The sequence below is a fragment of the Cobetia sp. UCD-24C genome, from assembly GCF_001306765.1.
Taxonomy (GTDB): domain Bacteria; phylum Pseudomonadota; class Gammaproteobacteria; order Pseudomonadales; family Halomonadaceae; genus Cobetia; species Cobetia amphilecti.
On sequence record NZ_LJTD01000003.1, the window covers coordinates 461373 to 571243 of the forward strand.

The window sequence follows — 109871 nt, forward strand, 5'->3', positions numbered from 1 at the left end:
CTCATCGGCCAGCAGCGTTTCGATGCCACGCGGGCAGGTCGCAAACCAGGTAGAGAGCGAGTTGCTGGGCGCGCGGGGTGTAGTCGCAGAGGTCGTATCAGTCATGAATCTCTCACCGGCAGGTGCCGGACTTATTCCTGTGAGTTGGCTTCTGGCACTAGCGATATTCCTATACGGCTGTCGACAAGCCAGAGGCAGTGTTCTAAAAACTATAGGTGTAGCTGCAATTCGGAAAGGTGACACGCCATGCGAAATAGAGGATCAAGGGACACGAGCCTCATTCGGGCAGCCTACCTGTGCCGCTCAGGAGATCGGACTTCCGGCACGGCAAGGCAGTCGCTTTTTCACCATCACGCTCGAGCATATACAGGCAAGACCTTCCATCATCTCACACTCGTGACCTTTTCCGACAAGAATGGCCAACGACGCGAGGTGATGATGCACGAGGCCGGCAGTGCCCGACAGGGCATCGGCCAACTCTCTCACTCGGCATGTCCGATGGCAGGACAACCGCGGCCAGACAAGGTCTCGCCGGGTACGCCTCGCCATCACTGACACTCAGTGCCGATGGGTTCTCACTTAGAGGTCATCCATGAAGAGACAGAAACGTGATCGCTTTCAGCGTGCCTATGTTCACGGCTACAAGGCTGGTGTCACCGGCCGTTCCCGTGATGATTGTCCCAGTATCGATGTCAATCTACGTGAATTCTGGATGAGCGGCTGGCGTGAAGGCCGCGGGGACCAATGGTCGGGAATGACCGGCGTCTCCGGCATCCACAAGAACCCCATGGTGCTCAGCTGAGCACCGCATGACGCCAAGGTTCATCATCCGCGACCAGGAGGTCATCCCATTTCAGGAAAGCGGCACGTCACGGAATGACACTGGCAATACGGCGCCTGGCGCCTTTCACCCCGCCGACGCAGCCTGATGCGCTGCCCAAGCGGATTCTCCGGCATCACGCCACCGGCTTCTGACATGTTACAGGGTCGGCTGGCACGTACAGAGAGGACTCGAGGTGTTCACGGTGAGTCGGTTTAGCGACATCACCCGGAAAATCCCACGGAAGTCGCCCAGCGACACGTCAAATCACCAGGGAGGTAACGCCTTATTTCTATCTTGATGACGCGCGGCACTGACAGGCAAGAGACGCAGTAGGCAATGGGGCCGACTCGCTTCACTTCCTGAAAGGCCGAGATGTTGGCGCTCGTGTCGTTTCAATCGTGGTATGGCTCCAGAAGAGGAGGCGCAGCAGGCGACGGCCTGCGAGGACGACGGTCCAGCGCGGAGCACGACACGGGCAAACGTTCACCTTGACTGCATCAGCAGGTTCTTTCCAGGCCTGCTTCAACCATCCACGCACCCGATGAGCTCAAGGGGCCAACCCCCAACCGCCGTTTCTGACGGCAAAAGCGCTTCGCATCGTGCACGCTGGCTGGACATGGCAGCCAACACGACAACGGCAGATCACGCATCACTTCCCTGCCGTTGTCATATCATCATTCACGCCGGTACCGAGGCCGCCTTCTGATGTCAGGAGGCGGCTTTTCTGTGTCTGCCCTTCCCCACTCGCCCCTCTCTTGAAGCGCCGTGAGCGAAGGATGCCAGCATCACGCTGCGGTTGAGCCCAGGCCGGATCACACCTTGATCAGGGTATCGGCCTTCTCCAGTGCACGCGCGCACTCACCGATCAATGCCGGGCCGCGGTAGATCAGCCCGGAATACAGCTGCACCAGATCCGCCCCCGCGGCGATCTTCTCACGCGCACTCTCGCCATCGGTGATACCGCCCACACCGATGATCGGCATGTTCGGCAGCGCTTCACGCAGGCCACGAATCACCCGCGTCGACGATTCACGCACCGGGGCGCCGGAAAGTCCGCCCGCCTCCTGCGCATGCGGGCTACCCGCGACCGCCGTACGCTCGATGGTGGTGTTGGTGGCGATGACGCCATCGATGCCGTTGTCCGCCAACGCCCGCGCCACGAACAGGATTTCCTCGCTGTCCATGTCGGGCGCGATCTTGATCACCAGCGGTACCTTCCTGCCGCGCTCGGCATCGAGCTGATCGCAGCGTTGGCGAAGCCCGGCCAGCAGCTGGCTGAGATGATCACCGAACTGAAGATTGCGCAGCCCCGGGGTATTGGGCGACGAGATATTGGCGGTGATGTAGTCGGCATGCGCATGCACGGCATCGAGGCAGACCAGATAGTCGCTCAATGCATCATCCACCGCCGTGGTCAGGTTCTTGCCGATGTTGATCCCCAGCACGACACCAAGGGCAGCACGCGCCTGACTGGCCTTGACCTTCGCGACCAGATGCTCGACCCCGGCATTGTTGAAGCCCATGCGGTTGATGATCGCCTGATGCTCCGGCAGCCGGAACAGACGCGGCTTCGGATTGCCGTCCTGCCCTTTCGGCGTCACCGTGCCGACCTCCACGAAGCCGAAGCCCAGAGCGGCAAGCGCATCAAGGTGATCGGCATTCTTGTCGAGACCTGCCGCCAGGCCAACGCGATTGGGGAATTCGAGCCCCATCAGCGAGACCGGATCACGCGGCGCTTCACCGCCCAGACCGCGCGCCATGCCGAGACGATGTGCCATGTCCAGCGCACTCAGCGTCACACCATGAGCTGTTTCCGGGTCGAGCTTGAAGAGAAGCGAGCGAGCAAACGAGTACATGATGATCTCCAGACTGCGGGCGGCAGGGTCGTGACGACAGCATAGCTGGGCGCGAAGTATACCCGAAGCCCGCGGGGACAGACACTGCGCGCCGGCACGCTCGCGCTGCTGTCGATAAAATCGCTCACGCCAAGGCCGGCACCATTTCCCATGCTCAGGGCAACAAAAAAGGGCGACCCGCCGGGCCGCCCTTGTGTCACCCCCGACGGTGTCGGGGTCATGCCCTGCAGATCACTTCACGTCGAGCTGCTGCACGCGCACGGTGTAGTTGTTGACACCCTGCATGGAGGAGCCGAACTTCTGACCGCTGACCCAGACGGTGTAACGCCCCGGTTCCAGCACGGTCTTGAGGTGGAAGTCGCCCTGGAAGCCTTCGCCCTTGTCGCTGGCGACGGTGTTGCCACTCTCGTCCAGCAGGCGCATCTGCAGCTTGTAGGTGCCTTCGCTGCCCGGGAAGGTTTCGCTGTCGATGGTCACGGTGCCGCGGTCCGCGACGTCGAAGGTCATGACCTCGCCCTTCTCGAGAATACGCACATCGGTGACGATCTCGTCGAAACGACGATCCGGCTCCGCTTCGGCCTCGGTTTCCGTCACGGCTGCACTGCCCGTGGCAGCAGCGGTCGTGGCAGCAGCGGCAGACGCCTCGGCTGCAGCAGTCGCGGCTGCCGAAGTAGTAGCGGCGGCGGCGCCTGTGGCGGAAGCGCCTTCAGCTGCCGCATTGCCCGTCTCGGCAGCCTTCTTCTCGCGGGCGGCCTGTTCGGCGGCGGCAACGGTGGCCGGCTTGATGGTCGCGACTTCATCGTTGGCATCGACGAAGGCGGTACGACGGCCATCGCCATCGGTGTCGAGGAAGACCAGGCCGTTGCCAGTCTCGATGCCGCTTTCCTCGGCAGACAGCTTCTCGCCACTCTCGCTCAGGCCTGCGACGTTGATTTCATAGGTGTTGCCGCCCGACTTGCCAGCCCCCAGCTTGTCGGCGCGCACACGCAGCTTGTAGACGCCCGGCTCAAGCTCGGTATTCATGTTCAAGCCATCGGAGGCCCTGTCACCTTCTGCAGTGGCCACGACCTCACCCTGCTCACTCTCGAGCGTGGCCTTCATGGTGTAGGGGTCGGTCACATCGAAACTGGCGACGCCATCGATTTCGTAGCGTCCGGCTTCCTTGATGGTGAACTGGTGCACGCTGGTGCCGCCGAACAGGAAGTTCTGGCTGTGGGCATCACTGCGCGGCTTGAGGAACTTGGAGATGTCCAGCTTGCCTGCCGCTTCTTCTGCACGCTGCTGAGCGGGGCTGCCATCGGCCAGCACGGCCTGGGAGGCCAGAGTGGACAGGCCGAGCGCGAGGGCGCAGGCGAGGGGTAATGCACGATGTGACATGGTGTCTCTGCCTTGTTGTACTGATGCTTTGAAAACAGAAGCCTCCAGCGAGCGCCGCAGCGACTCCGAGACTTGAAATGAGGGTCTGAAAATCAAGGACTGAAAACAGGGTCTGCAGAAAAGGATGCAACCATCAGGGCCTGTATCAGTCTCTGCACTGGTCGCCATTCAGCATACCAGACAGCTGACGACAGTTACCTTACCGCAGGCTTCAGCTATCACTTTTTTATTCATTCCTGACATGAAAAAGCCCTCACCAATGGTGAGGGCTTCTATCAGCGAGTCATCAGCTACTCGCCACTTGCGTCAGCCTCTTGCTGCCTCCGAGGCCGAAAGCATCAGGCTTCGCGCTTGGACTCGGCCAGATCGACCAGCTCGCGCAGGGCGACCGCGAACAGCGGGAAGCTCAGCTGAGCACCGCCCTTCATCTCGCCGAGCAGTGAGCACCAGCGGCTGACCAGACTCTCGTGGCTGGCCATCCAGCTGTCGACACGCTCATCGATCTCGCGCGGTGCATTGTCCTGCTTGAGCACGCTGACGGTCAGTGCCAGCTGCTGACGATCGAGATCATCGCGGAAGCTTTCACGTGCCTGCGCCTGCCAGCTGTCCTGCACCTCAAGGCCGTTGATCTTGTCACCGACCCACGGCAGCTCCAGACGATGGCCGATGCCGTAGAAGGCTTCTGCCACGCGATTGATCTTCTCGCCGGTCGCCTTGGCCGCCTCGATGATGCCAAGCCCTGCATAGAGGCTCGAGGTCGCGGCGATGGTGCTGGCCAGGGCCTCCGGCACGCCTGCCTCGACATAGCTGTCGCGACGCGCTTCCCAGTTCTCGCGGGCTTCGCCCTTGAGACGCTCACCGATGCTTTCGGAGAGCTGGGCCAGACGCGGGGCGAAGTGGCTGATGCATTCATTGACGCTCATGGAGCTGCGCTGACGCAGGAACCAGCGAGTGGCACGACGCATCAGGCGCATCAGATCGCCCATCATGCGGTACTGCAGTTCTGCCGGCACCTGGTGATCGAGGGCCTCGATCTGGGTCCACAGCGCTTCCAGATTGAAGCTGTCACGCGCCACGATGTAGGCACGCGCGATTTCCGCCTTGTCGGCACCAGTGGTGTCTTCCAGGCGACGCACGAAGGCGATGCCCATGTGGTCGACCAGGTCATTGGCGATCTGGGTCGCGGCGATTTCACGCTTCAGACGGTGCTGGTACATCTCTTCCGGGAAGCGCTCCATCAGCACGCGCGGGAAGGCGCGTTCGAGGTGCTGCTGCACGTAGCTGTCGTCCGGCACGTCAGAGGCGATCAAGCTGGTCTTGAGGTCGCTCTTGGCGTAGGAGACCAGCACGGACAGTTCCGGCAGGGTCAGGGCTTCACCGGCGTTGGAACGCTCGATCAGCGCTTCATCGGACGGCAGGAACTCGAGTTCACGGTCCAGGGTGCCGGCCGCTTCCAGCTCATTGATGAAGCGACGGAAGACGCCCATGCCTTCCTTGGACTGCTGCTCGGAGAGCGACAGCGCCTGGGTCTGGCGATAGTTGTCCTTGATCACCAGCTCGCCGACTTCGTCGGTCATCTCGGCCAGCTGCTGGTTGCGCTGCTTGTCGGTCAGATCACCGCGGGCGACGATGTCGTCCAGCAGGATCTTGATGTTGACCTCGTGATCCGAGCAGTTCACGCCACCGGCATTGTCGATGAAGTCGGTGTTGACGCGCACGCCCTGTTGGGCCGCGGCTTCCATGCGGCCACGCTGGGTCAGACCCAGGTTGCCGCCTTCGCCCACCACCTTGCAGCGCAGCTCACGGCCGTCGATACGCAGGCCATCGTTGGCCTTGTCACCGACATCGGCGTGGGACTCGCTGGACGCCTTGACGTAGGTTCCGATACCGCCGTTCCAGATCAGGTCGACCTGCGCCTTGAGCATCGCGTTGATCAGCTCGTTGGGCGCCAGATGGTCGGCACTGATGTCGAAGACTTTCTTCATCTGCGGGCTGATGGCGATGGTCTTGGCATCACGCGAGAACAGACCGCCGCCTTCGCTGATCAGGCTCTTGTCGTAGTCGTCCCAGCTGGAACGCGGCAGACGGAACAGACGCTCGCGCTCGGCGAAGCTCTTCGCGGTGTCCGGGTTCGGATCGACGAAGATGTTGCGGTGGTTGAAGGCACCGACCAGGCGGATCTTCTCGGACAGCAGCATGCCGTTGCCGAAGACGTCACCGGCCATGTCACCGATACCCACCACGCTGAACTCGTCTTCCTGGATGTTGATGCCCATCTCGCGGAAGTGACGCTGCACGCTGACCCAGGCGCCCTTGGCGGTGATGCCCATGCCCTTGTGGTCGTAACCGTTGGCGCCACCGGAGGCGAAGGCATCGCCCAGCCAGAAGCCGTACTCGTTGGAGATGGCGTTGGCGATGTCGGAGAAGGTCGCGGTGCCCTTGTCGGCCGCGACAACCATGTAGGGGTCGTCTTCGTCGTAACGCACGACGGCCGTCGGGGCCACCACGTCACCACCGGACAGGTTGTCGGTGATGTCGAGCAGTGCGCGGATGAAGATCTGGTAGCAGGCGATACCTTCCTTCTGGATCACGTCGCGGTCGGTGGTTTCCGGCATGCGCTTGCAGACGAAACCGCCCTTGGCGCCGACCGGCACGATGACCGCGTTCTTGACCTGCTGTGCCTTGACCAGTCCCAGCACCTCGGTGCGGAAATCTTCATGACGGTCGGACCAGCGCAGACCACCACGTGCGACCTTGCCGCCACGCAGGTGAACACCTTCGACGCGCGGCGAGTAGACGAAGATCTCGAACATCGGGCGCGGCTTCGGCACGTCAGGAATGCTGCGCGTGTCGAGCTTGAAGCTGATGTAGTCCTTGGCCTGGCCATCTTCCGCCGGCTGGAAGAAGTTGGTACGCAGCGTCGCCATCATCAGGTCGACGTAGCGACGCAGCAGACGGTCGTCGTTCAGGCTGGAGACCTGGTCGAGCAGACCATTGATGCGCTCGCGGCAGGCGTTGACGTCATCCTCGCCACCCTGACCCTGCGGGTCGAAACGCAGGTTGAACAGCTGCACCAGCTCGCGGGTGATGTCCGGATGGCTGCCCAGCGCATTGGCGATGTAGGCCTGGGAGAGACCGAAGCGGATCTGCTTCAGGTAACGCGCGTAGGCACGCAGCATCGCCACTTCACGCCAGTCCAGGCCAGAGCCGATGATCAGGCGGTTGAAGGCATCGGATTCGGCTTCGCCGGACCAGATCTTCTTGAAGGCTTCGATGAAGCTCTCGCGCACTTCGGAGAGCTCGACCGCGCCCTTGCCGTGATGCTCGAGGTCGAAATCGTGCACCCAGCAGGAGGAATCGGTGCGGGTGATCTCGTAGGGGCGCTCACCGATGACACGCAGGCCGAGGTTTTCCAGCACCGGCAGCACGTCGGAAAGCGGAATCGGCTGATGCTTGTGGAACAGCTTCAGATTGACGCCGGAGTTGTCGTCCTCGACCAGACGATAGGTGCTCAGGCCGACGGCCTGGCCTTCGTCCAGCGCGCGCAGGTGACCCACGTCATAGACGGCGGTGCGCGGCGAGAAGTCGTCACGGTAGCTGCCCGGGAAGGCATCACGGTAGCGAGTCATCAGCTCGTTGGCCTGCTCTTCACCGAAGCCTTCGACCATGGCGGCGTGCAGCTCGTCACGCCAGCTGCGGGCCAGCTGAGCGATCTTGTTCTCCAGCGCGCGCATGTCGTACTGGCCCGGCTCATCGCCCTTGAAGCGCAGGATGAACTGTATACGCGTCAGCACGGACTCGGACAGATACGGCGTGAAGTCACCGAAGGTGGCGTTCAGCTCTTCACACAGCAGATTCTGGATGCGCACACGCAGGTCGGTGGAGTAGACGTCGCGCGGCACGAACACCAGTACCGAGAAGAACTTACCGAAGCGGTCTTCACGCACGATCAGACGCACGCGACGACGCTCACGGATGTTGAGGATGCTGGTGGCGGTACGGGTCAGCTCGTCCGTGGAGATCTGGAAGAGGTCATCGCGCGGATAGACTTCCAGAATCTGCAGCAGGTGCTTGCCGTTGTGGCCCTTCGGGTTGACGCCGGCGGCTTCCATGACGTCCTGCACCTTGCGACGCAGAATCGGCACGTTGCGCGGGCTCTGGTTGTACACCGTGGAGGTGTAGAGCCCCAGGAAGCGGCGCTCGCCGATCACGCGGCCTTCTTCATCGAAGCGCTCGACGGTGATGTAGTCCGGGTAGGCCGGACGGTGCACGCGGGCGTGGAAGGCACTCTTGGCGAAGGACAGCAGCTCCGGGATCAGCACGTACTGATCGCTGTTGACGCTCTGCTGGTGACGGGACTGCTCGTGATAGCGCTCGAGGTCCAGCTTGAGCACGCCAAGCTCGGAGCCTTCGACCTTGTTCAGCACGCGGGTGCCGTCTTCCTGCTCGTCGACGGTGTACTCGTCATAGCCCAGGAAGGTGAAGTGGTCGTTGCCCATCCACTGCATGAAGTCGCAGGCTTCCTGATGGTCAGCCTCGGAGACAGTCGGCGGACGGTTGTCACGCAGCTCCTGCAGCGCCTGGGCGCCCTGGCTGCGCATGGCGTCGAAGTCAGCGACGGCAACACGTACCTCGGCCAGCACTTCACGCAGGCTGGTCTCGAGGTCTTCCAGTGTCTCGGCGTCGTTGTGACGATCGACCTCGATGTAGATCAGCGACTCGCGGTGCTGCGGGGCGCTCTCGGCACGCGGTGCCGTCACGCGCTCCAGCTGACCGGCATCATCACGTGCAACGGCCAGCACGGCGTTGTGGATGGCGTGAACGGTGATGCCACGACGGTTGAGCTCGATACGCACGGAATCGACCAGGAACGGCATGTCCGGGTGCAGCACTTCGATGATGGTGTGCGTCGACTGCCAGCCATGCTTCTCGAAGTCCGGGTTGTAGGCACGCACCTTGGGAGCCTCGAGGCTCTGCAGGAAGTGCCATACGGCCAGGGTGGAACCGTAGAGGTCATCCAGCTTGCGCTCGGCCATGTCCTCGAAGGAGGCCGTTGCGTGATAGTCGCGCGCAAACGCCGCGATCACGTCCACCTTGTCCTTGGGAAGTCGCTTGTCCAGCTGCTCTTCGAGCTGCTCAAGAAATTCCTGCTTGCCGTCCGTCGCCACGTGTAGCATCAATCACCTCGACTGACCTGATGGATGTATCAGGGAAAATAGTCATAGAGAGTCTGCGCCGGCCAGAAAGGCGTTGCAGCACAGACTCATGCAGTGCATCACAGACTAGCGCAGTCTGCGCCTCTGCCCCATGCCTGTTCCATATTGGTCATGCAGCATTACATCTGTGCATCGGGTATTGACTTGGCGGTCCGCGCATGAAACGAAAGTCTAATTCGAGTGACTGTCATGTGCGCAAAAAAGCCCCGTCGTCCCCTACCTGACAGGTAGATGACGACGGGGCTCTGGTTTTTCAAACGATTGGCGCGATACCTCGCTCATGCAGGCGTGACATCGGCTGTCGGTGTGAAGATGCGCTTATCTGCGAACCAGATAGACACCGCACTCGAGGTGGTCGGTATACGGGAACTGATCGAACAGCGCGAAGCGTTCGATACGGTGCGTGCGACACAGTACCTCAAGGTTGTCGATCAGCGTCTGCGGGTTGCAGGAGATATAGACGATGCGCTCGTAGCGCGCGGTCTGCTCGCAGCTGTCGGCATCGAGGCCGGCACGCGGCGGATCGACCAGCACGGTGCGGAAGTCGTGGTTGTCGAGGTCCATCTCCGCGACACGACGGCCCGCCTTCTCGCCCGCCAGCGCCAGCGAGAAGTCCTCGGCCGACATGCGCGCCACCTGGGCATTGTCGATGGCGTTGGCCGCCAGGTTGACCTGCGCCGAGGCCACGGAAGTGCGCGAGATCTCGGTGGCCAGCACGCGGCGGAAGTTCTCGGCCAGCGCGATGGTGAAGTTGCCGTTGCCGCAGTAGAGCTCGACCAGATCGCCCTGCTCACGGCCTTCCGCCTGCGCCTTGTCAGGATGGGTCACGTCACGCGCCCAGCTGAGCATCGAGCGGCAGATCTCGGCATTGGGCTGGGTGAAGCTGTTCTCGACCTGCTGATAGACATACTCGCGGCCATCGACCTCGAGACGCTCGAAGACGTGATCGCGCGTCAGCACGATATGCTGCTTGCGCGAACGCCCGATGATCATGATGTCGAGCTCTTCTTCCAGCGCGCGTGCCTCGGCTTCCCAGTCTTCGCCGAGCTTGCGATGGTAGATCAGCGTGACCAGTGCCTCTCCACTCAAGGTGGTGAGGAACTCGCACTGGAACAGACGCTCACGCAGCACCGGGCTTGCCTTGAGGCGCTCACGCAGCAGCGGCATCAACTCATTGATGCGCTGGCTGGCGACCGGGAAGTCGTCCATGCGCACGACCGTCTTCTTCTTGTTGCCCTCGTCGTCGAACTCGACCTCGAACATCGCGTAATAGAGGTCATCATCCTCGTGCCAGATCCGGAACTCGCAACGCATGCGGTAATGGCTGGGCGGCGAGGGAAATACCTCGAGTTCCGGCGCATCGAAGGCAGCGAAACGTGCGCGGGTCTGCTCGGCCTTCTCGGCGAGCTGCTGTTCATACTGACTGGGATCGACGACGGCGATGGCCACACTGACTCCTGCCTGCGGGCATACCGCAGCACTGAAACGATGAGCAAAAAGACGCGGGGACGTCATGGTGAACCATGCCGATCACGTCCATTCAAAGGTTGGGCGCGCTAGCCTACCATCGGCAGCGCGAAGCTCAAGCGCCAAATGGCGGGCCAAGGCGGGAGCAGGCAGGTGCAAGGGGGCCGCGAGAGTCAACGCCCCTGCCCCTCAGTCGTCGAACGCCAGCGCCTGCGGCGCGGCGAAACCCTGACTGGCCAGCGCCGTGGCCAGTCCCGGCTGCCGGGCATCCGTCGCCAGCGCCATGTGCTCACGCGGTGCTGGCTGAACCGCTTGAGCGGCTTGCGGTTCAGCCGCTTGCGCCGCAGTGCCAAGCGCCAGCACCTCCGCCACGCGGCGGGCGATTGCCGCGCCGGAATCCACCAGCGCCACCCGAGACTCGCCCAGTACATGCGAGATGTCGGCGCCGAGCAGCGGGAAATGCGTGCAGCCGAGAATCACCACTTCCAGCGCCTCGACCGCCGCCAGATCGGCCAAACTGGCCGCCACCACCTCGGGGCGCGCCGGCTCACCACGCAGACGCCGCTCGGCCTCCGCGACCAGCGGATCAGCCGCGACGCGAATCACGCGACAGTCGGCGGCGAAGTCACGAATCAGCTGCTCGGTGTAGGCGCGACGCACCGTGGCGGAGGTCGCCAGCAACGCGAAAACCGGCGGCTCGCACTTCTCACGACGTGCTGCGCTCTGGCGCGCACGTGCCAACGCCGCCGCCGGCTTGATGGCGGGCACGGTACCGATCACCGGAATCGACAGCGCTTCGCGCAGCGCCGTCAGCGCCAGAGTGCTGGCGGTATTGCAGGCGACCACCAACGCCCGTGCCCCGCTTGCCTCGACGGCCGCCACGCACACCTGAACGATGCGCGGTATCAACCAGTCATCCGGCTTGGTGCCATAGGGCAACGCGGCGTTGTCACAGACATAGGCCAGCGACAGCTGCGGCCACTGGCGGCGAATCTCGGCGGCGACGGACAACCCGCCGACGCCGGAATCGAAGACCAGCACCGGGGCAGAAGAACGGGAATCAGAGGCAGGCATGTCGCCTGGGCGGGCAGGACTCATCGGCAGATACCGCTGGCGACAATCATCATGGAGACGGGCGACTCGAACAGACGGGACAAGGGCGCGGAGTCTATCACGGCCGCAGACCCGGCTTCACAACCTCGAGCGGTGACAGATCGTTCTGCCCAGCATCATTCACGGCCGTGGTGTCGCGGACGGCTGTCGGTGACGTGGCGAGCACGTCGGGCATCATCATGTGGCCAATCCGGGCGAAGTGCTCACACAGCACCTCGATCAATGCCCGCAGGCGTGCCGGCTGCATGTCGCGCTCGGCATAGACCAGATGGATATCCACCGGCGCGCACCAGTAGTCGACAAGCAGCGGCACCAGACGGCCATTGGCGACGTCATTGGCCACCAGGAAATCCGGCTTGCAGGTAATGCCGATGCCCTGGGCAGCGGCCTCGACCAGCCCGCGCCCGCTGTCGCAGCTGAAGGTCGGCGACAGGCGGATCTTGCGTGGCCGCCCGTCGACCATGAAGCTCCACACCGGCCCCTCACGCTGCTGGGTGTAATTGAGGCAGCGGTGATGGGCCAGATCTTCCGGCACCTCGGGCGTGCCATTCTCGGCCAGGTAACCCGGGCTGGCATAGACTCCGACCTGGGCGCCCGCCAGCCGGCGCGCGATCAGGCTGGAATCAGACAGCGCACCGGCGCGAATCACCAGATCATAATCCTCGGCCATGAGATCGACGTGGCGATCCTCCAGGCGCAGGTCGAGCTCGACATAGGGGTAGGTCTGGCGGAAATGCGCCAGAGCCGGCATCAGACACTGGATACTGAAATCCATCGGCGCCGACATCTTCAAGCGCCCTCGAACCTCGCCCTGACGCTCGCCAAGACTGTCTTCCAGCGCCTGAAGATCATTGAGCACACGACAGGCCCCCGCCAGATAATGCTCACCCTCGGCGGTCAGCTGCAGACTGCGCGTGGTGCGCATCAGCAGGCGAACGCCCAGCTCGGCTTCCAGGCGCGAGATCTGCTTGCTGACCATGCCGTTGGATAGCCCCAGCTGACGAGCACCGCCCGCGAAACTGCCCTCCTCTACCACGGCGCGAAACACCTGCATGGCAGTGAGTCTATCCATCGTGCGATCCCCTTTGCGATCAAGGAAAATGAGCCAGGAAAGTGAGTCAAGAAAGTGAACCTGAAAAGCGGGACGGCAAGATAACGACGAGTCCGCGCCCGGCGCGCCTATTTTACCTGCTTGGTGACGATGTAGGTGAAATAGCGATCGATGCCCAGCTCTGACACCAGCCAGTGATCGACCAGACGCTGATAGGCATCGATGCTGGCGGTCTCCAGTCGCAACAGGTAGTCCACCCCGCCGCCGACGGCGACGCACTCGATGACCTCATCCGCCTCTCGCATGGCACGCTCGAAGCGCTGGAAACTGCCGGCATCATGATGCTTGAGGTGGATCTCGACCCACACCGGCGTGCGCGGGGCAGCCCCCGGAGCAGCACCACCCTGCTGATCACTCAGTCGCTGCTGATTGATGATGGCGGCATAACCCTCGATGATACCCGCCTGCTCGAGGCGCTTGACGCGCTCCCAGCACGGGCTGACCGACAGGTTGATCTCCTCAGCCAGCCGCGACTTGGTGATGCGGCCATCGCGCTCGAGTATCGCCAGAATCTTGAGATCGAAGGCATCCAGCTTCGGCGCTGGCTGCGAGCGGGAGGGACTCGCGCTCATGAGGCCTCTCGCGCCAGGTCGTCCACGACTTCCGCGATCACCGCCAGGGTGTCGCCCAGACTCACCTGGGCCGGGAAGCGCCGCGCCACCAGCACGCCATCACGGGCGGCGCGATATTCCACCGCCGCCTGACCGGCGCGTCCCAGCGGATAGACCCGCGCCACGCACTGGCCCGCCGTGACCTGCTCGCCGAGTGCCACGCACAGCTCCAGCAGCCCTTCATGCTCACTCTGCACGTAACAGCTGGCATCCGGCATGTCGATCAACAGCGGCGCGTTCGCCTGACTGGCACGCTGGCGCTCGATGTCCTGCTCCAGATCCGCGCGACTGCGCGCGCGCAGTACACCACTGAAGGCGAGGAAGTTGTCGACGCCACGGTCGGCGATCGCCTGACGCTCCGGCGTGGTGGAACCGCCACCGCCCAGCTCCGTGGTAACGAAGACCTTGCCCTGGCGTTCCACCGCCGTGTCGTAGAGTGCCTCGGCGTCCAGCTCGAACATCATCATCGCCGAGGGCGCCCCGAAGGCCAGCGCCCCGGCCAGGCTCTCGGCTTCCTGCAGGCGACACTGCTCGACGCCCAGCGACTCCTCGAGATAGTCGAGACGGTGCGCGGCCGCGAACGGCAGGATATCCAGGGTGCGGCCGCCGGAATGCAGGTCCAGCGCATAGTCGCACTGCGGTACCAGCACCCGGGTGAAGTAGTCGGCGATCTGCTCGGTCGGGCCGCCGGTGGGGCTGCCGGGGAAGCTGCGGTTGAGGTTGCCGCCATCGAGAGGCGAACAACGCCGCCCGGCCTTGGCCGCCAGCGCATTCATGGTCGGCACGATGATGACACGGCCCTTGACGTCCTCGGCAGTCAGACGCGCTGCCAGCTTGTAGAGCGCGGTGATGCCTTCGTACTCGTCGCCATGATTGCCGCCGGTCAGCAATACCGTCGGCCCCTCACCATTGGCGATCACGCTGATCGGGGTCATCACCGCGCCCCACGCCGACTCGTCAGTCGAGATCGGCAGCTTGAAGAAACCGTGCTGAACGCCATCGGCGAACAGATCGATGGTCAGACTGACGGGGGACTCTCGCATGACACCACTCCTTGTTATGACGGGCTGCTGACACTTGTCGGCAGGCTATTTGACGAACAGCTGGCGCGGCACATCACACAGCGGCTCGGCACCGTTTTCCGTGATCAGGATCGACTCGGTGATCTCGAGCCCCCAGTCATCCATCCACATGCCGGGCATGAAGTGGAAGGTCATGCCCGGTTCCAGCACGGTCTCGTCACTGGGGCGCAGACTCATGGTGCGCTCGCCCCAGTCCGGCGGATAGCTGATGCCGATGGGATAGCCGCAGCGCGCGCCGCCACGGTCGAAGCCGTACTTGTCCATCGCTGCGCCCAGCGCCAGCGCGATGTCACAGCAGCGATTGCCGGGTTTGGCGATGGCCAGTCCACTCTCGATGCCTTCCAGCAGGGCAGACTCACCGCGCACGAAATCGCGCGGCGGGCGGCCGAGAAACACGGTACGCGACAGCGGCGCGTGATAGCGCTTGTAGCAGCCGGCCAACTCGAAGAAGGTGCCCTCGCCCTGGCGAAATGGCGTGTCATCCCAGGTCAGGTGCGGCGCGGCGGCATCACTGCCGGTGGGCAGCAGCGGCACGATGGCCGGATAGTCGCCACCGAGAATCTCACCCTCGGGGCCGATCACACCCTCGACGCCGACCCGGTAGATCTCCGCGACCAGCGCACTCTTGGGCAGGCCCGGCTCGATCATCTCCAGAATGCGCGAATGCATGCGCTCGACGATGCGTCCGGCCACGCGCATGTAGGCGATTTCCTGCTCGGACTTGATCGCGCGACACCAGTTGACCAGCGAGTTGGCATCCACCAGCCGCGCGTGGGGCAGCTCCTTGACCAGCGACAGATGCGCCCGCGCCGAATAGTAATAGTTGTCGAGCTCGACCCCGACGACCCCATCGTGCCAGCCACGCTGCGGCAGGATGGACTGGGCGAGAAACTCCATCGGATGCATGTCCGGATTCTGCACGTAGTAATCCGGATACCACAGGATGTTGTCCTCCCCCATCCAGCAGGTACGCAGCGCGCCGTTGCCGTCCTGACGGCGCCCGTACCAGACCGGCTCGCCGGAAAGCCCCAGCAACACGCACTGGTGCACATAGAAGGACCACCCGTCATAACCGGTTAGCCACGCCATGTTGGAGGGGTCGGAAATCACCATCACATCGATGCCGGCGCGCGCCATGGCCTCACGCACCCGCTGGATACGCGCGCGATACTCGCCGATGGTGAAGGCCTGACGGCCAGCGGACAGCGCGCGTGGCGTCCAGTCACTCTCGGTGGCCAGTGCCTCGCTGCTGGGCAAGGTGGCCAGGCCAGCGAAGGCTGGCTGGGGCGCACCAGTATGGGGCGGGAATTGACTCATGCAGCGCTCCTTTTCGATCAGGCCTTGAGGCAAGCAGCACGTTGGGGCGGAGCCAGTGGCCATACGCAGGGCCAGGCAGCGGGTGACCGACCTGCCAGCCGCACCGGGCTGACACTGCCTGCCTGCGCCGCGAGCGAACGATGCGCCCTGCGGGTCGGCAGGGTCGGCGTACATGCGTACATCCGAATTCCCCTCTGGATTCGAGTCTGTCACTCTGCCAACCACGGGTCAAAGGACGACTCTGGCACTGTCGCCCTTCGCTTGAGCCCTTGCAAGGCCTGCGCCATTGCCGCCCACGAGCAGGCCATGCCCGCAAGGCAATGGCGCATGGTGAGGCGACAACTCCAGGCCCTTTGCACAGAGCCACGAACAGAGCCTACGAACAGGCCGGGACAGCTCAAAATCCCGACCCGCCACCCAGCGTCCCTGAAGAGGAGAACAGCATGCGAATACTGGTACATCATGAACGCGCCGAACGTTGGTGCGATGCTCTGCGTCAGCGCTTGTGCGATACCGCCAGCGCCAAGGGGTCGCGGCAAGGCGAGCTGTCGGAACCGTCATCAAAACAAACGCCGCTGGAAATCGTTGCCGATGACGGCGAGATGCTGGGCGATGTGCTGGTGGTATGGGCGCCGCCCGCGGCGCTGTTCGAGCGCCACCGCGATCACGACGTCAAGGCGATCCTCAATCTGGGCGCGGGCGTCGACAGCCTGCTCGCCAACCCGGCATTGCCTGACGATGTGCCGGTGCTCAAGCTGAGCGATGCCGGCATGGCCAGCCACATGCTGGATTACGTACGCTACGGCCTGCTGCACTTTCGGCGTGACTTCGACCGCTACGCCAGACAGCAGGCGGACACCCAGTGGGCCCCGCACCGCGTGGTGCGCGCCCACCAGTACCCGGTGGCGGTACTCGGGCTCGGCGCCATCGGCAGCCAGATCGCCGAATCACTGGCGGCAGACGGCTATCCGGTACATGGCTTCAGCCGCAGCGCCCACACGTTGCAGGGCGTGACCTGCCACCATGAGACCGGCGCAGGCGGCCGCTCGCTCAAGCAAGTGCTGGGTGACGAGTCGCTCGGCCTCAAGGCGGTGATCAACCTGTTGCCCAATACGCCGGCGACGAGAGACGTGTTGAACGCCGAGGTCTTCCAGGCCTTGCCCGACGACGCCGTGCTGATCAATCCGGGGCGTGGCAGCAGCGTGGTCGAGGAGGATCTGGTCGCGGCGCTCGAGGAAGGCAAGCTCAGGGGCGCCCTGCTCGATGTCTTCCAGCACGAGCCACTGGCCGAGGACAGCCCGCTGTGGCACCAGCCGCGCGTGATCATCACGCCGCATGCCGCCGCGCCGACCCCGGTGGCCGAGGCCGCCGATCAGCTGGCCGACAACATTCGCCGCATTCAGCAGGGTGAAGTGCTGACCGGCATCAGCCGCGAGCACGGTTATTGAGCGCGCTGGCGCGCGGTGCTCAACCGGCGATCAGACGTCACCGCCTGACAGCCATTACAGCGGCAGCGCGGTGGTCGTCTTGATGCGCTCCATCGCGAAGCGGGCCGACACGTCGCTCAGCTCGTCGATGGTGTTGACCAGCCGCTTGTAGACGCGGTCGTAGGCGTTCATGTCCTCGACCTGCACCTTGAGGAGATAGTCGTAGTCACCGGCCATGCGATAGAACTCGGTGACTTCCTCGATCTCCTCGACGATGGCCACGAAACGCTCGAACCAGGCCCGCGAGTGATCGCGGGTCTTGAGCTGCACGAAGGCCGTCAGCCCCATGCCGATCAGCTCGGCATTCAGCAATGCCACCCGTGCGGTGATCACGCCACACTCTTCCAGGCGCTTGAGGCGCTTCCAGCAGGGAGACGTGGTCAGATGCACGGCTTCCGCCAGCGCCGCCAACGACAGGCTGGCATCGCGCTGCAGCAGCCGCAGCAGGGCGCGGTCCGTGGCATCGAGCACTATTTTCTCCATTACCCTCACCTCGCAATGAATTCTTGCCATGAAACATGGCTCACACCATGACAACTGGCAAGTTTTGCTTGGCGGCTGGTCGTACCATGAAAGCTCCTTCCTGCGACCGGAAATGCCGCCATGCCGACCACTGCCTCGCCCTCGACTGCGCATTTCAGCACGCCCGCAGCACAGCACGCCCCGCACGCGACTCAGCGCGAGTCATGGCGCCAACGCAGCCTCGCCAGGCTTGCGACTTTGAAAGCCGCCACCCCAGTGACCCCGCTGCTGGAACTCAGCCTGCGCGGACTGGGCGAAGCGCGCATCCTGATCAAGGACGAGCGGGCGCATGCCAGCGGCTCGCTCAAGCATCGCCTGGCGATGTCGCTGTTCGAGCAGGCCCTGCTAAAGGATTGGCTGACGCCCGGCGGCCCGGTGATCGAAGCCTCCTCTGGCTCCACCGCGGTCTCTGAAGCGTGGCTGGCACGCCGGCTGGGGCTGGAATTCATTGCCGTGGTGCCCAGGGGCACCGCCTTTTACAAGCAGCAAGCGATTCGTGGCGAGGGCGGGCGCGTGGTGGAAATCGAAGACTCCGCTCAGCTCTGTCAGCATGCGCAGGCGCTTGCCGATGACAGCGGCGGTCACTTCATCAATCAATTCCGCCATGCCGCCACGGCCGGCGACTGGCGCAGCGACGGGGCAAGCGGCGGGGCAAGCGACACCAGCCTGCCCGGGGAGTGCCTGGCACAGATCGCCGCACGTGAGCTGCCCGAGCTGCAGGCGGTATTTCTCGGCGCCGGCACCGGCGGCAGTGCCGCCAGCTTCGCGCGCCATCTGCGCCACAAGCGCCATCTGCATCAGGCAGGGCATCGTGCCCGCGTGATCGGCGTGGACCCCGAGCATTCCGTCTATCACGCCTGCTGGCAGCACCATCATGCCCACGGCACCCGTACGACCGCCCTGCCCACCCCGCAGGCGGCCAACCCCATCGAAGGCATCGGGCGGCCCTGCGTGCTGGAGGCATTCGACCCCGCCCATTTCGATGACTACCGACGCATCGCGGATGCGCGCAGTCAGGCGGCCGCGCTGTGGCTGGCCGAGCATGCCGGGCTTGAGGTCGGCCCCTCCACCGGTACCGCCTTCGCGGGGCTGCTCGAGAGTCTGGCGCTCAGGCGCGCACGCGGTGAGTCACTGGCCGGCAGCTGGTTGCTGCTGGCCTGTGATCACGCCGAGCGCTATGCCACCACGCTGGGCGACCCCGCATGGCGAGCCGCACAGCAATCGCGACTCGCCCCACAGCGGGCCTGGATCGAGGCGTTTGGCGACTGAAACGACGCCTGTTTTACGCCCCCGCCGGAAACGACGACACCCCGCCGAGTGGCAGGGTGTCGTAAGGCAGATCCGATGTGATGGCGTGGCTAGCGGGGGTGCATCACACCAGCAGCGCCTGGAACTGACGCAGCCATTCCGGATGCGCCGGCCAGGCCGGTGCGGTCACCAGCTTGCCGGAGGTCACGGCGTCGGTCACTTCCAGCGACACGAACTCACCGCCCGCCAGCTTCACCTCAGGCGCACAGGCCGGATAGGCGCTGACGCGATGGCCTTCCAGCGACATTGCGGCCGCCAGCAGCTGCGGACCATGACAGACGGCGGCGATGGGCTTGTCGGCCTCGACGAAGTGACGCACCATCGCCAGCACACGCTCATCCAGTCGCAGATATTCGGGGGCGCGGCCACCTGGGATCAGCAGCGCGTCGTAACTCTCGACGGCGATCTCGGCGAAGCTGGCGTTGAGCGCGAAGTTGTGGCCCGGCTTCTCGGTGTAGGTCTGATCACCCTCGAAGTCATGGATGGCGGTCTTGACGATATCGCCTTCCGTCTTGTCCGGGCAGACGACATCCACGCGATGCCCCATCGCCTGCAGCGCCTGGAACGGCACCATCAGCTCATAATCTTCTACAAAATCCCCGGCAATGATGACAATGCTGGCCATGATGATCTCCTGATTGGACCCAACGTATAGGTACGCGCCGCGCGCGGCGGAAGGACAAGGCAGTTACAGAGTACCTATCCATTGCACATGAGCAAGCGCTGAAATATCGTCGTGGCCGCCTGACGGGCGTTGGCTTGATTGTGGATCGCCTCAACATCATTACATCATCACGTGCAGTCGCCCTGCCCCGTCGCTGCCTGACCGCTCGACACCCCCATTCACAGGCCACGGCTCCAGTGCCGGTCTCGGGAGTCACCATGACCCTGCTATCTTCCGCCTTGTCTCTCTTCTCTCAAGCCCCCATGCGTCGCGGCGCTTGCACCGCCACACGCGTTTATCGGCCTTCGGCATGGCAGCGCCTGTGCCGCGCAGGCCTGGGGGCGCTCCTGCTGTTGGCGGGCAGTGCCCAGGCGTCCAGCGATGAGGCCGCTGTCAGCACTGACGCGCCCCTGGCGCCAGTCGCCAGCATCGCGCCGGTGCCCTTCACCGCCCACTACACCTTGGTGCTGAATGGCTGGCCGGACGTGCCCATCACCCAGCGCGTCAGCCAGAGTGGCGAGCTGTACATCGCCAGCATGGAGGCCTCCATCAAAGTCGCCAGTGGCTATGAGCAGGGCCGCTTCACGCTCGCGGAGGGTCGCCTGCTGCCCGAGGGCTATCGCTCCGGCTATCGACTGGCCGGCATCGGCAAGGACTACAACCGGGAAGCGCCGGAGGCAGGCGACACCCGTCTGCCTGACCGTCAGAGCCTGCTGGTGTTGCTGAGCCAGCAGGTCGACAGCCAATGGAGCGAGCAGGCCTGTCTGGCCGCGACGCCCTGCTCACTGGATTATCTCGACCACAAGGGCCGCCAGCGCACCTTGATGTACGAGATCCAGGGCCAGGAAACGCGCCAGGCGGCACAGCGTACCTTCCGCACCTTGCGCATCGAGGCGTGGCGCAAGCATCGCGAGCACAAGCACTACCGTATCTGGCTGGCGCCGCGCTGGCCGGGCCTGATGGTCGGCCTCGATTACCTCGACTACGAGGACGTCATGGACAAGGATGGCAACCGCAACGGCGAGGTGCCGCCGCGCTCGGCCCATCTGACCCTGAACCAGCTGAGCAGTGCCCGTCAGTGATGACAGCTCCCGCCTCTAGCGCGGCTGATCATAAGCCCCGCTGATACGCCATCAGCAAGTCTCTCGCGCAATGGTGATGGCGGGGTTATCCAGACTCCACGCCAACCGATATAGTAAGGCCCTTCGGCGGTATTCACCGCCAATCAATCACTTGCGCCGCCCCTGTTGTCCGGGTGGCAACGCCAAGGAAGGGTCATGCTGTCGGGTCTCATCTTCATTCTGCTGCCGCTGATACTCGGCTATCTGGTACGTCTCACCGATCCTGGCCGCCTGGCGGTGGTCAATCGGCTGGTCAATGCCTCCATCTATCTCATCCTGTTCCTGATGGGCATGGGACTGGCGGCGCTGGAGCAGTTGAGTGTCGGCATGGCCGCCATGAGCGGTCAGGCGCTGACGCTGTTCGCCATCATCACGCCGCTGAATCTGCTGGCGCTGTGGTGGCTGTCGCGCCGCAGCCCGCTGCGCGCCAATCCCGCCCAGGCGGTGGATGGCGCACCGATGACCCGCTGGCAGGCGCTGTCCGGCTCGCTGACCCTTGCCGCTGTGGTCGCGCTTGGCGTCGGCGCCGGCGTGCTGCTCAAGACCTTCGGCACCCAGCTTGATACCGACACCCTCGCCGAATGGGCGCTCTATGTGCTGCTGGCGCTGATCGGCTGCCAGCTCAGAAGCTCCGGCATGAGCCTGCGCCAGATCCTGCTCAATCGACACGGCCTGATCATCGCGCTGACGGTGATGGCCAGTTCACTGCTCGGCGGGCTGCTGGCGGCACCTCTGCTGGCGCTGGAGTGGAATCAGGGCATGGCGATCTCGGCCGGCTTCGGCTGGTACTCGCTGTCGGGGATCCTGGTCGGCGATCAGCTCGGGCCGATTCTCGGCGGCGCCGCCTTCTTCAATGATCTGGCGCGCGAGCTGCTGGCCTTCGTGTTGATCCCCCTGACCATCCAGCGCTACACGCCGCTGGCCATCGGCATCGGCGGGGCCACCTCGATGGACTTCACGCTACCGGTGATCCAGCAGACCGGCGGCGTGGCCTGCGTCCCGGTCGCCGTGGTCTCGGGCTTCCTGCTGTCGCTGGCAGCGCCGCCGATGATCCTATTCCTGCTCTCGCTGAGTCACGTCTGATCCGCTGGGCAAGGCTTGCTCCCGGGCTGCCTTAACAGGGACACTCTTGTCCTCCTTCGCAGCCGCTTGAATGTCCATGCCCTCTCAGCCTCACAAAGCTTCCCGCCTCAAGCGCGTCACCCTGGCCGATATCGCCGCCCGACTGGGCGTCACCAAGGTCACGGTGTCGCGCGCGCTCAATCAGCCCGAGAAGGTGTCCGCCGCGATGCGCGAGCGGGTAACCGAATGCGCCCGCGAGCTGGGCTACATGCCCAATCGTCAGGCCGGCAGCCTCGCCAGCGGTCACTCGCGGCTGATCGCGCTGCTGATTCCGTCGCTCTCCAACGCCGTGTTCTCGGAGCTGCATCGCGGCCTGGAAGCCCCGCTGGCCGCCGCAGGCTATCAGCTGCTGATCGGCCATACCGGCTATTCGATGCAGGAAGAGGAGCGCCTGATCGAGACCTGGCTCTCCTTCGGCATCGACGGGCTGGTGCTGTGCGGCAGTCGCCATAGCCCTCGTACCCGCGAGATGATCGCGCGTTCGGGCTGTGCGGTGGTGGAGTGCATGGAGAAGCGCGAGACGCCGCTCGACATGGCGGTGGGACTGGACCAGCACGCCGCTGGCCGCGCGATGACCGAGGCCATGATCGCGCTGGGCCATCGCCATATCGGTTTTCTCGGTGCGCGCATGGACCGCCGCGTCGAACAGCGCCTGGGCGGCTGGCGCGCGGCGATGGAGGCCGCCGGCCTGTCGCAGCAGGCGCTGTTGACCACCGATGCGCCCTCCAGCGTGCGCATGGGCGGCGAGCTGCTCGACGAGATGCTGACCCGCTGGCCCGAGACCCAGGCCGTGTTCTGCTGCAATGACGACCTGGCGGCCGGCGGACTGTTCGAGTGTCAGCGCCGCGGTCTGTCGGTGCCCGACCAGCTGGCGCTGGCCGGCTTCAACGGCCTGGAGATGACCCGCGGCACCTGGCCGCCGCTGGCCAGCGTGGTCACGCCACGCCGCGAGATCGGCGAGCGCGCCGCCGCCCTGCTGCTGGCGCGCTTGAGCGGTGATCTCGACGCCACGCCCCACGGCCTGTGGGAAGACCTGGGCTTCAGTCTGCAGACAGGCGGTAGTCTGGCACCGTGATACTTTGTCCACGTAATATGTGGCGGCAGCCTGGCTCCGTGAGATGTCTGGCGACTGACTAGCGCTCCGGTGCGTCGAGGACCTGCTGACAGACACTCTCGACCAGCGCCTGCGGTGTGGCGCTGATGTCGAGGGTGTGGATGCGTCCTTCATCGTCGCCGGGCACCTCGAGCGTCGCCAGCTGATTGTCGAGCATGTCAGCGCCCTTGAAGAAATGATCGGTCCGCGCCTCGAGCCGCTCCAGCAGCAGCTCGCGCGTGCCTTCGAGGAACACGAAGCCCAGCGCAGCGTCCCCGCCACGCAGTTGATCCCGATAGCGGCGCTTCAAGGACGAGCAGGCCAGTACCAGACTGCGCCCGTCGCGACGCGCCGCCTCGATCAGCTCGGCGAGACGGGCCAGCCAGCCGTGGCGATCGTCGTCATCCAGCGGGATGCCGCGCGCCATCTTGGCCACGTTGGCCTCACCGTGATAATCGTCGCCATCGATGAACTGCGCGCCCAGGCACGCCGCCAGCTGCTGCCCGACGTGTGACTTGCCACAGCCCGACACCCCCATGACCACCAGACGCACGCCACCCTGAGCGGCCAGAGCCTCTGACCTGGTCGGCATCGACGCGACCGCTGATGCTCCTTCTGCCTGCTGCTGCATGAAAACCCTCTCCCCCTGAATGAAAACGATGGCCCACCAGCGTACCCGATGTTGCCGATCAATCCCTTGTCCGGCGCCTCGGGACGGCTGTCGCGCACTGAGCGACTGCCAATTGACGGCCAGTCAGCTGCCAGACGCGACAGACTTTTGTCCCTCATGCACCTTTCGGATCATTGCGTAAGCGTTAATGTTACCGGTAACTTTCATCCTGCACGACCCACGACGCCTCACACAATACGCCTTTGGGCAATGGCCGATGATCACGCCGTTGCCAGCCGCAAGAGTTCGCCATCATGTCCCCAGATAGCACCCTCGTCCTTGCCGCCCTCGGCGGCATTCTGCTGCTGCTTTACCTCGTCATGCGCCTGCGCCTGCATGCCTTCGTTGCCCTGCTGGTGGTGAGCCTGGGGGTCGGACTGGCCACCGGCATGCAGCCCGACGCCATCATCGACTCCGTCACCAACGGCATGGGCAACACCCTGGGCTTCGTTGCCACCGTGGTCGGTCTCGGCGCGATGTTCGGCAAGATGCTGGAAGTGTCCGGCGGTGTCGATCGCATGGCCAACACCCTGCTGGGGCGCTTCGGCACCTCACGCTCGCAATGGGCGCTGGCGCTGACCGGCTTTCTGGTCGCGATTCCGGTGTTCCTGGATGTCGCCTTCATCATCCTGGTGCCGCTGGTCTATGCGCTGGCACGCCGCAGCGGCCGTTCGCTGCTCTATTACGGCATCCCGCTGCTCGCCGGCCTTGCCGTGACCCACTCCTTCATTCCGCCGACGCCGGGGCCGATCGCGGTCGCCAAGCTGATCGGTGCCGATCTCGGCTACGTCATCCTGTTCGGGGCGCTGTGCGGCCTGCCGGCGATGATCGTCGCGGGGCCTATCTTCGGTCGCTTCATCGCGGCGCGCATCGACGCCAGGATCCCGGATTACATGGAAAATACCGGCAGCGTGATGAGCGATGAAGAGGTCAATCAGCGCGCTCCGGGCTTCGGTCTGATCCTGTCCATCGTGCTGCTGCCGCTGGCGCTGATCGTGCTCAACACCGTCTCGGGCTTCCTGTTCGGTGACGACAGCCCGCTGGTCGGCTGGCTGGGCTTCCTCGGCCACCCGTTCGTGGCGCTGAGTCTGGCCACCCTGATGGCCTTCACCCTGCTGGGCACACGCCGTGGCATGACACGCGAACAGGTGATGGAAGTCGCCACCAAGGCACTCGAACCCGCCGGCATCATCATCCTGGTCACCGGCGCGGGCGGCGTCTTCAAGCAGATGCTGATCGATTCCGGGGTCGGTGACGTGCTCGGCAACCTGATGGCCGACAGCAACCTGCCGCCTATCCTGCTTGCCTTCCTGATCGCCACCGCCGTGCGTGTCATCCAGGGCTCGGCCACCGTGGCGATGATCACCGCCGCCGGCCTCATGGCCCCGGTGATCGATACGCTGGCGCTGTCCGGCCCGGTGCTAGGGCTGGTGGTGATCGCCATCGCCAGTGGCGCCACCGTGCTCAGTCACGTCAATGACTCCGGCTTCTGGCTGGTCAGCCGCTACTTCGGCCTCACCGAGAAGGAAACACTGAAGAGCTGGACAGTGATGGAGACCCTGATCGGCGTGATCGGCGTCTGCATGGCGCTGCTGATCGGCCTGTTCATCTAGTTTATCCAGTTCAACTATTTCAACTACTGAATCTGGCCTGCCCGCGCGGTTCAGCCAGGCTGACAGGAGGGTTCATCCCGTCAGCAGGCGCCGCCCGCCAGGCGCACTCGTGAAAAGCTGCCACTTCGTGTGGCAGCTTTTTTTGTGGGGCGCCAATCACGCAATGGCAGATTGCGTCTGTTGCACGCTATTTCCCATTTTGGCATTGCGCCTGAATGGCATCATGCGATCATCCACCCATTCGTCTGCCTTTCATGGCCATGATCCACCGCCCGCTCTGACCGACGCCAAAGCGACTGGCCAGAAGACGGCTGCGCATCAGGCCAGTCACTTTTCGTTCGGAGTCCGCATGGACCATAGCCCTGAGACGCCAGCGTCGTCTTCCGCGTCGCCCGCCCCTGCCGGCCACCCCGCACCCTCCTCGCGGCGCCTGATCTGGATGCGCCTGCTGGCGCTGATCATTCTCGCCCTGGCGATCGCGCTGGCCGCCTGGTGGATGAATCATCGCCCCGGGGCGCCGAAGCGTGCCCCCAGCGAGGCGCCTGCGCCCACGGTCGAGGTAGTGACGGTCAGCCATGCCGCCAACGCCCCGACGCTTGAGGGCTTCGGCCGCGTGATCGCCGATCGTCAGACCACGGTCTCCACGCGCGTCAGCGGTCAGCTGGCGCCTTTCCCCGAAGGCATCGAGGCCGGCCGCGAAGTCCGCGAGAACCAGCTGCTGGCCAGTCTCGATCAACTGGATTATCAGCTGGCACTGCGTCAGGCCGAGGCGGATCTCGCCACGGCAGAGGCCAGCCTCGCCTCTGAAAAGGGCGAGCAGATCCGCGCCGCCTCGGAATACAAGACCTTCGGTCGCAATCTGCCGGCGGCCCAGAAAGCGCTGGTCCTGCGCGAACCTCAGCTCAAGTCGGCCCAGGCCGCCGTGGAAAGCGCCCGCGCCAGCCGCGATCAGGCCAAGCTCAATCTGGCCCGCACCGAGATTCGCGCCCCCTACGACGGCCTGATCAGCGAGCGTCTGGTCGGCGAAGGCAGTGATCTCAATGCCTTCACCGACCTGTTGACGCTGGTGGCCACCGACCGCTTCTGGGTGCGCCTCAATCTGCCGCAGGCCGACATGGAGTGGCTCTCGACCCACGCCCGTGATGGCCAGGGCACGCCGGTTCTGCTCTCGAGCAAGGCCTGGCCGGATGGCCAGCATCGCCGTGGCGAAGTGTGGAGCGTGCTGCCGTCGCTGGAAGACAACGGCCTGCTGACCCAGGTGATGGTGGCGGTGGAAGACCCGCTGGCGCTCAATGTTTCCGAGGAGGCGCGCGCCAGCACCCCGGCACTGCGCATCGGCGATGTGGTCGAGGCGACCCTGACGCCCCAGCGCACCGCCTCGCTGATCGAACTGCCGATCAGTGCGCTGCGCAGCGGCCAGCAGGTCTGGGTGCTGACGGAGGACGATCATCTCGAGAAGCGCTCGGTAGGCGTGCGCCATCTGGGCAATGACACCCTGTTGGTCGCCGACGGTCTGGTGGACGGCGAGCGCGTCATCACCAGCTCCCTGAGCAGCGTCGAAGCCGGCATGGCACTGCGCGCGCGTGGCGATGCGCCGACGCCGACCGCCAAGACAACTGATGCCGAGGCGGCTGACGACAAGACGACGGCTGGCGACAAGAGCACCGCGACAGTTGAGAAGGACACGGCGGTTGTCGACAAGAGCACCGCCGCTGGCGACAAGAACACCACGGTTGCCGACAAGAGCGCCACGACCACCGGAAGTGACTCATGACGGCACAGTCGCGCCTAAAGGGCCCCATCCGCTGGATGCACGATCACGGCGTCGCCGCCAACCTGCTGATGCTGTGTCTGATTCTCGGCGGCCTGCTGATGTCCAGTCAGATCAAGAAGGAGGTCTTCCCCTCCTTCGAGCTAGAGATCATCAACGTCAGCGTCAGCTACTCCGGTGCCACGCCGGATGAGGTCTCCGAGAGCCTGTTGCAGGCGATGGAGTCCGCGGTACAGGACGTGGAGGGCATCGAGGAGATCACCGCCACCGCCGAGGAAGGCCTTGGCTCGCTGTCCATCGAGCTGCAGGACGGCGTCGAGACCATGCGCGCCTATCAGGACATCCAGCAGGCCATCGACAGCATCACCACCCTGCCCGATGAATCCGACCCACCCGTCTACTCGCTGGCGGGCCGCTCGCGCAGCGTGATGGAACTCAAGCTGCATGGCCAGACCGATGACCAGACCCTGCGCAATGTCGCCGAGCGTCTGCGCCTGAGCCTGCTCGACAGCGACGACATCACCAAGGTGGAGCTGACCGGCATCCGTGACCGCGAGGTGCATGTCGCGCTGGAGGAAGGCGCGCTACGTCGCTATGGCCTGTCGCATCAGGATATCGCCGGTCTGATCGGCAATCAGGCGCTCAACCTGGCCGGGGGCAGCCTCGATACCCAGCAGGGCGAATATCTGGTGCGCTATGAGGCACGTCGCGACGGCGCCGCCGAGTTCGCGCAGCTGCCGGTGATCTCCAGCCAGGAAGGCAATGTCGTGCGCCTGGGCGATATCGCCACCGTCACCGACGGCTTCGCTGACAGTGACAAGGAAGTGCTCTACGACGGCGAACCGGCGATTGGTCTCGACATCTATCAGGTCGGCTCCCAGACACCCAACGAGCTGTCCGCCGCGACCATGGCGATGCTGCCGCAATTGACCGCCAGCCTGCCGCGCGGACTGACGCTGAGCGTGGAGGACGATGACTCGCTGGTCTATCAGGACCGTCTGGAGCTGCTGCTCAAGAATGCCTGGATGGGGCTGGTACTGGTGCTGGTGCTGCTGGGGCTGTTCCTCGAGGCGCGTCTCGCCTTCTGGGTCACGCTGGGCATCCCCACCGCCTTCCTCGGCGCGATGCTGTTCCTGCCGCTGGTAGGCGTGTCCATCAACATGATCTCGATGTTCGCCTTCATCATCGCGCTGGGCATCGTGGTCGATGACGCCATCATCGTCGGCGAGAACATCCACTCGCACCGCGAGCGCGGCGCCAGCATGCGCGAAGCCGCCATTCTCGGCGCGCGCGAGATCGCGGTGCCGCTGGCGTTCTCGATCCTGTCCAACATCGTGGCCTTCATCCCGCTGCTGTTCCTGCCCGGCTTCCTCGGGCTGGTATTCGGCATCATCCCGCTGGTGGTGATCAGCATCTTCGCGCTGAGCTGGATCGAGGCGATCTTCATCCTGCCCGCGCACCTGGGCCACACCAGCGAGAAGCCGATCCGCTGGCTGGCACCGCTGGACCGCGTGCGCCATGGCGTCCAGCACGGGCTCGAGCGCTTCACGCGTCGCCGCTTCCAGCCCTTCCTTGAAGGGTGTCTGAACTATCGTGGCCTGACCGCCATCTGCGGCCTGGCACTGCTGGTGCTGGCGATGGCCTGGATGGCCAGCGGCCGCCTCGGCTTCTCGCTGATGCCGCGTGTCGAGTCCAACCGTGCCGGCGTCACCGCCAACCTGCCGGTGGGCAGCCCGATCAGCCAGGACCGCGAAGTGCGCACCCTGCTGCTGGACGCGCTGGAGCGGGTCCGCGAGCGCGATGACGCCCCCGCGATCTACTCCACCAGCGCCGAGATCGAAGGCAACTCGCTGAGCATCATCGCCAATCTGGACACCACGGTGGAAGACAACTGGTCGCCCTCGCAGCTGATCACGGCCTGGCGTGAGGAAGCCGGCACCATCGCCAATACCGAGTCGCTGCTGTTCGAATCCGACATCGGCGGGCCGGGGCGCGGCGCGGGCCTCACCATCCGCCTCTCCTCGTCTGACAGCGGTGCGCTGATGGCCGCCGCCGAGTCGCTGGCGACGTCGCTTGAGGATTACAGCTCGCTGTCCGACATCGACAGCGGCCTGGATGACGGCAAGCGCGAGCTCTATCTGCAGCTCAATGCCTACGGTCGCTCGCTGGGACTGGATGGCGCCACCCTGGCCAACCAGCTGCGTGGGCCGCTGTCCGGCGCGACCGCCCTCAAGCAGCAGCAGGGCCGCAACGAGGTCGAGGTCAAGGTGCTGCTGCCCGAAGACCAGCGCGCGAGCCTCGCCCAGCTGGAGAACTTCGGCGTGCAGACCGGCAACGGCGTCAGCGTGCCCCTGGGGCTGGTGGCCGACATCGAGCAGGGACGCGCCGCGTCCAGCATCCTGCGCATCGACGGGCGCCGCGTGATCGAGGTCACCGCCAACGTCACCCCGTCCGACGCGGTCAGTCAGGTGATCACCAGCCTGGAAAGCGACGTCTACCCTCAGCTGAAGAGCCAGTATCCGAGCCTGAGCATCGGCTATGGCGGGCGTCAGGAAGAGACCGCCGACAACCTGGGGTCACTGCAGGTGTCGTTGCTGCTGACACTGGCGGCACTCTATCTGCTGCTGGCGTTGCCGTTCAGAAGCTACCTGCAGCCGCTGCTGGTGATGACGGCGATCCCCTTCGGCCTGATCGGCGCGGTCATCGGCCATCAGCTGATGGGCTATGGCCTGTCGGTGATCAGTCTGATGGGCATGCTGGCGCTGTCGGGCATCGTCATCAACGACGCCCTGGTGCTGATCGACTACGCCAACCGCCAGCGTCTGGCCGGCGCCACCGCGCGTGAGGCGATCATCATGGCGGCCACGCGACGTCTGCGTCCCATCCTGCTGACGACGCTGACCACCTTCTTCGGCCTGGCGCCGATGATCTTCGAGACCTCGCGCCAGGCGCGCTTCATGATCCCGATGGCGGTCTCCATCGGCTTCGGCATCCTGTTCGCGACGGTGATCCTGCTGATCCTGGTGCCCTCGCTCTACCTGTTGCTGGAAGACCTGCAGCACAACCTGCGCCGCCTGCTGGGGCTGCCGCCCCGCAACCCGCGTCATGAGGAGCAGCCATCATGATGCCCGCCGTCACCGCCTGGCGCTCACGGCTGTCCGTGCGGCTGTTCGTGATCCTGCTGCTGACCAATGTCGTGATCGGCGGCAGCATCTACATGTTCATCTCCCACAGCATGGACAGAGGGTTCGCGGAGTATCTGGAGCAGACCCAGCAGGAGCGCATCGAGCTGATCTCGTCCGACCTGGTCAGCGCCTACGCCGCGGAAGGCAACTGGGACTGGATGAAGAGCCGGCGCAACTGGGGGCGCATCGTGCATTCCCAGGCGCCGCCGGACAGGTTCGAGATGCCGCCGGGCGCCAACATAAATCGCCCCCAGGACTACATGCTGCGCGATACCCGCGGCCAGCGCCTCAATGGGCCGCCGCGCCCCATCCCCGGCATGCAGTTCAAGGACCTGATACTGGACGGCGAGAAGATCGGCGAGCTGGGCTACCTGCCGGTGAGTGAATTCCTGCGCCGCGGCAAGGACCAGTATCTGGAGCGTCAATCGCGCAATCTGGCGACCATCATCCTGTCCTCCACCTTCGCCTCGCTGCTGGCGGCGGCCGGCATCGCCTGGTGGCTGGGCCATCGGGTGCGTGACCTCGCCAGTGGCGCCAGCCGTCTGTCGAGTGGCGACTATGCCACCCGCCTGCCGGTGCGTGGGCGAGATGAGCTGTCGCGGCTGGCCGGCGACTTCAATGCGCTGGCGCAGACGCTGGAGACCAACCGCGATTCGCGCCAGCGCTGGGTGAGTGATATCTCCCATGAGCTGCGCACGCCGCTGGCGGTGCTCAAGGGCGAGATCGAGGCCATGCAGGACGGTATCCGCCCGATGAGCCAGGACAGCCTCGGCTCGCTGGAGCAGGAGGTGGATGCCCTCAACCGCCTGGTGTCGGATCTGCGCCTGCTGGCCCAGAGCGATGCCGGCACCCTGGAAGCCTGGCGCGAGCCGCTGGAGCTGGATGCCCAGCTCAGCGATAGCCTGGACGACCTGCGCGGCTGGCTGGAAGACAGCGGCCTCCAGCTGGAGACCGACATCCAGTTGCCACTGCGCGTGCAGGGCGACATGCAGCGCCTGCATCAGCTGTGGAGCAACCTGGCCAGCAATACCCGCGCCTACACCGACTCGCCCGGCAAGTTGAAGGTCAGCCTGCTGCGCGAGGCCGCCGCACCCGGGGATGGCGCCGGCCACCCCGGCTGGGCGGTCGTGCGCTGGGAAGACTCGAGCCCCGGCGTGCCAGAGGCCGAGCTTGCCCACCTCACCGAGCGCCTCTACCGGGTCGAGAACTCGCGCAATCGCTCCAGCGGGGGGTCAGGTCTGGGCCTGTCGATCGCCAGCGCGCTGGTCAGTGCGCATGATGGCCAGCTGGTACCGGGCCAGTCATCGCTGGGCGGACTGCGATGGGACATTCGCCTGCCGCTGTTGTCTACTTGAAACAGTCATTTTCATCTGCAAGGACTCTTGACCATGAGCGACGTTCACGCCGACACCACTGACGCCCGGGCCGAGACCCAGAAACCGCTGATTCTGGTGGTGGAAGACGAGCCCAAGATCGCAAGCCTGCTGTGCGATTATCTGGACGGCAGCGGGTATCGCACCCGGCATGTCGACGACGGCAACGCCGTCATCGCGGCGGTCAATGACGAGACACCCGCCCTGGTATTGCTGGACCTCATGCTGCCGGGCACCGACGGCCTGACCCTGTGCCGTCAACTGCGGGCCGAGGACAACCTGCTGCCCATCGTGATGCTGACCGCGCGGGTCGAGGAAGTGGACCGCCTGCTGGGGCTGGAGCTGGGCGCCGATGACTACATCTGCAAACCCTTCAGCCCGCGTGAGGTGGTGGCGCGCATCAAGGCCGTGCTGCGTCGCAGCCAGGCGCTTGATCAGACCCTCTCGCAGACCTCCGACAAGGGCCAGCTGGTGCTCAATGAGGAAGGTTGGCAGGCACTGGCCGATGGCAGCGACCTGGGCCTGACCGCGGTCGAGTTCCAGCTGCTCAAGGTGATGATGCAGTCGCCGGGGCGCATCTTCTCCCGCGATCAGCTGATGGACCACATGTACCGCGACCACCGCATCGTCTCCGAGCGCACGGTGGATTCCCACGTCAAGAAGCTGCGCCGCAAGATCGCCAATGTCTGGCCGGAGCGCGACGTGATTCGCTCCATCTATGGGGTCGGCTACAAGTTCGAGCCTGACGTGCTGGACTGATATCTCGCCTCGCGCAGGCCCTGAAACCTTTCAGAAACATGACAACCGCCGTCTGTGACCACAGACGGCGGTTGCGTTTTTGTTGCACCCACGGTGCGAACTTGCTGTCCAACTGCGACGGATACTGTCATCACTGCCTAAGCGAGAGCCATTTACTGCTGCTCAAGCGCGGGTCTACGCCACAAGTGAGGTATTCGTCATGTCCCACAGTCCTGCCCGTCGTGCTCTCTCCCGCACTCGCCTGATCGGTGCCGGCGTACTGAGCGTCATGCTGATGGCATCACCGCTGAGCGTGACCAGTGCCAGCGCCGCCGATGTCTCGCTGAACGTGCTGCTGGATGGCATCAGCCTGAACGTCAGCCAGCGTGCCACCCTCGACAAGCAATATCGCCACTATCGCCAGCAACGTCAGGCCGCAGAGAGCCATCACGACGCCAAGGCGCTTGCCAAGGCGCGCAAGGCCTACCTGGCCGATGTCGATCGCGTCCTGAACCGTCATCAGACCCAGCGCTTCCACCAGCAGTTCGACCGCCACTATCCGGCGAATGCCCAGGCGGCGAAGAAGCGCCACCACGGTGGCTGATGGCAACCGCGTCTGAGCGCCCCGGGTTGAAACCTGGCGTCATCACCTTGATCAAGGACTCAGTCCCTACAGGATTCAGACCACAAGATCACGCTGCAGAAAAGACACAGCAAGCCGTTGCATGTTCCGCCCAGGCGCGTTGCACGCAACCCCATGAAACGTTGCACAATGCCGGCACATTCACTGCTGATAATGCTCTTATCGCTTGATTCCGGCCCTTTATCTAGACACTCGGAGTACGCCATGAACCGCATTTCTCGCAAGCTCATCGTTTCCGGTCTGCTGACCGCCCTGGCACTGCCGATGACCGCCGTGGCCTCAAGCAACGACAAGCACCATGACGGCGCCGACCGCAAGGAAGGCCTCGACAAGATTCTCGCCAGCTGGCATCTCAGCGATGAACAGCAGCAACAGCTCGACGCACTCAAGCAACAGCAGATGGAAAGCCGCAAGCAGCTCAAGGAGCAGAAGTTCGACTCCCGCGAAGCGCGCCGCGACGCCATCCAGGCACAACGTGAAGAACACAAGGCCGCCCTGGCAGAGATTCTCGACGAGAATCAGGTCAAGGTGCTCGAAGCCTACTGGGCTGCCGGCAAGCCGATGCACGGCAAGCACATGGGCAAGCATGACGGCAAACGACACGGCGAAGGCAAGCATGCCGACGAGCGTGGTGGCGAACGCGGCGGCAAGCACATGGCCGGCGAGCGTGGCGGCAAGCACATGGCCGACAACGGCAAGCAGCGCATGCAGCTGATGGGCGCCCTGTTCGACAGCTGGGACCTGGATGACGACCAGCGCAGCGCCCTCAAGGACTCCTTCAAGTCCATGCGTGACGACATGGAGTCACTCAAGAAGACCGACTTCGACTCGCGTGAAGCGCGCAAGGCTGCCTTCGAGGAACTGCGCAAGACCCAGCACGATCGTCTGGCCAAGGTGCTGGATGACGACCAGATCAAGGTGCTGGACCTGATGCACCAGCGTGACAAGCGCGGTCCGAAGATGGCTGACCGTCAGCAGCAGGAAGGCATGAAGGCGCTGCTGGCCAGCTGGAACCTGAGCGATGACCAGATGCAGGCGCTCAAGGAAGTCCGCAAGGAAATGCGTGACGAGATGCATGACAGCATGAAAGAGATGCACGACGACATGCGCGATGCCATGCAGGACGCCGACACCAAGCAGGAGCGTGTCGCCGCTCGCCAGGAAATGCGCAAGGAAATGAAGGAGCAGCGCCTGGAGCTGCGTGAGGAAGGCCGCGAGAAGCTCGCCGATGTGCTGTCCGCCGAGCAGCTCGATGCGCTGGAAGCCTTCATGGCCAATGGCATGCGCCATCACGCTGGCAAGCATCATGGTGGCATGAAGGGTGACATGAAGGGCGGCGACATGAAGCGCGGCCCGATGCATGACGCCGACCAGTCTGAAGATGCCTGAGTCAGGCCATCACCTTGGCAACTGAAAGCCGGCTGATCGACGCTCCGGCGAGGTAAAAATCAGCCGGTCGCGCCCCGGACGATCGCGCCCCAGACACAGCCATTCAGCTGCCCTGCTGACGTCACTTTCGCCGCCCCGGCCACGATTCTGTGGTCGGGGCGGCGTCGTTCTGTCCTTTTACCGACAGCGATTTTTCCGAGCACGACACCGCGCCTGCGAGGCTCTGCCATCGGGCCTCGCGGCGACGTGATCACGACACGAGGATAAGCGGAAGCGACAGTTGCACTGCCTTTTTCCCCAAAGGGGGGTTATATTTTTATTGAACAATCAATTAAAATAATTCTGCAAGGCTTTGAGCATTACACGGCGTGATGATGTGAGTCGCGTTTTCCTGACTGCTGAGCTCCCCTCCGCTGCCGATCTCGACCGGCGGCAGCAAGACGGGATGCCTGCAACCGTCACAGGAAAGCGGACCCGGCAGATGCCGACGAGACTGACGCCTGCCATCCCGGCAACTTCAAGGGAGCAAGCGACGGCGACCGCCACGGACTCGCGAGCAGACACCGGAGTGACCCGCCCCTTCGCGAGAAGGTCGGGTGACGTCCAGGGACGCCGAGTAGACGTTCGAAGTGATGAGAGCAGCACGATGAAGGCACAGCGTTCCCCAGTGCTCGGCCTGCCATCGTTCTTCTGCGGCCAATCTGGCCTGCAGAAAAGGGGCCGCACCACGGTGCGCGCCCGGCGTCTCTCATGAATTGCCCACCGGCATTTCTTGCTTGCTGCCCAGCGATGCCCCTGCAATCGCGTCGCCACGGCAGTCGACACTGCCGCTGCTGCAAGTTCCGCCCCGCGCGTGAGCTGAGCACGGCCCGTGCCGTTCGTGTCCGTCTTTTCCTGCACGCCACCCGCACTTTCTGCGGCTGACGGGCAGCTAAGCACCACGCACGAGTGAAACTTCCCCTGATAAGGAGTTGCTCATGCAGAAACCTGCTTCCGCCGAGAACGCCACGCCGTCCTCGAGTCGTATCAACCCGACGGTCTTCTACGGATCGATCATCGGCATCCTCGCCTTCCTGGCCTTCGCGATGCTGTTCACCGAACAGGCCGACGCCTGGATCGGCAGCGCCCTGGGCTGGACCATCGATACCTTCGGCTGGTTCTACATGCTGGCCATCGTCGCCTATCTGGTCTTCGGCGTGCTGATCGCCTGCTCGCGCTTCGGGCGCATTCGCCTCGGGCCGGACGATTCACGCCCGGAATTCTCGCTGCTGTCCTGGTCGGCGATGCTGTTCGCAGCCGGCATCGGCATCGACATCCTGTTCTACTGCATCGCCGAACCGCTGTCCCACTACGTGGCGCCGGTGACCGGTGACCCGCAGACCCAGGCGGCAATCCGCAACGCCATGGTGGAAACCTTCTTCCACTGGGGCCTCTCCGGCTGGGGCATCTACGTGCTCGCCGGCATGTCGCTGGCCTACTTCAGCTACCGCCACCGCCTGCCACTGGCGATCCGCTCGGCCTTCTACCCGCTGCTCGGCAACCGCATCAATGGCCCGATCGGCAACGCCGTGGACATCTTCGCGATCATCTCCACCGTGTTCGGCATCGCCACCTCGCTGGGCATCGGCGTCATCCAGCTGAATTACGGCCTCAAGTTCATGCTCGGCGTGCCCGAGAACCTCGCCGTCCAGGCCGCGCTGATCATCGGCGTGATGGTACTGGCGACCATTTCCGTGATCACCGGTGTCGAGAAAGGCATCCGCATGCTGTCCGAGTTCAACATGCTGCTGGCCACCGCGCTGCTGATCTTCGTGCTCGCCGTCAGCGACACCTCGCAGCTGCTCAACGCCCTGGTGCTCAATGTCGGGGACTACATCACCCAGTTCACCGCCAAGAGCTTCGATACCTACGCCTACACCCCGGGTACCGATGAGTGGATGAGCGGCTGGACGCTGTTCTTCTGGGGCTGGTGGATCGCCTGGACCCCGTTCGTCGGCCTGTTCCTGGCGCGTATCTCACGTGGCCGTACCATCCGTCAGTTCGTGTTCGGCGCGCTGCTGATTCCGCTGAGCTTCATGATGGTGTGGATGAGCGTGTTCGGTAATTCCGCCATCGACATGGTCGCCAATCAGGACGTCGCGGCACTGGCCACCGAAGCCCTGAACGCACCGCAGAACACCATCTACACCTTCCTGGAGCAGCTGCCCTACTCCACCATCACCACCGCCGTGGTGGCGATTCTGGGTATCGTGTTCTTCGTGACCTCCGCCGACTCCGGCGCTCTGGTACTGGCCAACTTCACCTCCATCCTCAAGGACGTGAACCACGATGCGCCGATCTGGCTGCGCATCTTCTGGTCCGCCATCATCGGCCTGCTGACGCTGGCGCTGTTGATGGTCGGGGGGCTGAGCGCGCTGCAGAGCGCCGTGGTGATCACCGCCGTGCCCTTCTCCATCGTGCTGATCTTCATGATGATCGGCATGTACAAGGCGCTGATGATCGAGGACCGCAAGGAGAACGTGCGTCAGGACAACAGCTGCGTCTACGAAGGCGTCGACTGGCATGAGCGTCTGGACCACGTGCTCGACTTCGCCCAGAGCGGCAGTTCCGAGGCGACCCTCAAGCGCTCCATCCGCCCGGCCCTCAACCAGCTGGCCGAGGAGCTCAATCGTCGCGGCCAGGTCTCGAGCGTCACCGAAGAGACGCTGGAAGATGAGCCGCTGCCCCGCGTGACGCTGGAAGTCGAGTTCGAGGACGCCTCCAACTTCGTCTACCAGGTGCGTGCGGTGCGCCAGCAGACGCCGAGCTTCATCGACGCCAATGACGACTTCTACCTGCGTCTGGAAGTGCACCTCTCCGAGGGCGGCAGCGGTCAGGAGCTCAACGGCCTGTCGCGTGCCCAGGTGCTCGACGAAGTCGTTACCGCCTATCAGCAGCATCTGGCCTTCGTGCGCCACGATACGGTCAACGAAGCGCCGGCGATGCCGGGTGTGATCGGCAAGTCAGAACTGGACTGATCATAGCTGGACTGATCAGAACTGGACTGAGCCGTCGCTGAGCGCCTGCGCTCGGCCTGCAATGCAAAAGCCCCCGCCGGGAGACCGGCGGGGGCTTTTTGCGTCTTGCCTTGTGCGTTTGCGGCTTGCGTCCTTGCCTGCCTGCCAGCGACTCAGGTCGCGGCAGCGGTCTCGACCTGCTGTGCGCCCTTCTTGATCAGCGCATAGCCGATGCCCGTCACCAGGGTGCCGGCGACGATGGCGCCCAGGTACATCAGCGGCACATTGATGGCATTGGGAATCAGCAGCACGAACAGCCCGCCGTGTGGCGCCAGCAGCTTGGCACCTATCAGCATCGACAGTGCGCCGGTGACGGCACCGCCGGCCATGCAGGCCGGAATCACGCGCAGCGGGTCCTTGGCGGCGAACGGAATCGCACCCTCGGAGATGAAGCACAGGCCGAGAATGAAGCTGGCCTTGCCCGCCTCACGCTCCGGCTCGGCGAACTTGCTACGCGCGATGAAGCTGGCCAGCCCCATGCCCAGCGCCGGCACCATGCCGGCCGCCATGATGGCCGCCATCGGTGCATAGGTCTCGCTGGCCAGCAGGCCGACACCGAAGGCGTAGGCGGCCTTGTTGACCGGGCCACCGAGGTCGAAGCACATCATCGCGCCGAGCAGAATGCCCAGCAGCACGGCATTGGCCGAACCCATCGATTCGAGGAATTCGGTCAGCGTCGCCATCAGCCCCGCCACCGGCGTGCCGACCACGTAGATCATCACCAGACCGGTGACCATGCTCGCCACCAGCGGGATGATCAGGATCGGCTTGAGCGATTCGATCGACTGCGGCAGCTTGACGAAACGGCTCAGCCCCAGCGCGCTGTAGCCCGCCAGGAAGCCGGCGATGATGCCGCCGAGGAAGCCGGCATCTAGGGTGGCGGCCAGCCAGCCACCGATCATGCCCGGCGTGATGCCCGGGCGGTCGGCGATGGAGTAGGCGATGTAGCCCGCTAGCACCGGAATCATCAGCTTGAAGGCCGAGCCGCCGCCGATCTGCATCAGCGCCGCCGCCAGGGTGCCTTCTTCCTCGAAGGCCTTGATGCCGAACACGAAGGACAGCGCGATCATCAGGCCGCCCGCCACCACCATCGGCAGCATGAAGGACACGCCGGTCAGCAGGTGCTTGTAGGGGCCGCGCTTCTCGCCCTTCTGCTGACTGCCCTGACCGCCCGCGGCGGTGGCGGATTCCACCTCGGCGTTTTCCAGTGCCTGCTCGATGGTATCGCGCGGCTTCTTGAGCGCGGTGCCGGTGGAGGTGCGCCAGACTCGCTTGCCGGCGAAGCGCGTCGGGTCGACCTCGATATCACAGGCCAGAATCACCACCTCGGCCGCGGCGATCTCCTGCTCGGTCAGCGCATCCTGCGCGCCCACCGAGCCCTGGGTCTCGACCCGCGTCGGGTAACCCAGCGCTCGCCCTGCCTCGCTCAGGGCCTCGGCGGCCATGAAGGTATGCGCCACGCCGGTCGGGCAGGCGGTGACCGCGACGATGGACGGCTTGTGCGCCACGTCTCCACCAGCTGCGCTTGCTGCGCCGCTGGCCGTCGTGCTGACAGTCGCAGCCACGTCGGCGATGTCCTTGGCTTCCAGCACGCGGGCGCGGGCCTCGGCATTGGCCAGGAAGGCGGCGGGGTCCGGCAGCGCCTCTTCGATGGGCGCGACATGCACGCGCTTGCCGACGAAACGCTCGAGACCGGCGCTGGTCATCGGCGACGCCGCGACGATCACCAGCTCGGCGGCGGCGAGCTGGGCATCGCTCAGCACGAGTTCACGCTCGAATTGCGAGCGCATGTCGATGAGGGGCTCCCAGTCGCGACGACGGGCGGCCTGCTCCAGGCGGCGCGCCGCCAGGAAGCTGGTCGCCATGCCGCTCGGGCAGGCGGTAACGATGATGACATTCATGGGCGTGGCTCTCCGGCTGTCGCGACCTCGGCACTGGCCAATGTCTCGATGCTGGTGTGTTGTTGGAGGGTTTCAAGCTCCGGGGCGGCGGGATTGCCCGGCCCCGGGTGGGTCACGGCCTCGGCGGAAAGCGCCGTGGCATGACGCAGAATCCGTTCACGCATGGCCGCCGTGGGTGTCGGATGGCAGAGCACCCCATGCAGCATGGCGGCCAGCAGGGTATCACCGGCACATACGGTACTGACCACTCGCATGCGCGGCGGGCGTGCCCGCAGTGTCTCGGCGCCGGGGCTTGCCCACAGCACGCCTTCCGGACCGGCAGAGATCAGCGCCTGTTCGATGCCGTGCTCGACCAGACTCGCCAACGCGCGCTGGCGCGCGGCGTCGCTCTCCAGCGGCTCGCCCGCCCACAGCGCCAGTTCCTGCTCGTTGGGCTTCACGCCGCTGGGCGGCACCGCCAGACCGGCTTCGAGTGCCGTGCCGCTGGTATCCAGCCAGCAGGCAATGTGGCGGGCACGCACCCGCTGCACCAGGCTCGCCAGCTGCTCGCTGCTGACGCCCGGCGGCAGGCTGCCGGCGATGACGACGGCACAGCGCTCCGGGCTACCCTCGGCCTGCTGGCGATCGATCCAGCCATCGATGCGCGCCTCAAGCCGCGTGAAGGCAGCCTCATCGACCTGCATGCCCGCGCCGTTGATATCGGTGACACGGCCACTGGCCTCCCCGAGCTTGACGTTGATGCGGGTCGCGCCCGCGACGCGTTCGAAGGCATCACTCAGCCCCCACTCGGCGAAGGCGGCCTCGAAATCGGCCTGGTTGTCGGCGCCCAGAAAGCCGCTCAGCGTCACCGGATGGCCCAGTGTCGCCAGCACACGGGCGACGTTGATGCCCTTGCCCGCCGCCTCGAGATGGTGGCTGCGCGCCCGGTTGACCTTGCCCGGCACCAGGCTGTCGAGGCCGATGGTCATGTCCAGCGCCGGGTTGAGCGTCACGCACAATACCGGGCAGTCGGCGGCCTGACGCGTCGTATTGTCACTCATCACACTGACTCCCGCGGGCTGTGTCCATTACTGGCCGCACTACTGTCCGCATTACTGTCCGCATCACTGGCCGCAGCGCCTGAGGTGACCTCGGCAGCGGAAGGCTCGCCCTGCTCGAGCAGCGCTTCCAGAGCACTGCGCACGTCTTCCGAGGTCGGCTGGGCCAACGCGACCCGCGCCTGCTCACGCGCCGTGGCCAGGTCCAGCTCGCGCACACGCGCCTTGACCAGCGGAATCTGGCGGCTGGACACCGACAGCTCATCCACGCCCAGCCCGACCAGCACGCCGACGGCCTGGTCATCACTGGCCAGCTCACCGCAGACGCCGACCCAGGCACCGTGGGCGTGGGCGGCACTGACGGTCATCTCGATCAGGCGCAACACCGCCGGATGCAGGCCATCGGCCTGCGCCGAGAGGGTCGCATGGCCACGGTCGATCGCCAGGGTGTACTGGGTCAGGTCATTGGTGCCCACCGAGAAGAAGTCGACTTCCGGCGCGATGCTGGCAGCAGTCAGCGCCGCCGAGGGGATCTCGATCATCACGCCGACCTGCACGTCGCGCACCGGCGGCTGGCCATGTTCGGCCTCATAGGCGGCGTCCAGCTCGGCACGCACGCGATCGACGATGGCACGCGCGCCACGCAGTTCGGCCAGGTCCTTGACCATCGGGAACATCAGGCGAATCGGCCGCGCCCCGGCGGCCGTCAGCAGCGCCCGCACCTGGGTCTCGAGCACTTCCGGGCGGGTCAGGGCGAGGCGAATGCCGCGCAGGCCGAGGAAGGGGTTGTCCTCACGCGGCAGCGGCCAGTACGGCAGCGGCTTGTCGCCGCCGACATCCAGCGTGCGTGCCACCAGCGGCCGCCCCTCGAGCGCATCCAGCGCCTCACCGTACTGGGCGGTCTGGGTGGCCAGATCCGGCGCCTGCGGGTGCGCCATGAAGACGAATTCGGTACGCAGCAGGCCGACACCCTCGGCACCGCGCTCGACGGCATCGCCGGCATGGGCGGTGTTGCCCAGATTGGCGACCACCTCGACATGATGGCCATCCAGCGTCGTGGCGGGTGCCATGCGCGACTCCCAGGCGGCGGCCTGACGCTGCTCATGCCCGGCGATCGCCTCTTCGGCACGCGCGCGGCGACTGGCCGAGGGCATCACGCTGACGCGGCCTCGTTCACCATCGACGATCAGCTCGCTGCCATCGGCGATCGCCAGCACGCTCGGGCCAGCCCCGACCACCGCCGGAATGCCCAGCGAGCGCGCCAGAATCGCGCTGTGCGAGGTCGCCCCGCCCAGCGCCGTGACCAGGCCCCGCACGCGAGTGGTATCCAGGCGCGCCACATCCGACGGGCCGATGTCCTCGGTCACCAGCACATGCGGTGTCTCGGGGGCGCTGGGCAGCGGCGTATCGGTCAGCACGCCGAGCACCCGCCGACCGACATCGCGCAGGTCGGCGGCGCGTTCGGCCAGCAGGCGATCGGCGAGGTTCTCCTGGGCGCTGGCGGCGCTGTCGATGGCCGACCACCAGGCCGCTTCGGCGCTGTGCCCTTCATCGAGGCTCTCGCGCGCCGCGGCAAACAGCTCCGGATCGCCAAGCATCTCCTCGTGCATCGAGAGAATCTCGGCCATCTCGGCGCCTTCGGCACGATTGACCAGCGCCAGCAACTGCTCGCGCGCGGTCTGGATACTAGCCACCAGGCGCTCGGCCTCACGATCGGTGCCGGCATCGCTGCGCGTCTCGTAGACGAAGCGCGGCAGGCGCATCACCCAGCACGGCGCGATGGCCATGCCCGGCGAAGCGGCCACCGCAGGCACCACGCTGTCGGCGGCGGGAGCAGCCTGCTGGGTGTCGCCGGTGGCTTGCTGTTCGCTGGCCTCCAGCGGCGTGGCGGCGTCGGCGCGCCAATCGGCCAGCGGCTCCACCGCCTCGCCGAGACCGGCCTGCACCGCGCTCACCATCATGCTCAGCGCCGCCTGATTGGCCGCCGAGTCATCGCCGGAGGCGCTGAAGATCAGCGTCTGGCCGCGGCGTGCGCCCAGCCCCAGCACCTTGGTCAGACTGGCGGCACTGACCACACCGCTGTCATCGCCTTCCAGTCGCAGCGCCGGAATGACGCCATGCTGCTCGCCGGCTTCGCGCGCCGCCTGTACCAGCTGCTTGGCCGGACGCGCATGCAGGCCGTGGGCGTTGAGCAACACGACCTGAGCCAGCTGCGCCGTGGCGGACTCCCCCGACAGCCGCGCCAGCAGGGCGCTGGCCGACAGGCCCGGCAGGCTTTCGCCTGCGCCCTCTTCCAACAGCGTCAGCAGGCGCTCCAGCAACGGCTGATGCTGGCCCTGCTGGGCATCGACTGCCAGACAGGCCAGCGCAGTGATGCGTCCGTGGCGCGTCTCCAGCGCCTTCTCCGGCGTGACGATGGCCAGCGCCGAACGGGTGACATCCTGCTGCGACTGCGCCAGCCACACGCCCTGCCCCAGCGCCACCGGTTGGGCGGCGAGCATGGCCGAGATGAAACCATCACTGACACAGCCGGCCTGACGCAGGCGCGCGGCCCCCGCCAGCACCAGCTCGTCACGATCGCGCGCGGGGAAACCGCACAGCAGCGTCTCGGCATCCAGGCGCGGCGGTACCACCTCGCGGCCCAGCTCGCTCAGCACTTCCTCGGCGGTGGTCGCCGAGGCCAGGCGCTCACTGACACCGTCGCGATCCAGCACACGCGTCAGCGCGCGCAGGATATCGAGATGCTCATCGGACTGTGCCGCGATGGTCACCAGCAGGAAGACGCGATTGCCGTCGTGCCACTCCACGCCCTGCGGAAACTGCAGGACACGCACCCCGGTGGCCAGCACGGCCTCGCGGCTGTCCGGCGTGCCGTGGGGGATCGCGATCCCCTGCCCCAGGTAGGTGGAAGACTGGGCTTCACGCGCCAGCAGGCCCTCACGGTAGTCGGGCGTGGCGCGCCCACCGGCGACCAGAGCATCGGCGGCCTGTTGCAAGGCATCGCGCCAGTCGCTGGCATGGGCGGCGAGAAGGATGTCCTCGCGATCAAGACTGAGCATGGCTGGCTCCTTGAGGCTCCCTTCTGATGAGGAGCCTGGATGTTGGCAGTGCGCTGCAAGCGTGTATTTCAGCTGCCGCGACACGTCACTTGGCGAGTTCCGACAGGGTAGCGGCGTCATGGCGTGATGACGAGCGTGCTGAATCGTGTCACCTCGATAGGACTCATGCTGGCCGTTTTCTTGCGCCCGATCAAGCGAACACAAACCGAAAACGTGCTTCTGGTGACTAGACATTGGGCGTAGAGCCGCCTGTGGCGCGGGCTCGAGAGGAGGCGAGCGAGGCGTGCCCGGCGCAGAGAGGATTTGCACCCGAGCCCACAAGTGCGCATCATTCCTCGCACATGGAGCACGCAGATCCCGTTCCCCCTTTCCAGCAAGGACAGTGGCATGACCCTGGCAGAAATCGCGCGTCTTGCAGGCGTTTCACGCACCACCGCCAGTTATGTGGTCAATGGGCAGGCACAGGCACGACGTATCAGCCCCCAGACGGTCGAGCGCGTCATGGCGGTGGTACAACGTCATCACTATCGGATCGATGCCCAGGCAGCCGCGCTGCGGCGTGGTGAAAGCCGCACGCTGGGCTTCATGCTGCCGGATCTGGAGAACGCCAGTTATGCCCGCCTGGCCAAGTTGCTGGAGCGCGGGGCACGTGAGCGCGACTATCAGCTGTTCATCGTCTGCTCCGACGATGAGCCGGAAACCGAGCGCGAGCTGGCGCGCATGCTCAAGGCGCGGCGGGTCGATGCGCTGATCACCGCCAGCTGCCTGTCCCCCGATGACCCCTTCTACCGCGAACTGGCGCTGGATGGCTTCCCGGTCATCGGTGTCGACCGCGCGCTGGATACACGCCACTTCGCCAGCGTGGTCAGCAACAATGAAGATGCCGCCCGCCAGCTGACCGAAGCCGTGCTGGAACACGCACCGCAGCGACTGCTGTGGCTGGACGCCTTGCCGGAGATCGATATCACGCGGGCGCGCGCCAGCGGCATGCAGGCGGCGCTGGCGCACTATCAGCAGCGCACCGGCAGCAGCGAGCTTGAGGCCACCACCCTGCATGCCGCGCGTTACGAGCGCGAGGCCGGCGCGGCGGCGTTGACCGAGCATCTCCGCCATTCACCGCTGCCGGACGCCATCGTCACCGCCTCCTACACCTTGATGGATGGCGTGCTCGATGTGCTGTTCGCCGAGGGGCCGCCGGCCAATCCGCCCAAGGCGATGGCCAGCTTCGGCGACGACCGCCTGCTCGACTTCCTGCCGCTGCCGATCCATTCACTGCCCCAGCGTCACCAGCAGATCGCCGATGCGACGCTGACGCTGGCACTGCAGGGCATTCAGGGCCAGACCACGCCCGGCGTGACGCTGGTGGAACGCGAACTGCGCCGCCGCCAGCACTGAGGTGATGTCTTAGGTGATGCCTGAGGTGATGTGTCTGGCCGAGGGCGGCTTTGCTGGCGCTAAACTGTGCTGGCGCCAGGCTGTGCTAGCGCCAGGCTTGACCGGCATCATGGGCGATACGGTGATCGCGAATCTCGGCCAGCAGCGCCGCCACCGCGGCCTCGATGCGGGTGCGCGGCGTGTCGGATGCCAGCAGCAGCTCCAGCTGCAGGGCGGCATCACGCAGCAGGTCGTGATCCAGGGTGGCGGCGCTGCCCTTGAGCAGATGGGCTTCATGCTGCAGCTGCTTCAGGTCCATGTGTTCCACCGCCCGTGACAGGCGCTGGGACTGCTGCTCTAGCTGCTCCTCGAAGGCCGCCTCGAGGGCCGCGATGCTGTCGGCATCCAGCTCATCCCGCAGCGCAGGCGTCACGGCCTGTGCAAGCTCAGCCGCTGAGCCGCCAGATGTCCACGCCTCTCTAGTGTTCATGCTCGTGTGTCCCCCTTCTGTCCCTTCCCGTTTGCCCTCGCTCTCGTCCTCGTCCTCGCCCTCAGGCTCACGCCGCTCGATGGGGCCAGCCGCCGACGGCTCACTGACCTTGTCTGCTTCTGCTTCAGATTCAGTGGAACGCGCCTGGGCCTCATGGATCATGCGACGCCGCGCAGCGGGGGAATCGAGTGATGCCACCAATGACGCCGCACGCGCGAGTGCCTCACCGGTTTCCGGCGGTGCCTCGAAGTGGGGCGGTCGCTCGGTGGTAGGGGAATAGTTGATCGGGTCGAAGGGCTGGGTGCTGGCGAGGGCATTGACGCGCCATTCGCCGAGGTCCTGGCTGCCCGACTGCCAGCGCGCCAGCATGCTGGCGAGCTGCTGACGCCGGATCGGCTTGGACAGGAAGTCGTTCATGCCCGCCGAGAGGCAGCGCGCACGCTCCCCCGCCGCCACATTGGCCGTCATCGCGACGATAAGGCTCGGCGCACGCCTGTCACTGTGCTCCATGGCGCGCCAACGCCGCGCCACCGCAAAGCCATCCAGTCCCGGCATGCGCAGGTCGAGCAGCACCAGCACCGTATCGCGCTGGCGCGCATACCACGCCAGCGCCGCCTCGCCACTGTCGACCGTCGTCACCGTGTAGCCCAGGCTACTGAGCATGGAGTGGGCCACTTCGCGATTGATGTGATTGTCGTCGACCACCAGGACATGCTCGCCACGGCTGAGCGGCAGAGGCGCGGAGGTGAAGGCCGGTCGCTTGAGCGCCGCGGCGCGTGGCAGCGGCAGCTCGAACCAGAAGCAGGCACCCTTGCCCGGGCGTTGCTTGAGGCCCAGTCGCCCGCCCATCAACTCGACCAGCCGCCGCGAGATCGAAAGCCCGAGTCCGGTACCGCCGAAGCGGCGCGCAGTGGAGGCATCGCCCTGGCTAAAGGGCTCGAACAGCTGGGCGGCCTGTTCTTCACTGACTCCGATGCCGGTGTCATCGACCTCGAAGCACACGCGCCCCGCCGGCAATGCCTCGACCAGCAGACAGACACGCCCCTGCTCGGTGAACTTGAAGGCATTGGAGAGCAGGTTGAGCAGCACCTGACGCAGACGCACCGAATCGCCCATGACCTGCTCGGGCAGCTGGGCAGAGCGGCGGTCATCGAAGACGATGCGCGTGCTGTCCATCTGCGGCAGCAGCAGGTCGATCACGCCATCGATGGCCGTGTGCAATTCGAAGGGACGTCGTTCGACGCTGAGCTTGCCGGCCTCGATCTTGGAAAAGTCGAGGACATCATCCACCAGCCCCATCAGCACTTCGCCGCTGTCGCGCAGGCTGCTGGCATAGCGGTGCGCACTGCTCTGCAGCGGTTCGGCCAGCAACAGCTCGCTCATGCCGATCACGCCATTGAGCGGGGTGCGAATCTCGTGGCTCATGGTGGCCAGAAATTCGGACTTGGCGCGACTGGCCTGTTCGGCCCGCGCCGCCTCGTGCTTGAGGGCCGACGACATCGCCAGCATCTGCAGGCGGGCCTGTTCACGCCCGCGGGCCTGCAGCCAGACCTGACGGCAGACCATCAAGGTGGCCAGCAGCATCAGCGCCAGCAGCAGCAACATCAGCTGCACCAGGCTGTCGCGGCTCTGACGCTCGTGGGCCAGCTCCTCGGCCAGGCGTGCGCGTACCCGCAACAACAGCGTCTGGGTGGTATCGGCCAGTGCATCGCTCAGCTTCTGGAACTCCGCCGCCTCGCGACCCTCGGGCCCCAGCACCTGGGAGCGCTGTGCAGCGTCGTTGTCTGGGAAAGCATCGTCAGCCTGGGCGCCCTGCACCGGGCCCGTGCCCTCGAACACCGGGCCATGCCGCCACTTTTCCAGCCGCAGATCGAGATACTCGATCTGGCTCATCAACTCATCGGCCAGCAGCGGCACGGCCGGCAGGGTCATCAGATGGCGCTGGAAATCCCCTCGCCGGAAGATATAGGTGCGGCTGTAGAGCAGCTCGTAATTCTGCAGCACTTCATTCCAGATGCTGGCACGATCGGCTGGCCCGGCGACGCGATAGCGCGCTATCGAGGAGGAGAGGCTGACCGCCTCGCGATCCAGCTTGTAGATCGACCAGACGGCGTCGTCGCGGGTGCGGTCTTCCAGGCTGACCTGGTTGTGCAGGATGGTGCCACCGATGCCGATGGAAGCCAGCAGACACAGGATGCTGATCGCCATGCCTAGCCACAGCGGCCAGCGCGCGGGGGAATTGCCGCTTCCGCCCACACCCGACGCGGCAATGCCCTGATCAGCAAGGGACTGATCAGCAGCGGTGCCTGAAAGCGGGGATCTTTCATCCGGCGACTGATTCACTGCATGACTCCATGTCATCTTGCGCCTGAGGGGTCAGGCGCCAGCCCTCGCTCACTCCAGCGTCAGCCCGGTGACCTGCCAGACACTGCGAAAGCGTACCTGCTCATTGAGCAATTCCGGATGAGCATCGAAGGGATACAGCACGAACAAGGGCCCGAGGTCACGCACCGGCATGCGCTCGCCGTCGCGGCGCGTGGCCAGCAGGACATCGAAGTCCTCGATGTCGCTGAGGGGAATCTCGGCCACGAAGTCATTCAGTGCCCGCACCTTGAGTCCCCTGGCATCTTCAGACACCCGCGCCACCAGCTCGCGCAGCAGCGGGCCGGAGAAACTGACACGCCCCTGGGTCCAGGGGGTGTGGGTGGCCACCACGCGCGACGGCATGGCTTCGAGCATCGCCAGATCGAAACGCGCCCGCGGTGCCTGCAGGGAACCGGCATTGCCACAGCTGACAGCGCCCTCGACCGTCAACACCACCGGCCCGCTGGGTGCGGGCAGGCAGTCATTGGCCGCCAGCACGTGGCGCTCGCCTGTCGCCAGCGGCGCCTCGGCGGCCAGGGCCGCAGGGCTGAAGAGGCTCGCCGACAGGCTTGTTGCCAAGGTCGCGGCCAGGCTCGCTGTCACACTTGCGGCCAGGGCGACCTTGCGCCAGATGGAGCTGCGCGAGCCGTGCCCGCGATTGACTGGCCTGGACAGCGGACTCACGAGGCGCTTCGCCGATGGATCATTCATGCCGGTTTCCCATGCTATTGTGCGAACGCCATGTGCATTCAAGGGCCCAACTTTACGCTAGCTCGCGCATGCTTTGCGAGCCTGCGAACCTCGCGCCACGACGAGTTGTCACACTCAACGCACGGAGCCACTCATACGCCCAGACCCAGGCCCAGGCCCACGCCTGTGCCCATGGCTGGCGTTCGTCGCCTGTTACGCTATCGCTTGTTAAGCGCCAGCTGATAATAGTCAGCTGACCACTATCCGTCTCCACCTGCCATCGAGCCTGCTTCATGTCTGCCACTTCGTCCGCTTCGCTGCCTGCCAACGGCTCTCCCACACCGACTGCTGCCCTGCCCCGCGTGCTGGCAGGCCCGATATTGCGCCGTGTCACCGCCGAGGGCGTGATGCTGTGGCTGGTGACCTCTCGCCCACAGCAGGCGCGGGTGTGGCTGCTGCCGGAGCAGGACGCAACGCCTCTTGCGCGAGGTGAGGATGGCCTGCCGACGACATCAAGCTGTCGGCTGACGGAACATCTGGCGATGCCGCTGGGGGAGCACGCCTGGCTGCTGTTGATCGAAGCGCATCCCGACACGCCCTTGCCCGCCGACTGCGCCATCGCCTACGAGCTGGGCCTGGCGGAGCCGTCTGCGACAACGGCAGCGTCAACGGCAACGGAAGCGGCAGCGTCATCGTCAGTTACGCCCGAATGGCAGGGCATCGCCGACTGGGCGCCTCAGATCTGCTACCCCGGTGAAAGCCTGCCGCGCTTTCGACTGCCGTCACGCCTGACGCGTGTCGCGCATGGCAGTTGCCGCAAGCCGCATCACGGCTTGAGCGACGACGAGCAGCAGGCGCAGCAGAGTGCAGAAGACGCTGCGTCGACCGATCGCCTTGAGACGCCGCCGCCCAAGGGCCCGGGTGGCGACGGACTGGTGGCGCTGGATCGCTGGTTGAGCGAGCGACGTGAGAGCGTCGCCGAGTGGCCGGAGGTGATGCTGTTCACCGGCGATCAGATCTACGCCGACGATGTCGCGGGGCCGATGCTGGGCGCGATCGATCAGCTGATCGCGGGGCTGGGGTTGCCGGAGGAGACGCTGATGGAGGCCGAGGTCTCCGATACTCGCGAGCTGCGCCAGCACCCCTCGCACCTCTATCACCGCCCGCAGCTGCTGCCGGACATGCCGGCCAACGAAGGCGTGGCCGCCAGCTTCTTCGGTGCCAAGCGCAAGCCCATCTTCACCTCCACCGGTGCCGACAACCATCTGATCGGCCTGTCGGAAGTCATCGCCATGTACCTGCTGGTGTGGTCTGACGTGCCGTGGGAGGCGCTGGGCATCACGCTGGAAGACCCCTCGGCGCTCGAGAGCCATGACGACGCCACCCGCGAGCGCCATGCCACCGAGGCCCGCCATCTGCGGCGCTTCTGTGGCGGACTCGCCCAGGTACGTCGCCTGCTGGCCAATGTGCCCAGCCTGATGATCTTCGATGATCACGATGTCACCGATGACTGGAACCTCAGCGCCGCCTGGGAGGAAGCCGCCTATGGCCACCCCTTCTCGCGCCGCATCATCGGCAATGCGCTGACCGGCTATCTGCTGTGCCAAGCCGCCGGCAACGGGCCGGAGCCACTGGCGGAGCTGCTGGAGGAGACACGGGCGCTGTTCACTCATGCCCTGACTGGCACTGACAAGGCCGCAGACGGCCATTTCGATGTCGAGCGTCAGGAGGCGTTGATCGCCCACCTGCATCGCTGTGAGAGCTGGGATTATCAGCTCGACACCACGCCGCCGCTGATCGTGGCCGATACGCGCACCCGCCGCTGGCGCAGCGAGCGCAAGCTCTCGCATCCCTCGGGGCTGATGGACTGGGAGGCGCTGAGCGAGCTTCAGCAACGGCTGGTCGGCCATCCGGCCGTGGTGTTGGTGTCCCCGGCGCCGATGTTCGGCGTCAAGCTGATCGAGAGCATCCAGAAGCTGTTCACGCTGGCGGGCAAGCCGTTGATGGTCGATGCCGAGAACTGGATGGCGCATCGCGGCGCGGCCAGCGTGATGCTCAACATCTTCCGCCACTCGCGCACGCCGCAGAACTTCGTGATCCTGTCCGGCGATGTGCACTACTCCTTCGCCTACGACGTGCGCCTCAAGCATCGCCGTTCAAGCCCGAGTATCTGGCAGATCACCAGCAGCGGCATCCGCAATCGCTTCCCGGTCGGCCTGCTGGATGTGCTCGATCGTCTCAATCGCTGGCTGTACGCCCCGCGCTCGCCGCTCAATCTGCTGACACGCCGGCGCAACATGCGTGTCACGCCGCGCCGTCACGATGCGGCCAGTCAGGGCGAACGCCTGCTGAACGCCTGCGGCATCGGGCTGGTCGACCTGGACAGCGACGGCCGCCCCACCGCCATCCGCCAGCTGACCACCGACGGGCAGGAGGTGCACTTTGTGCCCCGTCGCTGATGCCCACTGCCCGCCGCTGGCGCTGATTCACCATCCCGGCTATCGGATAGCGCTGCCCGAGAAGCATCCCTTCCCGATGGACAAGTTCAGCGTGCTCAAGCGCCTGCTCGACCGCCAGCTGGCCGACTGCGCCTCGGCCGTCGACTGGGTGACGCCCCAGCCCGCCGAGGAGGATGACCTGCTCAGCGTGCATACCCGCCGCTATGTGCATGAATTTCTCACTGGCACCCTGAGCGCGCAGGCCCAGCGGCGCAGCGGTTTCGTGTGGAGCGAGGCACTGCGCGAGCGCAGCGTGCTGGCCGTGGGCGGCACCCTGACCACCGTGCGCGAAGCGCTCAAGCGCGGACTGGCCTGCAATACCGCGGGCGGCACCCATCACGCCCACCCGGAGGCCGCCAGCGGTTATTGCCTGCTCAACGACATCGGCGTGGCGGCGCATCAGGCGCTGGAGGACGGCGTGAAGCGCGTGCTGATCGTCGATCTCGATGTGCATCAGGGCGATGGCACGGCGTTGATCTTCGCCGACGAGCCGCGCGTCTTCACGCTGTCACTGCATGCCGAGAGCAACTTCCCGGCGCGCAAGCAGCAAAGTGATCTGGACGTGCCCTTGCCCAGGGGCATGGGCGATGCGGACTACCTGGCGGTGCTGGAGCGTACGCTTGAGGAGGTGCTGGCGCGGGTAAGCCCGCAGCTGGTGATCTTCGATGCCGGTGTCGACCCGCATGCCGCGGACAGGCTCGGCCATCTCGAGTTGAGCGACAGCGGCCTCTACCACCGCGAGCGGCATGTCATCCAGCGCTGTCGCGCGGCGGGCGCCGCCGTAGCCTGCGTGATCGGCGGCGGCTATGACCGCGATATCGAGGCGCTGGCATGGCGTCACAGCCAGCTGCACCGTGCGGCGCTGGATGTCTGGCGCGAGGCGCATGGCCAGCCTGCCCTGTTCGGGCCGCCCGACTGAACTTGCATACCGTCGTGCCTACCGTATTGCCAAGCGCCTTGCCTACTGTCTTGCCAGGCTCCTTGCCAAGCGTCCCCTCAACGAAAACGCCCGCCATCGAGGATGGCGGGCGTTTTCGTTCAGGCCTGTAGGCAAGATTCCAGCGACATCACTTGAAGGCGGTGACTTCCACCTCGTCGCCGACACGCAAGGTAGGCTTGCGCGAGGGGTCGAGCGCGACGAGGTTGTAGCCGAAGTGCACCTGGCCATCCGCGAAGCGGCGCACCCGTGCCAGCGTCTTGAGCGGCTCGCCGTCGCCACGCTTGTCGCCCGTCGCCGGGTCGACATTGACCATCGCACAGCGGGTGCAGGAGGACACCAGCGTGAAGCGTGCCTCACCGATGCGCACTTCCTGCCAGCCATCCTCGGCCCATGCCTCGGCGCCGCTGATCACCAGGTTGGGGCGGAACTGATCCATGCCATGCTCCGCACTCGGGGTCTGGGCGTTGAGCGCCGCCAACGAAGCCTGATTGGCCAGCAACAACGGGAAGCCATCGGCGGCGCTGACGCGCTGCGCGATGATCTCGCGATAGCGCTCCGAGCGCTCGCCCAGCCAGCTGAGCCTGACCGGCATGCCGACCTGCTCACTCAGCCAGGCATCAGCCTCAAAGCTCACGCTCAAGGCAGTGAACCGATCGGCCCACACCTGGATGTCGAGACGCTCGGCCTGGTCATCGGTGGCAAAGCTGACGCTACCGCATTCGGGGCGATCCAGATGCCACAGTCGCCACTGGCCGCTGGCATCTTCGCGCAAGGCCAGTCGCTGCAGCTGGGGATGCGTGCGCGCGGTGACGAACTTGCCACGCGCCGCGATCACCACGAAGCGGCGGTCCTGGGTGAGACCTTCCTCGCCGAGCGTCGCTGTCTCAAGCGCCTCAGCGGCGCCGGACTTGAGGGGATAGCGCCACAGGTGGGTCAACTGCATGAGAGGTTTCCTTGCCAGAGTCCATCAATTCGAGAATTCAGCGAACGGTGCGCCCGAGCGGTATCAGCTCGCGGACGAAGCAGATCCTGCGTCATCTGGCGCCTTGGCCTGTGCGGTATCTGTCTGTGTCGCATTCCGCTGGGCCGCATTCACCACAGGGATGTCGTCATCCATGGCGTCCAGGCTGATCACGTCGGGGCCCGAGAGCGCCACGCTGGAAATCAGCGCCTTGACGCCCAGCCCGACCTTGAGGCCCAGCTCCTGACACACCAGGCGGTCGACCCGCGCCCTTACCCGCTGGCCGGCGATGCCCAGCACCAGCTCGGCGCTGGCATGGCCGCGCTCGCTCTCGATCTCGTGGATCACGGCCGGCAAGGCATTGCGCAGGCTGGTATGGGTCGGCGTCTCCAGCGCGATGCTGATGTCACGCGCCCGCAGCCGCAGTCGCACACGACGCCCCACCGGCATCGCCAGCCGCGCCAGCTTGAGGCTCAGCCCGGCGCCCAGCCCCAGACGCGTCAGCTGCCAGTCATCATCGTGCGACAGCACCTCGGCGGTCAGCAGCGAGCCCGCTTCGAAGCGGCCGGTCTGCGGTGCCAGGTCCAGCCGTGACAGCATGTCACCGATCTCGCCGCTGGCGGTGATGCGGCCGTTGTCCACCAGCGCCAGACGGTCGGCGACCGCGAACAGCTCACGGGTGTCATGACTGACGAACAGGATCGGAATCTCGATCTCGCGTGCCAGCCGCGCGATGTAGTGCAGCAACTCCTGCTTGCGAGCGCCGTCGAGGCCGGTCAGCGGCTCATCCAGCAACAGCATGCGCGGGCGTGACAGCAGGGCGCGGCCGATCGCGACACGCCGCGCCTCGCCACCGGACAGCTGGCCAGGCATGCGCGACAGCAGGTCCTCGATGCCCAGCAGCGTGACCATCTCATGCAGGCGTGACTGATTCTGTTGGCGCTGGGCAGGCGTCAGGGCGCGCGGCATGCCGTAGCGGAGGTTGCCGCGCACGCTGTAGTGCGGAAAGAGGCGCGGCTCCTGGAAGACGACCCCGAGCCTGCGACGATGCGCCGGCACGAAGATATCGTTCTCGCCGCCCGTCAGGCACTCGCCGTCCAGGCGCAGATGGCCATGGTCGGGACGTTCGAGGCCCGCGATCAGGCGCAGGATGGTGGTCTTGCCGCTGCCGGAGCGCCCGAAGAGCGCCGTGACGCCGCGCGCCGGCACCTTGAGCGTGGCATCCAGCGTGAAGGCGCCCTGCTGACGAAGGAGGTGGAAATCAAGCATCACGCCCCTCCATGCGCAGTCGCGCGCGACGTGCCAGCCACTCGGAGGCCAGCAGCGACAGCATCGCGATGACGACGGCGATGGCGCACAGCCTGGCCGCGGCGCCTTCCTGGCCCGGGGTCTGGATCAGGGTATAGAGCGCCAACGGCAGCGTGCGGGTCTCGCCGGGGATATTAGCGGCGAAGGTGATGGTGGCACCGAACTCCGACAGCGCGCGGGCGAAAGCCAGCATGCCACCGGTGAGAATGCCCGGCAGCGCCAGCGGCATGGTCACCGTGAACAGCACGCGCAGCGGGTTGGCGCCCAGGGTGCGGGCCGCGGCCTCCAGACCCGGGTCGATGGCCTCCAGTGACAGGCGCATCGCGCGCACCATCAGCGGAAAGGCCATCACCGCCGCCGCCAGCGCCGCGCCCTGCCAGGTGAAAGGCAGCACGATATCGATCCTGGCCAGCCACTGGCCGATGGCACCATTGCGCCCGAAGGTGACCAGCAACAGGTAACCGACCACCACGGGCGGCAACACCAGCGGCAGATGCAGCAGACCATCGACCAGCGCCTTGCCACGAAACTCACGTCGCGCCAGCCACCAGGCCGCCGCAAAACCGGGAATCAGGCTCAGGCCGACCGCGACGCAAGCCACCTTGAGGCTCAGGCTCAGGGCTTCCCATTCCAGCGCACTCAGCATGGATCTTCCTCAGACGAAGACAGGTTCTCGCACATGACGTGACGCGAAGCGCCGGCAGACAGCCTCGCCCGCCTTGATCACGCCGATGTGACAGCAGGCTCCCAGTGTAGCGGTCTCATCTTGTCGATGACATGCCAGCGTATGACGCAAGGCACCTCGACGCTGATCCAGCGGCTAGTCGGCATCAGGCTGCGCAGCAGAAGCCTGATGGGCGAGCGTGCTGAAGCCGAAGCGATGGAAGATGGCGCCGGCCTCGTTGCTGGAGAGCCAGGCCGCGAAGGCCTCGGCCTGTGTCGACGGCGCATCACCACCACGGCTGATCAAGGCGGCAGGATAGTGGATGGGGTCATGGCTGCTGTCCGGCAGCAGGCCGATCTGATGCACCCGATGGCTGATGGCGGCGTCGGTGGCATAGACGATCCCCAGCGGGGCCTCGCCATGCTCGACCAGCGCCAGCGCGGCGCGCACGTCCTCGGCGCTGGCCAGGCGCGAGCGCAGCGTCTGCCACTGCCCCAGCGCTTCCAGCGACTGACGCGCATAGATGCCCGCGGGCACGTGGTCGGGGTCGCCGACGGCCAGGCGAGTGTTGCTGCCGGTGGCGGCGAGACGCTCGGCCACATCGGTGACATCCTCGGCGTTGCTGACACTGGCGTCCAGCTGGCTGGGGCCGGGCGCGACCAGCGCGAGACGGTTGCCCAGCAGGTCGTGACGACCGGTGACGACGATGCCGGCCTGCTGCTCCAGCCAGTCCATCCAGCGCTCATTGGCCGACAGATACAGCTGCGCCGGAGCCCCATTGGCCAGCTGACGCGCCAGGGTCGAGGACGAGGCGTAGACCGGCATGATGTCCACGTCGGCGAGACGCTCGTAGCGCGCCTCGATGGCATCCAGCGCGTCATGCAGCGAGGCGGCGGCCATGACACGGATCTGGGGGCGTTCGTCTGCCTGAACCGGCGCGGCCAGCAGTGCCAGCATCAACGGGGCCGCCAGGCTGGCGCCTCTCAACAGCGCTGATGAAGAAGATAGCGCTGATGAAGGAGTTGGCGCTGATGACGAAAGCCGTAGCGGAGAGGCAAGCAAGGCGGCCCGGGCGCGCAAGCGGGTAGCGAATGACATCTACAGGGTCCTTGAACAGTGAGACGCAGCGACGAGGCCTGCTGCGCATTGATCTCGCCATGATGCCGCGCTCGCTCGCCATGTGCATCTCATGCGGGCGCAATTGCCGCGCGGGGCGCGGAAACCGTCAACCCTGATTGTCGAACGCCAGCGGCATGAGGCTCGCTTGAGGCTCGCTGGCTGCCGGTCAGCGCCCGTCTGCCACCAGCCACAAGTTGGTCATCGGAAGCCGCCGGCTGGCGGATGTTTCGCCGCATCCGGCTACAGGCAAACGCGAATCACTCACATGTATGCCATTCGCTCGACCAGATCGGCTACAATGCTGGCCAAAATGGCAGGGAGACGCTGGCCCACACCCCAGCAACGACGCGATTCCTGCTTTCATGCTTTCTTTCACGCTATTTGCCGCTTCAACGGCAGACAACAGCGGCGGGTGCCACCAAGTCATGCCTCCAGTACTTGACGAATTTCAGGGCCTCAGTGCCTTCGATGCCATCATGCGCTACGGCAATCTGGGCGCAGGAGCCGAGCATCTCGGTATCTCCAAGTCCACGCTCAGCCGCCGGATCAGCCATCTCGAACACCAGCTCGGCCAGCCACTGCTGCATCGTCAGGCCAACCGCCTGATTCCCACCGAGGCCGGCACGCTGTTCTATCAGTACTGCCAGCAGATGCTGTCGCTGGGCGAGCGCTCGCAGATCGCGCTGGATGAACTGCGCGAGGAAATCAGCGGTGATATCACCGTCAGCGCGCACCCGCACTTCCTGCGTGGCTGGTTCAATCATGTGCTGACCGACTTCATCGAAGAGTATCCGGGCATTCGCCTGACCCTGACCGCCAACCACCTGCCGCCGTCACGCGATGATGACCAGGTGATGCTGTGGCTGTGGGAAGGGCCGGCCAAGGACACCGGGCTGCGCGAGGAGATTCTGGGTCAGCAGCAGCAACATCTCTACGCCCACCCCAGCTATCTGCGTCAGCACGGCCATCCGCAGCACCCCAGCGAGCTGACCTCCCATGACTGGGTCAACCTGATCGACCGCCATCACCCCAATCTGGTGCTCAACCACCCCGAGGAAGGCGAGTATCGCCTGAGCCTGCCACCGTCACGCTTCACGGTCGACAACGTGGTGGTGCATGCCGACCATATCGCGCACGGCGCCGGTATCGGCCTGCTGCCGGACTACCACGTGCGTACCCGGGCGACGGCGCACCCGGGACAGTTCGAGGCCTGCCTGCCCGAGTGGAAGGGGCCGTCGATTCCGGTCAGCCTGCACTATCCCTTCGGCCATCCGCCGCGCAAGCTCGGCGCGCTGCTCGACCATATCCGCCGTCGCGTGCCGACGGACTGGACCCGCTGATCTGTCGGCCTGACAATCCTGCAGGCCGACAGATCAGCGGTTGCTTCAAACTTCTCAGCTTCACGACTTCTCAGTTCCACAATTTCACAGCTTCACGACTTCACAGCAATACTGACTGCCCGTCAGGATTGCTGGCCGAACAGATGACGGCGCGCCTCCTCATCCATCGCCACATTGGCGGCCGGATTGATGTCATCGATACGCGCCATTGCCCGCTTTACGCCATCACGCTCGGCGATGCGGGCACGATAGGCGGCGACCGCCGGGAAGCGCGTCAGATCGATCTCCTGCTTCTCGGCCTTCAGCCACGGCCAGATGGCCATGTCGGCGATGCTCAACTCGTCCCCCGCCACGAAGTCACGCCCCGCAAGCTGGCGCTCCAGCACGCCGTAGAGGCGCTCGCCTTCCTTGTGATAGCGCTCGATGGCGTACTCCACCGGCTCTGGCGCGTAGTGCGTGAAGTGATGCACCTGACCCAGCATCGGCCCCAGGCCACCCATCTGCCAGTGCAGCCACTGCAGCACGTCATTGCGGGCGCGAGTTTCCTGCGCCAGAAACTTGCCACACTTGTCGGCCAGATACTCCAGAATCGCACCGGACTCGAACACCGAGATCGGCGCACCGCCATCGGCTGGCGCATGATCGACGATCGCCGGCATGCGATTGTTGGGCGAGATGGCCAGAAACTCCGGCGCGAACTGCTCGCCCTTGCTGATGTTCACCGGAATGAGGCGATACTCGAGACCGGCTTCCTCCAGAAAGATCGTGATCTTGTGGCCGTTGGGTGTGGTCCAGTAATACAGATCAATCATCTGTGGGCTCCTGTGCAAGGACATAGCAAAATGGCTCGAACGCCCATGAGCGTTCGAGCCATCGAGGAGATCATGCTCATCGCCAGGCCCCTCGTGCAGCTTTTCACCAGGGGCATTGCGAGCATGTTCGTTACTGCAGGTGTTACTGCAGGCGTTACTGAAGGTGTTATTACTGCGGAATCTCGCTGGCACGCGGCGCCTTGCGCGCCATGCCGTCGAAGAGATCCATCATGCGCTCGCGCCACTGCACCAGCGGGTCGCCCGCATCTTCCGTCTCACCGAAGGGCGAGGTATCGGAGACGATGTGTGCCCAGATGAAGAAGCCGAAGACCAGGTAATCCGCCGCCGCCGGGGCATCGCCATCCATGAAGGGCTGATTGGCGAGCAGGCCACGCAGCGGCTTGAAGGCGCTGTCCAGGATGCCGCGTGCGGCCTCGACGTTGTTGAATTCCTCGAAGGGCATGCCGAAGCGGGCTTCGCGGCTGGTGCGGAAGTACTCGCGGTCATCCGGATGGATGGCCGCCAGCAGGTCCAGCGCCACCAGGCGGAAGAAGCCGACCGCCATGACCTGCTCGGTATACACCTTGACGAAGTTCAGGCGTGCCTCGGCATGTGCATCGCCGATCAGCAGGCCATCGCCGCTGTCTGGATAATGCGCGTCCAGATGCTTGAAGATGTCATAGCTGTCCATCGCCACGCCGTGCGCATCCTTGAGCACCGGCACCGTGGTGGAATCGCAGAAGTCGATCGGGCTCTTGTCGGTGAACAGCATCGGCACGAGTTCGGCCGCAAGGCCCTTGTGGGCGAGTGCCAGACGCGCACGCCAGCAGAACGGCGAGAAACGCAGGCGGTCATCACGGCCACGCAATTCATGGAGTACTGGGGTCATGCGGGTCTCCTTGGGTGTCATTGAGATCTGGTGTCACTAAGGCCTGAGGTCATTGGGGCCTGGTGTCTTTCAAGCTTGATATGAACGGCATGACTTCGCTGCGCGCGCCCTGCCCTTGGCATTGTTTTGGACGTTGTGCCGCGCAAATGCAAGCAAAATGAGCATTCGTTCAACATCGCACTGAGCGCCACTCAAGGCGCGAAGGCTCGCTCACCCTTGCAGTGACGGGAGGTTGGACCCATTGATGAGGGTTGCATGACCAGGGCCGGACATTGACCAAAGGATATTGATGACACCCGGCCTCGACAGCGCGAATAATGGGGCCCATCGCTTTCGCGCCAGCCACTTCCTGCCCTGATCCCCTCTTTCATTTTCCAAGGAGTCTCGATGTCCGTCGAAGACCTGCACCTGAACCTGCGCAACCTGCAGGAGTCAGATTACCCCCAGCTCAAGCGCCTGATGGACGGCATCTACGACGACATCGGTGGCGCCTGGCCTGAGCACACCATCAACCGCCTGATCGCCGAATTCCCCGATGGCCAGATCGTGATCGAGGATGGCGATAGGCTGGTCGGTGTCGCCCTGACGGCGCTGGTGGATTACGACGCCTTCTCCAACCCGCACAAGTACGACGACCTGATCGGCCAGCGCGAGATCATCCTCAACAAGGAGGATGGCGATGCGCTTTACGGTCTGGATGTGCTGATCGACGTCGACTACCGCGGCTATCGCCTCGGTCGCCGCCTGTACGAGGCGCGCAAGGACCTGTGCCGCTCGATGAATCTGCGCTCGATTCTGGCCGGTGGACGCATTCCCCAGTACCACGAATACGCCGCCGAGCTCTCGCCCTCCGAGTACATCGACAAGGTGGAGCGTCGCGAGATCCATGACCCCATCCTGTCGTTCCAGCTGGCCAACGGCTTCCTGGTCAAGCGCCTGCTGCGCCAGTACCTGCCGGAAGACGAGGATTCCCAGGGCTACGCCACGCTGCTGGAGTGGAGCAACATCCTGTTCGAGCCCGCCGAGCGCGTGCTGGAAAGCCGCAAGACGATGATTCGCGTCGGCGCCGTGCAGTGGCAGATGCGCAAGTTCGACAGTGTCGAATCCGTGCTGCAACAGGTCGAGTACTACGTCGACGCCCTGTCGGATTACCAGAGTGACTTCGCCGTCTTCCCGGAGCTGTTCAACACGCCGTTGATCGGCCTTTTGGAAGACCAGAGTGACCCGGTGCGCTGCATCCGCTACCTCGCCGGCTTCACCGAGCGCTTCAAGCAGGAAATCTCGCGCATGGCGGTGGCCTACAACATCAACATCGTGGCCGGTTCCATGGTCGAGATCGGTGACGACAACGAGCTCTACAACGTCACCTACCTGTGTCACCGCGATGGCGAGATCGACCGTCAGGCCAAGCTGCACATCACGCCGCAGGAGCGCCGCGACTGGATCATCAAGGGCGGTGACGAGCTGGCCGTGTTCGAGACCGACGCCGGACGCATCGGCATGCTGATCTGCTACGACGTGGAGTTCCCGGAACTGTCGCGCCTGCTGGCCGATCAGGACATGGACATCCTGATGGTGCCGTTCTGGACCGACACCAAGAACAGCTACCTGCGCGTGCGCAACTGCGCTCAGGCGCGTGCCATCGAGAACGAATGCTACGTGGTGGTCTGCGGCAGCGTCGGCAACCTGCCGTCCATCGAGAGCCTCGACATCCAGTACGCCCAGTCAGCGGTGTTCTCGCCGTCGGACTTCTCCTTCCCGCATGACGCGGTGATGGCCGAGACCACGCCGAACACCGAGATGATCATGTTCTCGGATCTCGATCTGGAGCGTCTCAAGGTGGTGCGCAGCGAAGGCTCGGTGACCAACCTGAAGGACCGCCGCAAGGACCTCTTCGAGCTGCGTCTGCGTGACTGGTCGTGGAAGTCCGGCAGCCGTCAGGACTGAGCCGATGACGCACTGGTGGCAACGGCTGTGGCAGCCCTCCGCTCGCCACGGCCGTGATACGTCAGCCCCCGATGCCGGCACTGTCTCGACCGCATCCCCGGGTGGCGAGACAGCGCAGGATGACGCGTGGCAGGCAGTTTGCGAGCGCCTGCCGATCCTCGAGGGGCTCGACGGCGAGGCACTGGCGCGCCTTGAGCGGCGCGCCCGCCATCAGCTGAGCGACTGGAAGCTGACCAGCGCCGAGCCGCTCGCACAGGTCGAGGCGCTGGCACTGGCCGCTCAGGCGATGCTGCTGCTCAACGGCTGGGCGCATGCCGAGCGCTGGCAGGACGCCGGCGCTCGCGTGCACGAGATCATGCTGCCGCTGCAGGCCATCCGCCGTGAGGTGGAAGAGATGGATGATGCCGGTGTAGTGCATGTCTTCGAGGACACCCGCGCCGGCGAGACCTGGTATCAGGGGCCGGTGGTGGTCACCCGGCAGGACCTGGCCGCCAGCGGTGACTGGAGCGGCTTCAACGTGGTGATCCATGAATTCGCCCACAAGCTCGACATGGCCAACGCCACCGATGCCGATGGCTTTCCGCCCCTGCCGCGCCATATCAGCGCGGCGGAGTGGCACGCCTCCTTCACTGCCGTGTGGGATGATCTGAGCGCGCGCCTGTCACTCGGTGAGCCCACGCCCATCGATGACTACGCCGCCAGCCACCCCGCCGAATGCTTCGCCGTCTGCTGCGAGTATTTCTTCAGCGCACCGGATGAGCTCGATGCGGCCTATCCGGCGCTGTATGCCCTGCTGGAGCGCTTCTTCCAGCAGTCGCCATTGGCGCGCTGCCCGCCGCCTTCCGACTGACCACGCCTGGCAGATCTGACTACACGCTTGGAAGATATGACCATCCGCCTGGCAGACAAGGCGCCAGCAAGCCGAGGAAATCGCGAGAGAGAAAAGATAGCGGTCGCTTACCGCGCCGAGCACCACCTCAAGCTAACGGTATATCATTTGAAAGCGCATCAGCAGACACGCCGACTCGCTCAGCAGGGGTCGCAAAAGCAACCTCTGCATCGCTCACTGTGGCTCCGCCAACAGATAATCCCAGACCCGCTGCGCGGTGGGACGCATCGGGCGTTGATTGGAGCGCACCAGCCAGAAGTTCTGCTCGGCGGGGATCGTCAGCGCGAAGACCTGCTCCAGCCCGCCGTTGCCGGACGCCAGCCATTGCCGGAAATGGCCTTCATGCACCAGCGCCACCCCCATGCCGAGCCGCGCCATTTCAAGCGTCATCACCTGGGTATCACAGCTGATGGTGGAGGTCGTCTTCTCCAGCCCCAGTTGATCTGCCGCCACCAGCCAGCGCCGCCAGCCCACCGCAAAGCCTGCGGCATGCAGCAGCGTCATGCCGGCCAGGTCCGCCGCCGTGGTCAGCTGCGCGCTCAGCGCCGGACTCGCCACGACGGCCATTCTCTCCTGCCCTGCCCCCACCTGGATCGCCTCTACCTGCGGCCAGTCGCCCTGGCCGTAGCGCAGCTCGATATCCACCTGCTCGCCATCGAAGTCGCTCTGCCAGAAGGCACTGACCAGACGCAGCGCGATCTCGGGCTGATCACGATGGAAGTTCGCCAGCCGCGGCAACAGCCAGGCCTGCTGGCTCATCGGGGTCGCCCGCAGGCTGACCGGCGCGGCGCGCGAGGGGCCGAAGACTTCCAGCGTGCCTTCCTGAAGGCGCTGGAAGCCATCCTGCAGCGCTGGCAACCAGGCCTGACCGGCCGGCGTCAGATTGAGGCTGCGGGCGTGACGCACGAACAATGGCTGGCCAAGGCGGTCCTCCAGCTGGCGAATCCGCTGGCTAATGGCCGACTGGGTGACACTCAGCTCCTCGGCGGCACGCGTGAAGCTCATCAGGCGCGCAGCGGCTTCGAAGGCCTGCAGCCAGGCCAGCGGCGGCAGGGGGCGCGGCAAGGCATTCGGCGTCGTGGGGGAAGGTTCGTGCATGGCTATCTCGCATCAGAGCATGAAGGTCAATCGCACACATTAGCTCAGCTAAGTCATGGCCGTCATATTTCGCGTTGGCCAGCCGTGATGACGAGGGGGACAATGGTCTCATTCTCGGGTCACGGCTCAGCGACACGGCTCGGCCATACGACCCAGCACGCGACACGCGTTGGCTCACCTGCTACTGCACACACGACATAGGACGGCGCCCATGGAGACTCTCATCGCATCTGCCCCTGACACCCAAGACACTGAAGCGTCACAGGCACGCCATCAGTGGGACATGAAGGAATACCTGCCCCATCACGAGGGCGCGCCGCTGGTGAAGGCAGACCACGACGAGACCCTGGCGTCACTGGCATGGGCCAGCGGTGAGCAGACCCAACTGCCGCTGATCTGGCTACGCGACCACTGCGCCTGCGATCTCTGCCGTCATCCGCAGACCTTCGAACGCACCTTCATGCTGATGGACGATGCGGCCCTGACGGTCCATCAGATGCGTGTCGAGCAGGGCAATCTCGTCGTCGTCTGGCAGGACGGCCACACCAGCCGCTTCGATGCCGGCTGGTTGCTGCAACGTCGCCCGAGTGATGCGCCGCCAGCCACGCCGGTCCCCGCAAGCCAGGCCTGGCAGCAGGGTCACAAGCCTCACGTCACCGCCTTTGCCGATTACATGGCCGGTGGACAGGCGCGCCTGGGCTGGCTGGAAGCGCTGTGCCGCGACGGCTTCGCGATTCTGGATGCCGGCCCGACGGCAGGCGGCGAGATCGACCAGGTGGCCGCGACCATCGGCCCGATCCGCGCGACCAACTTCGGTGGCCGTTTCGAGGTCTTCTCCAAGCAGGCGCCCAACAACGCCGCCTACACGCCGATTGCGCTGGAACTGCACACCGACCTGCCAAACTGGCGTCAGCCGCCGGACATCCAGATGCTTTACTGCCTGGCCAATGAGGCCGAAGGCGGAGACTCCATCTTCGGAGACGGCATGGCGGTCGCCGAGGCTCTGCGCGAGCGGGACCCGCAGGCCTTCAGGCTGCTGGCCGAGACCCCGGTGGACTTCCGCTTTGCCGACGAGACCACCGACCTGGTGGTGCGCGAGCCGGTGATCCACCTGGATGCCAACGACAAGGTCATCGAGGTGCGCTTCAACAACTGGATCCGCGACAGCCTGCGCCTGCCGCTGGAACAGATGCAGGCCTGGTACAGCGCCTATCGCCAGTACTGGAGCATCCTGCGGGAACCGGCCTTCCGCCTGCATCTCAAGCTGGAAGCCGGCCAGATGGTGGCCTTCGACAACCGCCGCGTGATGCACGGCCGCAAGTCCTTCGACCCGACGACCGGTCGCCGCCACCTGCAGGGCTGCTATGTGGATTACGACATGGTGGAATCCGCGCTGCGCGTCACGGCGCGCCAGCTGGCCGGCGCCAACCTCACTCAGTCGTGAGCACGAAAGACCTCATGCCGCGGAGTACTTGAAATAGCGTTGAACCGCACGCAAAGGTTGCGGCGGTTCCTCCAGGGCATACCACGCAAGGCAGTGGCATCCTGAGAGTCTGGCAACTCAGGTATCGCCCCATGAATCCCATGACACTCTGCTTTGCGGATGACACCCTGGAACGACGTTATCGGCGTCGACAGATCGAGACCTCACACAAGCTCAGCCGGATCACCATCCCGCTGAGCTGTCTGCTGTTCGCGTCCTATGGGCTGATCGAGATCAGTCTGCTGGAGCACTACGAAACCTATCTGCTGCTGCGTACCAGCGTTCTGGTCGGCGTGCTGGGCCTGTTCCTGCTGTCACGCCTCCCGCGTTTCCGACATCACGTCAACGGCATCCTGTGCCTGGCCTCGCTTGTGGCAGCGCTGGGGACGCTGGCGATGTTCCATGTGGGGGACGGTCACGCCGGAGAGCACCTGGTGGAGAGCCACGCCGCCGGACAGCATGAGGACGAGCATGGTGACTTCCCGGTCTACTTCGTCACCCTGATCACCGTGGTCTTCTGGACCTACACCCTGCTGGGGCTGCAGTTCGTCTATGCCATGGCCTGCGGGCTGCTGATATGGATGGGCTGCACCGCCAGCTGCGCGCTGATGCATCTTGGCTCCGATGTCCTGGTGGAAGCCAACGAGGCTTTCTTCATGATGGCCGTCAATCTGCTGGCGGGCATGAGCGCCTACTCGCGCGAGCGCCAGAGCCGACAACTCTTCCTGCATGAATGCCATATCACCGGCGAGCGGGACGATCTGCGCGACCACGCGATGTGCGACTCGCTCACCGGGCTGCTCAACCGGCGCGCCCTGCTGACACGCCTCGACCAGATACTCGACATCCAGACTCCCGGCACGGTGCAGGCCGCGCTGTTCATCGACCTCGATGGTTTCAAGCCCGTCAATGACCGCCACGGCCATGCCATCGGCGATGAAGTGCTGCGCATCACCGGCGAACGCCTGGGCAACACCCTGCGCGGCAACGATATCGTCGGCCGCCTGGGGGGCGATGAATTTCTGGTACTGATCAGCCGTGAAGGCAACGGCCGCAAGGGCCCGGAGCAGCTGGCGGAACGTCTGATCGACGCCATCAGCCGTCCCATCACGCTGGAGGTCGATGGCGAGCCGCTGATCATCGCCGTCAGCGCCAGTATCGGCATCAGCCTGTTCCCCTTCTCGGGCGCCACGCCGGAAACGGTCATCGCGCGCGCCGACAGCGCCATGTACGAGGCCAAGCAACGCGGTCGGGGCGTCGTCGTCACCGGCAATCCGCTCCGCCTGGTACTGTGACACTTGACGACCGACGCTCGGCGCCTCGAGCATGTCGCCGCGCCACCCTCCCTCTTGAGACGGCGGCAGACGCCCCAATGAGACAAGGATGCCGTTTCGTCCTTTTTCTCATGACCCGCATCACGCCAGAACGCCCCACGACTCATCAATGGGGCGTTCTGGCGCATGGAGCCTGCCAATGACACGCCTGCCGCATCTTGCCTTCTCTCTAATCGGTCTCGGTCTCCTCGGCGGCTGCGCCGGAGTCCCGTCCGGCACCCAGCCCGTCGAGAATTTCGAGCTCGAACGTTACTACGGCGAATGGCACGAGATCGCCCGCCTGCCCAACAGCTTCGAGGAGGGCCTGAGCTGCGTCAGCGCCGATTACTCGCCCCGCGAGGACGGCGGCGTGCGCGTCATCAATCGCGGCTACAACGCCGAGCAAGGGCAATGGAGCCAGGCCGAAGGTCGCGCCTACTTCACCCGGGGCAGCGAGACGGCGGCCCTCAAGGTCAGCTTCTTCGGCCCCTTCTATGGCGGCTACAACGTGCTGGCGCTGGATGATGACTATCAGTGGTCGCTGGTGGCCGGCGCCGATCGCGACTACCTGTGGATACTGGCGCGTGAGCCGCAGCTGGATGACGCCACCTATCAGGCGCTGGTCGAGCAGGCCGCCGAGCTCGGCTTCGCGACCGACGCGCTGATCAAGGTCGAACAGGGCGATGCCTGCCCCTCTCCTGATGACACCGAACGCTGACACCGATAGCTGACACCGAACCCGGTCCCAAGACCCAAGGCCTGACACCAAGGCCTGACACCAAGGTCTAAACCGGCGCGTGACGTTTATATGGTGCGGACAGCCGCTTTCATCCAACCGACCTCGCATCTTGTCACGCGCGCGCGGCTCGCCAATGGTGAGCTGACAATCTTCCGGGGTAGCGCCTCGCCGAGTGCGCTGCCCTGATGCCAATCGTTTGATGCTGTCGCCCAGTGCCAGTGACGCCTCGCTGCACTGGGCAACTCAGTTCAGAGGGAGCCCGTGCCATGGATATCCAGCAGTTCTTCAGCGCCCTGTGGGATGACTACGTCGCCATGACGCCCCAGGCCCAAAAGATCCAGGATGCCTTCATCGCTGACGGCGAGACCATCGTCAACGACCACGTCGCCTTCCGCACCTTCGATCGCGGGCCGATCACCCTGAGCGCGCTGGAACCTCACCTGCTGGCGCTGGGCTATACCCGCTTCGCGCCCTATGATTTCCGCGAGAAGAAGCTGCGCGCCTTCGGCTATCTGCCACCGTCACCCGACATGCCGCGCGTCTTCCTCTCCGAGCTGAAATGCCATGAGCTGTCCGAGCGCGCCCAGGCGATCATCGATGGGCTGGTCAGCCAGATCTCGCCGGATGCCGCCACCCAGTCCTCCGTGCTGTGGTCGGGCCGCCTGTGGAAAGCGCCCAGTTTCGAGCAGTATCAGCGCCTGATGGAAGAGAGCGAGTATGCCGCCTGGCTGTCGATCATCGGCCTGCGCGCCAACCACTTCACCATCAGCGTCAACGCGCTAAGCCATCACGACACCCTCGACAAGGTGCTGACGCGCGTCGAGTCGCTGGGCCTTGGCATCAACCCGGCCGGAGGGCGCATCAAGGGCTCGCCCGAGGTGCTGCTGGAGCAGGCCTCCACCCTCGCCGACCGCCAGACCTTCACCTTCGCCGGTGGCGAGGAGCATGAGATCTCCACCTGCTACTACGAATTCGCGCGCCGCTACCCCGATGCCGATGGCGAGCTGTATCAGGGCTTCGTGGCGGCCAGCGCCGACAAGATCTTCGAATCCACCAATGTTCGCCAGGAGCCGACTGCCTCGTGATTGCCGACTGGCTAGACCTGACACTCGAAGGCCACGCCAGCGCCCGTGGCATGGGCCGTATTCCCGGTGGTCGCTATGAGATCGTCGCGCCCGGCGTGCTGGAGATCACCCCCGACGTCACGGGGCCCAAGGCGCGCCCGTGCGTGATCTCCGCCGGTATCCACGGCAACGAGACCGCCCCCATCGAGCTGCTCGGTGAGCTGATCGCGGGCCTGGAGAGCGGCCATCTGATCGTCGGGGCGCCGCTGTTGCTGATTCTGGGCAACCTGCCCGCCATCCGCAGTGGCGAGCGCTTCATCACCACCAATCTCAATCGGCTGTTCAAGCGCGCCGAGGCCAGCGTCACGGGCAACGACTGTCCGTCCGATGATGAGCCGGCACGCGCGCGTCAGCTGATGGCGGCCGTGGACACCTTCTATGCTCGCTTCCCGCTGGCCGAGGGCACGCGCCGCCTGCACTACGACATGCACACCGCCATCCGCGACAGCCTCTATCCGCGCTTCGCGGTGGTGCCCTTCAGTGATGGCGACGCCATCAGCGCATCGCAGTGGCCGATATTGAGCGCCGCCGGCATCCAGGCCGTGCTGCACCAGCATCAGCACAGCTGGACCTTCTCTCACTATTCGCGCCACTACCATGATGCCGACGCCTTCACGCTGGAGTTGGGCCAGGTACGCCCGTTCGGCGCCAACGACATGGCGGCACTCGCACCGATGAAAGCCCTGCTCGCGGCACTGGCGACCGGCACGGCGCCCGCCGAAGCGGACCCACAGGCCATCGACTACTTCACGGTGGAAGTGGAGCTGATGCGTCAGTCAGCCGACTTCACGCTGTGCTTCAGCGAGGATGTCGCCAACTTCACCGCCTTCGCCCCCGGCAGCGTGGTGGCCGAAGACGCCGCTGCTGGCCCCTGCATCATCGGCGATACGCCACTGCGGGTGGTCTTCCCCAACGCCAAGGTGGAGATAGGCGCCCGCGCCGCCCTGCTGCTGGCCGAGAGCTCGACACCGACAGACTGAGCCACCAGACACTGAACAAACCGGCACTGAGCCACAAGCGCCGGCGTTCTGCCCGCCCATCCCCTTCAGGGCGCAGCACGATGCCGGCGCGATTGCACTGACGAAAGCCTTACTACAACGACAACAGGCGACCTTGATCATGAAGACTCCTCCCCCACGGCCGGACGGCATCCGTGTGCGTCCTTGCAGGCTCCACCAAAGTCGTAACATTCCTCCACGCCAGATAGCGGTGAACCCTGCGTTGAGCTGGTAGAATCGGCCCCCTTTCCCGTCCACGACATGCAAGCACAGGCATTTTTCGCCTGTTGTAGACGGTCACTGGCAGCGAGAACGACGATCAATCGGACTGATCGTGAGGAACTGGCCATGCCCCTGACGGCATTCTCCGCCACTCCTCCCGTGCCACGCCTTGCCGCCTCATCACGTCTGCGTCGCGCACGTAAGCGAGCGAGAGTGAAAGGCAGTACCAGGCAGCCGTGCCATGTCGGCAACGAACCTGTATCCCGAGCCCGACCGCCCCGCGGCGGACTCGTGGCGTGTCATTGCCCCCAGGGCTGGCAACGTCCGGATTGGAGTAACTGCATGACCATGAGATCTTCCGTGGCCGAGAGCCCGAGCAGCGACGCGCTGCCTCTCGAGGTCCGCAACATCACCAAGTCCTTCGGCACCAATCAGGTGCTCAAGGGCTTGTCACTGCAAGCACGCAAGGGCGATGTCATCACCCTGATCGGTGCGTCCGGTTCCGGCAAGAGCACCTTTCTGCGCTGCATGAACCTGCTGGAGCAGCCGGACGGCGGCGACATCTTCGTGCATGGCGAGCAGATCGGCTTCAAGGAAAGCCGCCGTGGCCGCGAACCGATGGACTGGCGTCAGGTCGAGCGCATGCGCGCGCGCCTGTCGATGGTGTTCCAGGGCTTCAACCTGTGGTCGCACATGACGCTGCTGGAAAATGTCATCGAGGCGCCGATCCACGTGCTCGGCAAGCCGAAGAAGGAAGCCATCGCCCACGCACGCAGTCTGCTGGACCGCGTCGGCCTGCTCGAGCGCGCCGACTACTATCCGGCGCAGATGTCCGGTGGCCAGCAGCAGCGCGGCGCCATCGCACGCGCACTGGCGATGGAGCCGGAGGTGATGCTGTTCGACGAGCCGACCTCGGCCCTCGACCCGGAACTGGTCGGTGACGTGCTCAAGGTCATGCGTGACCTGGCCGAGGAAGGCCGCACCATGGTGGTGGTGACCCACGAGATGAGCTTCGCGCGTGATGTCTCGAGCCAGGTGGTCTACCTGCATCAGGGACTGGTCGAGGAAGCCGGCAAGCCGGAAGACGTGCTGGGCAATCCCCAGTCGGAGCGTCTCAAGCAGTTCCTGGCGCCCAAGTACTGAGCAAGCACCCTGATCACCAGTACTGATGAATGGCCCTTGGCCCATCGCTGAGCCTACCCGCTCGGCCTGTGGCACATCCCGGCACGGTGATCCCGTGACCGGCACATGATTCAGCACCGCGAGCGCCACGCCAACGGCAGGCCTCGAGGTGTTCAAGACTTCAGGAATGACAAGTAATGAAACAGTTCGCGACACGTGCCCTGCTGGGTCTCACCCTCGGCCTCTCCACCTTCGCCATCACCACCAGCGCCGCTCAGGCGGCCGATGTGCCGGACCCGCTGCGCCTGGGCATCGACGTGCCCTACGCGCCCTTCGGCTACAAGCTGCCCAGCGGTGAGCTGACCGGTTTCGAGATCGAACTGGGCAACGCCATCTGCGCCCAGCTCGCCACCCATTGCGAATGGACCGAGCAGGACTTCGACGGCATCATCCCGGGCCTGATGGCGCGCAAGTACGACGTCATCATGTCAGCGCTGACCATCAATCCGGAGCGTGAGCGTCAGGTGCTGTTCTCCGAGCCCTACTTCACGCCGCCGTCCGGCTGGTTCGTCAAGGCGGACAGCCCGCTGGCGGGCGCGGATACCCTCGATGCCGAGGCGCTCGCGGGCAAGGTGATCGGGGTGCAGCGCGGCAACCTGCAGGATCACTACGTCACCGACCTCTACGGCCGCACGGCAGAAGTGCGCCGCTACACCAAGCTCGATGATCTGGTGCTGGACATGGACAGCGGCCGCGTCGATGTCGCCTTCCTGGACCTGCCGGTCGGTCAGGACACCCTGGTCAACGCCAACGACGGCAACTTCGTCAACACCGGCAGCGCCATCAGCGAGCCGAAGAAGTACTTCGGCGACGGCTTCGGCATCGCCATGAAGAAGCGCGACCGCGACCTCAAGAAGGCCATCGATGGTGCCCTGGAAGCACTCAAGACCGATGGCACGCTCAAGCGTCTCAACGACAAGTACTTCGCCAGCGCCGCCACTGCGTCCGACAACCACCAGTAAGCCGCTGAACGGGTTATTCGGCGCTTCACGGGAGATTTCCCATGATTGACCTACAAGGCTACGGGCCCAGCCTGCTGGAAGGTGCCTGGGTCACGGTGCAGCTGGCCGTGCTGGCCCAGCTGCTGGCCATCGCGCTGGGGCTATTGACGGCGACGGCCAAGATGTCGCGTTCCACGCCTCTGCGCTGGCTCGCGACGCTCTACACCACCATCATCCGCGGCGTTCCCGACATCGTGCTGATGCTGCTGCTGTTCTTCGGCGGCCAGATCGGCATCAACATGGTCACCGACTGGCTGTACGACAGCTACGACATCGACGTCTTCGTCAATGTCGATGAGTTCACTGCCGGCGTCGTCACCATCGGCTTCATCTTCGGTGCCTACATGGGCGAGACCTTCCGTGGCGCCTTCATGGCGGTGGATGCCGGGCAGATCGAGGCCGGGCGCGCCTATGGCATGAACGACTGGAAGGTCTTCAAGCGCATTCGCTTCCCGCTGATGATGCGTCACGCCCTGCCGGGGCTGGGCAACAACTGGATGGTGCTGCTCAAGACCACCGCCCTGGTGTCGGTGATCGGGCTGGTCGACATGGTGCGTGTCGCCAGTGAGGCCGCCAAGGCGACCCACGAGCCCTTCACCTTCCTGTTGCCGGTCGCGGCGGGCTATCTGCTGATCGCCACCGTGTCCGAATGGGGGCTGGCACGTCTCAAGAAGCGCTATAACGCCGGATTCGGGGAGGCCAGCGCATGGAACAACTGAACGATGCAGGCTCCTCAGGCGTCATCACCCAGCTGGGTCAGATGCTCGAGGATGCGCTGAGCGACAATTACATCTTCACCGCGACCACCCTGTGGCACTACTGGGAAGGGCTGGTCACCACCGTGCAGCTGGTGTGCCTGGCGCTGCTCATCGGCCTGATACTGGCCGTGCCGCTGGCGATCCTGCGCGGCTCGCGTCGTCGCTGGGTGAAGATGCCGGTCTATCTCTACACCTATGTCTTCCGGGGCACGCCGCTGCTGATCCAGCTCTATCTGATCTACTACGGCGTGGTGTTCTTCGACGGCTTCGACATCTCGCTGGGCGTGACCAGCGTGCATGTGCCCAGCATCCAGGAGACCTGGCTGTGGGATTACTTCCGTGATCCCTTCGTACCGGCGCTGCTGGCCTTCGTGCTCAATACCGCGGCCTACACCACCGAGATCTTCCACGGTGCCATCCAGTCGACCCCCAAGGGCGAGATGGAAGCCGCCCGCGCCTACGGCATGTCACGCGCCAGGATGATGCGTCGCATCATTCTGCCCAGTGCCTTTCGCCGGGCGCTGCCGGCCTACGGCAATGAAGTCATCTTCATGCTGCATGCCAGTGCCATCTGCAGCGTGGTGACGCTTCTGGACCTCACCGGCGCCGCGCGCGACATCTACGCACGCTTCTACGCGCCCTTCGAGGCCTTCCTGTTCGTCGCCGCCATCTACCTGTGTCTGACCTTCACCATCATTGCCATATTCCGGCAACTGGAGAAACGCCTGCTGGCACACTTGAAACCGTTAAGCTGAACGTCAAAAGCGCCCTTTGTAGGGCGCTTTTTTTATATCAGGATATAACGGCAGGAATTCATCTCGTTTAACGACCGTTTGAATTTGTCCATTGACCCTCTTCACCACAGCCTCGGTCTGGGCTAGTGTGGAGCCACTGGCATGACACGCCCCCTTATGTCCGCGGCTCAGATGGCTGGTGTTCAGGAGGGAGTGTCTGATGCCACTGATCAGCCAGTATGACCAACAACAATGATGGATGGGACTGACATGAAGAAGCTTCTGGGAATCTCCCTGCTGGGTGCAGCATTGATGGCCGGTGGCGCTCAGGCGGCCGAATCGCTGCGCATCGGCGTCGACGTGCCCTACGAGCCGATGGAATACAAGACGCCCGACGGTGAGCTGACCGGTTTCGATATCGAACTGGGCAATGCCATCTGCGCGAAGATCAACCGCGACTGCGAGTGGGTCATCCAGGCGTGGGACGGCATCATTCCCGGCCTGATGGCGCGCAAGTACGACGCCATCATGTCCTCGATGACCATCAATGAGGAACGCCGCGCGAAGGTGCTGTTCTCCGACACCTACATCACCCCGCCGTCCGCCTGGTTCGCCCCGTCCGACAGCGAGCTGAGCGCCACCTCCCAGGAAGCCCTGGCTGACAAGGCCATCGGCGTGCAGCGCGGCACCCTGCAGGACAACTACGTCACCGATCTCTACGGCAAGAATGCCGAGGTCAAACGCTATACCACCGCCGATGACCTGGTGCTGGACATGGAAGCGGGTCGCCTCGACATCGCCTTCCTCGACTTCCCGGTCGGCAAGTCCACCCTGATCGACGGCGGCAACGGCAACTACAAGGCCGTGGGTGAAGTGGTCACCGAGCCCAAGAAGTACTTCGGCGACGGCTTCGGTATCGCCATGCGCAAGCGTGACAAGGACCTGGCCGAGCAGATCAACGGCGCCCTGGCCGAGCTGAAGGCCGATGGCACCTACGACACCATCCATACCAAGTACTTCGGCGAGAAGCAGTAAGGTCGCCTCAAGCGGCATGCTAGCCATGCCGTGATGCCTGTGCCGAGATGCATGCGCCGTGAGTTGAGCGGCAGCAGACGCAAGTGACACGCACGACAAAAGCCCCGCTGGCATTCGCCGCGGGGCTTTTGCGTTGCCCCCTTGCTCAAGCGCAGCAGGCAGCCAGCGCGTCACCTGCACAATTGGTGCATATTCAGAATCAAAGCGGTGTGCTCCAAGGGGCTTATCCGTCGCAGGCCGGCTCTCTAGGATGCCGAGCCAACTATCCTGCAACGGAAAATTCCCATGTCGAGACTGAACTTACGTCCGGCGCGCCTTCCTCGTATCGCTTCTTCCCTGCTGCTGACCCTTGGTGGCCTTCTGGCGCTCAGTGCCTGCAGTGAGGGCAACAGTGAAGAGACCGGCAACGCGCAACAGACTCCCCCGACGATGGAAGTCGTCGCCGCCCAGTCGCAGCCAGTCGCGGCCTGGCACACCTACACCACACGTCTGGAATCTCCCCAGCGCGTGCAACTGCGCCCACGCGTGAGCGGCGAAGTCGAAGAAGTGCTGTTCACCGAAGGCAGTCAGGTAAGCGCCGGCACGCCGCTGGTGCGTCTTGATCAACGCCCCTTCAAGGCCGAGGTTCAGCGTCTGGAAGCGGAAGTCGCACGCATCAAGGCTGAGCTGTCCAATGCCCGCAGCGAGTCCGGTCGCGCCGCCAGTCTGGTCAAGCGCAACCTGATATCGCGCGAGGAAGCCGATTCGCGCAGCACAACCGCCACCGGCCTCAATGCACAGCTCAAGGGTGCCATCGCCCAGCTCGAGCGTGCCCGTCTGGATCTGGACTACGCCACCATCCGCGCCCCGATCGATGGTCGCCTGTCCAATGCGCGCATCACGCGTGGCAACACCGTGCAGGCTGGCCAGAGCGTGCTGACCACGCTGGTCGAGACCCGCCAGCTGGACGCCTATATCGATATCAGCGAGCTGACCTGGAACCAGGACTTCGCGAACGTCAGCGCCGATGACCACCTGCCGGTCGAACTCCAGCTGGCCGGTCAGCAGGATTTCCCCTTCCACGGTGAGCTCGACTTCATCGACAACAGCGTCGATATCGATACCGGCACCCTGCGGATCGGCACCACCTTCAGCGCCGATGATGCCGCCCTGCGTCCGGGCGCCTTTGCACGCCTGCGTCTCGCCTCGCCCGAGATCCGGGATGCCGTGCTGATTCCGGAACGCGCCATCGGCACCGATCTGGACCGTCAGTTCGTGCTGGTGGTCGCCGAGGACAACACCCTCGCCTACCGTGGCATCACCACCGGCCCGCGCTTCGGCCCGCTGCGTGCCGTCACCGATGGCCTGGCCGCCGGTGACCGCGTGCTGGCCGCAGGGCCTGCCAAGGCAGGTCCGGGCATGCCGATCACCCCCAAGTTGGTCGAGATGCCTGATGACGGTGCTCTCAAGGCACTCGCCGCGCGTATCTCGCGCCTGCAGCAGCAGACCGCCCAGCCGCTGGATCAGGACAACGACCAGGACGCCGCGACACTGGCCGAGGCTGACCGTCAGGCAGCCGGAGGCCGTTCGTGAATATCTCCAGCTTCTTCATCAAGCGCCCGGTCTTCGCCGCGGTGCTGTCGATCCTGATCGTCATCTCCGGGATGCTGTCGCTGTTCCAGCTGCCCATCTCCGAGTATCCGGAAGTCGTGCCGCCCACCGTGGTGGTGCGCGCCAACTACCCGGGTGCCAACCCCGAAGTCATCGGGGCCACCGTCGCCACGCCGCTGGAGCAGGAAATCACCGGCGTCGAAAGCATGCTGTACATGGACTCCCAGGCGACCTCCGACGGCAACCTGACCCTGACGGTGACCTTCGCGCTGGGCACTGACCTGGACAAGGCCCAGGTGCAGGTGCAGAACCGTGTGGCCCGCGCCACGCCGCGCCTGCCGCAGGAGGTGCAGCAACTCGGCATCACCACCGAGAAGGCCTCGCCCAACCTGACGATGGTGGTCCACCTGACCTCCCCGGATGGCCGCTATGACCAGCTGTGGCTGTCCAACTACGCGCGCCTGAACCTGAAGGACAATCTCGCCCGTCTCGAGGGGGTCGGCGACGTGCAGCTGTTCGGTGCCGGCGAGTACTCGATGCGCGTGTGGCTCGACCCGGACGCCGTGGCGGCGCGGGGCCTGTCTGCCGGTGACATCATCAGTGCCCTGCGTGCCCAGAATCAGCAGGTCGCCGCCGGCTCCGTCGGTGCCCAGCCCTCGCCTGACGACAACCAGTTCCAACGCCTGCTCAATGTGCGGGGCCGCCTGGAAAGCGCCGAGGAATTCGAGAACATCGTCATCCGTGTCGATGAAGACGGCCGCCTGACACGCCTTAAGGATGTGGCGCGTGTCGAACTGGGCGCCGACAGCTATTCACTGCGCGCGCAGCTGGATGGCAAGGACGCCGTGGCGATGCCGATCTTCCAACGTCCCGGCTCGAATGCCATCGCGCTGTCGGATTCCGTGCGCGAGAGCATGAGCGAGATGTCAGAGGCCTTCCCGGATGGCGTCAGCTACGACATCGTCTACGACCCGACGGTCTTCGTACGTGGCTCCATCGAGGCGGTCATCGACACCCTGTTCGAGGCCATCCTGCTGGTCGTGATCGTGGTGATCCTGTTCCTGCAGACCTGGCGGGCCTCGATCATCCCGCTGATCGCGGTGCCGGTCTCGCTGATCGGGACGTTTGCGGTCATGCAGCTGATGGGCGTGTCGATCAATACGCTGTCGCTGTTCGGGCTGGTGCTCGCCATCGGTATCGTCGTCGATGACGCCATCGTGGTGGTGGAGAATGTCGAGCGCAACATCGAGCTGGGTCACTCGCCCATCGAGGCCACCCAGATCGCCATGCGTGAGGTGACCGGCCCGATCATCGCCATCGCGCTGGTGCTGACGGCGGTGTTCGTGCCGACGGCCTTCATCAGCGGCCTGAGCGGTCAGTTCTACAAGCAGTTCGCGCTGACCATCACCATCTCGACGCTGATCTCGGCCTTCAACTCGCTGACGCTGTCACCGGCGCTGTCGGCTCTGCTGCTCAAGCCCCACGGTGCCAATCCTGACTGGCTGACACGCCTCATCGATGGCCTGTTCGGTCGCTGGCTGTTCGCGCCGTTCAACCGCGCCTTCAGTGCGATGGCCAACGGCTATACCGGCCTGATCAAGAAGCTGCTGCGCTTCGGTGTCATCGTCGGCCTGCTGTATGTCGTGCTGCTCGGCGCCACCGGCAAGCTGTTCGACAGCGTGCCCGGCGGCTTCATCCCGGGGCAGGACAAGCAGTACCTGGTCGCGATGGCCCAGCTGCCGGACGCCGCCAGCCTCGACCGCACCTCCGAGGTCATCGACGAGATGCAGGCACTGGCGCTGGACACACCGGGCGTGGCGCACACCGTGGCCTTCCCGGGGCTCTCCGTGAACGGCTTCGTCAATGCCTCCAACTCCGGCATCGTGTTCGCGACCCTGGCGGACTTCGATGAGCGACAGTCGCCCGAGCTTTCCGGTCAGGCGATCGCCGCTCAGCTGAACCAGAAATTCGCGGGGATCGACGAGGCCTTCATCGCCGTCTTCCCGCCACCGCCGATTCTGGGCCTGGGCACCACGGGTGGCTTCAAGTTGCAGCTGCAGGACCGCGGCAACAAGGGCTTCGATGAGCTGTTCGCCGCCGTACAGACCATCACCGCCAAGGGCAACGCCGATCCGCGCCTGAGCAGTGTCTACTCCAGCTTCCGCATCCAGGTGCCGCAGTACGACATCGATCTGGATCGCGAGCAGGCGATGATCATGGGCGTGCCGGTGGAACGTGCCTTCGAAACCCTGCAGGTCTATATGGGCTCGCTGTACGTCAATGACTTCAACCGCTTCGGGCGTACCTATCAGGTACGCGCCCAGGCCGAGCAGTCGGCGCGTCTCGACCCGGATGACATCCGCAACCTCAAGGTGCGCAGCGACAACGGCCGCATGATTCCGCTGGGCAGCTTCGTCAAGGTGACACCGACCACCGGCCCGGACCGCGTGATGCACTACAACACCTTCGTCAGTGCCGACATCAACGGCTCACCGGCGCCGGGCGTCTCCAGTGATCAGGCCAAGGCCGCCATCGAGGAAGTGCTGGCCGACAACCTGCCACAGGGCATCGGCTACGAGTGGACGGAGGTGACCTACCAGCAGGTGCTGGCCGGCAACACCATGATCTACATCTTCCCGCTGGTGGTATTGCTGGTGTTCCTGGTGCTGGCCGCCCAGTACGAGAGCTGGTCGCTGCCGCTGGCGATCATCCTGATCGTGCCGATGACACTGCTGTCGGCGCTGGCCGGTGTCTGGCTGACGGGAGGCGACAACAACATCTTCACGCGCATCGGCTTGATCGTGCTGGTGGCGCTGGCGTGCAAGAACGCGATCCTGCTGGTCGAGTTCGCTCGTGAGCAGCAGCATGCTGGCCAGAGTCGTCTGGACGCCGTGCTGACGGCCTGTCGCCTGCGCCTGCGCCCCATCCTGATGACGTCGGTCGCCTTCACCGCGGGCGTGGTACCACTGGTACTGGCCACCGGTGCCGGCAGCGAGATGCGTCAGGCGATGGGCGTGGCGGTGTTCTCCGGCATGATCGGCGTCACCGTATTCGGCCTGCTGCTGACACCGCTGTTCTATGTCGGTATCCGCCGCCTGGTCGAGAAACGTGAAGCGCATCAGGACACTGACACGCCGGACAGCAATGCCGAGTCAGGCCGCCGCATTCATTGATACGAACATTGATACGGCCACTGATACGACCACTCTCCCGAGAGATCGAGAACAGGCAAACGCCACGGGGCGTCGCGGCTTCAGCAACCGTTGAAGCATTGACTCCCCGTTGGCAACACTGCCATTCCGTTCGTGGCATGTTTACTGCTCACGACTCTCGGCATAATGCCCATCAATATTTACCCACTCGGGAGCAGGTGCCATGTACGCCGATACCTTCAATGATCTGGCCCTCGAGGCCGAACTCGAAAACTTCGCGCACCGCTGGTTCTCCATGCTCAACCGCATGGCGCCTGCTATCGAACTGGCGGAGCTGCTGGGCGAGGAGGCTTCCATCCAGCTGCTGGATGAAACTCTGACCGGCAGCGAGTACCTGGCCAACTGGGAGCAGCGTCGCAGCGAGCTGCTAGTCAATGGCCATGCACTCGGCTGGGTGCGTGCGCAGCGCAACAGCCTCGACAGCGCCACCCTGCGCATGGGCGGTGAGCACCGCGCCGCCATGCGCGATGGCAGCGTGTTGCACACGCATTTCGACGCCGAGTGGGTGCTCGACCTGAGTTGGGGCGAGCCGCGCATCCAGAGCATCAAGCTGCTGGATATGCGCACGCTGTAACGCGATACGCAGACAGCAAAAGGCCCCGTCACTTAATGGTGACGGGGCCTTTTGCTGTCTGGAGAGGCCTGTTTCCAGCGCACGCGGTTCCTCGGCCTCAGTCATTCAGTTTCAGTTTCAGTTTCTGTCTCAGCCCCTGAGCTCCAGCATCGCTGGCGTGTCGATGTCGTGATGGATACCGGCATCACCGACTACCACCTGACGCAGCGCCTCGCGATGTCGCGCGATCACCTCGCGCGCGCCCTCGCCGCCCTCAAGCGTCGCAAGCTCTGCCCACAGCGCCCGCCCGAACAGCACCGGATGCCCGGGGCCGCCCTCGCCGTCAAGCCTCGGTCGCACGATATGCACGCCATCGGCCTGGGCCTCGGCCCGAAGGACATGAAAGGTCTGCGCCGTGATCTGCGCCATGTCCGCCAGCCATACCGCCGCCACCTGCACATGCGCCAATCCAGCCTCATCATTTAGCTGACGGAAGGCATCGCCGAGACTGGCGCCGAGGCCGTTGCCCGCCTGCGGCGCACGCCAGATTCGCCGGGCATGCTCACGCGCGAAGTCATCTCCCAGCAGTGCGGCGGGATCATCGTCCTCACGCAGCAGCAGACGCCAGTCCACCTCACAGGACATGACCTGCGAAAGCGTCGCCATCAGCAGTGTCTGGCCATCCGCCAGACGCGCCTGACGCTTGTCACTACCAAAGCGGCGACTCTGACCGGCCGCCATCACCAGAATGATCGTCCCACTCATGTCGGGTCTCACAGACTTTCCCGAGCGCGCCCACGCCGGATACGCACGATATCGGCCATCACCGCCAGCGCGATCTCGGCCGGCGTCTTGCTGCCCAGATTCAGTCCGATCGGCATCACGATACGCTCGATCTCCTCGGCGCTGAGCCCGCCACTGCGCGCCAGCCGCTCGGCGCGCGCCTGAGAGGTACGCTGCGAGCCCATCACGCCAATGTAGAACGCGGGCTGGCGTACCGCCTCGATCATCGCGAGATCATCAATGCGTGGATCATGGGTCAGCGCCACCACGGCGGTGGCGGCATGGCAGCCCCCCGCCGCGATGAAGCGCGAGGGCAGCTCACGACGCAGGGTGACACCGGCGAGCGGCGTCTTGCGGGCATCCCAGTCCGCCAGCACTTCCTCGCGTGGCTCGCAGATGATCACCTCGAAGCCGAGGCTGACGGCGAAGGCAGCGCAGGCTTCCGCCACCGGCGAGAGTCCCGCCAAGAGCAGACGCGCCACCGGCCCGACCCTGAGCTGATAGCCGTACGCCTCGCCCTCGTGACCCTTGAGTGGCTCGACCCGCTCCCCCAGCCCGCTGTCCTGCTGAAGCGTACGCGCGCCATCCCCCGCCAGCATGACCTGACGCAGACGCGGCGTCTGACCCTCGAGTGCCTCGCGCAGTGCCTTGAGATGCGCGATGTCCGCCTCGCTGGCCGTGAAGCGCTCGACCAGCACGTCCAGCAAGCCACCGCACGGCAAGGCGATCCCCGCGCCCTGATGGCCGCCCTCGCCATAGCGGATCACCTGGGCGCTCGCGGTGAATTCGCCTCCCGCCAGGCGCGCCAGGAAGTCCTCCTCGACACAGCCACCGGACAACGAACCACGATGTTGCCCATCGGCGCGCGCCACCAGCCAGGTACCCGGCTCACGCGGTGAGGAGCCGAAGGTGGCCAGCACCGTGCACAGCCAGATCGGGCGCGCGGATGGCTCGCCATCTGCAGGTGCCAGCCAGTCGATCGCCTGATGGATCACTTCAAGATCAAGGTGTTGCATCAAAAGTCTCTCATTTCAGAAGCCTGCGCCCGGTCTGAAGACACGAAACCCGCCCCCCGGGCATGCCGGAGTGGCGGGTATCAGAGGCATTCACCGGGGAGGATCAGGCCTCGCTGAGCGCGGCCTTGAGCGCCGCCGGACGCATCGGCAGGTCACGCAGGCGCACGCCGACCGCATGCTGAATGGCGTTGGCGATCGCCGGTGCGACCACCGTGGTGCCCGGCTCGCCGAGACCGACCGGCATCTCGGTGCTGTCGACGAATTCGAGATCCATCTGCGGCACCTGATGCATGCGCAGCGGCTGGTAGGCCCCCAGATTCTGCGCCACCGGACCGCCCTCGCGGTATTCGGTGCCTTCGTGCAGCGCCATCGAGACCCCCCACAGGAGCGAGCCTTCCAGCTGCGCCATGGCGCCATCCGGATGCGCCAGCGTACCGGCATCGACCACGCTGGTCAGCTTCTCGAGCTTGACCTCGCCGGTGGCGCGATCGACCTTGACCTGCGCCACACAGGCCACCCAGGTCGGCATGCTACGTTCCTGACCGAAGCTCAATGCCACGCCCATGCCGGTGTCTGCCGGCAGGCTGTCGCGCTCGCTCCAGCCGGACTTCTCCATCACGCGCGTGAGCACGTTGCGCAGACGTTCCGCCCCGCCCGTGCTGACCGGCGCCTTGCCGGCATTGCGGCCTTCGGCGTCCAGCAGCGAGAGGCGGAATTCGGCCGGATCCTGCTCGGCTGCCTGCGCCAGCTCATCGATGTGCTGCTCGACCGCCCATAGCGTCCAGCCCGGTGCGACGGAGCGCAGATACCCCGGCACGAAGGCCTCATGAGCGACCTTGTTCTGCTGCGCCCAGACACGCTGGGTGCCCACGTTGTACCAGTGGTCCGCGCCACTGATGGAGAAGGAATCCAGCTTGCCACCGCCTTCCACGGCTTCGGCGAGGAAGCTCGGCATCAGCGCGGCAGTCGGCCAGCCGGCGGCGGCGGCGTGCTCGGAGGCCACCACGCGACCTTCGGCATCGAGACCGGAACGCAGACGCTGCACCGAGGGCGAACGCACGCAATCGAAGCGGCTGTCATCGGGGCGCGTGAAGATCATCTTCACCGGACGCCCCACGGCCTTGGCCGCCAGCGCCGCCGGCACGGCGTAGTCACCATGCAGACGACGCCCGAAACCACCGCCCAGATACAGTTGGTGATGGGTGACCTTGCCTTCCTCGAGCTCCAGCGCCTTGGTGACCAGTGAGGTCAGCAGGGACTGCTGCTGGTTGCCGCAGTGGATGTGCCAGTGGCCATCCTCTTCGTAGGCCAGCGCATTGGCCGGCTCCAGCGTGAAGTGCAGCACGCTTGAGGTGGTGAAGGTGGATTCCACCGTGGTGGCGGCATTCTCGAGCAGCGGCGCGGGATCGCCCTGATCCACCAGCAGTGAGCCGTTGTCACGGCTCGGCGAGCTGACCAGACGCTGGCCCTCGGCCTGGATCGCCGTCTCGTCGACCTGATAGCTGTCGCCCTTGCTCCACTCGACCTTGAGCAGGTCGGTGGCGCGCATCGCCGCCGAGAAATTGTCGGCGATGACCGCAAGCCAGCCCTGACAGATGCCGGACGGGTCCTTGAGCTCGATGGTCTGGCGATAGCCGATGACCTTGCGGGCCTCGCTGTCATCGACGGCGGTGACCTTGCAGCCGAAGCGGCTCGGCGGCATCACCGGACGCGCATGCAATGTCTTGCCGACACGCGCCTCGATATCTGCCGGCAGGGTGTAGTCGATGCCGTAGACGGCCTGACCGTTGGTCTTGGGCGGCACGTCCAGCGCGTTGCCCCTGGTGCCCAGCACGCGACGCTCGGAGGCCGGCTTGAGCTCGATGGCCGCAAGTTCCTCCTCGGAGAAGCTGCGCTCCAGCCCCGCCGCGACGATCTCGCCATAGCTCAGCGACTGATCGCCACTGATGACGCGACCCTTGCGCGCCTTGCAGCTCTCGACCGCCACACCCATCTGCTGAGCGCCCGCCTCGATCAGCGCGATACGTCCCGCCGCGCCGGCCTGTGACAGCGGCTGGTAGCTCTGATGAACCGACCAGCTGCCGCCGGTGATCATGTAGCCCCACTTGGGGGCGCTGTCGACGTAATCGACCTTGACGCTGTCCCAGTCGGCTTCCAGCTCCTCGACCACCAGACGTGCGAGGCTGGTGGCGACGTGCTGCCCCATCTCGGACTTGGTGATATGCACGGTGACGGTGCCATCAGTGGCGATGGCGTACCACATGGTCGGCTCGAAGGCGCCGGCGGACAGCGTCTCGCTGGCCGACCCCTTGCTGTCTGACCCGGCGGCCAGCGCCGCGCCGGACACGCCGAAGGCCAACATGGTGGAACCCGCCACACTGCCGATCAGGAAGCCACGCCGCGTGATACCCCCGCGGCTCGAGGAAGTCTTGTGCGCGGCAGCAAGCTCGCGCTGATGCGCGGCCAGCTTGTCATCAAACCTTGCCATGAGATGTCTCCTCGGCAGCAGAATGGCTCACGGCATCTGCCGTGGCACGCGGATCGAATGTGCCGACACCGGCAGTCGCGGCGGTGGCCTCGGTCTGCTGGCCCATCACCTGCGCCGTGTCGCGCTCACTGGCGATCGCGGCGGCACGCTTCACCGCACGATGGATACGCACGTACGCCATGCAACGACACAGGTTGCCCGCCATGGCGGCAGTGACCTGCTCATCGGTGGGGTTCGGTGTGTGCTTGAGGAAGTCGGCGGCCTGCATGATCTGGCCCGACTGGCAGTAACCGCACTGCGGCACCTGCTCCTCGACCCAGGCTTGCTGCAGCGGGTGGTCATCGTTCTCGGCCAGCCCCTCGATGGTGACGATGTCGCCACCCTCGGCGGCCAGTACCGGCAGGACACAGGTGCGCGCCGCGGTGCCGTTCAGGTGCACGGTGCAGGCGCCGCACTGGGCGATTCCGCAACCGAACTTGGTGCCGGTCAGGCCCAGGTGCTCACGCAGCACCCATAACAGCGGGGTTTGCGGATCGACCTCGAGACTGACGGCCTTGCCGTTCAGAGTGAAGTTGGCCAAGGGGCTTCTCCTCAGGAGCATGAAGCAGGGACAGGATTGGGATACAGAGCTGGAATACAGAGCGGCGCGACGGCATGACTCGACATGGCGTCAGTAGACTGACGCTGCGTGTGTTCGGTGTCAGGGGGCGAACGGCACGTTGCATGTCGGGCAGGCTGCGCGATTGGCATACCCCGAATGGCGAAATTCTACAGGTCACGACTCAGCACCATGGTGCCAAACGGGAAACAGTGTAGTGTCGCGAGACCGGGGCATGACACCAGACCGGGATATGGCGCCCGCCATGGTAAACAGCGCATGTGACATGCATGACAGTATAGCGTTTCGCGGGGTGCGATCGGCAGTGGATTCCACGCAAGCCGGGCACGAGTCGTCACCGATGCCTGCCGGCGCCTGATAGCTGACAGTCCCTGCCGACGCCTGATGGCTGCTGCCGGTTGCTGACGAGGCGTGAAAAAAGCGCCCTGCGCTGGTCAGGCCTCAACGCCAGTGGCGAATGAAGGCCAGCATCCATTGCGTCATCACGGCGCTGTCTGGCGCGACACTCAGGGAGGCTTCGCCCTCACGAACGCGATGTTCGTCGATCTGTTCGCGACGCAACCTCATCAGGTCACGTGAATAGGCGGGGCTGAACTCGGGATGCCCCTGCACGCCGAGGCAGCTGCCCACCTCGATCAGATAGAAGGCGCAGAAGGCGCTGTCCGCCAGCACCCGGGCATCGGCAGGCAGGACACTGACCTGATCCTGATGGCTGACGATGAGATCCAGCCCCGTTTGCGGCGGTTGCATCCAGGGGCGTTGCGCACGGACACGATTGAACGACAGGCCGACACCCCAGCCGCGCGCATGTTTCTCCACCTCGCCCCCCAAGGCCCTGGCGATCACCTGATGGCCGAAGCAGACACCGACCAGCGGCAGCTTTGCCGCATGCACGCGCCGGACGAACTCGCACAGTGTCGTGATCCAGGCGAGCCCATCATTGACGCCATGTTTTGACCCCGTGATCAGCCAGCCATCGCAGGCATCCAGCTGCTCGGGAAACTCGCCATCCAGGCAGCGCCAGACGCTGAGCCGGATATCCGGGTCACTGCGCGTGAGCAGGGCCTGGAACATGGCGGGATAGTTGCCGTGCCGCTCGATGAGGGCCGGATTCACGTCATCGCATTGCAGCAGACCGATATGCATCACTACCTCCTGAGGTGGCGGGATCGACGACGTCCGCGCCACGACCATACGTGACAAGCAACGACTGCGCTGTCGCTTCTGCTACCGTCGTTGACGTATTCGGGATGCGCCCATCCATGAGAATAAAGTGGAATATAGAGACCAAGGTCTCAAGGTGATCTTCCGCCCACAGGCAGTGGCGTCCGCAGCACAATGATAACGACAGGGGTGGGCCAGACATGCAACTGAACTGGAAGGCAGCGATCGCGTTGGCAGCGCTGATTCTCGCCATCAATACCGGCGCGCGGCAGGCCATGGGCTTCATGCTGCCACCGATGGCCAGCGAACTCACCTGGGGCATGGGGAGTCTGTCATTCGCGCTCGCCATCCAGAATCTGGTCTTCGGACTGGCCGCGCCCATCGCCAGCAAGCTGTCGGACCGCTTCGGCACGCTCAGCGTCTTCCTGGTCGGTAGCCTGTGCTACGCGGTCGGCATGGGCGTCACCGCCCTCTGGCCGACCCCGACGGTATGGATGCTGGGTGCCGGCGTGCTGGCTGGCATCGGCATCGGGGCGACCACCTTTCCGCTGGTGCTGGCTGCCGTCACGCGCGTGGTCCCCATTCAGCATCGTGGCATCGGGCTGGGCATCGCCTCGGCCGGCGGCTCCTTCGGGCAGCTGATCTACTCGGTCGCGACCCCGATGCTGGTGCTGATCGACTGGAAGATCGCCATGCTGGCTCTCGGCGCCAGCTGTCTGCTGCTGATCCCCATGGCCCTGCCATTGCTGCGTCGCCCGCCGGCCGGCAGTGAGGCACCAGCGGAGGAGGATATCCCGAGCCAGGGCCCGCTGCTGCAGGACCGGCGCTTTCTGGCGCTCGCCGGCGGCTTCTTCGTCTGCGGTGTGCACGTCGCCTTCATCGCCACCCACCTGCCCAATTTCGTGGTCGCCTGCGGCCTGCCCCTGAACGTGGCCGGCAATACGCTGGCGATCATCGGCGCGCTCAATATCGCGGGTACCATCCTGTTCGGTGCCTGGGGCGGCCGCCGTCACCCGCCGCAGCTGTTGATGCTGATCTATCTGTGCCGCGCCGCGCTGGTGATGGCGATGGTCGTCATCCCGCCCAGCAGCATGCTGCTCTACGCCTTCGGCGCGATCATGGGCATTCTGTGGCTGTCGACGGTGCCACTGACCAGTCAGGCCGTCGCGCTCTACTTCGGTCAGAAGCGTCAGGCCTTCGTGTTCGGCATGGTGCTGGCCGCCCATCAGGTCGGTGCCTTCCTGGGGGCCTGGGGCGGTGGTGTGGTCTATCAGCTGACCGGCAGCTACGACCTGCTGTGGATCTCCAGCGGCATCTTCGGTCTGCTGGCCGCCATCGTGCATTGGCCGGTGCGCCGCGAGCCCACGCGCGTGATCCAGCCACAACTGGCCTGAGTCGCACCACGGCGTCCGCCGCTCACATCTCAGACCTCTGATCACATATCCACAACGACACAGCCCCCACCGGCGAGACCGATGGGGGCTGTGTCGTTGTGGACTTCAGCGGGGACGATCAGCGCTGGAAGGCGTAGACATTGCCGACCTTCAACAGCCGCGTCAGCTCATCCAGTGCCGTCAGTGTCTCCTCGGCCAGCTGCGGATCGGCGAGGTCTGCCGGTGTCAGGCTGTCACGGTAGTGACGCTTGACCCAGTCACCCAGCTCGGCGTGCAGCGTATCGGTCATCATCACGCGCCCGGACAGCGCGGCGCGCTCGGCGTCGCTGAGCACCACGCGCAGACGCAGACAAGCCGGGCCACCGCCATTGCGCATGCTCTGCTTCACGTCCTTGACCAGCACTTCGCCGATCGGGTTCGGGCCGGCCAGAATCGCGTTCTGCAGCGCGTTCCATACCGCCTCGTTCTCCTGACACTCGCCCGGCACCACCAGCGTCATGCTGCCATCGTCGTTGGAGAGCAGCTGCGAGTTGAACAGATAGGAGGAGACGGCATCCTCGAGACTGACGGCTTCCAGCGGTACACGGATCGGGATCAGCGGCGTGGACAGCTTGGCGCGAATCTCGTCGAGTACCGTCTCTTCATCGCGGAAGGCCAGCTCGTGATAGAACAGCACCGGGCCATTGCCCACCGCGATCACATCGTTGTGGAAGACGCCGGCATCGATGGCGTCCGGGTGCTGCTGGGCGAATACCACCTGCTCTTCGCTCAGGCCATGCTGACGCGCGACGGCCTGACTGGCTTCCAGCGTCTGGCGCGCCGGATAGCGACGCGGTTCGACGCCGTCACCGCCGAAGGCCTGACGGCCATAGACGTAGAGATGCACGCCCGGCCCGCCGTGGCCATCGCACAGCCGCGTATGGTTGGCGGCGCCCTCATCGGAGAAGGCCGGGGTTGCGGGCAGCGCGGGGTGATGCGCGAAGTGGCCATCGTCGGCGAAGATGGCGCCCAGGATGCGTCCGGTGGTCGCGGGCTCAAGATAGCGGTGGAAGCTGGATTGCAGGTTGGCTGGCGTGAAATGCACGCGGCCATCTCCGCTGTCGCGCGACGGCGTGACGGTGGCGGCGTTGGCCGTCCACATGCTGGAGGCGGAACACACCGCGCGCAGAAGCTGCGGGGCCTGCTCGCTGGCCGCCTTCAACACCTGGGCGTTGCTGCCGGTGAAGCCGAGGTCGCGCAGTGCGCCAAGGTCCGGGCGCTGCTGCGGCAGTAAAATCCCCTGTGCATAACCCAGATCCGCCAGCGACTTCATCTTGTCGAGGCCCTGCAGCGCGGCTTCGCGTGGGTTGGAGGCCAGGCCGCCGTGGCGCATCGAGGCCACGTTGCCATGCGCCAGACCGGCGTAGTTGTGGGTCGGGCCGACCAGGCCATCGAAATTGATCTCTTGATACAGGGTGTCGGACATGAAGGTCTCCTGCCACGACGCCTTGCCAGCTCAGCAAACAGGCACGGCGGGCGTCGTGGTCAACAATGGGTAAGCGGCAACGGTGCCCGAACGGACGGCCTTACAGACGGATACCGGCCGGCAGGTTCGCGGGCAGCGCCAGCTCCTCGGCTTCCATCGAGGCGACCGGATAGCTGACATAGTCGGCGGCGTAATAGGCGCTGGGGCGATGGTTGCCGCTGTCACCGATGCCACCGAAGGGCGCGTCGCCGGAGGCACCGGTGGTCTGGCGGTTCCAGTTGACGATGCCTGCGCGAATGCGCAGCAGGAAGTCGTCCCAGTCAGCGCGATCGCCCCCGATCAGCCCGGCCGAGAGGCCGTAGCGGGTGTCATTGGCCAGCGCGATGGCGTCGTCCCAATCGGTGTAGCGGTGGATCTTGAGCAGCGGACCGAAGAATTCCTCGTCCTCGAGCGCAAGGCCGGTAACATCGATCAGCGCCGGGCTGAGCAGACTGGTGCCCTCTTCCACCTGCTGCATGCGCACGATGACGTTGCCGCCCAGCGCTTCGAGATCGTCCTGCGCCTTGAGCAGCCCCTCGGCCGCGGCGACGCTGGCCAGGCCGCCATAGAAGGGGGCGTCCTGCGCGAACTGCCCCGCCACCCGCAGCTCGCGCAGCGCCGTGGCCAGTGTCTCGATCAGACGATCACCGACCTCGCCCTGCGGCACGATCAGGCGCCGCGCACAGGTACAGCGCTGACCGCCCGAGGCGAAGGCCGACTGGATGATCGCCAGTACCGCGGCGGTTTCATCCTGCACATCGCGCACCACCAGCGGGTTGTTGCCGCCCAGTTCCAGCGCCAGCAGCTTGCCGACCTGACCGGCGAACTGACGGTGCAGCAGCTTGCCGACCTTGGCACTGCCGGTGAACAGCAGCCCATCGATGCCCTCGGACTGGGACAGGGCCTGGCCGACTTCCGCCGCGCCCTGCACCAGATTGATCACGCCGGCCGGCAGGCCCGCGGCCTCCCAGCACTGCAGGGTGAGATCGGCGGTGGCCGGGGTCAGCTCGGAGGGCTTGAACACGCAGGCATTGCCCGCCAGCAGCGCCGGCACCATGTGGCCGTTGGGCAGATGACCCGGGAAGTTGTAGGGGCCGAAGACGGCCATCACGCCGTGCGGGCGGTGGCGCAGGACTGCCTGGGTGCCCGCGACATCCCTGGCGCGCTCGCCGGTGCGCTCGTGATAGGCCTTCACCGAGATCGCGATCTTGCCGATCATCGCGCCGACCTCGGTGCGCGCTTCCCACAGCGGCTTGCCGGTTTCGCTGGCGATGCTGACCGCCAGCGCTTCGCGATGCTGCTCCAGCTGATCGCGGAAGCGCTCCACCACCGCCAGACGCGCCTCGAAGCCCAGGCGCGCCCAGGCCGGGAATGCCTGACGCGCTGCCGCGACGGCCTGCTCGACCTGCTCGGCAGTGGCAGCGGCGCCCTGCCACAGACGTGCGTGGGAGACGGGGTCGGTCTTGGTGAAGGATCCGGCCTCACCCGCTTGCCACGCGCCGTCGATGAAGAGCTGTTGACGCACGTTGAGTGTGGCGGGAGTCGAATTCGGAGTGGTCATGGCATGCCTCATCGAAAGGGCGCGCCGCGCGAGCGACGCTGAACAAGGAGATCACGGGGCAGTTGGCGATCTGCCCCGCTGATGGCAAAAGGACGCAAGGCGGTATGCGCCTGCGAGTTGGCGCGAAGAAGCGGATGCCCGTGGCGGACGCTTCAGCCGGCCAGCACGCGCAGCGTGTCGCCGCCGGTGACGCCGAGGCGTTCGGCCTCATCACGGTGCAGACGCACATGGCAGGCGCCGGAGTCGTCCCGGGTGACGTCGTGGCTGATCCAGCTGGCACGGAAGTCGGCCATGCCGGTGGTGGCAGCCATCACGGCGGGACGCTCGCAGGCCGGGGCATCACCCGCGATGACCTCGACACTCGCCAGCTGACTGTCACGCACGGCACGCACATCATCGATATAGGCCTCGACCGTCGGGCCACCATCGAAGATGTCGACGTAGCCTTCCCAGCGCAGCCCTTCCTTCTTGAGCATCGCCACCGCCGGACGGGTGTGCTCATGCACCTGCCCGATGGCGGCCCGCGCGGGCTCGGAGAGAAACGGCGTATAGATCGGGAACTTGGGCATCAGCTCGCCGATGAAGCTCTTCTGGCCCATGCCGGTGAGGCGGTCGGCCTCATTGAAGTCCATCGGGAAGAAGTGGCTGCCCAGACACTCCCAGAACGGGCTGCGTCCTTCGGGCGTGAAGACACCGCGCATCTCGGCCAGCACCTTGTCGGGGAAAGCCGCGCGGAACTGGGCCATGAACAGCCAGCGCACCTTGGAGAGCAGCGCGCCGTTGCGGTCCTTGCGCCAGCCTTCACGCAGGAACAACGAGCAGACCTCGGCATCGCCGGTGTGATCGGAGCACAGCGTCAGCGTATCCAGGGTGCGATGCAGATCGAGCTGCACCGAGGAGTGCGCCAGCGAACCGAGACGGTAGTGATAGAACGGCGCATCGGTGCCCACGCAGGCCTCGATGGCACAGCAGCCCGCGATGCTGCCATCGCGATCATCCTCGAGCACGAAGAAGTACAGGCGATCATCGCTGGGTTCGCGGCCCTCGAAGGCGGCCAGGGTGCGCTCTATCTTGGCGCTGAGAAACTCATGATTGTCCGGCAGCGAGGTGAAGCCGACACCGGTTTCCCGCGCCAGCACCTTGAGGCCTTCGATATCGTGTCGAGCGATAGGACGAATGCGCATTACAACTCTCCCTCATCCATCGTCGGCAATGGCATCGGCACGGCAAGCACCGCACGCCCCTCTTCCACGCCCAGCACCTCGGCCTGCTGCGGCGTCAGCATCAGCTGGCCGGTCGGCGTCAGGGCATAGCGCGCCAGCACGCAGCGGAAATCGCCGAGACGCTGGTTGGCCACCATCGCCGGTACCGCATCCGGCAGGCTTTCCTGCGGGCGGATACGCACCGGATGCCAACCGCACTGCTTGAAGGTGTGCAGACGCTCGCACTCCGCCAGCAGCAAGGGGCCGGCATCGAAGATGTCGACATGACGCGAGCGCGAGAAGCCCTCGGCGAGCATCTCCTGCATGGCGTACTCATGGCGCGGATTCTCACGCCCGATGGCGGCGCGCGCCTGGGGGGTGAGCAGCGGCAGATAGAGCGGGAACGGCGGCATGACCTCGGCGATGAAGCTCTTGGAGCGCACCCCCGCCATCTGATTGATTTCATTGAAATCACGATCAAAGAAGTGCTGGCCGACGCTGTCCCAGAACGGACTGACCTGACGCTCGTCGCGCGTTTCCAGATAGCCCGGGAAGGCCACCGCCAGTTCCGTGGCGAAGCGTTCCGGGTACTGGGCGATGAACATCAGGCGTGCGCGGCGCAGCAGGCTGTCCGCATCCGTCTCGCGGTAGCGGGCATCCAGCGACAGCGCGCACAGCAGCGTGGCATCCGACACCTCATGCGACAGCGACAGCGTCTGCACTTCGTGGCGCACATTGAGCTGCTGCGAGGCGTGGATCAGCGTTTCCTGACGATAGGTGTAGTAGGCCTCCCGCGCGCCAGCCTCGGCGCGCAGTGAGGCGGTACCGACCACTTCGCCGGTGTCGAGATCTTCCAGCACGAAGCAGTAGATCTCGTCGCCCGGGAAGTCGATCTCGGCTCGCAGACTGCGCTGGGAGCGCAGAATGCGCTCCTCGAGGCGGTCACGATGTGCCGGCAGATTGGTCAGGCGAGGCGTTGCCGTGGCCGCGAGCCGCTCGAGGGCGAGCAGATCGCGGCTTTCGGCAGGCCGCACCACCAGCATCGGGGCACTGCTCATGGCGCTGCTCATGCAGATGCAGAGGCGGCGACGAAGTTCGCCACGGCGCGGTCGAGCTTGTCGAGACCGCTCTGGATCTCCTCTTCGCTGATCACCAGCGACGGCGCCAGACGCAGCACGTCAGGACCGGCGATCAGCACCATCAGGCCTTCTTCCATCGCCAGGTTGAGAATGTCCTTGGCACGCCCCGCGTAGTCCGGCGCCATCTGGGCACCGATCAACAGGCCCATGCCACGTACTTCCTTGAAGACACCGTGACGCTTGGCGATGCCTTCCAGGCCGTTGCGCAGCAGCTGGTGGCGGTGCGCGACGCCGTCGAGGGTTTCCGGGGTGTCGATGGTCTCGAGCGCCGCCAGACCCACGGCACACGCCAGCGGGTTGCCGCCGTAGGTGGAACCGTGAGTGCCGATGGCCATGGCCGGCGCGATGCGATCGGTGGTCAGCATGGCGCCCAACGGGAAGCCGCCGCCGATGCCCTTGGCGGTGGTCAGGATGTCCGGCACCACACCGAAGTGCTGGTAGGCGTACAGGTGGCCGGTACGCCCGGCACCGCTCTGGACTTCATCGAAGATCAGCAGCGCATCGTGCTCGTCACACAGCTCACGCAGTCCTTCGAGGAATGCCTGCTCGCCGGGGATGATGCCGCCCTCGCCCTGCAGCGGCTCGACGATGATCGCGCAGGTGTCATCGCCCATCAGCTCGCGCACGGAGTCGAGATTGTTGAATTCAGCGTGCTGGATACCGCCCGGAATCGGTCCGAAGCCCTGGGAATACTTGGGCTGACCACCGACGCTGACGGTGAAGAAGGTGCGGCCATGGAAGGACTGACGGAAGGAGATGATCTTGTCCTTCTTCTCGCCATGGGTGTCGTGGGCGAAACGACGCGCCAGCTTGAGCGCGGCCTCGTTGGCCTCACCACCGGAGGAGCAGAAGTAGACCTTGTCGGCGAAGGTGCGCTCGGTCAGCGCCTTGGCCAGCGCCAGTGCCGGCTCGTTGGTGTAGACGTTGGACAGGTGCCAGACCTTGTCGGCCTGATCCTTGAGCGCCTTGACCAGCGCCGGATGGCAGTGGCCCAGCGAGGTGACGGCGATGCCACCGGCGAAGTCGATGTACTCGCGACCTTCCTGATCCCACAGACGGCTACCCTCGCCGCGCACCGGAATGGCAGCCTGGGGTGCGTAGTTGGGCACCATGGCATGGTCGAAATCGGCACGGGTCAGCTGGGTCATCGTCTCTTCCTCATCGCGGGGTCTTGGCGTGGCCGGCCGATGATCGGCAAGCCACGGGTCATGACACTCGAGTATAGGGAGGCGAGATGACAAAGACTTTCAGCGAAAGGACGACGACTTATGTCAGGAGGCGACTTTTGTCATCCAGGGAAGGTGTCAGGCCTGCAGCATGAGACGTTCGTCGCGGGGGCTGCGCCCGAAATGGTTGCGAAACGCCGTGGAGAAGTGAGCGGCGCTGGAAAAGCCGGTGGCCAGTGCGATCTCGCCGATCGGCTGATCGCTCTCGCGCAGCAGCTGGCGCGAGCGCGCCAGACGCAGATCCAGATAGTAGCGGCTAGGCACCGCCTGCAGATGCTTCTTGAACAGCCGCTCCAGCTGACGCCGCGAGATGCCGAGGTGCTCGCCGATCTCGTGGGTAGAGAGCGGCTCCTCGATATTGGCCTCCATCAGCGTTACGGCCTCCACCAGCGGCTGGGGCGCATGGGCGAAACGGTTCTTGAGCGGCACGTGCTGCGGCTCGTCCGCCAGCCGGATGCGCTCGCAGACGAAGTGCTCGGAAACCTTCTCGGCCAGCGCGCGGCCATGCTGCTGGGCGATCAGCGTCATCATCATGTCCATCGCCGCGGTACCACCGCCGCAGGTGACACGATCGCGGTCCAGCTCATAAAGCTGATGGGAGACGTTGACCTGCGGGAAGTCGCGGCGGAAGGATTCGGCGCGCTGCCAGTGAATCGTCGCACGATAGCCATCGAGCAACCCGGCGCGGGCCAGCTCACGGGTGCCGGTGGAGATACCGCCCAGCATCACGCCACGCTCGGCCAGACGCTTGAGCCAGGCCAGCAGCGCGGGATTCGAGGCCACCTCCTGCAGGCCCGCCTCGCCCGCCGGCTGAGCACCGCACACGAACAGGGCGTCCAGATGGCGCGAATCACTGGCGACCAGGCTGTCCGGCGAGAGGCTCAAGCCCGCAGCGGACGCCACACCGCGCCCGTCCAGCGCAAAGGTGACGGCCCGATAGAGTGTCTGCCCCGCGAGCTGATTGGCCACCTGCAGGGGCTCCAGCGCACAGGCCTGGGACAATAACGAGAAGCCGGGCAACAGCACGAAGCCGATCTGGCGTTGCTGGGCCTGGGGGGAAACCAGTGAATCCACGGGCATGGGTGTGAGTCGAGGTCCATCGCGTGAGGGTGGGGAAAACCTGCCGGCATATTGTGCCATGCCTCTGGCACTTGTGCCTGGCCCGGACTGGCATGACGCTCAAGATGAGGCCGCCACATACGACGACGCCACCCCGAAGGGTGGCGTCGTCATCGCTCAGCGGGCAGCGGTCAGCTGGCAGCGCTTGCTACCCTGACCTCTGCGCTTGCTGAAGCGCTCTTACATCTGAACGACATCGAATTCGACATCGGTGGCGACATCGGCATCGTAGTCGACGTCGTCACGGGTGAAGCCGAACAGCTTCAAGAATTCCTGCTTGTAGCTGGCGTAATCAGTGATGTCGAACAGGTTGTCGCTGGTGACCTGCGGCCACAGTTCCTGACAGGCCTGCTGAACGTCGTCCTTCAGCTCCCAGTCGTCGAGACGCAGACGGTCGGACTCGTCGGTGGCGATCTCGCCTTCGCCATAGAAGCGCTCGGCGTAGAAGCGGTTGAGCTGCTCGATGGTGCCTTCGTGCAGGCCCTTCTCCTTCATGATCTTGTAGACCATGGAGATGTAGAGCGGCATGACCGGGATCGCGGCGCTGGCCTGGGTGACCACGGACTTGAGCACGGCCACGTGAGCACGACCGCCCTTGGCGGACAGCTTCTCGTGGATGCTGCCGGCGGCGCGGTCCAGATCTTCCTTGGCGCGACCCAGTGCACCATGCCAGTAGATCGGCCAGGTGATCTCGGTACCGATGTAGCTGAAGGCGACGGAGCGGGCGCCCTCAGCCAGCACGCCGGCGTCGTCCAGCGCCTGCATCCACAGCTCCCAATCCTGACCACCCATCACGGTGACGGTATCTTCGATTTCCTGCTCGGTGGCCGGCTCGACCTCCGCTTCGATGATGGTGTCCTTGTTGGTGTCGATGGCAGTCGCGCGGTAGGTCTCGCCGATCGGCTTGAGCACGGAGCGCTTCACTTCACCGCTGTCCGGCAGCTTGCGTACCGGAGAGGCCAGCGAGTAGACGACGAGATCGACTTCGCCCATGTTGGCCTTGATCAGCTCGATGGCCTTGGCGCGTGTCTCGTGCGAGAAGGCATCGCCGTTGATGGCCTGGCTGTAAAGGCCTTCCTGCTTGGCGAACTTGTCGAAGGCGGCAGAGTTGTACCAGCCTGCGGTGCCGGCCTTCTTCTCGGTGCCCGGCTTCTCGAAGAACACGCCCAGGGTATCGGCGCCATAGCCGAAGGCTGCCGTGATGCGTGCCGCGAGGCCATAGCCGCTGGAAGAACCGATCACCAGCACCTTCTTCGGACCACCGTCACGCTTGTCACCGACTGTCTTGCGGGTGATGGCGATCTGCTCGGCGACATTCTGCTCGCAGCCCTTGGGATGTGTGGTGGTGCAGATGAAGCCACGAACCTTGGGTTTGATGATCACGTAAAGAACCTCGTTTGCTGTTGGCCCGGCGTGTACCCGCCGATGCGATACTCGCTTCACGCTGACAGCAGGCAATGGCCGTCCTTGGGTGGTGAAGCGTATCGTGAAATAGGGCGTTCGAATCCCGTAAAGCAGGCTCAGTGCCAGCTCATGGGCGCTATTCTAGCGGCTGTCGGCGACGCTGTCCGCCCTGCCGTCATGATCCGCCATCTGCCTGCATATCACTGGAGCCAGCCGCGGCGGCTGCCGTATCATGTAGGCCTTTTCGCACACTGCCATTCCACTGCCGTCCTGCATTCGCCGCTGGTTGCCAGCCGCACTGTCCGACAGGCTCTGCCCAGGATGTTTTCATGAACGATCAGAACGCTCACCTCGCCCCCGATGTGGCCGCCCTGCTCGAGCGCCGACAGGACATCTGGCTGGCGCTGTCTCCACTGTGGCTGGAGCGCGAACCGCGTGAAGCCGAGTATCAGCACATGGCAGAAGTCGTCGAAGCCCAGGGGCTGAGCTTCCAGGAACTGGAAAAGCTCTATCGGCTGGAGATGGCGCCGGTACTGGTGCGAGAACAGGTCAGCATGACGCCCAACTTCAAGGGCTTCGATGACAGCCAGCTGCTGTCACGCCTGCTGCAGCATACGCATCGTCTGACACGTGGCCGGCGCATGTTCTGGCTGCTGTTTTCGGGGCTGGCCACGATGCCGAGCCGCCATCGCTACGGCAATCTGCTCGAGGTCCTGCACCTGCGCGGCAATACGCCCCGCTAGCGCGACGCCCGCAATCTGCACGGGGAAGCCTGACGAGGGCTCTGGCCAGCAACGCCTGAATGACAAGACACCCCGCGACCGGAAGGTCGCGGGGTGTCTTGTCGTGCTGTAGTGCTTAATAGTGCTTAGCAGTACTTAGAGCAAAGCTCAATCGCCATTCCTCGAGGGGGGCTGGCGACGCCAGGCTCATGGCCGTTTATGACGCGGCACTCTCAGCACCCCTTGTGCGCGGCGCTTCTGCCAATCAGACAGACTTGAAAGGCCTCGGCTGTCGCTGATGCGCTTGCCCCCTTCCAGACGTTTGCTCATCCACAGCGCACTGCCATTGAAACTGTAGATAGGCAGCAGGTCCGTGCGCTCACTGGCCGGCAGGATGGAACTGTTCAAGTTGTCCAGTACATCAGGATTGCGCGTATTGGCGCCCTGATAGGTCACGACCATGTGGAACTGGTTGAGGCTGAGCGCCTTGACGTAGTGCAGACGCAGGCGGTCTTCCGGTACGCCAAGCTCGCGCAGGGTCAGGTACTTGGCCATGGCGAAGTCATCGCAATCACCGGCCCCTGCCCCCAGAAACTCCTGCGGCGTCGCCCAGTAATCGGTCGCTCCCCAGACGCTGAGGTCATCGGTGAAGTTGAGACGATTGAAGAAATCGTTCACTTCGCTCAACTGGCGCCTGACCGGCGCGTCCTCCAGGCGCTGCAACAGTTGCTGCCATTGCTGCACACGATTCCAGCCACCTGACCCGTAGATCTGGATGAACTGGCGAGAATCCACCGCCTGTGCCAGACCCGCACCGAGCGACAACGCCAGCAGCACCCCGACCGCAAGACCCTCCCACCAGCGGCGATGATTCATGTCGAGGCACCCTGAATGTCACTTAGCGAGGCATATCTTCTGCTGGACTGGCGAGCCTTGCCATGACATCGACTGCCGGTGACACGAAGCCCTGATAGCCATCTGCGCCCAGCGACATCGCCCGCTCCTGATCCGCCTCGGACTCGACGCGGGTCACGATGACCTGCGACTCGACCTGATGCGCGGTCATGCACAGACTCTGCAACAGCTCGGTGTCGACGTCTTCGCGCTTGAAGAACGCCTGGTCGATCTTGACGTAATCAGGCCGCAGCGCCGACAGATAGCTGAGCTCCTTCAGCTCTCGGGCGAAGCGGTCGATGCCGCCCCGCGCGCCCAGTCGGCGAGCATGTCGGAACAGCATCTTGATACGCTCCTGATGCCTGAGGGCGATGCTTTCGGACACCTCGATATCCAGACGCTTGCACAGGCGCGGATGCGCCGCCAACCAGTTGAGCAAACCAATATAACTGGCTTCATCGTCGAAGGTTTCTTCGGTCAGGTTGAGCGCCAGTCTGGGCACTTCAATCCGGTCGATATAGGACGCCAGCCACTCCAGAGCGCGCAGATCGAACTGCGCCCCCATGCGGAAATGACGAATCACGGGCAGGAAGTCACCCGCACGATGCAGTTCATCACCATCGCGCAGACGGGCAAACAGCTCGCGGTGAAGCTCGCCACCATCGTTGAGCAACACCGGCTGGGCAACGAAGTCGAGTCCCTTGGGGGAATCCAGGGCCTTTTCGATGATCTCGCGCCACTCGCCTCGCGGACGCGCACGGCCACCCGCAGGGGCCAGTTCCACGCCAGACCCTTGCTCGATGGCCTGACGAAGCGTGGCATCTGCAACGGCAAACATCTGGGTGCGCTGCATGCCCGGCTCACGCCGAACGGCGCCAAGGGCACAGTTCTCCGGCGGAGTATCCACCAGCGGATTGGCATCCAGCAGGTTGTCGATGTCCTCCGCCAATAGCGTGAGAAACTCCTGAAGCCGAGCCTCGTCGGTTTCCGGCAGCAACAGGCCGAAATCACTATTGGCCAGACGCGCGGCAATGATCGCCTCACCCGCCAGTTCGCGATCTTCCAGCTTGCGCGCGATGGCTTTCACCAGGGCGTCACGCCCCTTGTAGCCCTGCTCGCGATACACCACCTCGATATGCGACACGCGCAGCAACGCGAAGCTGCCACCCATCGGCTCACTCAGCCACTCATCGACCGCTCGATTCAAATAGCCACGATTGCCAAGCCCCGATACCGAGTCTTCTTCCGCCTGGCGCTGCAGACGCGCCAACTGCGCGGCCTGAGCCTCGAACTGGGTCTGCAGGCGCTGTCCCAGACGATTGACCGCCGAGGTGATGCCCTTGAGCTCCGCCACGCTGGTCTCTTCCAGCGGCGCGTCGAAGCGCTGCGTCTCCATCTCATTGAGGCGAGACGAGAGACGCTCCAGCGGGCGCAGCAGACGACGCATGACCAATGAGGCAATCAGCAGCGTGATCAGACCGCCCAGCAACAGCCACAGCGCCAGACGCTTGGCCAGCTGCCAAAGCTGGTCATAGCCCTGGGCAGATTCGCCGGTCAGGCTGATCGTGCCCAGCGACGCCCAACCACCCGGCAGCTCGCGGCTCGCCGATTCCACCGGCATGGGAATCAAGTCACGAAACCACTGCGGTGCCAGACTCTCGCGCACGACATTGAAAGCGATGGGTGTCGCGATGGCCACGCTCTCCAGCCTGGCATCGCGCACATGACCACCATCCACCGTGGCACGTATCAGGGCTTCGGCACTGGCGGCATCGCCAAGCTCTACATGTGGCACCAGCGCGAGACTCAGGCTCTGGGCGAGATTCGAGAGTTCGACGCGTTGTCGTTCGGCCAATGCATCACGGGTGTTGTTGACCTGGATGAAGAAGATACCGAGGGAGAACCCCAACAATACCAGCAACATCAAGGTAAACAGGCGGCGCGAAAGACTCATCTGATTTCCTCATCAACCATCAGCATGGCAACGGCGCATCCAGGGTGCGGGAGCGCCGTGGGTGGCTTAGCCCTGTTGTTGGACGGGGACGGCAACATTCATGGAATCCAGCAGAGCGCCGGTCGCCGACAGCAGGCGATAGTTGGCGGTTTCCAGATCAAAACGGGCGCGAATCAGGTTCTGCTGAGAGGTGAACAGCTCACTCTCGCTATCCAGAAGGTCCAGCAATGTGCGGCGCCCGATATCGAATTGCTTGCGATAACTCTCGCGGGTATCGGTCGCGGCACGCACATAACTTTCCAGGTAATCGATCTGACGCTTGAGGTTCTCGCGGGCATTCCATGCCAGACGAATCTCGTCACGCACATCGCGCATCACGCGATCATTGTCGTGCTCGACCGCTTCCAGCGCTGCCTGACGACCGCGGATCTCGGATTGATCACGGCCACCGCGATACAGGTTGTAGCGCATGACCAGTTCGACGCTCCAGTCGTCTGACTTGCTCTTGTCCTGATCATAATCATTGTCCAGCGTGCGATTGCCCTCGAGACTGAACTCGGGGTAGTTATCGCCCTTCTCGGCGTTCACTTCATGGCGTGCAGCGTCAATGGAGACCCGCGCTGCCGCCAACAGCGGGTTGCGCTGATTGGCCTGCACGTAGGCGCTCTCGACATCCTCGCTGAGCAGGCTGGTGTCGATGCCCGGCATGCTGAGGTCCGACGGCATCTCACCCACCAGACGCAGATAGGCAGAGCGGGAATCCTCAAGATTGTTGATCGATGACAGCACGCTGGCTTCGGCATTGGCCAGACGACCATCCACCTGACGCACGTCACTGCGCGCACCAAGGCCGGATTCCGCACGCCGCCCGATATCATTCGAGATGCGACGGTGAGCCTCGAGATTGGCTTGTGCATACTTGAGAATCAGCTCATCACGCATGACCTGCAGATAGGCACCGGCCGTATCCAGCGCGATGTCATTGGCCTCGGCCGCGACCTGCAGGCGCTGGTAATCCGCCTCTGTCTCGGCCTGGCGGATGCGCTCGATTGTCGTGTTGCCGTCCCAGAGCAGCTGACGGATGGTCAGATCAAGGCGCGTGTAATCGTGCCAGTCGTCATCATCATTGACGCCGTCATCTTCCGAGTCGAACTTGCCATAACCCAGGCGACCGGTCAGATCCACCGTCGGGCGATACGCCCCGCGCTGGGTTTCCGCTTCTTCGAGTCGCTGGATGTGACGTGAAACCTGAACGCGCGTGCGCGGGTTTTCCATTACCGCTCGGGATACGGCCTCTTCAAGAGTCGCAGCCGAAGCCTGAACGCCAAACCCCATCCCTGCGGCAATGCTCAACGCCAAGAGTGTCTTTTTCATTATGAGTTACCCTCGAATCCATCAAATCCTTGATCAACGTTCACGCAAGGCACCTTGCCTGGCGCGCAGAATCGGCTTCATCAAATATTGCAGTACGGTCTGATTGCCAGTGATCACATCGACACTGGCCTGCATGCCCGGGATGATCGTGAGCGGATCCGAGTCACTTCCAAGGTGGTTCTGCTCCGTCAGCACCTTGATCTCGTAGAAACTGTTGCCTTCTTCATCCTGCACAGTATCCGCACTGATCTGATCGACCTTGCCTTCCAGCCCACCGTAGATGGTGAAATCGTAGGCAGATAACTTGACGACGGCCGGCTGTCCGATTCTCAGGAAGCCGATGTCCTTGGGAGCGACTCGCGCCTGAACCAGTAGCTGATCCTCGATGGGAACGATCTCCATCAGGTCTTCCCCGGGCTCGATGACGCCGCCTATGGTATTGATATTCAGCGTCTTGATGGCGCCCTGAACCGGAGATGTCACCAAAGTACGATCGAGTCGATCCTGAAGACTGGTGCGCCCCTCACGCAAGCGACCCAGATCCGCCTGGGTCTTGGCGAGCTCTTCCGCGGCACGTGAGCGGAATTCCTGCGCGACGCCGACCCGATTCGAGATGGCCTCATCCAGCTCCGATTGCTTGCCCGGCACGGCCAGGCGCGCCGATTCAAGATCACCCCGCAGGTCGTTGACCTCACGCTGGATCTTGAGAAGGTCCACCTGAGAGACCACGCCTTCACGCACCAATGGGGCCGTCATGCCGAGCTCGCGACGTGACAGTTGATAGCTGCGCTCGAGACTGTTGATGCGCGATCTCAACTCGCGCAACTCCTGCTCCTTCTGCAGAATCTGTTCACGCGCGCCATTGAGGCCGCTATTGAGCTGATTCAGATGCGTGCGATACGCCGTCATCGCACGCGACACCAGAGCGGGACTGCGCGCCTTGAATTCTTCGTCGAAGGGCAACTCGATATTCTTCACGCTCACCTGATCCTTCCAGGCATCCGCGGAGGCGTTGACCTCGATGGAATCAAGCTCGGTGTCGTACTGCATGATGGTGGCCTGCAGGCCGTCGAGGGTCGAGACACGCTCGCGCAGATCGGAACCTGCGCTGGTGTCGTCGATGCGCAGCAGTGGCTCCCCCGGCGAGACGACCTGACCTTCCTTGATATAGATCTCGCGCACGATACCGCCTTCCAGGTTCTGGACGACCTGCAGGTGCGTCGAGGGCACGACCTTGCCGGAGCCGCGCGTGACGACTTCCAGACTCGCCTGGCTGGCCCAGATGATGAAGATGACCACGAATGCGAGCACCATCCAGATCAGGATGCGCGACTTCCAGGGAGTCGCCAGCAACACGGCCGAACTGACATCGTCGAGATGGTGAAGGTCACGCTGCTCAATCGGCGCCTTAGCCACGATTCACCTCCTGCTTGCGCCCGGAGACACGGCCTTCATTCAGGGCGCTCAGCACCTGCTGTTTGGGCCCATCGGCGACGATGCGCCCTCCTTCCATGACGATGACGCGGTCTACCACGTCGAGCATGCTGCTCTTGTGAGTGACCAGCACCAGCGTCTGGCTGCGTGGTAGGGACTTGAGCATTCTGCGCAGGCGCAGCTCGGCGCGGTTATCCATGTGCGAACCGGGCTCATCGAGCAGCAAGAGCGGAGGACGCATCAAGAGTGCGCGTGCCAGCAAGACCGTCTGACGCTGACCGCTGGAGAGCATGCGCCCACCCTCACCCACCTGACGGTCCAGTCCTTCAGGGTGATGACGAGTGAATTCGGTCACACCTGAGGCATCAGCCGCGAGTTCGACCTGTACGTCACTGGCATGTGGTTGGCCGAGGGTGATGTTGTCGCGAATGGAGCCGAAGAACAGTGAACTGTCCTGGCCCGCATGGCCGATATGCCGACGTACATCGGCGGGATGCAGCTGATTGAGATCCAGTCCATCGATTCGAACGCTGCCCGCCGTGGCGCGATACAGGCCAGAGACAAGACGCTGCAAGGTACTCTTGCCAGCACCGATACGCCCGATGATCGCGATCCTCTCACCTGGGTTGATGGTCAGTGAGATATCCGACACGGCTGGCGGCGTGTTCGGCGCATAGGCAAAGCCGACGCGGTCGAATTCGATGCGCATCTGCAGGTGCTCGCGGTGAACGTAACGACGATCTTCCGACTCTTCCGGCAATGCCATGATCTGCTCAAGCGCACTCATGGCACTGCGAGTCTGGCCGATGCGCGTGATCAGCAACGCCAACTGCCCCAGCGGCTGCAACGCTCGCCCGGACAGCATGACCGCAGCGATCAAGCCACCGACAGACAGGCGTGCATCCGCGATCAGATAGACCCCGAACACGACCAGCGCCACCGTGGTGGCCTGTGTCAGCGACATGCTCAACGAGCTGACAGAGGTCGTCAGATTGCGGCTTTTCACCCCCCAATGCGCGATCTGCCCGACGGCGCGTTCATATCGACGCTGGGTTTCGCCCTGAGCATTGGCCAGCTTGAGGCTCTCGAGCCCGGAGACTGCTTCGACAAGGCGCGCATTGCGCTCCGTCGCCAGGCGCGACCCCTGCTCGATGCTGCTGCGCAGCGGCTTCTGGATCGCCAGACTGTAGACGAGCAGGATCACGAGCGCGGCGAAGGGCACCAGAACCAATGGCCCCGCCACGATCCAGATCACCAGCAGGAAAAGCAGGGCAAACGGCAGATCGACCAAGGTGGTCAGGGTCGCGGAGGTGAAGAACTCGCGAATCGAATCAAACTCCTGCAGGTGCTTCACATAGCCACCGACAGAGCCGGGACGCGCTTCCATCCGCAGGTTCATGGTCTTGGAGAAGAGCTTCGAGGTCAGCAACACCTCGGACTTCTTGCCGGCCGTGTCCATGAAGTAGGCACGTGTCTGGCGCATCACGAAGTCGAACACCATGATGATCGCCATACCCGTCGCCAAGACCCACAACGTGTTGAAGGCCAGATTGGGCACGACCTTGTCATAGGCGTTCATCACGAACAGTGGCGATGCCACGGCAAACAGGTTGATCAATATCGACGCCAGAATCACATCACGGTAGATCGGCCGCGACAGCTTCAGCGTTGACCAGAACCAATGGCCATCGCTCTGCTTGAGCGTTTCCGGTGCGCGTTCATCAAAGCGGTGCTCCTGCTTGAGATAGACGACACGCCCATCATGACGCTCAGCCAGAGACTCGATGTCGACCAGCTCATCACCCTCGGCCTCAGGCTGATGAATCCTGGCCTTGCCTGCGTCGTTGTCGACCTCCAGCAAGACGACAGCACGCTCTTCCTTGAGTATGAGAATGCACGGCATCAGCATGTCGCTGATGGCCGTGATCTGCTGGTTGACCAGTTTGGCACTCAGATTGGCACGTGCCGCGGCACGACTGACAAGCGCCAGGGGAAGACGGCCTTCCTCCATGGGAAGGCCATCGACCAGCACTGCTGCAGATCTGGGATTGCCGTGGTAACGCGCCATGAAGACCAGCGCATTGAGAAGGGGGTCGCCCTCCCTCTCGCCAACGGGCTCCGGTCTTAATGGCGTGGGTTGATCGCTCAACCTGTCCTCCTTAGTAGGGCACTTCGCAGATGTCTCTACGGCAAAGTCTAATACAGCAAGGGGAGACAGCCTAAGCCATCTCCCCTATCACATCGATTCAGCCGTCAACGTTCGTCTTGAGACTGTTGCTGTCGAGCAGAGATTGAATGATCTGCGTATCCGTGTCACCACCTGATGTCAGGTCGACATCCTGCAGATTGATCTCTTGCGTGATATTGCTGCCGTCGGATCCATCGACACTGATCTCGATATTGGTGCCACCTTCTCCATCTGACTCGAAGTGCAGGAAGCTCGAGAGCGTATCGGCATCATCGTTGGACTGAAGCAGATCGGAAAGATCGATGACATCGCCATCCGCGACACTGAAGTCGGTGATGGTATCCGTCGCCATGCCGCCTTCGCTGTTGATGTCATGACCGCTCAGCCACTGGAAGGTATCGGCACCATCGCCGCCGGTCAGGATGTCATTGCCGGCACCTCCGACCAGAAGATCATCACCCTCACCACCAGAGAGGATATCGTTGCCGGTGCCGCCCCGCAGCGTATCGTTGCCGCTGCCACCTTCCAGACGATCGCTGCCCTCGCCACCGCTCAGGGTGTCATTGCCGCCTTGGCCAATCAGATAGTCCGCATAGAACGGTCCATCGCCATCGCCCGTCAGGGTGTCGTTGCCATCGGTGCCGATGACCACGGCCAGCTTGTCGACATCGATACTGACACTTGAGGCGTTGGTATCCCCGTCATTGTCGACCGTCACGTAATCGAAGCTGTCCGTGGAGCGCTCGCTGACGTTATCCGGGGGCGTGTAGGTGAAGTCACCGCTCCCCAGATTGAACAGCATGCTGCCACCCAAGTCTGTCGAGATGATCAACTCCAGGCTGTCCGCATCGTAGCTGCTGTTGTCCGACCCCGTAGCAGACACGGTGTTGGTAACCGGATCATAACTGTAGGTAGTGCCATCCACGGTGACCGATTGCAGATAACCGCCATCCGCCCCCAACAGACTGCCGTCCACGGAGCTGCCCGAGATAAGCTGACCACTGACAGGCGATTGCACGGTCGCGGCCAGACTATCATCGAGGTCCGAGAAACTGGTGACGATAGCGGCATCAATATCTTCATCAGCTGAGCCGTCATAGGCAATGGGGTTCAGATTGTCCTCGGAGACACCGGATCCCATGCCGATGGCATAGGACTTGATTCCATTGTCCACAAGGAAATCTGTCCAGATCCCCTCTTCCGTATTGCTGATGCCAGTATCAGAGCTGTCACGAACCGGTATCAGCCGGTTACCGCTGTAGTACTGAACACTGTCGTAATCGAGGGAATTGTCGAGTTCATTACTATTGCCATCAGCACCGTATGGCGTGCCATCCGAGAAGAAGTAGGAAATATTCTGCGCTGACTCCAGCGCTCCATCTTCCGCATAATTCTCCATCGCTTCAGCGAGTGCTGCATCGTAATTGGTGACGCCTCCGGCACTGAGACCTTCCAATACAGTTACGGCCTCACTCGCTGTCATCCAGGCAGCGTAAGACGTCGCTGTGGTCGAGAATGACACCAGATTGATGCGTACATCCCCAAGATCGTCGTAGGCCGAGATCAGCGTCTTGATAGATTCAATCGCACTTTCAAGACGGGTCTGAGTCCCTATCCCACTTGCGCTCGCCATGGAGCCGGACACATCCAGCACGATGGTGAGATTGGTATCCACCAGGGTCGACGAGAAGCTCTGCGCTTCCTGCTGCTCGGGGGCATCATCCTCGATGCCGATGGTCAGCGTGCCGGTGGAGCTGGCGCCCTCGCTATCCGTTGCGAGCACACCGAAGTCCAGAGACAGGACATCTTCACCATCACCCGAGTGATCGACCGCCTGACTCAGAGTGAAGGTATAGGCGCCACTGTCATCGATGGTCACCGTCGCGACTTCATTGCCATCAGCATCGGTTGCCACCATTGACTGGGTGCCGCTGCCGGACCAGGTCACCGCACTGCCACCGGAGGTGATGGCCGTGGCAGGAGCCGCCAATACCAGCGACACGCTGTCACTGTCGACATCCGTGACGGAAACCGTACCGGTGACGGTGGTGGCATCGGTGGTATCCGTGAAGCCATCAGCCGCATCGCTGTCGGCGATACCGCCTTCGAGCCCTTCTTCGCTGACGCGGCCTTCAGTCGCAGTCACCACCGGGGCATCATTCGTCCCCTGAATGGTAATGGTGACATCCTGGGTAGCTGTCGCTCCCGCCGTATCCGTGACAGTGACGGTGTAGGTCAGGACCAGCGACTCGCCTGCAGACAGGTAGTCGAAGCTTTCCCCGGCAACGCTGCTGTCGAAGGACCAGTTGAGCGTACCTTCAGTGCTCTCGGCATCGATGATGGCCCCGGTATCCACACCCAGCAGCGCAAGCAGGTCATCGTTGTCCAACGTGCCGGTATCGCCATCACTGGAGACGCCGGTAACGCTCGGCGTCACGCTATTGCTGAGATCCACGTCATCCACCGACAGAGTCCCGCTGGCACTCAGCGGTGAACCCGTCTCCGTCAGGATGGCGGCTGCACTGTCGCCACTGCTGACACTGATCTCCGGCGCATCGTTGCTACCTTTGATGGTGATGGTCAGCGTGGTAGTGGCGGTATCACCGTCAGCATCCGTGATCACGTAGGTATAGACGTCCGTGACCGACTCACCGGCCGCCAGGTACTGCAGGTCGTCGCGTGCTGACTGATAGCTGTAGGAGCCATCCGCCGCCAGGGTCAGCTCGCCGTGCTCACCCGTGATCACGGCCGCCGCGCCATCGCTCACCGGGGCAGTCTCCGTTCCGGCGATGACAGCAGTCACGGTTACCGCATCGGCACCCAGAGTATCGGCAGTCGCCGATGTGCCATCCACGACATTGCCGGCAACGGCAGCATTGCGATTCTCGCCAATGCTGCGCGTATCAGCGTTGGCTACCGGCACCGTATCCAGCACCGTGACATCGAGACTGTCACTGGTGCTCTGGCCTGCCAGATCCGTTACCACGACGGTGAAACCATCGACGACGCTGTCATCGCCATCTGTGTGATCAGCCGCTGTGCCATCTTCCACATAGGTGTAAGACACGGTGCCGGAATCGTAGCCCGTAATGGTCAGCGTGCCTTCACCATCTGGATTGGAGATCACTACCGGTGTGGTGTTGGCATCCGTGATATCCACGCCAGCGATCGTCACTGCCGCGATACCTGCTGCAGCTGACACGGTAAAGGTATTGGTGAGCGTGCTTCCGGTCGCTTCGGTGACGGACTGGTCTTCCAGTGAACTGATGACCGGCAGCGCATCATCAGTTCCCTTGATGACGATATCCACTGTCGTGCTGGAGCCATCGCTGAGCTGCACGATGTACTGCTCATTGATCGTGTCGGCAGATGTCAGCCCCTGCACAGCGGCAGTGTCGTTATCCAGCGTATAGGTCCAGTTGCCGCCGGCATCGACGGCGAAGGTACCGTAGAGACTGCTGTCGTCAGTGGCCGGCGTGAACGTCGGCGCGTCACTATCGACATCGGTCGCGGTCAGCGTCCCTGAAGCTTCCGTCACACCATCTTCGGCAACAGCGCCATCATCGGCACTGATGACGACAGGGTCATCAATCGCTGCGACGTCCTCGAAGCTGAGAATGGCTTCATCGAACTCGGTGCCATCCGTGATCACATAAGTGGTGTCGGGTACCGGACCGTTGTAATTCTCACCGGGCGTGAAGGTGAAGGTACCGTCAGCATTGATCAGAAGTGTGCCGACTTCGCCAAGATCCGCTGTCTTGCCCGGGTCGTACATAACCCCGTCAACAGTGAAGCTGACGACGCTCAACTCATCACCATCGGCGTCGACGTCGTTGTTCAGGACGTTGCCGCTGACCGGAGTATCTTCCTCGACCACGATCGGGCCGTCGTCATAGGCCACCGGCTTGTCATTCAAGCCCTGAACATTGATGGTGATGTTGGCGGTATCCGAGTCACCATCCGCATCCAGGATGGTGTACTCGAATACTTCCTTGACGAGGTCACCGGCACCCAACGCCTGAGCGCGCGCATCATCAAGGTCATAACTGAAGGTGCCATCGGTATTGATGGTCAAGCTACCGTAGCTGCCATCGACGGTAACGCTACCCTCATTGTCTGCCAGTGAAATGCCATCCAGATGCGTGATGGTCACGCCATCAGCGCCCAGCTCATCCGGTCCACCGCCGACAACACTGGAAATGACACTGGTGTTGATCACCGGCTCACCATCCGGAGACGTATCATCTTCGCGAATGGTGTAGGTATCGTCATTGGCGACAGGCGCGGTATCCAGAATCTTGACGTCAAGACTGTCGCTGGTGCTCTGCCCGGCCAGGTCAGTGACGACCACGGCGTAGTTGTCGAACACGCTATCGTCGCCAGCCGAGTGATCCGCAGCCGTACCATCCTCCACATAGGTGTAGGACACGGTGCCGGAATCATAGCCAGTGATGGTCAGCGTGCCTTCGTCATCAGTCGCACCCGGAATCACGATGGGGTTATCCACTGACGCCAAAGTGATATCCGTGCCATTGATGGTAACGCTGGCGATGCCGGCATCCGCTGCCACCTCGAAGGTGTCAGTGACCGTCTCACCCGTGGCCTCGGTCACTTCCTTGTCAGCCAGCGTGATGACCGGCACTGCGTCGGCCGAGCCCGTGATATTGATGGTCAGCGTAGTGCTGGAATAGTCGCCATCGCTGTCTTCCAGCACATAGGTGAAGACATCTTCCGCCGGTTCATTCTCTGCCAGAGACTGCGTCTTGGTGGTATCCAGAACGTAGGTATAGCTGCCGTCACTGTTGAGCGTCAGAGTGCCGTACGTGCCTTCGACCACGGCAGCGGCATCGGCCGTGACGTCGGATGCACTGCCGCCGTCCGGCGTGACGCTGGTCACGCTGGTGGCGTCCGCGCCCAAGGTGTCAGCGGTGTCGCTGGTGCCGTCGATGACGTTGCCGTCGAGTGCCGTGGTGGTGTCCTCACCGATGTTGCGGGTGTCGGCGTTGGCCGTCGGCGCGGTGTCGAGGATCGCGATGTCCAGGCTGTCGCTGGTGCTCTGCCCGGTGATGTCGGTGACCACGACGGTGAAGCTGTCGGTGATGTCGCCGCCGGTGTGATCTTCGCTCTCGCCATCTTCGACGTAGCTGTAGGTGACCTCACCGGTGTCGGCGTCGTAGCCGGTCACGCTCAGGACACCTTCGACGGTGGTGATCTCGACCGGATCGGTCTCGGTCGCGCCGGTGATGTCAGTGCCATTCACGGTGACGCTGGCGATGCCGGCATCCGCTTCCACCTGGAAGGTGTCAGTGACGGTGCCGCCGGTCGCCTCAGTGACCGACTGGTCATCCAGCGAGGTGATCGTCGGTACGCCATCGGTCGAGCCGTCGACGGTGATGGTCAGCGTGGTGCGGGAGACATCGCCATCGGCATCGGTGATGCCGTAGGTGAAGACGTCGGTCAGTGACGCGCCATCATCCAGGCCCTGGACCTCGGCATTGCTGTTGTCCAGCACGTAGCTGTAGCTGCCGTCACTGTTGAGGGTCAGCGTGCCGTAGCTGCCGGCGATCTCGGTACCGGTCGTGTCGCTGACGTTTGCCGCAAGCGCGTCATCGTCCTCCAGAGTGCCTGTCACGA

78 protein-coding genes (1 of these 78 only partly in view) are annotated in these 109871 nt (G+C 64.4%); 35 read left to right on the forward strand and 43 right to left on the reverse strand.

The window, feature by feature from the left end; all coding sequences use genetic code 11:
- Nucleotides 1-105: the start of a bifunctional 23S rRNA (guanine(2069)-N(7))-methyltransferase RlmK/23S rRNA (guanine(2445)-N(2))-methyltransferase RlmL gene (gene rlmKL, locus AOG28_RS06170; RefSeq protein ID WP_054555649.1), read on the reverse strand. 2112 nt of this gene lie to the left of the window's left edge; the window shows 105 of its 2217 coding nt (coding positions 1-105); its start codon is at nucleotides 103-105; its stop codon lies off the left edge, out of view.
- Nucleotides 106-592: 487 nt separating this feature from the next.
- On the opposite strand from rlmKL, the gene rmf reads away from it, so the two are divergent.
- Nucleotides 593-802, forward strand: a complete 210-nt coding sequence (gene rmf / locus AOG28_RS06175; protein ID WP_043334308.1) for a ribosome modulation factor — start codon at nucleotides 593-595, stop codon at nucleotides 800-802.
- Nucleotides 803-1635: 833 nt separating this feature from the next.
- On the opposite strand, the gene AOG28_RS06180 is transcribed toward rmf, so the two are convergent.
- The 9 genes from AOG28_RS06180 to doeA all read right to left on the reverse strand — a co-directional run bounded on the left by AOG28_RS06180 (nucleotide 1636) and on the right by doeA (nucleotide 15973).
- A complete protein-coding gene (locus AOG28_RS06180) occupies nucleotides 1636-2679 on the reverse strand; it encodes a quinone-dependent dihydroorotate dehydrogenase (protein ID WP_054555650.1) in 1044 nt (347 codons plus the stop codon).
- Nucleotides 2680-2910: 231 nt separating this feature from the next.
- The gene (locus AOG28_RS06185; protein WP_054555651.1) at nucleotides 2911-4056 is read right to left on the reverse strand and encodes a hypothetical protein; all 1146 of its coding nucleotides are present in this window, start codon (nucleotides 4054-4056) and stop codon (nucleotides 2911-2913) included.
- A 338-nt stretch (nucleotides 4057-4394) separates the two neighbouring features.
- A complete protein-coding gene (locus tag AOG28_RS06190; RefSeq protein ID WP_054555652.1) occupies nucleotides 4395-9233 on the reverse strand; it encodes an NAD-glutamate dehydrogenase in 4839 nt (1612 codons plus the stop codon).
- A 357-nt stretch (nucleotides 9234-9590) separates the two neighbouring features.
- Nucleotides 9591-10721 carry a tRNA (uridine(54)-C5)-methyltransferase TrmA gene (gene trmA / locus AOG28_RS06195; RefSeq protein ID WP_054555653.1) on the reverse strand — a complete coding sequence of 377 codons (1131 nt, stop codon included), beginning with the start codon at nucleotides 10719-10721 and terminating at the stop codon, nucleotides 9591-9593.
- Nucleotides 10722-10928: 207 nt separating this feature from the next.
- Nucleotides 10929-11837: a glutamate racemase gene (gene murI / locus AOG28_RS06200; RefSeq protein ID WP_235506961.1), complete on the reverse strand. Its 909-nt coding sequence runs from the start codon at nucleotides 11835-11837 to the stop codon at nucleotides 10929-10931.
- 73 nt (nucleotides 11838-11910) lie between these two features.
- Nucleotides 11911-12924, reverse strand: a complete 1014-nt coding sequence (locus tag AOG28_RS06205) for a LysR family transcriptional regulator (protein WP_082388368.1) — start codon at nucleotides 12922-12924, stop codon at nucleotides 11911-11913.
- Between the two features lie 107 nt (nucleotides 12925-13031).
- Nucleotides 13032-13535, reverse strand: a complete 504-nt coding sequence (locus tag AOG28_RS06210; RefSeq protein ID WP_054555655.1) for an Lrp/AsnC family transcriptional regulator — start codon at nucleotides 13533-13535, stop codon at nucleotides 13032-13034.
- On the reverse strand, nucleotides 13532-14617 hold the full coding sequence (gene doeB, locus AOG28_RS06215) for a N(2)-acetyl-L-2,4-diaminobutanoate deacetylase DoeB (protein WP_054555656.1): 1086 nt from the start codon (nucleotides 14615-14617) through the stop codon (nucleotides 13532-13534). Before doeB ends, AOG28_RS06210 begins: the two co-directional genes overlap by 4 nt.
- Before the next feature lie 45 nt (nucleotides 14618-14662).
- Complete coding sequence (doeA, locus tag AOG28_RS06220; RefSeq protein WP_082388370.1) at nucleotides 14663-15973, reverse strand: ectoine hydrolase DoeA; 1311 nt, start codon at nucleotides 15971-15973, stop codon at nucleotides 14663-14665.
- Nucleotides 15974-16416: 443 nt separating this feature from the next.
- Here doeA and AOG28_RS06225 point away from each other — a divergent pair, with 443 nt between their 5' ends.
- Nucleotides 16417-17421 carry a 2-hydroxyacid dehydrogenase gene (locus AOG28_RS06225; RefSeq protein WP_054555657.1) on the forward strand — a complete coding sequence of 335 codons (1005 nt, stop codon included), beginning with the start codon at nucleotides 16417-16419 and terminating at the stop codon, nucleotides 17419-17421.
- A gap of 54 nt (nucleotides 17422-17475) precedes the next feature.
- Here AOG28_RS06225 and AOG28_RS06230 read toward each other — a convergent pair whose 3' ends face one another.
- Entirely contained in the window at nucleotides 17476-17931 is a 456-nt protein-coding gene (locus tag AOG28_RS06230; protein ID WP_043334316.1) for an Lrp/AsnC family transcriptional regulator, read from the reverse strand.
- A gap of 132 nt (nucleotides 17932-18063) precedes the next feature.
- On the opposite strand from AOG28_RS06230, the gene AOG28_RS06235 reads away from it, so the two are divergent.
- A complete protein-coding gene (locus AOG28_RS06235; RefSeq protein WP_082388374.1) occupies nucleotides 18064-19251 on the forward strand; it encodes a PLP-dependent cysteine synthase family protein in 1188 nt (395 codons plus the stop codon).
- A gap of 103 nt (nucleotides 19252-19354) precedes the next feature.
- On the opposite strand, the gene AOG28_RS06240 is transcribed toward AOG28_RS06235, so the two are convergent.
- Nucleotides 19355-19915, reverse strand: coding sequence for a DJ-1/PfpI family protein (locus AOG28_RS06240; RefSeq protein WP_043334317.1), 561 nt, complete (start codon nucleotides 19913-19915; stop codon nucleotides 19355-19357).
- Between the two features lie 257 nt (nucleotides 19916-20172).
- Here AOG28_RS06240 and AOG28_RS06245 point away from each other — a divergent pair, with 257 nt between their 5' ends.
- The 3 genes from AOG28_RS06245 (at nucleotide 20173) to AOG28_RS06255 (ending at nucleotide 23272) form a co-directional block, all read left to right on the forward strand.
- Nucleotides 20173-21036, forward strand: coding sequence for a hypothetical protein (locus tag AOG28_RS06245; protein ID WP_054555659.1), 864 nt, complete (start codon nucleotides 20173-20175; stop codon nucleotides 21034-21036).
- 195 nt (nucleotides 21037-21231) lie between these two features.
- Nucleotides 21232-22158, forward strand: a complete 927-nt coding sequence (locus tag AOG28_RS06250; RefSeq protein WP_054555660.1) for a lysine exporter LysO family protein — start codon at nucleotides 21232-21234, stop codon at nucleotides 22156-22158.
- Between the two features lie 76 nt (nucleotides 22159-22234).
- On the forward strand, nucleotides 22235-23272 hold the full coding sequence (locus AOG28_RS06255; protein ID WP_054555661.1) for a LacI family DNA-binding transcriptional regulator: 1038 nt from the start codon (nucleotides 22235-22237) through the stop codon (nucleotides 23270-23272).
- A gap of 58 nt (nucleotides 23273-23330) precedes the next feature.
- On the opposite strand, the gene AOG28_RS06260 is transcribed toward AOG28_RS06255, so the two are convergent.
- On the reverse strand, nucleotides 23331-23882 hold the full coding sequence (locus AOG28_RS06260) for a gluconokinase (protein WP_054555662.1): 552 nt from the start codon (nucleotides 23880-23882) through the stop codon (nucleotides 23331-23333).
- A gap of 332 nt (nucleotides 23883-24214) precedes the next feature.
- Between AOG28_RS06260 and AOG28_RS06265 the strand changes: the two genes are divergently transcribed.
- From AOG28_RS06265 to betT, 8 genes are all read left to right on the forward strand, one after another.
- Nucleotides 24215-25573 carry a GntT/GntP/DsdX family permease gene (locus AOG28_RS06265; RefSeq protein ID WP_043334321.1) on the forward strand — a complete coding sequence of 453 codons (1359 nt, stop codon included), beginning with the start codon at nucleotides 24215-24217 and terminating at the stop codon, nucleotides 25571-25573.
- Between the two features lie 349 nt (nucleotides 25574-25922).
- Nucleotides 25923-27347: an efflux RND transporter periplasmic adaptor subunit gene (locus tag AOG28_RS06270; protein WP_160317852.1), complete on the forward strand. Its 1425-nt coding sequence runs from the start codon at nucleotides 25923-25925 to the stop codon at nucleotides 27345-27347.
- Complete coding sequence (locus tag AOG28_RS06275; protein ID WP_235506962.1) at nucleotides 27344-30469, forward strand: efflux RND transporter permease subunit; 3126 nt, start codon at nucleotides 27344-27346, stop codon at nucleotides 30467-30469. Before AOG28_RS06270 ends, AOG28_RS06275 begins: the two co-directional genes overlap by 4 nt.
- Nucleotides 30466-31884, forward strand: a complete 1419-nt coding sequence (locus AOG28_RS06280; RefSeq protein ID WP_054555664.1) for an ATP-binding protein — start codon at nucleotides 30466-30468, stop codon at nucleotides 31882-31884. Before AOG28_RS06275 ends, AOG28_RS06280 begins: the two co-directional genes overlap by 4 nt.
- A gap of 33 nt (nucleotides 31885-31917) precedes the next feature.
- Nucleotides 31918-32661, forward strand: a complete 744-nt coding sequence (locus tag AOG28_RS06285) for a response regulator (RefSeq protein WP_052384687.1) — start codon at nucleotides 31918-31920, stop codon at nucleotides 32659-32661.
- Between the two features lie 199 nt (nucleotides 32662-32860).
- Nucleotides 32861-33244, forward strand: a complete 384-nt coding sequence (locus AOG28_RS06290; protein WP_054555665.1) for a hypothetical protein — start codon at nucleotides 32861-32863, stop codon at nucleotides 33242-33244.
- A gap of 243 nt (nucleotides 33245-33487) precedes the next feature.
- Nucleotides 33488-34672 (forward strand): Spy/CpxP family protein refolding chaperone, encoded by a 1185-nt coding sequence (locus AOG28_RS06295; RefSeq protein WP_054555666.1) that lies wholly within the window; start codon nucleotides 33488-33490, stop codon nucleotides 34670-34672.
- Nucleotides 34673-35649: 977 nt separating this feature from the next.
- On the forward strand, nucleotides 35650-37689 hold the full coding sequence (gene betT, locus AOG28_RS06300; RefSeq protein ID WP_043334330.1) for a choline BCCT transporter BetT: 2040 nt from the start codon (nucleotides 35650-35652) through the stop codon (nucleotides 37687-37689).
- Nucleotides 37690-37841: 152 nt separating this feature from the next.
- Here the strand turns inward: betT and AOG28_RS06305 are convergent, their stop codons facing one another.
- The 3 genes from AOG28_RS06305 to ptsP are packed head-to-tail and all read right to left on the reverse strand — an operon-like array spanning nucleotide 37842 to nucleotide 43725.
- Nucleotides 37842-39629: a PTS fructose-like transporter subunit IIB gene (locus AOG28_RS06305; RefSeq protein WP_054555667.1), complete on the reverse strand. Its 1788-nt coding sequence runs from the start codon at nucleotides 39627-39629 to the stop codon at nucleotides 37842-37844.
- Nucleotides 39626-40669 (reverse strand): 1-phosphofructokinase family hexose kinase, encoded by a 1044-nt coding sequence (locus tag AOG28_RS06310; RefSeq protein ID WP_054555668.1) that lies wholly within the window; start codon nucleotides 40667-40669, stop codon nucleotides 39626-39628. Before AOG28_RS06310 ends, AOG28_RS06305 begins: the two co-directional genes overlap by 4 nt.
- Nucleotides 40669-43725, reverse strand: a complete 3057-nt coding sequence (gene ptsP, locus AOG28_RS06315) for a phosphoenolpyruvate--protein phosphotransferase (RefSeq protein ID WP_082388378.1) — start codon at nucleotides 43723-43725, stop codon at nucleotides 40669-40671. The genes AOG28_RS06310 and ptsP overlap by 1 nt, the downstream gene beginning before the upstream one ends.
- Nucleotides 43726-44112: 387 nt before the next feature.
- On the opposite strand from ptsP, the gene cra reads away from it, so the two are divergent.
- Entirely contained in the window at nucleotides 44113-45120 is a 1008-nt protein-coding gene (gene cra / locus AOG28_RS06320; RefSeq protein WP_054555669.1) for a catabolite repressor/activator, read from the forward strand.
- An 85-nt stretch (nucleotides 45121-45205) separates the two neighbouring features.
- Here cra and AOG28_RS06325 read toward each other — a convergent pair whose 3' ends face one another.
- Both AOG28_RS06325 and AOG28_RS06330 read right to left on the reverse strand, forming a co-directional pair.
- Nucleotides 45206-47797: an ATP-binding protein gene (locus tag AOG28_RS06325; protein ID WP_160317853.1), complete on the reverse strand. Its 2592-nt coding sequence runs from the start codon at nucleotides 47795-47797 to the stop codon at nucleotides 45206-45208.
- Between the two features lie 186 nt (nucleotides 47798-47983).
- Entirely contained in the window at nucleotides 47984-48664 is a 681-nt protein-coding gene (locus tag AOG28_RS06330; protein WP_225996288.1) for an oxidoreductase, read from the reverse strand.
- 272 nt (nucleotides 48665-48936) lie between these two features.
- On the opposite strand from AOG28_RS06330, the gene AOG28_RS06335 reads away from it, so the two are divergent.
- On the forward strand, nucleotides 48937-51102 hold the full coding sequence (locus AOG28_RS06335; RefSeq protein ID WP_054555671.1) for an alkaline phosphatase D family protein: 2166 nt from the start codon (nucleotides 48937-48939) through the stop codon (nucleotides 51100-51102).
- Nucleotides 51086-52060, forward strand: coding sequence for a histone deacetylase family protein (locus AOG28_RS06340; protein ID WP_054555672.1), 975 nt, complete (start codon nucleotides 51086-51088; stop codon nucleotides 52058-52060). The genes AOG28_RS06335 and AOG28_RS06340 overlap by 17 nt, the downstream gene beginning before the upstream one ends.
- Before the next feature lie 148 nt (nucleotides 52061-52208).
- Here the strand turns inward: AOG28_RS06340 and AOG28_RS06345 are convergent, their stop codons facing one another.
- From AOG28_RS06345 to modA, 4 genes are all read right to left on the reverse strand, one after another.
- Nucleotides 52209-53024 carry an MOSC domain-containing protein gene (locus AOG28_RS06345; protein WP_054555673.1) on the reverse strand — a complete coding sequence of 272 codons (816 nt, stop codon included), beginning with the start codon at nucleotides 53022-53024 and terminating at the stop codon, nucleotides 52209-52211.
- 63 nt (nucleotides 53025-53087) lie between these two features.
- On the reverse strand, nucleotides 53088-54311 hold the full coding sequence (gene modC, locus AOG28_RS06350; RefSeq protein ID WP_082388382.1) for a molybdenum ABC transporter ATP-binding protein: 1224 nt from the start codon (nucleotides 54309-54311) through the stop codon (nucleotides 53088-53090).
- On the reverse strand, nucleotides 54304-54996 hold the full coding sequence (gene modB, locus AOG28_RS06355; protein ID WP_054555674.1) for a molybdate ABC transporter permease subunit: 693 nt from the start codon (nucleotides 54994-54996) through the stop codon (nucleotides 54304-54306). Before modB ends, modC begins: the two co-directional genes overlap by 8 nt.
- Before the next feature lie 174 nt (nucleotides 54997-55170).
- Nucleotides 55171-56112 (reverse strand): molybdate ABC transporter substrate-binding protein, encoded by a 942-nt coding sequence (gene modA, locus AOG28_RS06360; protein WP_235506963.1) that lies wholly within the window; start codon nucleotides 56110-56112, stop codon nucleotides 55171-55173.
- A 446-nt stretch (nucleotides 56113-56558) separates the two neighbouring features.
- On the opposite strand from modA, the gene AOG28_RS06365 reads away from it, so the two are divergent.
- Nucleotides 56559-57473 (forward strand): LysR family transcriptional regulator, encoded by a 915-nt coding sequence (locus AOG28_RS06365; protein WP_054555676.1) that lies wholly within the window; start codon nucleotides 56559-56561, stop codon nucleotides 57471-57473.
- A 122-nt stretch (nucleotides 57474-57595) separates the two neighbouring features.
- On the opposite strand, the gene AOG28_RS06370 is transcribed toward AOG28_RS06365, so the two are convergent.
- Nucleotides 57596-58285 carry a glutathione S-transferase C-terminal domain-containing protein gene (locus tag AOG28_RS06370; RefSeq protein WP_054555677.1) on the reverse strand — a complete coding sequence of 230 codons (690 nt, stop codon included), beginning with the start codon at nucleotides 58283-58285 and terminating at the stop codon, nucleotides 57596-57598.
- Nucleotides 58286-58454: 169 nt separating this feature from the next.
- The gene (locus AOG28_RS06375; protein WP_054555678.1) at nucleotides 58455-59174 is read right to left on the reverse strand and encodes a glutathione S-transferase N-terminal domain-containing protein; all 720 of its coding nucleotides are present in this window, start codon (nucleotides 59172-59174) and stop codon (nucleotides 58455-58457) included.
- 387 nt (nucleotides 59175-59561) lie between these two features.
- Between AOG28_RS06375 and AOG28_RS06380 the strand changes: the two genes are divergently transcribed.
- Together AOG28_RS06380 and AOG28_RS06385 are read left to right on the forward strand one after the other, a co-directional pair.
- Nucleotides 59562-61121 (forward strand): carbon-nitrogen hydrolase family protein, encoded by a 1560-nt coding sequence (locus AOG28_RS06380; RefSeq protein WP_054555679.1) that lies wholly within the window; start codon nucleotides 59562-59564, stop codon nucleotides 61119-61121.
- A 4-nt stretch (nucleotides 61122-61125) separates the two neighbouring features.
- Entirely contained in the window at nucleotides 61126-61971 is an 846-nt protein-coding gene (locus AOG28_RS06385) for a zinc-dependent peptidase (protein ID WP_054555680.1), read from the forward strand.
- Between the two features lie 213 nt (nucleotides 61972-62184).
- Here the strand turns inward: AOG28_RS06385 and AOG28_RS06390 are convergent, their stop codons facing one another.
- Entirely contained in the window at nucleotides 62185-63108 is a 924-nt protein-coding gene (locus AOG28_RS06390; RefSeq protein WP_054555681.1) for a LysR family transcriptional regulator, read from the reverse strand.
- Nucleotides 63109-63319: 211 nt separating this feature from the next.
- Between AOG28_RS06390 and AOG28_RS06395 the strand changes: the two genes are divergently transcribed.
- The 13 genes from AOG28_RS06395 (at nucleotide 63320) to AOG28_RS06455 (ending at nucleotide 79073) form a co-directional block, all read left to right on the forward strand.
- Nucleotides 63320-64552 carry a TauD/TfdA family dioxygenase gene (locus tag AOG28_RS06395; protein ID WP_054555682.1) on the forward strand — a complete coding sequence of 411 codons (1233 nt, stop codon included), beginning with the start codon at nucleotides 63320-63322 and terminating at the stop codon, nucleotides 64550-64552.
- A 131-nt stretch (nucleotides 64553-64683) separates the two neighbouring features.
- Nucleotides 64684-65886 (forward strand): GGDEF domain-containing protein, encoded by a 1203-nt coding sequence (locus AOG28_RS06400; RefSeq protein ID WP_082388383.1) that lies wholly within the window; start codon nucleotides 64684-64686, stop codon nucleotides 65884-65886.
- 178 nt (nucleotides 65887-66064) lie between these two features.
- Nucleotides 66065-66622 (forward strand): lipocalin family protein, encoded by a 558-nt coding sequence (locus AOG28_RS06405; protein WP_054555684.1) that lies wholly within the window; start codon nucleotides 66065-66067, stop codon nucleotides 66620-66622.
- A 287-nt stretch (nucleotides 66623-66909) separates the two neighbouring features.
- Nucleotides 66910-67728: a DUF1338 domain-containing protein gene (locus AOG28_RS06410; RefSeq protein ID WP_054555685.1), complete on the forward strand. Its 819-nt coding sequence runs from the start codon at nucleotides 66910-66912 to the stop codon at nucleotides 67726-67728.
- A complete protein-coding gene (locus AOG28_RS06415; protein ID WP_054555686.1) occupies nucleotides 67725-68747 on the forward strand; it encodes a succinylglutamate desuccinylase in 1023 nt (340 codons plus the stop codon). Before AOG28_RS06410 ends, AOG28_RS06415 begins: the two co-directional genes overlap by 4 nt.
- Before the next feature lie 588 nt (nucleotides 68748-69335).
- Nucleotides 69336-70130: an ABC transporter ATP-binding protein gene (locus tag AOG28_RS06420; RefSeq protein ID WP_172978744.1), complete on the forward strand. Its 795-nt coding sequence runs from the start codon at nucleotides 69336-69338 to the stop codon at nucleotides 70128-70130.
- A gap of 176 nt (nucleotides 70131-70306) precedes the next feature.
- Complete coding sequence (locus AOG28_RS06425) at nucleotides 70307-71131, forward strand: transporter substrate-binding domain-containing protein (protein WP_054555687.1); 825 nt, start codon at nucleotides 70307-70309, stop codon at nucleotides 71129-71131.
- A gap of 41 nt (nucleotides 71132-71172) precedes the next feature.
- Nucleotides 71173-71889 carry an ABC transporter permease gene (locus tag AOG28_RS06430; protein WP_043334396.1) on the forward strand — a complete coding sequence of 239 codons (717 nt, stop codon included), beginning with the start codon at nucleotides 71173-71175 and terminating at the stop codon, nucleotides 71887-71889.
- 23 nt (nucleotides 71890-71912) lie between these two features.
- The gene (locus AOG28_RS06435; protein WP_410978450.1) at nucleotides 71913-72683 is read left to right on the forward strand and encodes an ABC transporter permease; all 771 of its coding nucleotides are present in this window, start codon (nucleotides 71913-71915) and stop codon (nucleotides 72681-72683) included.
- 249 nt (nucleotides 72684-72932) lie between these two features.
- The gene (locus AOG28_RS06440) at nucleotides 72933-73697 is read left to right on the forward strand and encodes a transporter substrate-binding domain-containing protein (protein ID WP_054555688.1); all 765 of its coding nucleotides are present in this window, start codon (nucleotides 72933-72935) and stop codon (nucleotides 73695-73697) included.
- 285 nt (nucleotides 73698-73982) lie between these two features.
- Complete coding sequence (locus AOG28_RS06445; protein WP_054555689.1) at nucleotides 73983-75269, forward strand: efflux RND transporter periplasmic adaptor subunit; 1287 nt, start codon at nucleotides 73983-73985, stop codon at nucleotides 75267-75269.
- Complete coding sequence (locus AOG28_RS06450) at nucleotides 75266-78460, forward strand: efflux RND transporter permease subunit (RefSeq protein WP_054555690.1); 3195 nt, start codon at nucleotides 75266-75268, stop codon at nucleotides 78458-78460. Before AOG28_RS06445 ends, AOG28_RS06450 begins: the two co-directional genes overlap by 4 nt.
- Before the next feature lie 202 nt (nucleotides 78461-78662).
- Nucleotides 78663-79073 (forward strand): hypothetical protein, encoded by a 411-nt coding sequence (locus AOG28_RS06455; protein ID WP_054555691.1) that lies wholly within the window; start codon nucleotides 78663-78665, stop codon nucleotides 79071-79073.
- A gap of 129 nt (nucleotides 79074-79202) precedes the next feature.
- On the opposite strand, the gene AOG28_RS06460 is transcribed toward AOG28_RS06455, so the two are convergent.
- From AOG28_RS06460 to AOG28_RS06480, 5 genes are all read right to left on the reverse strand, one after another.
- The gene (locus AOG28_RS06460; protein WP_054555692.1) at nucleotides 79203-79817 is read right to left on the reverse strand and encodes a nucleotidyltransferase family protein; all 615 of its coding nucleotides are present in this window, start codon (nucleotides 79815-79817) and stop codon (nucleotides 79203-79205) included.
- Nucleotides 79818-79825: 8 nt separating this feature from the next.
- Nucleotides 79826-80851, reverse strand: coding sequence for an XdhC family protein (locus AOG28_RS06465; RefSeq protein ID WP_054555693.1), 1026 nt, complete (start codon nucleotides 80849-80851; stop codon nucleotides 79826-79828).
- 103 nt (nucleotides 80852-80954) lie between these two features.
- The gene (locus AOG28_RS06470) at nucleotides 80955-83339 is read right to left on the reverse strand and encodes a xanthine dehydrogenase family protein molybdopterin-binding subunit (RefSeq protein ID WP_082388384.1); all 2385 of its coding nucleotides are present in this window, start codon (nucleotides 83337-83339) and stop codon (nucleotides 80955-80957) included.
- A complete protein-coding gene (locus AOG28_RS06475; RefSeq protein WP_103751465.1) occupies nucleotides 83326-83919 on the reverse strand; it encodes a (2Fe-2S)-binding protein in 594 nt (197 codons plus the stop codon). The genes AOG28_RS06470 and AOG28_RS06475 overlap by 14 nt, the downstream gene beginning before the upstream one ends.
- 480 nt (nucleotides 83920-84399) lie before the next feature.
- On the reverse strand, nucleotides 84400-85104 hold the full coding sequence (locus AOG28_RS06480; RefSeq protein ID WP_054555694.1) for a glutamine amidotransferase-related protein: 705 nt from the start codon (nucleotides 85102-85104) through the stop codon (nucleotides 84400-84402).
- Nucleotides 85105-85322: 218 nt separating this feature from the next.
- Between AOG28_RS06480 and AOG28_RS06485 the strand changes: the two genes are divergently transcribed.
- Nucleotides 85323-86516, forward strand: coding sequence for an MFS transporter (locus AOG28_RS06485; protein WP_054555695.1), 1194 nt, complete (start codon nucleotides 85323-85325; stop codon nucleotides 86514-86516).
- A 118-nt stretch (nucleotides 86517-86634) separates the two neighbouring features.
- Here AOG28_RS06485 and astB read toward each other — a convergent pair whose 3' ends face one another.
- From astB to fabV, 7 genes are all read right to left on the reverse strand, one after another.
- On the reverse strand, nucleotides 86635-87981 hold the full coding sequence (gene astB, locus AOG28_RS06490) for an N-succinylarginine dihydrolase (protein ID WP_054555696.1): 1347 nt from the start codon (nucleotides 87979-87981) through the stop codon (nucleotides 86635-86637).
- Between the two features lie 100 nt (nucleotides 87982-88081).
- Entirely contained in the window at nucleotides 88082-89581 is a 1500-nt protein-coding gene (gene astD, locus AOG28_RS06495; protein WP_054555697.1) for a succinylglutamate-semialdehyde dehydrogenase, read from the reverse strand.
- A gap of 152 nt (nucleotides 89582-89733) precedes the next feature.
- Nucleotides 89734-90765, reverse strand: coding sequence for an arginine N-succinyltransferase (gene astA, locus AOG28_RS06500; RefSeq protein WP_054555698.1), 1032 nt, complete (start codon nucleotides 90763-90765; stop codon nucleotides 89734-89736).
- The gene (locus tag AOG28_RS06505; RefSeq protein WP_043334469.1) at nucleotides 90765-91826 is read right to left on the reverse strand and encodes an arginine N-succinyltransferase; all 1062 of its coding nucleotides are present in this window, start codon (nucleotides 91824-91826) and stop codon (nucleotides 90765-90767) included. Before AOG28_RS06505 ends, astA begins: the two co-directional genes overlap by 1 nt.
- 23 nt (nucleotides 91827-91849) lie before the next feature.
- Nucleotides 91850-93070, reverse strand: a complete 1221-nt coding sequence (locus tag AOG28_RS06510) for an aspartate aminotransferase family protein (protein ID WP_054555699.1) — start codon at nucleotides 93068-93070, stop codon at nucleotides 91850-91852.
- Between the two features lie 156 nt (nucleotides 93071-93226).
- The gene (locus AOG28_RS06515) at nucleotides 93227-94228 is read right to left on the reverse strand and encodes a GlxA family transcriptional regulator (RefSeq protein ID WP_200906740.1); all 1002 of its coding nucleotides are present in this window, start codon (nucleotides 94226-94228) and stop codon (nucleotides 93227-93229) included.
- Nucleotides 94229-94447: 219 nt separating this feature from the next.
- Entirely contained in the window at nucleotides 94448-95650 is a 1203-nt protein-coding gene (fabV, locus tag AOG28_RS06520) for an enoyl-ACP reductase FabV (RefSeq protein WP_054555700.1), read from the reverse strand.
- Between the two features lie 350 nt (nucleotides 95651-96000).
- Between fabV and AOG28_RS06525 the strand changes: the two genes are divergently transcribed.
- Nucleotides 96001-96414, forward strand: coding sequence for a DUF7079 family protein (locus AOG28_RS06525; protein ID WP_054555701.1), 414 nt, complete (start codon nucleotides 96001-96003; stop codon nucleotides 96412-96414).
- A 186-nt stretch (nucleotides 96415-96600) separates the two neighbouring features.
- On the opposite strand, the gene AOG28_RS06530 is transcribed toward AOG28_RS06525, so the two are convergent.
- From AOG28_RS06530 to AOG28_RS18130, 6 genes are all read right to left on the reverse strand, one after another.
- Nucleotides 96601-97269, reverse strand: coding sequence for a transglutaminase-like cysteine peptidase (locus AOG28_RS06530; RefSeq protein ID WP_054555702.1), 669 nt, complete (start codon nucleotides 97267-97269; stop codon nucleotides 96601-96603).
- 22 nt (nucleotides 97270-97291) lie between these two features.
- Nucleotides 97292-99241, reverse strand: coding sequence for a bifunctional diguanylate cyclase/phosphodiesterase (locus AOG28_RS06535; RefSeq protein ID WP_054555703.1), 1950 nt, complete (start codon nucleotides 99239-99241; stop codon nucleotides 97292-97294).
- A gap of 66 nt (nucleotides 99242-99307) precedes the next feature.
- Nucleotides 99308-100615, reverse strand: coding sequence for a TolC family outer membrane protein (locus tag AOG28_RS06540; protein ID WP_082388386.1), 1308 nt, complete (start codon nucleotides 100613-100615; stop codon nucleotides 99308-99310).
- Nucleotides 100616-100648: 33 nt separating this feature from the next.
- Entirely contained in the window at nucleotides 100649-102031 is a 1383-nt protein-coding gene (locus AOG28_RS06545; RefSeq protein ID WP_054555704.1) for an HlyD family type I secretion periplasmic adaptor subunit, read from the reverse strand.
- Nucleotides 102024-104198 carry a type I secretion system permease/ATPase gene (locus AOG28_RS06550; protein WP_235506964.1) on the reverse strand — a complete coding sequence of 725 codons (2175 nt, stop codon included), beginning with the start codon at nucleotides 104196-104198 and terminating at the stop codon, nucleotides 102024-102026. Before AOG28_RS06550 ends, AOG28_RS06545 begins: the two co-directional genes overlap by 8 nt.
- Before the next feature lie 97 nt (nucleotides 104199-104295).
- Nucleotides 104296-109871 (reverse strand): VCBS domain-containing protein (locus AOG28_RS18130; RefSeq protein ID WP_152965342.1); only part of this gene is annotated, 5576 nt, incomplete at its 5' end.

What these genes read in the sequence shown, in the direction of transcription:
- AOG28_RS06505 (WP_043334469.1), bottom strand. Translation starts at nt 91,826, where the DNA reads ATGCTGGTGGTGCGGCCTGCCGAAAGCCGCGATCTGCTCGCCCTCGAG.
- AOG28_RS06445 (WP_054555689.1), top strand. Translation starts at nt 73,983, where the DNA reads ATGTCGAGACTGAACTTACGTCCGGCGCGCCTTCCTCGTATCGCTTCT.
- AOG28_RS06485 (WP_054555695.1), top strand. Translation starts at nt 85,323, where the DNA reads ATGCAACTGAACTGGAAGGCAGCGATCGCGTTGGCAGCGCTGATTCTC.
- AOG28_RS06240 (WP_043334317.1), bottom strand. Translation starts at nt 19,915, where the DNA reads ATGGCCAGCATTGTCATCATTGCCGGGGATTTTGTAGAAGATTATGAG.
- AOG28_RS06385 (WP_054555680.1), top strand. Translation starts at nt 61,126, where the DNA reads ATGACGCACTGGTGGCAACGGCTGTGGCAGCCCTCCGCTCGCCACGGC.
- AOG28_RS06375 (WP_054555678.1), bottom strand. Translation starts at nt 59,174, where the DNA reads ATGACCCCAGTACTCCATGAATTGCGTGGCCGTGATGACCGCCTGCGT.
- cra (WP_054555669.1), top strand. Translation starts at nt 44,113, where the DNA reads ATGACCCTGGCAGAAATCGCGCGTCTTGCAGGCGTTTCACGCACCACC.
- AOG28_RS06400 (WP_082388383.1), top strand. Translation starts at nt 64,684, where the DNA reads ATGAATCCCATGACACTCTGCTTTGCGGATGACACCCTGGAACGACGT.
- AOG28_RS06410 (WP_054555685.1), top strand. Translation starts at nt 66,910, where the DNA reads ATGGATATCCAGCAGTTCTTCAGCGCCCTGTGGGATGACTACGTCGCC.
- AOG28_RS06245 (WP_054555659.1), top strand. Translation starts at nt 20,173, where the DNA reads ATGACCCTGCTATCTTCCGCCTTGTCTCTCTTCTCTCAAGCCCCCATG.
- AOG28_RS06290 (WP_054555665.1), top strand. Translation starts at nt 32,861, where the DNA reads ATGTCCCACAGTCCTGCCCGTCGTGCTCTCTCCCGCACTCGCCTGATC.
- AOG28_RS06440 (WP_054555688.1), top strand. Translation starts at nt 72,933, where the DNA reads ATGAAGAAGCTTCTGGGAATCTCCCTGCTGGGTGCAGCATTGATGGCC.
- astB (WP_054555696.1), bottom strand. Translation starts at nt 87,981, where the DNA reads ATGTCCGACACCCTGTATCAAGAGATCAATTTCGATGGCCTGGTCGGC.
- AOG28_RS06420 (WP_172978744.1), top strand. Translation starts at nt 69,336, where the DNA reads ATGAGATCTTCCGTGGCCGAGAGCCCGAGCAGCGACGCGCTGCCTCTC.
- AOG28_RS06270 (WP_160317852.1), top strand. Translation starts at nt 25,923, where the DNA reads ATGGACCATAGCCCTGAGACGCCAGCGTCGTCTTCCGCGTCGCCCGCC.
- astA (WP_054555698.1), bottom strand. Translation starts at nt 90,765, where the DNA reads ATGCGCATTCGTCCTATCGCTCGACACGATATCGAAGGCCTCAAGGTG.
- AOG28_RS06515 (WP_200906740.1), bottom strand. Translation starts at nt 94,228, where the DNA reads ATGCCCGTGGATTCACTGGTTTCCCCCCAGGCCCAGCAACGCCAGATC.
- AOG28_RS06260 (WP_054555662.1), bottom strand. Translation starts at nt 23,882, where the DNA reads ATGCCGACCAGGTCAGAGGCTCTGGCCGCTCAGGGTGGCGTGCGTCTG.
- AOG28_RS06405 (WP_054555684.1), top strand. Translation starts at nt 66,065, where the DNA reads ATGACACGCCTGCCGCATCTTGCCTTCTCTCTAATCGGTCTCGGTCTC.
- rmf (WP_043334308.1), top strand. Translation starts at nt 593, where the DNA reads ATGAAGAGACAGAAACGTGATCGCTTTCAGCGTGCCTATGTTCACGGC.
- AOG28_RS06205 (WP_082388368.1), bottom strand. Translation starts at nt 12,924, where the DNA reads ATGGATAGACTCACTGCCATGCAGGTGTTTCGCGCCGTGGTAGAGGAG.
- AOG28_RS06430 (WP_043334396.1), top strand. Translation starts at nt 71,173, where the DNA reads ATGATTGACCTACAAGGCTACGGGCCCAGCCTGCTGGAAGGTGCCTGG.
- AOG28_RS06390 (WP_054555681.1), bottom strand. Translation starts at nt 63,108, where the DNA reads ATGCACGAACCTTCCCCCACGACGCCGAATGCCTTGCCGCGCCCCCTG.
- modC (WP_082388382.1), bottom strand. Translation starts at nt 54,311, where the DNA reads ATGCTTGATTTCCACCTCCTTCGTCAGCAGGGCGCCTTCACGCTGGAT.
- AOG28_RS06345 (WP_054555673.1), bottom strand. Translation starts at nt 53,024, where the DNA reads ATGCAGTTGACCCACCTGTGGCGCTATCCCCTCAAGTCCGGCGCCGCT.
- AOG28_RS06480 (WP_054555694.1), bottom strand. Translation starts at nt 85,104, where the DNA reads ATGCATATCGGTCTGCTGCAATGCGATGACGTGAATCCGGCCCTCATC.
- AOG28_RS06330 (WP_225996288.1), bottom strand. Translation starts at nt 48,664, where the DNA reads ATGAATGATCCATCGGCGAAGCGCCTCGTGAGTCCGCTGTCCAGGCCA.
- modB (WP_054555674.1), bottom strand. Translation starts at nt 54,996, where the DNA reads ATGCTGAGTGCGCTGGAATGGGAAGCCCTGAGCCTGAGCCTCAAGGTG.
- AOG28_RS06190 (WP_054555652.1), bottom strand. Translation starts at nt 9,233, where the DNA reads ATGCTACACGTGGCGACGGACGGCAAGCAGGAATTTCTTGAGCAGCTC.
- AOG28_RS06335 (WP_054555671.1), top strand. Translation starts at nt 48,937, where the DNA reads ATGTCTGCCACTTCGTCCGCTTCGCTGCCTGCCAACGGCTCTCCCACA.
- AOG28_RS06265 (WP_043334321.1), top strand. Translation starts at nt 24,215, where the DNA reads ATGTCCCCAGATAGCACCCTCGTCCTTGCCGCCCTCGGCGGCATTCTG.
- AOG28_RS06275 (WP_235506962.1), top strand. Translation starts at nt 27,344, where the DNA reads ATGACGGCACAGTCGCGCCTAAAGGGCCCCATCCGCTGGATGCACGAT.
- AOG28_RS06455 (WP_054555691.1), top strand. Translation starts at nt 78,663, where the DNA reads ATGTACGCCGATACCTTCAATGATCTGGCCCTCGAGGCCGAACTCGAA.
- AOG28_RS06380 (WP_054555679.1), top strand. Translation starts at nt 59,562, where the DNA reads ATGTCCGTCGAAGACCTGCACCTGAACCTGCGCAACCTGCAGGAGTCA.
- AOG28_RS06470 (WP_082388384.1), bottom strand. Translation starts at nt 83,339, where the DNA reads ATGGCAAGGTTTGATGACAAGCTGGCCGCGCATCAGCGCGAGCTTGCT.
- AOG28_RS06540 (WP_082388386.1), bottom strand. Translation starts at nt 100,615, where the DNA reads ATGAAAAAGACACTCTTGGCGTTGAGCATTGCCGCAGGGATGGGGTTT.
- AOG28_RS06425 (WP_054555687.1), top strand. Translation starts at nt 70,307, where the DNA reads ATGAAACAGTTCGCGACACGTGCCCTGCTGGGTCTCACCCTCGGCCTC.
- doeB (WP_054555656.1), bottom strand. Translation starts at nt 14,617, where the DNA reads ATGCGAGAGTCCCCCGTCAGTCTGACCATCGATCTGTTCGCCGATGGC.
- betT (WP_043334330.1), top strand. Translation starts at nt 35,650, where the DNA reads ATGCAGAAACCTGCTTCCGCCGAGAACGCCACGCCGTCCTCGAGTCGT.
- AOG28_RS06370 (WP_054555677.1), bottom strand. Translation starts at nt 58,285, where the DNA reads ATGATTGATCTGTATTACTGGACCACACCCAACGGCCACAAGATCACG.
- AOG28_RS06255 (WP_054555661.1), top strand. Translation starts at nt 22,235, where the DNA reads ATGCCCTCTCAGCCTCACAAAGCTTCCCGCCTCAAGCGCGTCACCCTG.
- AOG28_RS06280 (WP_054555664.1), top strand. Translation starts at nt 30,466, where the DNA reads ATGATGCCCGCCGTCACCGCCTGGCGCTCACGGCTGTCCGTGCGGCTG.
- AOG28_RS06310 (WP_054555668.1), bottom strand. Translation starts at nt 40,669, where the DNA reads ATGAGTGACAATACGACGCGTCAGGCCGCCGACTGCCCGGTATTGTGC.
- AOG28_RS06235 (WP_082388374.1), top strand. Translation starts at nt 18,064, where the DNA reads ATGCCGACCACTGCCTCGCCCTCGACTGCGCATTTCAGCACGCCCGCA.
- modA (WP_235506963.1), bottom strand. Translation starts at nt 56,112, where the DNA reads ATGTCATTCGCTACCCGCTTGCGCGCCCGGGCCGCCTTGCTTGCCTCT.
- AOG28_RS06210 (WP_054555655.1), bottom strand. Translation starts at nt 13,535, where the DNA reads ATGAGCGCGAGTCCCTCCCGCTCGCAGCCAGCGCCGAAGCTGGATGCC.
- AOG28_RS06185 (WP_054555651.1), bottom strand. Translation starts at nt 4,056, where the DNA reads ATGTCACATCGTGCATTACCCCTCGCCTGCGCCCTCGCGCTCGGCCTG.
- AOG28_RS06180 (WP_054555650.1), bottom strand. Translation starts at nt 2,679, where the DNA reads ATGTACTCGTTTGCTCGCTCGCTTCTCTTCAAGCTCGACCCGGAAACA.
- AOG28_RS06225 (WP_054555657.1), top strand. Translation starts at nt 16,417, where the DNA reads ATGCGAATACTGGTACATCATGAACGCGCCGAACGTTGGTGCGATGCT.
- ptsP (WP_082388378.1), bottom strand. Translation starts at nt 43,725, where the DNA reads ATGCTCAGTCTTGATCGCGAGGACATCCTTCTCGCCGCCCATGCCAGC.
- murI (WP_235506961.1), bottom strand. Translation starts at nt 11,837, where the DNA reads ATGAGTCCTGCCCGCCCAGGCGACATGCCTGCCTCTGATTCCCGTTCT.
- AOG28_RS06250 (WP_054555660.1), top strand. Translation starts at nt 21,232, where the DNA reads ATGCTGTCGGGTCTCATCTTCATTCTGCTGCCGCTGATACTCGGCTAT.
- AOG28_RS06465 (WP_054555693.1), bottom strand. Translation starts at nt 80,851, where the DNA reads ATGCAACACCTTGATCTTGAAGTGATCCATCAGGCGATCGACTGGCTG.
- AOG28_RS06460 (WP_054555692.1), bottom strand. Translation starts at nt 79,817, where the DNA reads ATGAGTGGGACGATCATTCTGGTGATGGCGGCCGGTCAGAGTCGCCGC.
- AOG28_RS06535 (WP_054555703.1), bottom strand. Translation starts at nt 99,241, where the DNA reads ATGAGTCTTTCGCGCCGCCTGTTTACCTTGATGTTGCTGGTATTGTTG.
- AOG28_RS06285 (WP_052384687.1), top strand. Translation starts at nt 31,918, where the DNA reads ATGAGCGACGTTCACGCCGACACCACTGACGCCCGGGCCGAGACCCAG.
- AOG28_RS06305 (WP_054555667.1), bottom strand. Translation starts at nt 39,629, where the DNA reads ATGAATGTCATCATCGTTACCGCCTGCCCGAGCGGCATGGCGACCAGC.
- doeA (WP_082388370.1), bottom strand. Translation starts at nt 15,973, where the DNA reads ATGAGTCAATTCCCGCCCCATACTGGTGCGCCCCAGCCAGCCTTCGCT.
- AOG28_RS06325 (WP_160317853.1), bottom strand. Translation starts at nt 47,797, where the DNA reads ATGGCGATCAGCATCCTGTGTCTGCTGGCTTCCATCGGCATCGGTGGC.
- AOG28_RS06295 (WP_054555666.1), top strand. Translation starts at nt 33,488, where the DNA reads ATGAACCGCATTTCTCGCAAGCTCATCGTTTCCGGTCTGCTGACCGCC.
- AOG28_RS06395 (WP_054555682.1), top strand. Translation starts at nt 63,320, where the DNA reads ATGGAGACTCTCATCGCATCTGCCCCTGACACCCAAGACACTGAAGCG.
- AOG28_RS06530 (WP_054555702.1), bottom strand. Translation starts at nt 97,269, where the DNA reads ATGAATCATCGCCGCTGGTGGGAGGGTCTTGCGGTCGGGGTGCTGCTG.
- AOG28_RS06525 (WP_054555701.1), top strand. Translation starts at nt 96,001, where the DNA reads ATGAACGATCAGAACGCTCACCTCGCCCCCGATGTGGCCGCCCTGCTC.
- AOG28_RS06510 (WP_054555699.1), bottom strand. Translation starts at nt 93,070, where the DNA reads ATGACCCAGCTGACCCGTGCCGATTTCGACCATGCCATGGTGCCCAAC.
- astD (WP_054555697.1), bottom strand. Translation starts at nt 89,581, where the DNA reads ATGACCACTCCGAATTCGACTCCCGCCACACTCAACGTGCGTCAACAG.
- AOG28_RS06365 (WP_054555676.1), top strand. Translation starts at nt 56,559, where the DNA reads ATGCCTCCAGTACTTGACGAATTTCAGGGCCTCAGTGCCTTCGATGCC.